General features: G+C 70.9%; 85 protein-coding genes, 2 tRNA genes, 2 rRNA genes, 1 other RNA gene and 3 pseudogenes (2 of these 93 cut by a window edge). 35 read left to right on the forward strand and 58 right to left on the reverse strand.

Features of this window, described 5'->3' with window-relative positions:
• Positions 1-48: the start of a TetR/AcrR family transcriptional regulator gene (locus OG738_RS04705; RefSeq protein WP_329051518.1), read on the reverse strand. Its footprint begins 609 nt before the window's first position; 48 of the gene's 657 nt are visible here — the first part of the coding sequence; its start codon is at positions 46-48; the stop codon falls past the left edge of the window.
• Between the two features lie 18 nt (positions 49-66).
• Positions 67-483, reverse strand: a complete 417-nt coding sequence (locus tag OG738_RS04710) for a PGPGW domain-containing protein (RefSeq protein ID WP_329051520.1) — start codon at positions 481-483, stop codon at positions 67-69.
• Positions 484-614: 131 nt separating this feature from the next.
• On the opposite strand from OG738_RS04710, the gene OG738_RS04715 reads away from it, so the two are divergent.
• From OG738_RS04715 to OG738_RS04725, 3 genes are read left to right on the forward strand one after another with little or no spacing between them, the layout of a single operon-like run.
• Positions 615-950 (forward strand): ArsR/SmtB family transcription factor, encoded by a 336-nt coding sequence (locus OG738_RS04715; RefSeq protein WP_329051521.1) that lies wholly within the window; start codon positions 615-617, stop codon positions 948-950.
• On the forward strand, positions 947-1,405 hold the full coding sequence (locus tag OG738_RS04720) for an SRPBCC family protein (RefSeq protein ID WP_329051523.1): 459 nt from the start codon (positions 947-949) through the stop codon (positions 1,403-1,405). Before OG738_RS04715 ends, OG738_RS04720 begins: the two co-directional genes overlap by 4 nt.
• A gap of 1 nt (position 1,406) precedes the next feature.
• Positions 1,407-2,012: a dihydrofolate reductase family protein gene (locus OG738_RS04725; RefSeq protein WP_329051524.1), complete on the forward strand. Its 606-nt coding sequence runs from the start codon at positions 1,407-1,409 to the stop codon at positions 2,010-2,012.
• A 95-nt stretch (positions 2,013-2,107) separates the two neighbouring features.
• Here OG738_RS04725 and OG738_RS04730 read toward each other — a convergent pair whose 3' ends face one another.
• Positions 2,108-2,689 (reverse strand): CE1759 family FMN reductase, encoded by a 582-nt coding sequence (locus OG738_RS04730; protein ID WP_329051526.1) that lies wholly within the window; start codon positions 2,687-2,689, stop codon positions 2,108-2,110.
• Positions 2,686-3,798, reverse strand: coding sequence for an LLM class flavin-dependent oxidoreductase (locus OG738_RS04735; RefSeq protein WP_329051528.1), 1,113 nt, complete (start codon positions 3,796-3,798; stop codon positions 2,686-2,688). The genes OG738_RS04730 and OG738_RS04735 overlap by 4 nt, the downstream gene beginning before the upstream one ends.
• Before the next feature lie 107 nt (positions 3,799-3,905).
• On the opposite strand from OG738_RS04735, the gene OG738_RS04740 reads away from it, so the two are divergent.
• The 3 genes from OG738_RS04740 (at position 3,906) to OG738_RS04750 (ending at position 9,929) form a co-directional block, all read left to right on the forward strand.
• Entirely contained in the window at positions 3,906-5,231 is a 1,326-nt protein-coding gene (locus OG738_RS04740) for a hypothetical protein (RefSeq protein ID WP_329051530.1), read from the forward strand.
• Between the two features lie 135 nt (positions 5,232-5,366).
• Positions 5,367-7,418 (forward strand): DNA gyrase/topoisomerase IV subunit B, encoded by a 2,052-nt coding sequence (locus OG738_RS04745; protein ID WP_329051532.1) that lies wholly within the window; start codon positions 5,367-5,369, stop codon positions 7,416-7,418.
• Positions 7,419-7,445: 27 nt separating this feature from the next.
• Complete coding sequence (locus tag OG738_RS04750; RefSeq protein ID WP_329051533.1) at positions 7,446-9,929, forward strand: DNA gyrase/topoisomerase IV subunit A; 2,484 nt, start codon at positions 7,446-7,448, stop codon at positions 9,927-9,929.
• A 32-nt stretch (positions 9,930-9,961) separates the two neighbouring features.
• On the opposite strand, the gene OG738_RS04755 is transcribed toward OG738_RS04750, so the two are convergent.
• A complete protein-coding gene (locus OG738_RS04755; protein ID WP_329051535.1) occupies positions 9,962-11,248 on the reverse strand; it encodes a family 1 glycosylhydrolase in 1,287 nt (428 codons plus the stop codon).
• Positions 11,249-11,365: 117 nt separating this feature from the next.
• A complete protein-coding gene (locus OG738_RS04760; RefSeq protein WP_329051536.1) occupies positions 11,366-12,640 on the reverse strand; it encodes an RICIN domain-containing protein in 1,275 nt (424 codons plus the stop codon).
• Between the two features lie 274 nt (positions 12,641-12,914).
• Between OG738_RS04760 and OG738_RS04765 the strand changes: the two genes are divergently transcribed.
• Positions 12,915-13,406, forward strand: a complete 492-nt coding sequence (locus tag OG738_RS04765) for a mycothiol transferase (protein ID WP_329051537.1) — start codon at positions 12,915-12,917, stop codon at positions 13,404-13,406.
• Here the strand turns inward: OG738_RS04765 and OG738_RS04770 are convergent.
• The 6 genes from OG738_RS04770 to OG738_RS04795 all read right to left on the reverse strand — a co-directional run bounded on the left by OG738_RS04770 (position 13,403) and on the right by OG738_RS04795 (position 17,183).
• Entirely contained in the window at positions 13,403-13,885 is a 483-nt protein-coding gene (locus OG738_RS04770) for a YbaB/EbfC family nucleoid-associated protein (RefSeq protein WP_329051538.1), read from the reverse strand. The two genes, OG738_RS04765 and OG738_RS04770, sit on opposite strands and share 4 nt — an antisense overlap.
• 6 nt (positions 13,886-13,891) lie before the next feature.
• Positions 13,892-14,272, reverse strand: a complete 381-nt coding sequence (locus tag OG738_RS04775) for a YbaB/EbfC family DNA-binding protein (protein ID WP_329051539.1) — start codon at positions 14,270-14,272, stop codon at positions 13,892-13,894.
• A gap of 3 nt (positions 14,273-14,275) precedes the next feature.
• Positions 14,276-15,400, reverse strand: coding sequence for a C40 family peptidase (locus OG738_RS04780; RefSeq protein ID WP_329051540.1), 1,125 nt, complete (start codon positions 15,398-15,400; stop codon positions 14,276-14,278).
• Positions 15,397-15,735: a hypothetical protein gene (locus OG738_RS04785; protein WP_329051541.1), complete on the reverse strand. Its 339-nt coding sequence runs from the start codon at positions 15,733-15,735 to the stop codon at positions 15,397-15,399. The genes OG738_RS04780 and OG738_RS04785 overlap by 4 nt, the downstream gene beginning before the upstream one ends.
• Before the next feature lie 110 nt (positions 15,736-15,845).
• On the reverse strand, positions 15,846-16,583 hold the full coding sequence (locus OG738_RS04790) for a DsbA family protein (protein WP_329051542.1): 738 nt from the start codon (positions 16,581-16,583) through the stop codon (positions 15,846-15,848).
• A gap of 72 nt (positions 16,584-16,655) precedes the next feature.
• Positions 16,656-17,183, reverse strand: coding sequence for a MauE/DoxX family redox-associated membrane protein (locus tag OG738_RS04795; RefSeq protein ID WP_329051543.1), 528 nt, complete (start codon positions 17,181-17,183; stop codon positions 16,656-16,658).
• Between the two features lie 67 nt (positions 17,184-17,250).
• Between OG738_RS04795 and OG738_RS04800 the strand changes: the two genes are divergently transcribed.
• The 4 genes from OG738_RS04800 (at position 17,251) to OG738_RS04815 (ending at position 22,247) form a co-directional block, all read left to right on the forward strand.
• Positions 17,251-18,081, forward strand: a complete 831-nt coding sequence (locus OG738_RS04800) for a glutamate ABC transporter substrate-binding protein (protein WP_329051544.1) — start codon at positions 17,251-17,253, stop codon at positions 18,079-18,081.
• Positions 18,078-20,459 (forward strand): ATP-dependent helicase HrpB, encoded by a 2,382-nt coding sequence (gene hrpB, locus OG738_RS04805; RefSeq protein ID WP_329051545.1) that lies wholly within the window; start codon positions 18,078-18,080, stop codon positions 20,457-20,459. The genes OG738_RS04800 and hrpB overlap by 4 nt, the downstream gene beginning before the upstream one ends.
• Before the next feature lie 94 nt (positions 20,460-20,553).
• Complete coding sequence (locus OG738_RS04810; protein ID WP_329051546.1) at positions 20,554-21,468, forward strand: ATP-binding cassette domain-containing protein; 915 nt, start codon at positions 20,554-20,556, stop codon at positions 21,466-21,468.
• Complete coding sequence (locus tag OG738_RS04815; protein WP_329051547.1) at positions 21,465-22,247, forward strand: ABC transporter permease; 783 nt, start codon at positions 21,465-21,467, stop codon at positions 22,245-22,247. Before OG738_RS04810 ends, OG738_RS04815 begins: the two co-directional genes overlap by 4 nt.
• Before the next feature lie 192 nt (positions 22,248-22,439).
• Here OG738_RS04815 and OG738_RS04820 read toward each other — a convergent pair whose 3' ends face one another.
• From OG738_RS04820 to OG738_RS04830, 3 genes are read right to left on the reverse strand one after another with little or no spacing between them, the layout of a single operon-like run.
• The gene (locus tag OG738_RS04820) at positions 22,440-23,114 is read right to left on the reverse strand and encodes a response regulator transcription factor (RefSeq protein WP_329051549.1); all 675 of its coding nucleotides are present in this window, start codon (positions 23,112-23,114) and stop codon (positions 22,440-22,442) included.
• Positions 23,111-24,658: a sensor histidine kinase gene (locus OG738_RS04825; RefSeq protein WP_329051551.1), complete on the reverse strand. Its 1,548-nt coding sequence runs from the start codon at positions 24,656-24,658 to the stop codon at positions 23,111-23,113. Before OG738_RS04825 ends, OG738_RS04820 begins: the two co-directional genes overlap by 4 nt.
• Before the next feature lie 46 nt (positions 24,659-24,704).
• The gene (locus OG738_RS04830; protein ID WP_329051552.1) at positions 24,705-25,412 is read right to left on the reverse strand and encodes a dienelactone hydrolase family protein; all 708 of its coding nucleotides are present in this window, start codon (positions 25,410-25,412) and stop codon (positions 24,705-24,707) included.
• Positions 25,413-25,438: 26 nt separating this feature from the next.
• Between OG738_RS04830 and OG738_RS04835 the strand changes: the two genes are divergently transcribed.
• A complete protein-coding gene (locus OG738_RS04835; RefSeq protein WP_086863938.1) occupies positions 25,439-25,648 on the forward strand; it encodes a hypothetical protein in 210 nt (69 codons plus the stop codon).
• Positions 25,645-26,394, forward strand: a complete 750-nt coding sequence (locus tag OG738_RS04840; RefSeq protein WP_329051556.1) for a hypothetical protein — start codon at positions 25,645-25,647, stop codon at positions 26,392-26,394. The genes OG738_RS04835 and OG738_RS04840 overlap by 4 nt, the downstream gene beginning before the upstream one ends.
• Here OG738_RS04840 and OG738_RS04845 read toward each other — a convergent pair.
• Positions 26,376-26,597, reverse strand: coding sequence for a hypothetical protein (locus tag OG738_RS04845; RefSeq protein ID WP_329051558.1), 222 nt, complete (start codon positions 26,595-26,597; stop codon positions 26,376-26,378). The genes OG738_RS04840 and OG738_RS04845 overlap by 19 nt on opposite strands.
• Positions 26,598-26,605: 8 nt before the next feature.
• Positions 26,606-27,730, reverse strand: a complete 1,125-nt coding sequence (locus OG738_RS04850) for an inorganic phosphate transporter (RefSeq protein ID WP_329051560.1) — start codon at positions 27,728-27,730, stop codon at positions 26,606-26,608.
• Positions 27,731-27,931: 201 nt separating this feature from the next.
• On the opposite strand from OG738_RS04850, the gene OG738_RS04855 reads away from it, so the two are divergent.
• The gene (locus OG738_RS04855) at positions 27,932-29,341 is read left to right on the forward strand and encodes an acyltransferase (protein ID WP_329051562.1); all 1,410 of its coding nucleotides are present in this window, start codon (positions 27,932-27,934) and stop codon (positions 29,339-29,341) included.
• On the opposite strand, the gene OG738_RS04860 is transcribed toward OG738_RS04855, so the two are convergent.
• Complete coding sequence (locus OG738_RS04860; protein ID WP_329051564.1) at positions 29,312-30,112, reverse strand: poly(ethylene terephthalate) hydrolase family protein; 801 nt, start codon at positions 30,110-30,112, stop codon at positions 29,312-29,314. The two genes, OG738_RS04855 and OG738_RS04860, sit on opposite strands and share 30 nt — an antisense overlap.
• Before the next feature lie 183 nt (positions 30,113-30,295).
• Between OG738_RS04860 and OG738_RS04865 the strand changes: the two genes are divergently transcribed.
• Positions 30,296-31,162: a lipase gene (locus OG738_RS04865; protein ID WP_329051566.1), complete on the forward strand. Its 867-nt coding sequence runs from the start codon at positions 30,296-30,298 to the stop codon at positions 31,160-31,162.
• A gap of 2 nt (positions 31,163-31,164) precedes the next feature.
• Here the strand turns inward: OG738_RS04865 and hutI are convergent, their stop codons facing one another.
• Genes hutI through hutH form a run of 5 tightly spaced genes read right to left on the reverse strand, consistent with a single transcriptional unit; the run spans position 31,165 to position 37,952 of the window.
• A complete protein-coding gene (gene hutI / locus OG738_RS04870; RefSeq protein ID WP_329051568.1) occupies positions 31,165-32,310 on the reverse strand; it encodes an imidazolonepropionase in 1,146 nt (381 codons plus the stop codon).
• The gene (locus tag OG738_RS04875) at positions 32,298-33,581 is read right to left on the reverse strand and encodes a formimidoylglutamate deiminase (RefSeq protein WP_329051569.1); all 1,284 of its coding nucleotides are present in this window, start codon (positions 33,579-33,581) and stop codon (positions 32,298-32,300) included. Before OG738_RS04875 ends, hutI begins: the two co-directional genes overlap by 13 nt.
• A complete protein-coding gene (locus OG738_RS04880) occupies positions 33,578-34,774 on the reverse strand; it encodes an allantoate amidohydrolase (RefSeq protein WP_329051571.1) in 1,197 nt (398 codons plus the stop codon). Before OG738_RS04880 ends, OG738_RS04875 begins: the two co-directional genes overlap by 4 nt.
• Complete coding sequence (gene hutU, locus OG738_RS04885) at positions 34,771-36,423, reverse strand: urocanate hydratase (RefSeq protein ID WP_329051573.1); 1,653 nt, start codon at positions 36,421-36,423, stop codon at positions 34,771-34,773. Before hutU ends, OG738_RS04880 begins: the two co-directional genes overlap by 4 nt.
• A gap of 2 nt (positions 36,424-36,425) precedes the next feature.
• Positions 36,426-37,952 (reverse strand): histidine ammonia-lyase, encoded by a 1,527-nt coding sequence (hutH, locus tag OG738_RS04890; RefSeq protein WP_329051574.1) that lies wholly within the window; start codon positions 37,950-37,952, stop codon positions 36,426-36,428.
• An 82-nt stretch (positions 37,953-38,034) separates the two neighbouring features.
• Between hutH and OG738_RS04895 the strand changes: the two genes are divergently transcribed.
• From OG738_RS04895 to OG738_RS04905, 3 genes are all read left to right on the forward strand, one after another.
• A complete protein-coding gene (locus OG738_RS04895) occupies positions 38,035-38,817 on the forward strand; it encodes an IclR family transcriptional regulator (RefSeq protein WP_329051576.1) in 783 nt (260 codons plus the stop codon).
• Between the two features lie 125 nt (positions 38,818-38,942).
• Positions 38,943-40,160: an MFS transporter gene (locus OG738_RS04900; RefSeq protein WP_329051578.1), complete on the forward strand. Its 1,218-nt coding sequence runs from the start codon at positions 38,943-38,945 to the stop codon at positions 40,158-40,160.
• Between the two features lie 139 nt (positions 40,161-40,299).
• A complete protein-coding gene (locus tag OG738_RS04905) occupies positions 40,300-41,538 on the forward strand; it encodes a diguanylate cyclase (protein WP_442875928.1) in 1,239 nt (412 codons plus the stop codon).
• On the opposite strand, the gene OG738_RS04910 is transcribed toward OG738_RS04905, so the two are convergent.
• Positions 41,539-41,748 carry a hypothetical protein gene (locus OG738_RS04910; RefSeq protein WP_329051580.1) on the reverse strand — a complete coding sequence of 70 codons (210 nt, stop codon included), beginning with the start codon at positions 41,746-41,748 and terminating at the stop codon, positions 41,539-41,541. It lies immediately after the preceding gene.
• Positions 41,749-42,431: 683 nt separating this feature from the next.
• Positions 42,432-42,800, reverse strand: a transfer-messenger RNA (tmRNA) gene (gene ssrA / locus OG738_RS04915).
• Between the two features lie 159 nt (positions 42,801-42,959).
• Here ssrA and OG738_RS04920 point away from each other — a divergent pair.
• The 5 genes from OG738_RS04920 (at position 42,960) to OG738_RS04940 (ending at position 47,191) form a co-directional block, all read left to right on the forward strand.
• Positions 42,960-43,634 carry a sensor domain-containing protein gene (locus OG738_RS04920; protein WP_329051581.1) on the forward strand — a complete coding sequence of 225 codons (675 nt, stop codon included), beginning with the start codon at positions 42,960-42,962 and terminating at the stop codon, positions 43,632-43,634.
• Positions 43,631-44,761: a sensor histidine kinase gene (locus tag OG738_RS04925; RefSeq protein ID WP_329051583.1), complete on the forward strand. Its 1,131-nt coding sequence runs from the start codon at positions 43,631-43,633 to the stop codon at positions 44,759-44,761. The genes OG738_RS04920 and OG738_RS04925 overlap by 4 nt, the downstream gene beginning before the upstream one ends.
• Positions 44,762-44,800: 39 nt before the next feature.
• Positions 44,801-45,442 carry a response regulator transcription factor gene (locus OG738_RS04930; RefSeq protein ID WP_329051584.1) on the forward strand — a complete coding sequence of 214 codons (642 nt, stop codon included), beginning with the start codon at positions 44,801-44,803 and terminating at the stop codon, positions 45,440-45,442.
• Positions 45,443-45,559: 117 nt separating this feature from the next.
• Positions 45,560-45,784, forward strand: a complete 225-nt coding sequence (locus OG738_RS04935) for a hypothetical protein (protein ID WP_329051585.1) — start codon at positions 45,560-45,562, stop codon at positions 45,782-45,784.
• 93 nt (positions 45,785-45,877) lie between these two features.
• Positions 45,878-47,191, forward strand: coding sequence for an acyltransferase family protein (locus OG738_RS04940; RefSeq protein WP_329051586.1), 1,314 nt, complete (start codon positions 45,878-45,880; stop codon positions 47,189-47,191).
• 20 nt (positions 47,192-47,211) lie between these two features.
• Here OG738_RS04940 and OG738_RS04945 read toward each other — a convergent pair whose 3' ends face one another.
• The 9 genes and pseudogenes from OG738_RS04945 to OG738_RS04985 all read right to left on the reverse strand — a co-directional run.
• A complete protein-coding gene (locus OG738_RS04945; RefSeq protein ID WP_329051587.1) occupies positions 47,212-48,108 on the reverse strand; it encodes an amidohydrolase family protein in 897 nt (298 codons plus the stop codon).
• On the reverse strand, positions 48,105-48,587 hold the full coding sequence (gene smpB, locus OG738_RS04950) for an SsrA-binding protein SmpB (protein WP_086849338.1): 483 nt from the start codon (positions 48,585-48,587) through the stop codon (positions 48,105-48,107). Before smpB ends, OG738_RS04945 begins: the two co-directional genes overlap by 4 nt.
• A 61-nt stretch (positions 48,588-48,648) precedes the next feature.
• Positions 48,649-49,542, reverse strand: a complete 894-nt coding sequence (gene ftsX / locus OG738_RS04955; protein ID WP_329051591.1) for a permease-like cell division protein FtsX — start codon at positions 49,540-49,542, stop codon at positions 48,649-48,651.
• Between the two features lie 42 nt (positions 49,543-49,584).
• Positions 49,585-50,274 carry a cell division ATP-binding protein FtsE gene (ftsE, locus tag OG738_RS04960; protein WP_086683549.1) on the reverse strand — a complete coding sequence of 230 codons (690 nt, stop codon included), beginning with the start codon at positions 50,272-50,274 and terminating at the stop codon, positions 49,585-49,587.
• A 179-nt stretch (positions 50,275-50,453) separates the two neighbouring features.
• A complete protein-coding gene (prfB, locus tag OG738_RS04965) occupies positions 50,454-51,557 on the reverse strand; it encodes a peptide chain release factor 2 (RefSeq protein WP_329051596.1) in 1,104 nt (367 codons plus the stop codon).
• A gap of 63 nt (positions 51,558-51,620) precedes the next feature.
• The gene (locus OG738_RS04970; protein WP_329051597.1) at positions 51,621-52,121 is read right to left on the reverse strand and encodes a PadR family transcriptional regulator; all 501 of its coding nucleotides are present in this window, start codon (positions 52,119-52,121) and stop codon (positions 51,621-51,623) included.
• 416 nt (positions 52,122-52,537) lie between these two features.
• Positions 52,538-52,611, reverse strand: a tRNA-Met gene (locus OG738_RS04975).
• A 77-nt stretch (positions 52,612-52,688) separates the two neighbouring features.
• A complete protein-coding gene (locus OG738_RS04980) occupies positions 52,689-52,838 on the reverse strand; it encodes a hypothetical protein (RefSeq protein ID WP_329057095.1) in 150 nt (49 codons plus the stop codon).
• Between the two features lie 155 nt (positions 52,839-52,993).
• Positions 52,994-53,113: pseudogene (locus tag OG738_RS04985) on the reverse strand (TetR family transcriptional regulator); the annotation flags it as partial.
• 55 nt (positions 53,114-53,168) lie between these two features.
• On the opposite strand from OG738_RS04985, the gene OG738_RS04990 reads away from it, so the two are divergent.
• The 3 genes and pseudogenes from OG738_RS04990 to OG738_RS44610 form a co-directional block, all read left to right on the forward strand.
• On the forward strand, positions 53,169-53,333 hold the full coding sequence (locus OG738_RS04990) for an FAD-dependent monooxygenase (RefSeq protein WP_329051598.1): 165 nt from the start codon (positions 53,169-53,171) through the stop codon (positions 53,331-53,333).
• Positions 53,334-53,359: 26 nt separating this feature from the next.
• Positions 53,360-53,410, forward strand: a pseudogene (locus tag OG738_RS04995) (hypothetical protein); the annotation flags it as partial.
• Between the two features lie 73 nt (positions 53,411-53,483).
• Positions 53,484-53,663 (forward strand): annotated as a pseudogene (locus OG738_RS44610) (FAD-dependent monooxygenase); the annotation flags it as partial.
• Positions 53,664-53,997: 334 nt separating this feature from the next.
• On the opposite strand, the gene OG738_RS05005 reads toward OG738_RS44610, so the two are convergent.
• Both OG738_RS05005 and OG738_RS05010 read right to left on the reverse strand, forming a co-directional pair.
• Positions 53,998-54,071: transfer RNA gene (locus OG738_RS05005), tRNA-Met, on the reverse strand.
• A gap of 67 nt (positions 54,072-54,138) precedes the next feature.
• On the reverse strand, positions 54,139-57,138 hold the full coding sequence (locus tag OG738_RS05010) for a UPF0182 family protein (RefSeq protein WP_329051599.1): 3,000 nt from the start codon (positions 57,136-57,138) through the stop codon (positions 54,139-54,141).
• Between the two features lie 149 nt (positions 57,139-57,287).
• Here OG738_RS05010 and OG738_RS05015 point away from each other — a divergent pair, with 149 nt between their 5' ends.
• Positions 57,288-57,830 carry a PPA1309 family protein gene (locus OG738_RS05015; protein WP_329051601.1) on the forward strand — a complete coding sequence of 181 codons (543 nt, stop codon included), beginning with the start codon at positions 57,288-57,290 and terminating at the stop codon, positions 57,828-57,830.
• Here the strand turns inward: OG738_RS05015 and OG738_RS05020 are convergent.
• On the reverse strand, positions 57,827-58,933 hold the full coding sequence (locus OG738_RS05020) for a YlbL family protein (protein ID WP_329051602.1): 1,107 nt from the start codon (positions 58,931-58,933) through the stop codon (positions 57,827-57,829). The two genes, OG738_RS05015 and OG738_RS05020, sit on opposite strands and share 4 nt — an antisense overlap.
• A 91-nt stretch (positions 58,934-59,024) precedes the next feature.
• Here OG738_RS05020 and OG738_RS05025 point away from each other — a divergent pair, with 91 nt between their 5' ends.
• Complete coding sequence (locus OG738_RS05025; protein WP_329051604.1) at positions 59,025-60,413, forward strand: zinc-dependent metalloprotease; 1,389 nt, start codon at positions 59,025-59,027, stop codon at positions 60,411-60,413.
• 305 nt (positions 60,414-60,718) lie between these two features.
• On the opposite strand, the gene OG738_RS05030 is transcribed toward OG738_RS05025, so the two are convergent.
• The gene (locus OG738_RS05030) at positions 60,719-61,228 is read right to left on the reverse strand and encodes a M48 metallopeptidase family protein (RefSeq protein ID WP_329051606.1); all 510 of its coding nucleotides are present in this window, start codon (positions 61,226-61,228) and stop codon (positions 60,719-60,721) included.
• A gap of 230 nt (positions 61,229-61,458) precedes the next feature.
• Here OG738_RS05030 and OG738_RS05035 point away from each other — a divergent pair, with 230 nt between their 5' ends.
• The 3 genes from OG738_RS05035 to OG738_RS05045 all read left to right on the forward strand — a co-directional run bounded on the left by OG738_RS05035 (position 61,459) and on the right by OG738_RS05045 (position 64,953).
• Complete coding sequence (locus OG738_RS05035) at positions 61,459-62,505, forward strand: hypothetical protein (protein WP_329051607.1); 1,047 nt, start codon at positions 61,459-61,461, stop codon at positions 62,503-62,505.
• A 60-nt stretch (positions 62,506-62,565) separates the two neighbouring features.
• The gene (locus tag OG738_RS05040; RefSeq protein ID WP_329051609.1) at positions 62,566-63,906 is read left to right on the forward strand and encodes an ABC1 kinase family protein; all 1,341 of its coding nucleotides are present in this window, start codon (positions 62,566-62,568) and stop codon (positions 63,904-63,906) included.
• A gap of 162 nt (positions 63,907-64,068) precedes the next feature.
• A complete protein-coding gene (locus OG738_RS05045; protein ID WP_329051611.1) occupies positions 64,069-64,953 on the forward strand; it encodes a hypothetical protein in 885 nt (294 codons plus the stop codon).
• Positions 64,954-65,172: 219 nt separating this feature from the next.
• Here the strand turns inward: OG738_RS05045 and OG738_RS05050 are convergent, their stop codons facing one another.
• The 6 genes from OG738_RS05050 to OG738_RS05075 all read right to left on the reverse strand — a co-directional run bounded on the left by OG738_RS05050 (position 65,173) and on the right by OG738_RS05075 (position 69,699).
• Positions 65,173-65,358, reverse strand: a complete 186-nt coding sequence (locus OG738_RS05050; RefSeq protein ID WP_329051613.1) for a hypothetical protein — start codon at positions 65,356-65,358, stop codon at positions 65,173-65,175.
• Positions 65,355-66,227, reverse strand: coding sequence for a class I SAM-dependent methyltransferase (locus tag OG738_RS05055; protein WP_329051615.1), 873 nt, complete (start codon positions 66,225-66,227; stop codon positions 65,355-65,357). The genes OG738_RS05050 and OG738_RS05055 overlap by 4 nt, the downstream gene beginning before the upstream one ends.
• A 109-nt stretch (positions 66,228-66,336) precedes the next feature.
• Complete coding sequence (locus OG738_RS05060; RefSeq protein WP_329051616.1) at positions 66,337-66,594, reverse strand: hypothetical protein; 258 nt, start codon at positions 66,592-66,594, stop codon at positions 66,337-66,339.
• Positions 66,591-66,947: a WhiB family transcriptional regulator gene (locus OG738_RS05065; RefSeq protein ID WP_329051617.1), complete on the reverse strand. Its 357-nt coding sequence runs from the start codon at positions 66,945-66,947 to the stop codon at positions 66,591-66,593. Before OG738_RS05065 ends, OG738_RS05060 begins: the two co-directional genes overlap by 4 nt.
• A gap of 150 nt (positions 66,948-67,097) precedes the next feature.
• Positions 67,098-67,355, reverse strand: a complete 258-nt coding sequence (locus tag OG738_RS05070) for a hypothetical protein (RefSeq protein WP_329051619.1) — start codon at positions 67,353-67,355, stop codon at positions 67,098-67,100.
• 259 nt (positions 67,356-67,614) lie between these two features.
• Positions 67,615-69,699, reverse strand: a complete 2,085-nt coding sequence (locus OG738_RS05075) for an ATP-dependent DNA helicase UvrD2 (RefSeq protein WP_329051620.1) — start codon at positions 69,697-69,699, stop codon at positions 67,615-67,617.
• A gap of 65 nt (positions 69,700-69,764) precedes the next feature.
• On the opposite strand from OG738_RS05075, the gene OG738_RS05080 reads away from it, so the two are divergent.
• Positions 69,765-70,493, forward strand: a complete 729-nt coding sequence (locus OG738_RS05080; protein WP_329051622.1) for a DUF4191 domain-containing protein — start codon at positions 69,765-69,767, stop codon at positions 70,491-70,493.
• A gap of 49 nt (positions 70,494-70,542) precedes the next feature.
• Here OG738_RS05080 and OG738_RS05085 read toward each other — a convergent pair whose 3' ends face one another.
• Positions 70,543-70,932: an RDD family protein gene (locus tag OG738_RS05085; RefSeq protein WP_329056560.1), complete on the reverse strand. Its 390-nt coding sequence runs from the start codon at positions 70,930-70,932 to the stop codon at positions 70,543-70,545.
• A 270-nt stretch (positions 70,933-71,202) separates the two neighbouring features.
• On the opposite strand from OG738_RS05085, the gene glnA reads away from it, so the two are divergent.
• On the forward strand, positions 71,203-72,627 hold the full coding sequence (gene glnA, locus OG738_RS05090) for a type I glutamate--ammonia ligase (RefSeq protein WP_329051623.1): 1,425 nt from the start codon (positions 71,203-71,205) through the stop codon (positions 72,625-72,627).
• A gap of 111 nt (positions 72,628-72,738) precedes the next feature.
• Here glnA and OG738_RS05095 read toward each other — a convergent pair whose 3' ends face one another.
• Genes OG738_RS05095 through OG738_RS05115 form a run of 5 tightly spaced genes read right to left on the reverse strand, consistent with a single transcriptional unit; the run spans position 72,739 to position 75,702 of the window.
• Positions 72,739-73,536 carry a methyltransferase domain-containing protein gene (locus OG738_RS05095; protein ID WP_329051624.1) on the reverse strand — a complete coding sequence of 266 codons (798 nt, stop codon included), beginning with the start codon at positions 73,534-73,536 and terminating at the stop codon, positions 72,739-72,741.
• Positions 73,533-73,865: an ArsR/SmtB family transcription factor gene (locus OG738_RS05100; protein ID WP_329051625.1), complete on the reverse strand. Its 333-nt coding sequence runs from the start codon at positions 73,863-73,865 to the stop codon at positions 73,533-73,535. Before OG738_RS05100 ends, OG738_RS05095 begins: the two co-directional genes overlap by 4 nt.
• Positions 73,866-73,910: 45 nt before the next feature.
• The gene (locus OG738_RS05105) at positions 73,911-74,306 is read right to left on the reverse strand and encodes an arsenate reductase ArsC (RefSeq protein ID WP_329051627.1); all 396 of its coding nucleotides are present in this window, start codon (positions 74,304-74,306) and stop codon (positions 73,911-73,913) included.
• Positions 74,303-75,343 carry an ACR3 family arsenite efflux transporter gene (gene arsB / locus OG738_RS05110; protein ID WP_329051628.1) on the reverse strand — a complete coding sequence of 347 codons (1,041 nt, stop codon included), beginning with the start codon at positions 75,341-75,343 and terminating at the stop codon, positions 74,303-74,305. Before arsB ends, OG738_RS05105 begins: the two co-directional genes overlap by 4 nt.
• Positions 75,340-75,702: a metalloregulator ArsR/SmtB family transcription factor gene (locus OG738_RS05115; RefSeq protein ID WP_329051630.1), complete on the reverse strand. Its 363-nt coding sequence runs from the start codon at positions 75,700-75,702 to the stop codon at positions 75,340-75,342. The genes arsB and OG738_RS05115 overlap by 4 nt, the downstream gene beginning before the upstream one ends.
• 70 nt (positions 75,703-75,772) lie before the next feature.
• On the opposite strand from OG738_RS05115, the gene OG738_RS05120 reads away from it, so the two are divergent.
• Positions 75,773-76,228 carry an ArsI/CadI family heavy metal resistance metalloenzyme gene (locus OG738_RS05120; protein WP_329051631.1) on the forward strand — a complete coding sequence of 152 codons (456 nt, stop codon included), beginning with the start codon at positions 75,773-75,775 and terminating at the stop codon, positions 76,226-76,228.
• On the opposite strand, the gene OG738_RS05125 is transcribed toward OG738_RS05120, so the two are convergent.
• The 6 genes from OG738_RS05125 to OG738_RS05150 all read right to left on the reverse strand — a co-directional run bounded on the left by OG738_RS05125 (position 76,225) and on the right by OG738_RS05150 (position 82,646).
• Positions 76,225-76,743, reverse strand: coding sequence for a DinB family protein (locus tag OG738_RS05125; RefSeq protein WP_329051632.1), 519 nt, complete (start codon positions 76,741-76,743; stop codon positions 76,225-76,227). The two genes, OG738_RS05120 and OG738_RS05125, sit on opposite strands and share 4 nt — an antisense overlap.
• A gap of 28 nt (positions 76,744-76,771) precedes the next feature.
• Positions 76,772-77,203 (reverse strand): acyl-CoA thioesterase, encoded by a 432-nt coding sequence (locus OG738_RS05130; RefSeq protein ID WP_329051633.1) that lies wholly within the window; start codon positions 77,201-77,203, stop codon positions 76,772-76,774.
• Between the two features lie 15 nt (positions 77,204-77,218).
• Positions 77,219-80,194 (reverse strand): bifunctional [glutamine synthetase] adenylyltransferase/[glutamine synthetase]-adenylyl-L-tyrosine phosphorylase, encoded by a 2,976-nt coding sequence (locus OG738_RS05135; RefSeq protein WP_329051634.1) that lies wholly within the window; start codon positions 80,192-80,194, stop codon positions 77,219-77,221.
• A 30-nt stretch (positions 80,195-80,224) separates the two neighbouring features.
• On the reverse strand, positions 80,225-81,358 hold the full coding sequence (locus OG738_RS05140; RefSeq protein ID WP_329051637.1) for an inorganic phosphate transporter: 1,134 nt from the start codon (positions 81,356-81,358) through the stop codon (positions 80,225-80,227).
• Positions 81,359-81,452: 94 nt separating this feature from the next.
• Positions 81,453-82,202 (reverse strand): type 1 glutamine amidotransferase, encoded by a 750-nt coding sequence (locus OG738_RS05145; RefSeq protein ID WP_329051639.1) that lies wholly within the window; start codon positions 82,200-82,202, stop codon positions 81,453-81,455.
• Positions 82,203-82,217: 15 nt separating this feature from the next.
• Entirely contained in the window at positions 82,218-82,646 is a 429-nt protein-coding gene (locus OG738_RS05150) for a rhodanese-like domain-containing protein (RefSeq protein WP_329051641.1), read from the reverse strand.
• Between the two features lie 111 nt (positions 82,647-82,757).
• Here OG738_RS05150 and OG738_RS05155 point away from each other — a divergent pair, with 111 nt between their 5' ends.
• Positions 82,758-83,207: an Lrp/AsnC family transcriptional regulator gene (locus OG738_RS05155; RefSeq protein ID WP_329051644.1), complete on the forward strand. Its 450-nt coding sequence runs from the start codon at positions 82,758-82,760 to the stop codon at positions 83,205-83,207.
• A gap of 86 nt (positions 83,208-83,293) precedes the next feature.
• Here OG738_RS05155 and rrf read toward each other — a convergent pair.
• Together rrf and OG738_RS05165 are read right to left on the reverse strand one after the other, a co-directional pair.
• Positions 83,294-83,410 (reverse strand): 5S ribosomal RNA (gene rrf / locus OG738_RS05160).
• An 82-nt stretch (positions 83,411-83,492) separates the two neighbouring features.
• Positions 83,493-84,583, reverse strand: a 23S ribosomal RNA gene (locus OG738_RS05165) (it continues 2,037 nt past the right edge of the window).

The raw sequence follows: 84,583 nt of genomic DNA on the forward strand, positions 1-84,583 counted from the left end.
CGCCTCGATCTGCTCGGGCCGCCGGGCACGCTGGAATCCGGCGCTCATGCCGCCGACAGTATCCCCTCAGCTGCGGCTGGCGGCTTCGTGCCGGGTCTTCACCCGCCGGTAGCTCCAGATCAGCAGCGCGAACAGGATCGCCGACGACAGGATCAGGCTCGACCCGGTGCTCCAGCCGGCGAACGGCAGCGACTTCACCGTGCCCCAGACGATCCCCGCGGCCAGCAGCGCCAGCCCGGCCAGCACCGAGCCGGCGATCCGCAGCGGCGACGAAACGCTCTCCTCGGCCGCCTTCATCGCGCGGTCGCGCACCGGGTCGACGTACCGCTCGAGCGCCGGGAACTCCGACGCGAGCAGCAGCAGCCCGGCGAGCACGAGCAGCAGCCCGGGGCCGGGCAGCACGAGCAGCAGCACCCCGACCACGAGCAGCACGGCACCCGCCACCGTGATCAGGATCCGCTTCGCCTGCTTGCCGATGCCCACTGGGCGTCTCCCCTCGTTTCGTCCGATTCTTCCTGATCGCCGCCTCGCCTGCCACTCACCAGCACAGCTGCCGGTCTTGACAGCGGACTTATAGTCAACGCATCGGTTGATAAAGAGATTGGTTGATAAAGATGTCGGTTGACGAGGACGCGCTGGACCGGGCGTTCACCGCCCTCGGCGACCCGGTGCGCCGGGCGCTGGTCGCGCGGCTGTCCCGCGGCGAAGCGACGGTCAACGAGCTGGCCGAGCCGTTCGCGATCACGAAGCAGGCGGTCTCCCGGCACATCCAGGTGCTCGAGCAGGCCGGGCTGATCACGCGCAGCCGCGACGGCCAACGTCGGCCGTGCCACCTCGTGCCGTCCGCCCTCGAAGCCCTCACCGGCTGGATCGACACGTACCGGCTGGCCACCGAACGCAGCTACCGGCGGCTCGACGCCGTCCTGGACGCCCTGGAGGAAACGCCATGAGCACCACGATCACCGCCCGGCCCGGAACTCCCTTCGTCGAGGTCACCCGCGAGTTCGCGGCCCCGCCGTCGGCGGTCTTCCGCGCGCACACCGACCCGGAGCTGATCGTGCGCTGGCTGGGCCCGCACGGCATGGAGATGGAGCTCCTCGAGTTCGACGCGCGGTCAGGAGGCGCGTACGAGTACATCCACCGCGACGAACGCGGCGAGCACCGCTTCCGCGGCGTCTACCACACGGTGAGCCCCGACCGGATCATCCAGACGTTCGAGTTCCTCGGTGCCCCCGGCGAAGTCAGCCTCGACTCCCTGACCCTGACCGACCTCGGCGGCCGCACGCGCGTGGTGACCCGCTCGGTGTTCCCGTCGACCGAGGCCCGCGACGCGGCACTGGAGAGCGGGATGAGCCGCGGGATCGCGGAGTCGTTCGAGCGCCTCGACAAGGTACTGGCGGACTGAAATGGCCGGCGTCGTCGCGAGCTTCTGCATGTCACTGGACGGGTTCGTCGCGCGGCCCGACGATTCGGTCGGCCCCCTGTTCGACTGGTACACGGCGGGCGACGTCGAGGTGCCGATGGTCGGCTACCCGATCACGTTCCGGGTCGCCCCGGCCAGCGCGGACTACTTGCGTTCGTTCCTGGACTCGGTCCGCCACAGCGCGCTCGTCTGCGGCCGCCGGGTGTTCGACCACACCCACGGCTGGGGCGGCAATCCACCCGGCGGGGGCGCCGCTTTCGTTGTCACGCACCGGCCTCCGCCATCGGACTGGCCCGCTTCCCACTTGGCGCCGTTCACGTTCGTCTCTTCCGTCGCTTCCGCCGTGGAGCAGGCCAGGGCGGCTGGGGATGGCTCCGTGGGTGTCTCCGGGCCGGACATCGCTCAGCAGTGCCTGAATCTTGGCCTTCTCGACGAGGTTCGGATCGATCTTGTGCCGGTTCTTCTCGGCTCTGGTGTTCGGTACTTCTCTTCCGGTGAGACCTCTGGTGCGTCGCTGGAGCAGGTTGAAGTTGTTGTCGGCTCTGGTGTCACGCACTTGCGTTATCGGGTTCGCTACCGACGGTCTTGAAGATCCGGCTTCGCCGTTGATCACCTGTTTGGTAACTGTTCAGGCCGTTTCCGGGCTGTGAGCGGCCATCCCGCCGGCGGCAAGCGCCCCAAGACCTACTCCCCCGCACCAGCCAACAGCTGCTCGAAGGGAACGAACTCGGGCTCCCCACCACCAACAGCCCGGCCATCGGCAGCCGAAGCCAACTCCGCTCCGGCCTTCTCGATCCGCCGCTGCAACGCCCCCTCGCCCCAATCCGACGAAGCCGCGAAGACCCCGGTGGCGACCGGATCCGCCTTCAGGTACCCGAACAACGGGCGCAGCTGGTAGTCCAGCACCAGGGAATGGCGCTCGGTGCCGCCCGTCGCTCCCAGCAGCACCGGCTTGCCCACCAGCGAATCCGCGTCCAAGACGTCGAAGAACGACTTGAACAGCCCGCTGTACCCGGCCGTGAACACCGGGGTCACCACGATCACCGCGTCGGCGTCCACGACCGTGGCGATCGCCGAACTCAGGGCCGGGCTGGGGAAGCCGGTCAGCAGGTTCTTCGTCACGTCCAGGGCGATGTCCCGCAGCTCCACCACCGAAACCGACACCGGCGACGACGAAGCCGCGACCGTGGCCGTGGCCAGCCGGTCCGCCAGCAGCCGGCTCGACGACGGGACCGACAGCCCCGCCGTCACCACCGCGAGCTTCATGCCGACACCGAATCCGACACGGAATCCGACACCGAAGCCAAAGCCGAAGCAGCCAGCGAAGCATGCGTCGGAGCGTCCGGAACGTGCGCCGGACGCAGCGAGTCCAGCTCCTTGCGCAGCACCGGGACCACTTCCTCACCGAGGAGGTCGAGCTGCTCCAGCACCGTCTTCAGCGGCAGGCCCGCGTGGTCCATCAGGAACAGCTGGCGCTGGTAGTCGCCGAAGTGCTCGCGGAACGTCAGCGTCTTGTCGATGACCTCCTGCGGGCTCCCGACCGTCAGCGGCGTCTGCTCGGTGAACTCCTCCAGCGTCGGGCCGTGGCCGTACACCGGTGCGTTGTCGAAGTACGGGCGGAACTCGGTCCACGCGTCCTGGGACTTCGGACGGATGAACGCCTGCCCGCCGAGGCCGACGATCGCCTGGTCCGCGGCGCCGTGGCCGTAGTGCTCGAAGCGCTGACGGTAGAACGCGATCAGCTGCTGGAAGTGCGAGGTCGGCCAGAAGATGTGGTTGGCGAAGAACCCGTCACCGTAGAACGCCGCCTGCTCGGCGATCTCCGGGCTGCGGATCGACCCGTGCCACACGAACGGCGGGACGCCGTCCAGCGGGCGCGGCGTGGCCGTGAAGCCCTGCAGCGGCGTGCGGAACTTGCCTTCCCAGTCGACGACGTCCTCGCGCCACAGCCGGCGCAGCAGCGCGTACTTCTCGACCGCCAGCGGGATGCCCTGGCGGATGTCCTCGCCGAACCACGGGTAGACCGGGCCGGTGTTGCCGCGGCCCATCATGAGGTCGACGCGGCCGTCGGCCAGGTGCTGCAGCATCGCGAAGTCTTCGGCGATCTTCACCGGGTCGTTCGTGGTGATGAGCGTCGTAGACGTCGACAGGATGATCTTGGACGTCTGCGCCGCGATGTGCCCTAGCATCGTCGTGGGCGACGACGGCACGAACGGCGGGTTGTGGTGCTCGCCGGTCGCGAAGACGTCGAGGCCGACCTCCTCCGCCTTGAGCGCGATGCGGACCATCGCCTTGATCCGCTCGTGCTCCGTCGGCGTGGTGCCGGTGGTGGGATCGGTCGTGACGTCACCCACCGTGAAGATTCCGAACTGCATGACCTGCTCCCTTCGCGACCCTCATCTTACATGCGCGTTCAACTACTTCCAAGCAAGAGATATTCCGGCCGACAATGCCGTAGGGGGCACCAAGTAAGGTCAGGGACATGGACGCGGAGCTCGGTCGGCTGGGTCTGGCAGAACGTTCGGTACGCCTTCTCACGGGCCGCGACATCTGGGGGTCGATCACCCCGCTGCTCGCGCCCCGCCGGAACCTGGTGGCCGCCTTCGGCCACGTGGGGCCCGGCGCGGCCGCGCTGCTGCCGCTGGAACCCGGCGACACGGTGATCACGGACGCGAGCCTGGACACGGTGCTGTCCGGCGCGACGAGCCCGCACGCCCTGCTGCACTGGGTGAAGGCGGGCGTGATCGTGCACTCGCTGCGCGGGCTGAACGCGAAACTGGTGATCGCCGAGGACGACCCGTCGTTCGTGGTGGTCGGCTCGGCCGACGTCACCGCCGCCGGTCCGCGGCAGCTGTTCGAGGCGGTGACGGTCTCCCACGAGAAGCACACCGTCGAGGAGGCCCAGGAGGCCTGGCTCGAGTGGTGCGACCTCGCGGGCCCCGCGCTGACGGCGGGCGACCTGGAACCGCTCCTGGAGCAGTACGGCGCCGGGAAGCTGGTCACCTCGCCGCGCCCCGCCACCCCGCCCCGCGCCGCGGCACCCGCCCGGCCCGTCGTGACGAGCCGCCCGGCGACGCCGGTCCGGCCCGCCGCCCCGACGCCGCCCCCCTCCCCCGTCCGCCCGGCTCCCACCCCGCCGCCGTCCCCGGTCCGGCCCGCGGCGCCCGCCGCCGAGGTGGCGCCGGCCCCGGAACCGGTTGCGGCACCGGCCGTCGCGAACGAGCCGGAACCGGCCGACACGCCGGACGCCGTCGAAGTTTCGGAAACTCGAGAAAGCCCCGAGACTTCCGAGATCCAGACCGACGTTCCCCGGCCCGCCTGGCCGCGCCCGGCCGAGCTGTACCTCGTCAGCCTCGTCGAAGGCGGCGAGCCGTCGGCCGAGGCCGAGTACCGGCTCGAAGAGCTGACGCGCGAGTACGCCCACCCCGGCGAGAACGGCGAACAACCGTTCCGCGTCGAGCTGTTCTGGGCCGACGACGGCCAGGGCCAGGACCCGCCGCGCACGCTCCGCGCCGGCGTGCACGTCATCCGCGTGTACAGCCAGAAGCAGGGCCGGGCGCTGGTCGGGTCGCGGATCGAGGCCCCCGGTCTGGTGCTGCAGGCCTACGCCGACGAGTTCGCCTACCCGCGCCGCACGTACTGCTACATCCTGACCCGGGAGACGGCCTCGCGGCCGGCGTTCGGCGACCTCCGCAAGGGCCTCGCCGCGATCGGCGAGAAGCCGAACTTCCGGAACAGCTTCCAAGTCCCGCGCAAGATCGAAGCCCTGCTGGGCCTGTGGCCCGACCTGGGCTACGACCCCCGTTAGGGGGCGGCGCACGCCACTGGAGGGGCGGAGGGCGCGGAAACTGTCGGGGTGGGCGGATATCCTGCAGTACGGTGCAGGCCGAGTCCGCACCACCACCAGCACTTTTCGCGAGCCACGATCCGGGAGAACGACCCTGTGACTGCCGAGACCTTGTACGGGGCCGACGACCTCACCCACCTCGAGGGTCTCGAAGCCGTCCGCAAACGCCCCGGGATGTACATCGGCTCCACCGACAGCCGGGGCATCAACCACCTCTTCTCCGAGGTGGTGGACAACTCGACGGACGAGGGTGTCGCCGGCCACGCGACGAAGATCGTCGTCACGCTGCACGCCGACGGCAGCGTCCAGGTGGACGACGACGGCCGCGGCATCCCCACCGGCACCCACGCCAAGTCCGGTTTGTCCGGCGTCGAGCTGGTGCTGACGCGGCTGCACGCCGGCGGCAAGTTCGGCGGCTCCGGCTACAAGACCTCCGGCGGCCTGCACGGCGTCGGCGCTTCGGCGGTCAACGCGCTGTCGCACCGCTTCGACGTCACGGTCAAGCAGGACGGCAAGGTCCACCAGATGTCGTTCAAGCACGGCATCCCCGGCACGTTCGACGCGCCCGGCCCGAAGGCGAAGTTCACCCGCCGGTCCGGGCTGAACCTCGTCGGCAAGATGAAGCGCGGCGAACGCAGCGGCACGTCGATCCGCTACTGGTACGACGCGCGGTACTTCGAGTCCGGCGCGGCGCTGGACGTCGACGGCGTGCGGGCGAAGCTGCGCAACACCGCGTTCCTCGTCCCGGGCGTCACGTACGTGCTGCGCACGGCCATCGAAGACACCATCAACGAAGAGACCTTCCACTTCCCGCACGGCCTCGTCGACATGGTCGACTTCCTGACGCCGTCGGGCGAAAAGCCGGTCTGCGGCACGCTGCTGATCACCGGCGAGGGCACGTACAAGGAGAATGCGGCCGACGCGGCGGGCGTCATGCAGTCCAATGTGGAGCGGCACGCCGAGGTCGAGGTCGCGCTGCGCTGGGGCACCGGCTACGAGCGCACGGTCGAATGCTTCACCAACACGATCCGCAACGTCCACGGCGGCACGCACCGCCGCGGCTTCGACCGCGCGATGGCGAAGGCGTTGCAGGACGCGATCTCCAAGACCCGCGGGCTGCTCAAGCCCAAGGAGGACATGCCGACGATCGAGGACGTCCTCGAGGGCATGACCGCGGTCGTGCACGTCCGGCTGCCGGAGCCGCAGTTCACGTCGCAGACGAAGGACGAGCTGTCCACGGCCGGCATCACCCGCGTCATCCAGGGCATCGTCGACAAGCACGTCAAGGCCTGGACCGAGGACCGCAAGACGAAGTCCGAGGCCAAGGTCGTGCTGCAGAAGGTGGTCGACGCCTCCCGCGTCCGGCTCACCCAGAAGCAGCAGAAGGACGCGGCCCGGCGCAAGACCGCCCTCGAAGGCGCGGCGATGCCGCCGAAGCTGGTCGACTGCCGCACCACCGGCGTCTCCCGCAGCGAGCTGTTCCTGGTCGAGGGTGACAGCGCGCTGGGGTCGGCCCGCATGGCGCGCGTGTCCGAGTACCAGGCGCTGCTGCCGCTGCGGGGCAAGATCCTGAACGTGCAGAAGGCGTCGCTCGGCGACACGCTGAAGAACGCCGAGATCGCGTCGATCGTGCAGGTCCTCGGCGCGGGCACCGGCCGCACGTTCGACCTGACGACGATGCGCTACGGCCGCGTCATCCTGATGGCGGACGCGGACGTCGACGGCTCGCACATCCGGACCCTGCTGATCACGCTGTTCGCGAAGTACATGCGCCCGGTGATCGAGGACGGCCGGCTGTACGCGGCGATGCCGCCGCTGCACAAGCTCGTCACGAAGGGCCGCAACCCGGAGACGCACTTCACGTACACGCAGCAGGAGATGGAAACCAAGTACGCGGAGCTGGAGCGGGCGGGCAAGAGCATCGTCACGCCGGTGCCGCGGTTCAAGGGCCTCGGCGAGATGGACGCCGACGAGCTGTGGGAGACCACGATGAACCCGGCCACCCGCTCGGTCCGCCGGATCACCATGGACGACGCCGAGGCCGCCGAGGGCGCGCTGGAACTGCTGATGGGCGAGAAGGTCGAGCCCCGGCGGAACTGGCTGGTCGCCTCTTCGGACCGGATCGACCGCGACGCCATCGACGCTTAAATTCCGTAGCTACCAAGGAGTTCTGCCGTGGCACGCCGCAAGGGCACCACCACCAAGGTCGATCCCAGCGCGTTCGACCGCGCCGGCGCGAACGTCTTCGACAACTCGCTGAAGACCGAGATCGAGGACTCGTACCTGGAGTACGCGTATTCGGTCATCCACTCGCGCGCCCTGCCGGACGCGCGGGACGGGCTGAAGCCGGTGCACCGCCGGATCCTCTACTCGATGAACGAGAACGGCTACCGCCCGACGCACGCGTACGTGAAGTCGTCGCGCGTGGTCGGCGACGTGATGGGCAAGTACCACCCGCACGGTGACGTCGCGATCTACGACGCGATGGTGCGGCTGGCGCAGGACTTCTCGCTGAACGTCCCGCTGATCGACGGCCACGGCAACTTCGGCTCGCCCGACGACGGCCCGGCCGCGTCGCGGTACACCGAAGCCCGCATGTCGCCCGAGGCGATGCAGCTGGTCGGCGAGCTGGGCGAAGACACGGTCGACTTCCGGCCGAACTACGACGGTTCGCTCGAGGAGCCGTCCGTGCTGCCCGCGGCGTTCCCGAACCTGCTGGTCAACGGCACGTCCGGGATCGCGGTCGGGATGGCGACCAACATGATCCCGCACAACCTCGGCGAGGTCGTCGCGGCGGCGCGGTGGCTGATCACGCACCCGACCGCGACGCTCGACAAGCTGATGGAGTTCGTGCCCGGCCCCGACCTGCCCACCGGCGGCAGCCTGCTGGGCCTGGACGAGGTCCGCCGCGCGTACGAGACCGGTCGCGGCGTGGTCCGGATGCGCGCGAACTGCGAGACCGGGCCCCTCGAAGGCAGCCGCGGGCGGCAGGCCATCACCGTCACCGAACTGCCGTACGGCGTCGGCCCGGAGAAGGTGATCGAGAAGATCACCGACGAGGTCAACAAGTCCAAGCGGCTCACCGGCATCGCCGACGTCAAGGACCTCACCGACCGCGAGAACGGCACGCGGCTGGTCATCGAGTGCAAGGTCGGCGTCAACCCGCAGGCCCTGCTCGCGGACCTCTACCGGCTCACGCCGCTGGAGCAGTCGTTCGGCATCAACAACCTGGTGCTCGTCGACGGCCAGCCGCAGACCCTGGGCTTGAAGGAACTCCTGGAGGTCTTCCTCCGGCACCGCTACGAGGTCGTCACGCGGCGCACGAAGTACCGGCGTCGCAAGCGCGAAGAGCGGCTGCACCTGGTCGACGGCCTGCTGATCGCGCTGCTGAACATCGACAAGGTGATCAAGCTCATCCGCGAAAGCGAGAACGCGCAGGCCGCCAAGGACGGCCTGATGACGCGCTTCAAGCTGTCGGAGATCCAGGCGACGTACATCCTCGACACCCCGCTGCGGCGCCTCACGAAGTACGACCGGCTCGAGCTGGAATCGGAGCAGGAGCGGCTGCGCGAGGAGATCGCGGAGCTGACCAAGATCCTCGACGACGAGTCCGTGCTGAAGAAGCTGGTCTCGGCGGAGCTGGCGAAGATCGCGAAGGACTTCCCGACCGAGCGCCGGACGTCCCTGATCGATGGTGACCTGAAGGAGGTCCTGGCCGCGTCGAAGCCGTCCGGGCCGCTGGAGGTCGAGGACGACCCGTGCCAGGTCATTTTGTCGGCGACCGGTCTGGTGGCGCGCACCGCGGCGGAGTCCGAGGAGTCGACGGAGACGCGCCGCCGCAACGGCCGCGTGAAGCACGACGCGGTGTCGGCGGTGGTGCACACGACCGCCCGCGGCCAGATCCTGCTGGTGACCAGCCGCGGCCGGGCGTTCAAGACGGACGTGCTGCCGTTGCCGGTGCTGCCGGAGCAGGCGGGCACGGTCTCGCTGCGCGGTGGCATGGCGGCGCGTGAGCTGGTACCGCTGGAGAAGGGCGAGACGGTCGTCGGGATCGCGCCGCTGGGTGAGCAGGCGGCGGGTTCGCCGGGCCTGGCGCTGGGCACGAAGGCCGGCGTGGTGAAGATCTGCTCGCCGGAATGGCCGGTCCGGTCGGACGAATTCGAAGTGATCTCGCTGAAGGACGGCGACGAGGTCGTCGGTGCGACCTGGCTGACGGACGGCTCGGAGACGCTGGCGTTCGTGTCGTCGGAGGCGTCGCTGCTGAAGTACGCGGCCTCGCTGGTCCGCCCCCAGGGCCTGAAGGGCGGCGGCATGGCGGGCATCAACGTGGGCGCGGGTTCGGTGGTCTTCTTCGGAGCGATCCGCACGGACGACGACGAGCACGGCGAGCCGATGGTGATCACGTCGACGGGCCAGAGCGTGAAGGTGACCCCGTTCAGCGAGTACCCGGCGAAGGGCCGCGCGACGGGCGGCGTCCGGGCACAGAGGTTCCTCAAGGGCGAAACGGCTCTCCGCGTCGCGTGGATCGGCCCGCGTCCGGCGGGCGCGGCCCGCAACGGAGACCCGGTGGAGCTGCCGGAGATCGACGTCCGCCGCGACGGCTCGGGCCACGCCCACCCCGGCCCGGACGTGGTGGGCCACCTCATCGAACGCGACTGACGGTCAGGGCGGCAGCGCCACGGTGGTCGTGCTCAGCCCAGCGGAGCCACCGGACCCGGGTAGCGAGCCGGGTCGAGGCAGCTGCCGAGGCCGTCGACGACCGAGCAGAAGCCCGGCGGGCGCACCGGCGTGTAGCCCGCCGGGACGCCGTGCCCCTCGATCAGCTGCCGGTACGCCGCGACGGCGTCGGTCGGCCGGCGCGTCAGCGTGGCGTCCGCGCGGGCGTCCACTGTGTACAGTCCGAACCGCGGCTGGTAGCTGCCCCACTCGTAGTTGTCCGTGAGGCTCCAGTAGTTGTAGCCGATGACGTTCATGCCGTCGGCCTTCGCGCGCTGCACCCAGTAGATGTGGTCACGCAGGTGGTCCGAACGCGTGTAGCCGTCGGGACGCGCGTTGCCGTTGTCCGTCGGCATCCCGTTCTCGACGACGTACAGCGGCAGGGCGGGGAACTTCCGCGCGTAGTAGCGAAGCGCGTAGTAGATCCCGTCCGGCTGCGGCGTCACCTTCCAGAATTCGCCGCTCGCCGCGTGGATCGCGCTGAGGTTGTCGAGGCTCGCGCCGTAGTAGTAGTCGAGGCCCACGAAGTCGAGCTTGTCGCGGACCTGGTCGAGGAACGACGCGTCGAGCACTCCCTGCGCGGCCGGGATGTACGCCGTGTTGCTGGACACGAGCGCACCCGGGTCCAGCTGGTGGATCAGGTCGTAGGCCGCGCGGTGCACCTTCACCTGCCGCGCCTGGGCCCACGGCAGCTTCCAACCGGCGAGTCCGCCGTTGGCCGTTTCGTTCTGCAGGTAGACGGTCGGCTCGTTGATCGTGATCCAGATCGCGCCGAGCCCCTTGTAGCGGTCCACGACGCGGCGGGCGTTCGCGAGCCAGGCGTCGACCGTGCGGTCGCTGTCCCAGCCGCCCTGGTCGGCGACCCAGCCCGGGTAGACCCAGTGGTCGAGGGTGATCATCGGCCGCATCCCGGCGTCGACGACGTGCCGCACGACGTCGTCGTAGTACGCCAGCTCGGTCTCGTCGAGCCGGCCGGGGCGCGGCTCGATCCGCGCCCACTCGACGCTGAAGCGGAAGACGTTCACGCCGAGCTGCTTCGCGCGGTCGATGTCCTCGGCGTAGTGGTGCCGGAAGTCGACGGACTCGAGGTAGGGCTCCTTGATGGACGACGTCTTCGCCTGCTCGTAGCGGCGCCAGTTGCTGTCGGGCGCGTAGCCCTCCGCCTGATAGCCCGAGGTCGCGACCCCCCAGAAGAACGCGGGCACGGGCACCGCCCCGGCGGGCGTCACTCCGGCCAGCATCGCCGTGACCAGCGTCAACACCGCAAAGATCGCTCGTTTTCCGCACACCACGGCAGCCTCCCGAGGCAACATGAAGAGTGTTCATGTTAGCCGAGGAGGCTGCCCGGCGCATCACCCGAAGGGCGGCTCTCCGGCCCGCTAGGCGACCTTGAACGACTGAGCGGCGCTGCCGTCACAGGTCGACTGGACCAGCTGGACACTGTCCGCTGTGGACGCTCCCGGCACGGTCAGGCACTTGCCGGTGTGGCGGACGACGAAGTGGTAGTACCCACCGCCCTCCGACACCGGCTGCCACTGCTGGTTGTTCCCGCCGCTGTAGGACCACAGCTGCAGGCCGGCGTTGTCGGCCGTGGAAACCCCGGTCACGTCGATGACCTCGGCCGGGTTGGTCCGGTTGTTGATCCGGTCGTACCCGCCGCTGGTCGGGGCGAACTGGAACTGCTGCGCCGCGGTGCCGTTGCAGCTGTACTGCTGGATCACGGTGCCGTTGGCGCTGCCCGCGGCCCGCGCGTCGACGCACTTGCCGTTCGCCTTGTTCGACACCGCGTACCAGGCCGACGGGTCGATCGTGCCGGGGTCGGTCGGCGTGGTGGAGCCGCCGCCGAGCCACTTGAGGCCGTCGAGCACGAACCGGTTCTGGTCGGCACTCTCGAACGTCGACGACAGCGCGGTGTTCGTGTCGTAGTTCATCGCGTTGTGGCCGAAGTTCGCGTAGAGCATCTTGTAGTTCTTGTTGGTCCACGCGATCGGGTAGTAGCCGCTGTACCAGGTCTGGTTCGGGTCGGTGCCGATCGGGAAGGTGGACTGGTCCATCGACGCCAGGATGGTGATGTTGCCGTTCTGGCGCAGGTCGTTCTGCCAGGCGTACCACTCGGACGTCGAGGACCGGATGGTCGCCGGCAGGTTCACCGTCGACGGGTGGGTGCGGTTCTCGATCTTCAGCGTCTCCGGCGTCGGGCCCCACGAGTTCGAGGTGAACCGGCCGGTGCCGAGGAAGTCGTTGTGGAACCAGTTGGCGTACGACGGCGTCGAGCTGTCGTTGTAGGCCGTGACGTGGAAGCCGAAGAACCCGCCGCCGGCCTGCATGTAGCTCTGGAAGCCCTGGAACTGCGCGGCCGACTGCGGCTGGTCGTCGAAGAACATGACGACGTCGGCGGTGGCCTTGGTGATGCTCGTGAGCCGGTTCCAGTCGGTCGTCGAGGAGTAGGTGTAGCCGTTGGCCGACGCCTGCTGGGCGAACCAGACGTTGGCCTCCTTTTCGAAACTGATGTGCGCGGCGTCGTAGGTGCCGCTGTAGAACGCGAGCACCTTGAACGGCGTGGCGGCCTGCACCGCGGGGGCGCCCAGGCTCAAGCCCAGGCAGGCGGCGAAGAAGGCCAATATCCGGACCAGCGGGCGGCGGGATCTCGACATGCGTGTTCCTTCCGGTGGGGGCGGGGAAACGGTCACCAGTGGCGCGAGTAGTGCAGGCCGTAGCCGAAGGGGAAGAGCGCGGGCAGCTCGGCACCGACGTTGACCGGCTGCTGGTCGGCGCGGCCACGCATCGGCGAGAGACCGAAATTCACACCTTGAATTAAGACACAGCATTTGACGGTTGGTCCAGACCTCTGACCGAACTCGGTTGCCGCTGACCGGGATTGCGGATTCCGGTCAGCACCTGGCCTAATTCGCTCCTACGGTCTCCGCCATGACTCGCGAACACGACGACCTCCTCCAGCTGCTGGCCGAAGTGCGGAAGCGCTTGCTGATCCCGGTCCGGGACATTTCGGACGCCGACGCGGGCCGCCGGACGACGGTCAGCGAACTGACCCTGGGCGGTCTGATCCGCCACCTCGCGACGGGCGAGCGCCTGTGGCTGCAGGTGTTGCGCACCGCGGACGGCTCCCTGCCGGACGGCATGCTCGACACGACGCAGTACTCGATGAGCGAGACGCTGTCGCACTGGCTTTCGGCTTACGCCGCGGCTGCCGCTGCCACGGACGCGTACGTGCGGTCGCTGCCCTCGCTGGACGTCGAGGTCCAGCTGCCGACGACGCCGTGGTCACCGCCGGAGCCCCGGTTCTGGTCGGCACGGAGGATCGTCCTGCACCTGATCCACGAGACGGCCCAGCACGCGGGCCACGCGGACATCATCCGCGAATCCTTGGACGGCGCGAACTCCACGGCCCAGCTGAACTAACGATCCGAGCGCAGCGACGCCGGGTCGAAGGATTCCCAGTACGCGTCCTCGTCCTCGGCACTCGAAGGCGCCGGCGTCTCGCCGAGGCGTTCGGCCCGCAGCCGCTGGAACTCCTCGACCGTCATGCCCGGGTCGTCGTCCTCGGCGCGGGCGGGCGCGGGCATTCCGGTCAGCCGCTCGATCAGGACCGTCATGTCCTCGCCCAGCAGCAGAGCGACCTTGTTGTAGCCGTCCTGGGTCGCCTCGCGCATGGCCGCCTGGGCGATCTCCACCACCAGCGGCCCCAGGCGCTCACCCAGGTTCACCGCCGACGGCGCCAGCCACAGCCGCAGCAGCTTGCCGCGGCCGTCGACCGTCGCCTCCACCTGGCCGTCGAGGTCGTGGGCCGTGCCGGTGGCCGACGCCAGCAGCTCGTCCACGCGGGACATCGCCTCTTCGCGGGCCCGGGCCTGGGAAATCAGCTCACGCGTCGTGACCATCGGCGCTCACCTTCCGTACGAGTAGGTGTCGGCGTCCGGGTCGTCGTCCGGGATCGGCTGGTAGCCCAGGACTTCCAGCTGCGCCGCGGCCACCACCGGCGCCAGCGCGTGGTACATCTTGTCGCCCGCGCGGCGGGTCGCGCGCTGGGCCAGCTCGAGGATCTGGTCGGCGATCACCGCCGATCCGTGCCGCAGCGCCGACCGGTGGATCGACACGCTCGTCAGCAGTCCGCCCGGCGCGACCCGCACCTCGATCGTCTCATCGGACGAGCAAGCCTGGCCCACCACCGGGCCCGAGCGCTCGAAGCGCGCCGAAGCGTCGGACTCTGCCCGGGCCGCCGCCTCCGTGATCCGCGCGGAAGCCAGGTCCATGTCGAAGTCCGCCACTACTCACCCCGTCGGCCGGTAGCAGCCGATGAACGACTGCCCCGCGTTCGTGGTGCGGATCTTGCTGATCTGGACCGGGTCGCCGGCCTCGATCAGCTGACCGTCGCCGATCACCATCGCCACGTGCCCGGACCAGACGACGAGGTCACCCGGCAGCAGCTGGTCGATCGAGGGCACCTCGGCGCCGACCGTCTGCTGCGCCGCCGTCCGCGGCAGCTGCAGGCCCGCGTCCTGGTACGACGTCATCGTCAGCCCACTGCAGTCGAGGCCCTGGCCCCGCGCGGTGCCGCCCCACACGTACGGCACGCCGAGCTGGGAAAGCGCCGCACGCACCGCCTTCGCCGCAGTCTCGTTCGGTGCCATGACCTGCTTGCCGCCGGGCAGGTTGATCGCGACGCCGGAGCCGGGCTGCGGCGGGATCGCGACCGGCAGCCGCGGCTTGTGCACGACCCCGGCACCGCCGCCCCCTCCCCCGCCGCCTCCGCTGCCGCTGCCGCTGCCGTCCGAGCCGCCGCCGGAGTAGCCGCTGTTGCTGTTGAAGGACGAGCCGACGTGCGTCGAGGAAGCCGACGTCGTCTGCTCGCCGCCGCCCAGCCGCGTCCCGAGATCGGTGAGCTGGTTGATCGTCTGTTCGCTGAAGGTCGCGGCCTGGCCGGTGAGCCGGCTGATCTTCGTCTGCAGCTTCACCAGGATGGCGCGCGACGCGGCGGCTCGGCTCTCCGGCGGCTGGATCGACTTCACCGCCGCCAGTGCCTTCATCGACGCCGAGATCTCCTTGATGATCTGGTCGCGGACCTGGTCGTTCTTGATCTCGCCGACGTGCAGCGTCTCGGCCGCCTCGGCGACCGCCTGCTCGATTTCGGCGCTCTCGTCGAGGAGGTCCTGGACCTCCTTCTCCAGGCTCTGCGACGTCGCGGTGGCGCGGTCGGTCGTCGCGCCCGAACTGGCGGAGGTCAGGGTGACGCGCTGGTCGGCGGCGGCGTCGCGGGTGCGCCCCACCGACGTCTGGAGCGCGACGTGCGCGTCCCGCGCGCCGCTGATGGCGGCGGGGTCGTGACGCAGCTTGTCCGCGAACCGGTTCGTGGTGTCCAGGCCGTGCCGGACCAGCAGGTCGGCGTGCTCGGTCACGCGAGGTCCTGCCCGAGTCTCCGCAGGACGTCGCCGTGTTCGCCTTCGACGGCCGTGTAGGTGCGATCGGTCTGCCGGGCGGCTTCGCCGACCTGGCGCCAGCCGCCGCCGACGCGGTGCATCCGCTCCCGCAGCGCACGCATCCGGCCGCTGTAGGCGCCGGAGAAGCCGGATTCGCCGCCCATCTCGGAGAAGCCGTGGCCGCCGAGCGTCACGTGCGGGCCGACGTGCTGGTCGGCCGCGCCCTTGACGTCGTCACCGAGCGGGTCGACTTCGCGGGCGTACCGCGCGTACGCGCCCTCGTCGACGTGAAACCCCTGCTGCGAACCGTCCACTGGCCCTCCCTGTCACCGGAGGTGCGACGTGCGCGCGCCACCCCCGGTTCCCCTGCTGCGGGAGTCAGCCTAGTCGACGGTCCGTGCCCGGGTGGGCGAATTGCCGGGACTCAGCCGGTGACCTTCGCGAGCCAGCCCGGGTCCTGCCAGTTGACGATCGTGCCGTTCGCCGTGACCGTCGGCGTGCCGAAGCCGCTCTGCCCGTTGCCGAAGTCCTGCGCCAGCTTCGGGTCGTTCTCGATCTGCTGGAACGCCGCGGTGATCTGCTGGTCGTACGTGCCGGCGTTGATCTTCTGCGCGAACGCCGGGTCGGTGATGCCGACGTCGGTGCCGAGCTTGATCAGCTGCGCCTTGTCGTAGCCGCGCTTGCCCTCTTCGGGCTGGTTCGCGAACAGCGCGTCGTGGAACTGGAGGAACTTGCCGGCGTCGGCCGCGGCCAGCGCCGCGTTCGCCGAGTCGAGCGAGTAGCCGGGCGGGTCGGACCGCTCGTTGAGCAGCGGCACCATGTGGTAGCGCACCTGCAGCTTGCCCTGGTTGATCGCCTGCTCGACGTCGGTCTTGTAGGTCTTCTCGAACTGGCCGCAGATCGGGCAGAGGAAGTCGGCGTAGACGTCGATCGAAGCCTTCGCGCCCGCCTTGCCGACGGTGACGACGACGCCGTCGCGCTTCTGCGTGACGTTCCCGGCCAGCGAGCTCTTGCCGGGGTCGATGACCTGGCCGCCGGTCTTGTTCTTGTCCGAGATCGTCCAGATCACGCCGCCGATCACCAGCGCGGCCACGATGACCACGGCGGCGATCCCGATGATCCACTTCCGCTTGTCGGTCGACGCGCCCCTGGCCTGGGCCACCGCCCTCGCTCCCCCGGCCTGCGCGGCCTGACGACGCTTCCGAGCGGTCCGCTCAGCTCCACTCACTGTGTATCAGTTCCCTTCCGCGATACCCGAGTAGTCGGGATCGGGTTCGTCAGAGTTCCCGCGACCCCGCGCGAGCCAGCCGTCGAGCGACAGCAGCGTGCGCGGGCGCACCAGCAGCCACGCGGCCAGCAGCGCGAACCCGGTGTCGCGGAGGATCTCCTGCGGGTACTCGGTCTGCCCCGCCGCCACCTGGCCGCCGCCGCCGAAGCACCCGCAGTCGATGCTCAGCCCGCGCGCCCACGACTGGGCGATCCCGGCGACGAGCACGGCGAGCAGCACCAGCGCGACACCGGCGACCCAGCGGGTCGCCAGGCCGGCGAGCAGGAACAACCCGAGCACGAGTTCGACGAGCGGCAGCGCGATGGCCACCACGTTGGCGAGTGCGCCGGGCAGCACGTCGTACGCCTTGACGGCGATCAGCGTCTGCCCGGGATCCGCCAGCTTCAGCGCACCCGAAACGAGCCAGACGGCCGCGAGCCCGATCCGGGCGAGCGTGCCGACGGCGTCCAGTACGGGTTGGGACGGTCGCACCACGCACTTAGGCTAACGGGAGGACCTGAGAACCACGTGAGGGCAGGGCAGCGGCGGAGGGAGCGGCTGGATGCGGTGGCGCACGCTCCTCGGCTCGGCGTTGCTGCTGGTCACGGTGGCCGCGTGCGGGCCGGGCAAGGTCTCGCCGACCGACTCGGTGGTGACCCGCGCCAGTGCCACGGATCACCTGACCATCGGCATCCGGTTCGACGCGCCCGGGCTTTCGGAGCGCACCCTCGACGGCCGGTTCGTCGGGTTCGACGTCGACGTCGCGACTTTCGTCGCATCGGAACTGGGGGTCGCCGCGAAGGACATCACCTGGCGCGAGACGACGTCCGCGACGCGCGAGACGGACCTCACCTCCGGCGCGGTCGACCTGGTGGTCGCGACCTACTCGATCACCGACAAGCGCAAGCAGGTCGTGTCGTTCGCCGGGCCGTACTTCACCACCGGACAGGACCTGCTGGTGCGGCGCACGTCACCGGACATCACCGGTCCGGAGACGCTCAACGGGCGGCGGCTGTGCTCGGTCACCGGCTCGACGCCCGCGCAGCAGGTCAAGGACAAGTTCGCGCAGGCCGTGCAGCTGGTCGAGTACCCGCGGTACCCGGACTGCGTGACGGCGCTGCTGGCCGGCCAGATCGACGCGATGACCACCGATGGGGTGATCCTCGCGGGCTACGTCACCCGTGACCCCGAGCTGCTGAAGGTCGTCGGGAAGCCGTTCTCGAAGGAGAACTACGGCGTCGGCCTGCGCAAGGGGGACACCCAGGGCGTGCACGCGGTCGACGACGCGATCCGCAAGATGATCTCCTCCGGCGAATGGCTGCGGTCGCTCAACGCGAACATCGGGCCGTCCGGCTACCAGCTGCCCGCCCCACCCGAGGTCACCGAGCAGTGAAGCTACCCGACCTGCCTGTTCGAGCGGTCCTGCCCGAGCTTCTTTCGGCCTTGGCCGCGCACGGCACCGCGGTGCTCGTCGCGCCGCCCGGGACCGGGAAGACGACGCTGGTGCCGCTGGCGCTGGCTTCTTCCGGTGGCCGGGTCGTGGTCGCCGAGCCGCGGCGCCTGGCCGCGCGGGCCGCGGCGGCGCGGATGGCCGGGATCCTGGGCGAGCCGGTCGGCGAGACGGTGGGCTACGCCGTGCGCGGCGACCGGAAGGTGTCGGCGCGGACCCGGATCGAGGTCGTGACGTCGGGGCTGCTGGTGCGGCGCGTGCAGGGCGACCCCGAGCTGCCCGGCGTGTCGACGGTCCTGCTCGACGAGTGCCACGAGCGCCACCTCGACGCGGACCTGCTGCTGGCGCTGCTGCTCGACGTCCGCGCGGGCCTGCGCGACGACCTGCGGCTGCTGGCGACGTCCGCGACGGTGGCCGCCGGGCGGCTCGCCACGCTCCTGGGCGACGCCCCGGTGATCACGGCCACGGCCCCGGCGTATCCCGTTTCCTTTTCGTACGTCCCACCCGCGCGCGGTGAGCGGATCGAGGCCTGTGTCGCGCGGGCCGTGCGAACGGCACTGTCCTCAGGGGACGGTGACGTGCTCGCCTTCCTGCCCGGCGCGGGCGAGATCGCGCGGACGTCCGGGATGCTGGCTCTGTCCGAATCGGCCGCGGTGGACGTGCTGCCGTTGCACGGGCGGCTGTCGGCGGCCCACCAGGACGACGCGCTGCGGCCGCGCGACCGGCGGCGGGTCGTGCTCGCGACGGCCGTGGCGGAGTCGAGCCTGACGGTGCCGGGCGTGCGGGCGGTCGTCGACTCGGGGCTGGCGCGGGTGCCGCGGGTCGACCACCGGCGTGGCCTACCGGGCCTGGCCACGGTGCGCGTTTCGGCGGCGGTGGCCACGCAGCGCTCCGGGCGCGCCGGCCGCGAGGGGCCCGGGCGGGCGTACCGCTGCTGGGCCGAGAACGAACAGTCCTTGCTCCCGGCGTACCCCGAGCCGGAGATCCGGACGGCCGAGCTGGCGCGGCTGGCGCTGGAGCTGGCGTGCTGGTCGACGCCCGACGGGAGCGGGCTGGCCTGGTGGGACCCGCCGGGCGAGGGCGCGCTGGCGGCGGGGCGCGCGTTGCTGGCCGCCTTGGGCGCGACGTCGGACGGCGAGGTCACCGCGCGCGGGCGGCGGATGGCCGAGCTGGGGCTGCACCCCCGGCTGGCGCGAGCGTTGCTGGACGGCGCTTCGGAGGTCGGCGCGCGGAACGCGGCCGAGGTGGTGGCGCTGCTGGACGCGGGCGCGACGCTGACGGACGTGCACGCGGAGCTGCGGAGGCTGCGCGGCGCCTCCGACGAACCCGCACGCCGCTGGAAGCGCGAGGTACAACGCCTCTCGAAGCTCGTGACCGGCGACGGGAAGCCCGATGCCGCGTTCGTCGTCGCGCTCGCGCACCCCGAACGGCTCGCGCGGCGGCGTCCCGGCGGTGCGCCCGTCTACCTCATGGCCGGCGGCACCGCGGCCGAACTCCCGCCCGGCAGCGGCCTCGACGCCGAGTGGCTCGCCGTCGCCGAAGCGACCCGGGACCCCGGCCGCGTCCACGGCACCATCCGGCTCGCCGCGGCCGCCGACGAGCAGCTCGCCACCCGCGTCGGCCCGGTGTCCGAAGTGGACGAGATCACCTGGGACGGCGACGTCGTCGCCCGCCGCGTCCGCAAGCTCGGCGCGATCGTCCTCGGCGAGAAACCCCTGCGGAACCCGGACGTCCACGACGCCCTCGTCACCGGCCTCCGCGAGAACGGCCTCGGCCTCCTGAAGTGGAGCCAGGACGCGACCCGGCTGCGCGAGCGGATGGCCTTCCTGCACCGGGTCCTCGGCGAGCCGTGGCCCGCGGTGGACGACGTCACCCTCCTGTCCGATGTGGACAGATGGCTCGATCTGTCCGGCGCGCGCCGGAAAGCCGACCTCGCCACCATCAACGCGGGCACCGCGCTGAAAGCCCTCCTGCCGTGGCCGGAAGCGGCCAAACTGGACGAACTCGCGCCGGATCGGCTCGAGGTCCCGAGCGGTTCGCACATCCGCGTCGACTACCACGGCGACCAGCCGGTGCTCGCCGTCAAGCTGCAGGAGACGTTCGGCTGGACCGAAACGCCCACCCTCGCCGGCGTCCCGGTCGTCCTGCACCTGCTCTCCCCCGCGGTGCGCCCGGCGGCGATCACGGGTGACCTGAAGTCCTTCTGGACCACCGGTTACCCGTCGGTGCGCGCGGACCTGCGCGGCCGCTACCCGAAGCACCCCTGGCCCGAGGACCCGGCCGGCGCCGTGCCGACCCGGCACCCGCGCCGCCGCACCTGACGAAAGTCGGGGGCCGGTCGCGACCGCCGGCCGATGCCCGCACTGCCCCCGAAGCCCGAGACTTCCGGTACAGGCGAACCACCGGGAGGAATTCGTGATCACCCTCAGGGGACTGACCAAGCGCTACGGAGAGAAGACCGTCGTCGACGCGCTGACCTGCGACGTCGCGCCGGGGCAGGTGACCGGCTTCCTCGGCCCCAACGGCGCCGGGAAGTCGACGACCATGCGGATGACCGTCGGGCTCGACCACCCGCAGGCGGGTGAAGTGCTCGTGGGCGGCCGGCGCTACGCCGAGCTGCGGCACCCGCTGCGCGAGGTCGGCGCGCTGCTCGACGCCAAGGCGCTGCACCCCGGCCGCAGCGCCGGGAAGCACCTCACGGCCATGGCGCGCAGCAACGGGATCGCGACCAGCCGCGTCGAAGAAGTCCTGGCCACCGTCGGGCTTTCCGACGTCGCGGGCAAGCGGGCCGGGCAGTTCTCGCTCGGCATGGGCCAGCGGCTCGGCATCGCCGGCGCGCTGCTCGGCGACCCGGGCGTCCTGATGTTCGACGAGCCGGTCAACGGCCTCGACCCGGACGGCGTCCGCTGGGTCCGGCAGCTGATGCGCTCGCTGGCCGCCGAGGGGCGGACGGTGTTCGTGTCCAGCCACCTGATGAGCGAAATGCAGCTGACCGCCGACCACCTGATCGTGATCGGCAAGGGCAAGCTGCTGGCCGACGCGCCGGTCGCGGAGTTCATCGCGGGCAACTCCCGCACGACGGTCTCGGTGCGCGTCCCGGCCGAGGCCGACCGCTTGAAGCTCGACTCGCGATTGCGGGCCGAAGGCGGGTCGGCGCACCCGGGTGAGCCGGGCGAGCTGGTGGTCGACGGCCTCGACGTCACCCGCGTCGGCGATCTGGTGCACGAACTGGGGATCCGCGTGCACGGCCTCGCCGAGCGGACGGCGTCGCTCGAGCAGGCGTACCTGGAACTGACCGCTTCTTCGGTGGAATACGGGGTGTCGGCATGACTTCGGTGGAGGTGCGCGGCGGCGGCCTGCCGGGCGCGGTGGCGGCGGAGTGGACGAAGTTCTGGTCGGTCCGGGCGACGTGGTGGTGCCTGATCGCGGGAACGGCCCTGATGCTGGGCTACAGCACGCTGTCCGGGATCGCCCAGCACTTCGACGAAGACCCGCAGTCGGCGAACACGATCGCCCTCGGCGGCGGCTTCTACCTGGCGCAGTTCGCGGTGATCGCGCTCGCGACGCTGTTCGTCACGAGCGAGTACGCCGGCGGCGGCATCCGGTCGACGCTGCTGTGGACCCCGGTCCGCCCCCGCGTGGTCCTGGCGAAGGCGGCGGTGCTCCTGCCGGTGCTCATCGCGTACGGGGTGGCCCTTCCCTGCGCGGGCATGGCACTGGCCGCGGCGGTGAAGAACGGCCACGGCTTCCCGACGACGCTCGAAGGTGCCTTCACGACGGCGTCCGGCATGGGCGGGTACTTCGCGCTGCTGGGCCTGCTGTGCACGGGGATCGGCTGGGCCCTGCGCAGCGCGGCCGGGACGCTGGTGACGGTGATCGTCGTGCTGGTGCCGCTACCGCTGATCGTGGCGTCGCTCGGGCTGCCGGACCTGGTGCCGTACTTCCCGGGGATCGCGGGGGTGAACGCGATGGTCGAGGCCGGGCAGCCGAACCCGATCACGATGGCACCGGCGCCGTACGCACCTTGGGTGGGGCTGCTGATCTGCGCGGCTTGGGCAGTCGCGGCGCTGCTGACGGGCACGGCGGTGGTGCGCCGCCGCGACGCCTGACGCTGGGCGGCCTGGGCATTCCCGGCCGGGGGCGTCTCGGCCACCGAGGCGCCCCCGGCCGGGCACGGCGGCTCCGCAGCCGCGACGCCTGACGCCGGCCCGCACTCGGCGCTCCCGACCGGACCTCTCGGTCACCAAGGCATTCCCGGCCCGTCCTCCCGGCGCGGGTGACCGTCCGCGTCGGCAAGGAGATCACGGGGTGGCGGCCTCCGCGTCTCCCCCGGCCAGTCCCGCCTCGTACGCCGTGATCGCCGCCTGCACCCGGTTCTTCGCCCCGAGCCGGGTCAGGATCGTGCTCACGTGGGCCTTCACCGTGCCTTCGACGACGAACATCTTCGCCGCGATGTCCGCATTGGACAGTCCGGCTCCCACCAGTGTCAGCACTTCCCGCTCGCGCGGCGTCAGCACCGCGACCTTCTCCCGCGCCGCCGCGGCCCGGGCCAGCCGGCCGCCGGACAGCCGCGCGATCACCCGCTGCGCCACCTTCGGCGAGAGGAACGCGGCCCCGTCGGCGACGGCGTGGATGCCGGCCAGCAGCTCACGCGGATCGCCGGACTTCAGCAGGAACCCGCCCGCGCCGAGCCCCAGCGCACGCTCGATGTACTCGTCCTCGCCGAACGTGGTCAGCATGATGACCCCGGTCGACGGCAGCAGCCGCCGGATCTCGGCCGCCGCGCCCAGCCCGTCCAGCCCGGGCATCCGGATGTCCAGCAGGACGACGTCCGGGCGGGTGGCGAGCGCCTGCGCGACGGCCGAACGCCCGTCCCCGGCCTCGGCGACGACCTCGATCCCCGGGTCCGCGCCGAGGATCGCCGCCACCCCCGCCCGCATCAGCGCCTCGTCGTCGGCCAGCACGACCCTGATCACGATCCCCCCTCGGCGAACCAGTCCTTGGAAACCAGCTTCCCGTCGGTGAAGCACAGCCGGTAAGCGGCGTAGTCGTTGTCGAGCCACGATCTCCCGGCGCCGTAGTACTCGCACACCGCGCCGGGCACCGAAGGCGGCTCCCCCCGTACCGGACGCGCGGCACGCTGGCGTTCCGGCAGGGCCAGCTCCGCCCGCGACTGCCCGAGCCGCATCCGGTCGTAGGCCGGGCCGGGCAGCTCCGAAGTGTTCCACTGGTAGAGGAACGCGATCCCGCCGATCGCGAGGACCAGCCCGAACAGCGCGAGCGGCACGGCGACCGCCAGGATCAGGCTGCGCCGGACGTCACGGCGGGCCAGCTCCAGCGCCCGAGCCGACGTCGAGTCTTCGACGGGCTCCTCGGTCTCCTCGACCGGCGCGGCGTCGTGCGGCAGCGTCGCGGTGACGGCGAACCCGCCGTCGCGCGGGCCGGTCCGCAGCGTCCCGCCGACGAGCCGGACGCGCTCGCGCAGGCCGATCAACCCGACCTGCCCGGACGCGGCGCCCGGCAGCGGCCCGGCGGGTGGCGGCGCGTTCACGACGCTCGCGCGAGTCTCCGAGCCGGTACTCGCCACGCGCACGGTCACCGCGGCGCCCGGCGCGTGCTTCGCGACGTTCGTCAGGGCTTCCTGCACCACGCGGTAAGCGGCGCGCGCGACCATCGGCGGCGCCGCCAAACTGTCCACTGTGGAGTCGATGAGCAAGCCGGACGCCCTGGCCCGCGCGATCAGCTCGTCGAGGTCACCCCGCACCGGCTCGACCGGCGCCGCGTCCTCCCGCAGCACGCCGATGATCTCGCGCAGCCGCTCGGTCGCCGCCGCGGCACTCGTCCGCAGCTGCGTGGCCGCGTCGCGCTGGACGTCGTCGAGCCCGCCCGCGACCTCCAGGGCGGCGGCTCGGACCGCGATCAGGCTCAGCTCGTGGCCCAGCGAATCGTGCATGTCGCCGGCGATCCGCGCACGCTCGCGCAGGCGGGCCTGCTCGGCGACCAGCCGCTGCCTGCTCTCCAGCTCTTCCGCGCGCTGCCAGCCGGTGCGGGCCAGCTCGCCGCGCACCCGGACGTACCGGCCGAGCAGCCACGGCGAGAGCCCGGCGAAGACGAGGATCGCCACCATCGTGACCCAGTCGCCGAGGCCGTCCGCCCCGACGGCCAGCGCGAGCGGCAGCCCCAGCACCGTGACGGCGAGCCCGATCAGGATCCCGGGACGGGCACGCGGCATCCGCAGCCCGGCCAGGTAGCTGATGGCCACCAGCACGAACACCACCCAGACGGGCATGCGGTCGCCGTACGGGAAGGGCACCGCGAGCGCCCCGGCCAGCGCGACGCCGAGCGAGACGACCGGGTACCGCCGGGCCGTCGCCACCGACCCGGCGACCACGGCGAGGCCGCCGGCCAGCTCCCAGTACGACCGCGTCTCGACCGTGCCGGCGGCCACGATGAACGCCAGGAACAGGCCGAGGGCGACGTCGAGCGCCACCCGCCACCTGCGCTTCGTCACCTCCCGCACAGGACCGAAGCTACAACCCGTGACGGCGGCCGACCACTGCCGAAAGTCAACCCTTGAGCGTGTCCAGGAAGGCCAGGGTCTGCGGCCACGACAGCGCGAACGCGTCGGCGTTGACGGCGCTGCCGTGCCGAGAGGAGTCGCTGAAGCCGTGTTCGGCGCCCGGGAAGTGCTGGGTGAACGTCGCGCCGCGCGGGCGGGACTGCAACGCCGCCTGCAGGCGCGCGAACGTCTCGTGCGAGACGACGGCGTCGGCCTCCGGGTAGGCGACCAGCACCGGCGCGGTGATCCCGGTCGACAACGCGACCGCGTCGAGGTCGTGGTTCGGCGGCGCCGGGTCGCGGACCGTCGGGTGGTACGCGACGACGCCGGAAAGCCGCTGGTCACGGGCGGCGAGCAGGAGTGCGAAGCGGCCGCCGAGGCACCAGCCGATGACCCCCGCCGACGTGCAGCCGAGGTCGCCGAGCAGGTGGTCGAGCAACGCCGTCTGCTCCGCCAACGCGGCCTCGTCGCGCAGCTCGCCCAGCTTCGCGCCGAGGTCCTCGCGGGAGGTGTTGTCGGTGCTCGCGCCGTGGAAGACGTCCCAGGTCAGCGCCGTGATCCCGCGGCCGGCCAGCTCGTCGGCCCAGGCGCGCACCTGCTCGCCGATGCCGGTGACCATCGGCAGGAGCAGCATCCCGCGCTCGGAGCCGCCGGCCGGGCGGGCCAGGTAGGCGGAAAGGTCGCCGACACGGACTGTGGACGTCTCGATGCTCATGTCCGCATGATGCATGATGATCCACCATGGCCGAGCGCACACTCGCCGAACAGTTGGGCGGCTACCTCCCCGAAGGCATCGAGGCCCTCGAAGAGCACGAACGGCAGGACCTCGCCGACGCGCTGCGCGACGCGCGCAGGCGGCAGGCGAAAGCGCTCGCCGAGGCGGGCGAAGAGGGCCTTCGGTACGTCCCCGCGTTGCTGCGCGGAGCGGTCCGGAAGGCCGTGGGCCTGTGACCACCGAGAACTACGCGGCCGAAGCGGAGATCCTGAAGCTCGCGCGCGTCCTCGACGTCGAGCCGGCGCGGCTCGCGTACCTCGCCCGCGTCGACGCCGACGACCTGCAGGCGTTCCGCGAGCAGGTCACCGACACGCTGTTCGACGCCAACATCGGCGTGCTGCAGCGGATGGCCCTGGCCGCGCGGCTGCTGCCCGGCGGAGTGCTCGCGAAGATCGCCGAGAAGGTGTTCGGCCCGCTGCTGTGCGCCCGGATCGCCGGGGTGGTCGACGTCGCGCGCGGCGTCGACGTCGCCAAGCGGCTGCACCCGCGGTTCCTCGCCGAGGTCGCGGCCGAGCTCGACCCGCGGCGCGCGAGCGCGATCATCTCCCGGATCCCCCTCGAAACCGTCCTCGCGGTGGCGGCCGAGCTGACGCGCAAGGAGGACTGGATCACCCTCGGCCGGTTCGTCGGGCACCTGCCGGACCCGACGGTGCGCCGCGCCCTGGAGAAGATCGACGACCCCGGCCTGCTGCGGATCGCGTTCGTGCTCGACGACAAGAACCGCATCGACCACGTCGTCGGCCTGCTCCCGGCCGACCGGCTCGGCCGCGTGCTCACCGCCGCCGGGGCCGCCGAAGACCTCTGGACCCCGGCACTGGACCTGCTGAACCACCTGAGCGCCGAGCGCCGGGGCACGCTGGTCCCGCTGCTCGGCGGGCTCCCGGACGGACTCCGGGAACGGGCTCAGGCGACGATCAAGTAGATCCCGTAGCCGACGATCGCCGCGCACAGCGCGAAGCAGATGATCGCGCCGGTCAGCGGGCCGGTGCCCGAGGCACCCGATTCGCGGGCCGATTCGCGCTGCGAAAGCCCGACGACCGCGAAGGAGAACAGGCTCGTCAGCACCACGACCGAAGCGAGGGCGACGACGAAGACGAGACCGAGCGAACCCCAGTTGATGTGCACGGCGCTCCTCAGGCGTTGGCCGGCTGCACGCCGGGCGCGGGCTCGTTGATGCTGTTGGCGTTGACCGGGTTCCGCCGCGACGCGAGGTAGATGCCCACCGCGACGACGACGCCGGCGAGGCCGATCAGGACGGTGCCCCAGGTGCCGAGCGTCGACACCTCGGCGGCGACCGCGCCGACGATCGCCGCGGCGGGCAGCGTCAGCGCCCACGCGACGACCATCTTGCCCGCGACGCCCCAGCGGACCTCGGCGAGCTTGCGGCCGAGGCCGGAGCCGATGATGCCGCCCGAGCAGACGTGCGTGGTGGACAGCGCGAACCCGAGGTGCGCCGAGGTCAGGATGACCGCCGCCGCACTGGTCTCGGCCGCGAAGCCCTGCGGCGTCTGGATTTCGGTGAGCTTCTTGCCCATCGTCTGGATGATCCGCCAGCCGCCGAGGTAGGTGCCGAGCGCGATCGCGGTGCCGGCGGTCAGGATCACCCAGACCGGCGGGTTCGAGCCCGGCGCGAGCGACCCGGACGCGATCAGCGTCAGCGTGATGACCCCCATCGTCTTCTGCGCGTCGTTCGTGCCGTGCGCGAGCGACACCAGCGACGCCGAGGCGATCTGACCGGCCTTGAAGGTCCGGCCCACCGTGTCCTGCTTCGCCCGCGCGGTGATCCGGTAGACGAGGAAGGTGCCCAGCGTCGCGACGATCCCGGCGACGATCGGCGAAGCGAGCGCGGGGATCAGGACCTTTTCGACGACCTTCCCGAAGTGGACGGCGTCGGAGCCGGCGGCGATCCAGGTGGCGCCGATCAGCCCGCCGAAGAGCGCGTGCGACGAGCTCGACGGCAGCCCGATCAGCCAGGTCACCAGGTTCCAGATGATCGCCCCGACCAGACCGGCGAAGATGATCACCGGCGTCACCTTGGTGTCGTCCACGATCCCGCCCGAGATCGTCTTCGCGACCTCCACCGAGAGGAACGCGCCGACGAGGTTCAGCACGGCGGACACGGCGACCGCGATCCGCGGCTTGAGGGCGCCGGTGGCGATGGAGGTGGCCATCGCGTTGGCGGTGTCGTGGAAGCCGTTGGTGAAGTCGAAGGCGAGGGCCGCGACGATCACCACCAGCACGATCAGCGAGAAGTCCATGGCGGCCCTCTTCCGAAGCCCGGGGCAGTTCGTTGGCAACGCTACTGACAACCGGACAGGCTCCGATCCCTGTCGTGTGACGGCTCCCTGAACTCTCGATGAACCGTGGTGGGGGCAACCCCACCACGAACCCGGGGGGCCGGCCCAGTGCCCCGGCCACCTTCGCCTGCGACCGTCGATCCCGGACGGAAGGGGGCAGCGATGAACAAGCTCGGGTGGGCGGTCGTCGCGGCGGCGGCGTCGGCGGTGTTGTTCTTCTTCGGCACTGGTCTGGACCCCGTGCCCGAGCTGGCCTGGTTGGCTCCGCTGCCGATCCTGCTGCTCGCCCCGCGCGTCCCCGGCGCCGCCGCGCTCGGCTGCGCGTTCGCCGCCCACCTCGCGGGCAGCACCGGCAGCTGGAGCTACTTCTGGCACTCGCAGGCCGTCCCGCGGCCCGCGGCGCTCGGGATCCTCGGCGGCAGCGCGCTGCTGTTCGCCCTCTCCACCGGCCTGTTCCGGCTGCTGGTCCGCCGCGGTCACGGTCTTCTGGCCGCGCTCGCCGCACCGGCACTGTGGACGGTCGTGCTCTACGGCGTTTCGCTGGTCAACCCGACCGGCCTGATGGGCACCTTGATGACGACCCAGGCCGACCGCCCGTCCGTGCTGCGGCTCGCCGCGGTCACCGGCGGCTGGGGCGTGGAGTTCCTGGTGCTGTTCGTCCCGGCCACGGTCGCCGCCGCGCTCGCGCCCGGAGTCCGCGGCGTCTCCCGGCTGACCGGGCTGGTCGCCGTCGCCGCCGCGGCGGCCGGGCTCGTCTTCTGGAGCGTTCCGCAGCCGACCGGGCCGGCCACGCGGATCGCCCTGGTCGCGCCCGGGCAGAACCGCTGGGCGGTCGACGTCGCGACGCCGGACGGCCAGGCGCTCGTTCAGTCCTATGTGGACCAGATCCGGCGGGTGCCGGACGGCGTCCAGGCCGTCGTGCTCCCCGAAGCCGCCTTCGCGGTCGACCAAGCCGGCCGCGCGCGCCTCGTCGACGCCTTCACGGACGTCGCCCGGACCCGCGACCTCGACGTCGTCACCGGCGTCCTCGACACCACCCCGGACGGCCGCTTCAACGCCGCGCTCGCCGTGCCGCCGTCCGGCGCTCCGGTCGAATACCGCAAGTGGCACAACGGGGCTTCGCCGAACATCGCGTCCGGCACCGAGCCCGCCCGCATCGCCGGGATCGGCCTCATGGTGTGCATGGACGTCAACTTCGCCGACCCCAGCGACGAGTACGGCGCGGCCGGCACCGGCCTGGTGCTGATCCCGGCGTCCGACGAAGACGTCGACGGCTGGGAGCACAGCCGCACGGCGATGATCCGCGGCGTCGAGAACGGCTTCTCGGTCGCGTGGAGCGCGGCCCGCGGCACGCCGACGCTCGCGGACGCCCGCGGCCACGTCCTGGCCGACGCCCACACCGGCGGCAGCCCGTTCACGGTGGTCGTCGCCGACGTCCCGATCGGACCGGGCAAGACGTTCTACGCCCGCTTCGGCGACTGGTTCGCCTGGCTGTGCGGCCTGGTCGCGCTGGCCGGGATCGTGACGGGCGTCCGGAAGTCGTCAGACTTCGAGCGCCTTGGCGTTGCGTAGCACCTGCGACCACGCCGGGTCGGCGCACAGCGTGCAGCCCGGCCCGAAGAAGACGCCGCGGGCCTGCTCGTCCCCGGCCAGCCAGTAGCGGAACCACGCGGTGATCGCGCCGCGGAAGCCGCCGCCGTCGCCGGCCGGCGTGAAGTGGGTGGCCCCGGCGAGCTCGCCGTAGACCGCGGGGACCTGCGACGCGGCGTAGTAGCGCGGGATCACCAGCAGCGCCGGCGGGACGACGACGTCGGACTGGCCGCCGAGGAAGAGCACCGGGCCGCGCAGCGCCGCGACGGACCCGAGCGGTCCCGGTTCGATCGGGACGGTGGTGGTGACGAGCGGGTCGGCACCGGCGGCGATGGCCCCGCCGCCGCCCTGGGAGTGCCCGGTCGCGCCGATGTGCGCGGTGTCGATCCGGCCGAAGTACGCACTGCCGGGCCGGGCGTTCTCCGCGACGAGCGTGCGGGCGCCGTCGAGCATTTCCACGCCGGTCCCGGAGTTCACCGTGTCGGCGGCCGCGACGACGAACCCGTAGGACGCGAGGTGCCGCAGCAGCCCCGCGTAGACGGCGGGGACCGCGCCGGTGCCGTTGCCCCAGACGATCACCGCGTGCTTGCCGCCACCGAGGTCGGCCGGGCGGAAGACGGTGTGGGTGGCGTCGAGAGGTTCGCTGACGACGGCGAAGGGGCCGGGCTGGTCGTAGTGCACCGGCGCGGCCTGCGCGGGTTGCGGAACCACGAAAAGAGCGGTCAAGAGCGCTACGAGCCACAGCCGTCGCATGTCTTCTCCCGGTCACGCCGTCGGAACGGTCAAGACCATGATCGGTCGCTCAGCCGCACGACCTGACTGTGACCCGGCACAAAGAACCACCACCATCTCTGAGCGTTTTCCCAGGTCGCCTCCAGCGGCATGTGACCGATCATGATCTGCATCACGTACTGACGGGTAACTGGAGGCAACGGAATGCGGGTCACCAACGGCGGCGTCAAGCGAATCCTGGCCGTGCTCGCCGCGGCGCTCACCTTCGGCGCGGTCGCGCCGTCGGTCGCGGAAGCGGCCCCGAGCAGCGGCTGGAACGACTGGTCGTGCCGGCCCGGCACGCAGCACCCGGAGCCCGTCGTGCTGGTGCACGGCCTCGGCGCGAACGACGCCGTCAACTGGTTCTTCCACGCGCCGAAGATCGCCGCCCAGAGCTACTGCGTCTTCTCGCTGACCTACGGCACGGGCATCCTCGGCCCCGGCGTCGGCGGGCTCTCGTCGATGCGCGACAGCGCCGCGCAGCTCGGCCGGTTCGTCGACCGGGTGCGGACCGCGACCGGCGCGGCGAAGGTCGACATCGTCGGTCACTCCGAGGGCAGCACGATGCCCGCGTACTACCTGAAGTTCGACGGCGGCGCGGCGAAGGTCGCGCACTTCGTCGGCTTCGGCGCCAACTACCGCGGCACCACGCTCGGCGGTCTCGACGCACTCGCCAAGGCGCTGCTGACGTCGGTGCCCGGCCTCGGCGCGGTCGTCCGCACGGCGTGCGGCGCGTGCACGGAGTACCTGGCGCCCTCGGCGTTCCTGGACGACCTCGCCCGCGGCGGCGTGCACGTCCCCGGGCCGACGTACACGAGCATCGTCAGCAAGGACGACGAGGTCGTGACGCCGTACACGAGCGGGATCATGAACGAGCCGGGCGCGACGGACATCGTGCTGCAGGACTTCTGCGGATCGGACGCGTCGGGCCACCTGAGCCAGGCGATCGACCCGAACGTCACCGCCCTGATCCTGCACGCCCTCGACGCGAGCTACTCGCCGGCGTGCACGCCGTTCACCCTGCCGTTGTGACGTCAGCGCACGCGCTCGCCGGCGCGCCACACCATGTTCGTGAGCGGCACGCCCGGCCGGTACGCCAGGTGCGTCACCGAAGGCGCGTCGAGGACGTGGATGTCCGCGCGCGAGCCGGGTCGCAGGTAGCCGACGTCCTCGCGGCGCAACGCCTTCGCGCCGCCCGCCGTCGCCGACCAGACGGCCTCCTGGATCGTCATGCGCATCTGCAGCACCGCCGTCGCGACGCAGAACGCCATCGACGTCGTGTACGAGCTGCCCGGGTTGGCGTTGCTGGCCAGCGCGACCGTCGCGCCCGCGTCGAGCAGCCGTCGCGCGGGGGCCAGCGCTTGCCGGGTCGACAAATCGCACGCGGGCAGCAAAGTCGCGACGGTCTCCGAAGCCGCCAGGGCTTCGACGTCGGCGTCGCTCAAGTAGGTGCAGTGGTCGACGCTCGCCGCGCCGAGTTCCACCGCCAGCCGGACGCCGGGGCCTTCGCCGAGCTGGTTGCCGTGCACGCGCAGCCCGAGCCCGCGCCCGGCGGCGGCCCTCAGGACCCGCGACGACTGGGCCTCGTCGAACGCGCCGGTCTCGCAGAAGACGTCCGCCCAGCGCACGCTTCCCGCGACGGCGTCGAGCATCTCGCCGCACACGAGGTCCACATAGGACTCCGCGTCGGCACCCGGCGGCACCAGGTGCGCGCCGAGGAACGTGACCTCGTCGGCGACCTGCCCGGCGATCCGGGCACTGCGAGCCTCGTCGGCGACCGTGAGGCCATAGCCCGTCTTGGTCTCCAGGCACGTCGTCCCCTGCCGGGCCGCTTCGTCGACGTGACGGCGCAGGTTCGCGGCCAGCTGCTCGTCGGACGCCTCCCGCGTCGCGCCGACCGTGGTCGCGATTCCCCCTGCCGTGTAGGGCTTCCCGGCCATCCGCGCCTCGAACTCGGCGGTGCGGTCGCCGGCGAAGACGAGGTGCGTGTGGCTGTCGACCCAGCCGGGCAGCACCGCGCGGCCGCCGACGTCGACGCGCTCGTCGGCGTCCGGCGCCTCGCTCGCCGTGCCGACCCAGGCGACTTCCGCACCCTCGACGACCAGGGCCGCGTCGGAACGGCGGCCCAGCGACGGGTCGTTCGTCGTCAGCTCGCCGATCCCTGTGATCAGGACTGCCACAGTGCCTCGATCTCCTTCGCCAACACGGTTTCCGGTCGCTCGATCAGCTGGTGTTCACCTTCCCGCACGACCACCCGGCCCGCCACGACGACGTGCCGGACATCGGCGCCGGAGGCCGCGAACACGACCCCGGACGGCTCGATCCCGGCCGTCCGGACCGAGTCCAGGCCCACGGTGACGAAGTCCGCGCCCTGGCCTTCGGACAACGCACCGACCTCGGGCCAGCCGACGGCAGCGTGGTCTGTCCCGGCTTCGAGCAGTTCCTCGGCGCTGAACCGGCCGCGTTCCTCGCTGGCCAGCCGGTCGTCCAGCTCCAGCGCGCGGGTCTCCTCGAAGGCGTCGACGACGGCGTTGCTGTCGCTGCCGATGCTCAACCGGGTACCGGCGTCACGCAGCGCGCGGGCCGGCCCGATGCCGTCGCCGAGATCGCGTTCGGTGGTCGGGCAGAAGCACGCGCGCGCGACGCTCAGCCGGTCGATGTCCGACGCCGTCAAGTGCGTGGCGTGCACGGCGACGAGCCGATCGGTCAGCACCCCGCGGTCGTGCAGCAGCTCGGTCGGGGTGGCGCCGTACGCGTTCAGGCACTGCTCGTTCTCGGCGCGCTGCTCGGACAGGTGGACGTGCACCACGCGCGCACTGTCCACAAGGGACAGCTGGTCCGCCGGAACCGCCCGCACCGAGTGGATCGCAGCGCCGACCCGGAACAGCTCGCCTTCCTTCAGGTCGGCCACCCGCGAAGCCCAAGCCGACGCCGAGCCGTCGGAGAAGCGCCGCTGGACCTCGTCCGGTTCGACGCCGATGCCACCCGCGAGGTAGCACGTGTCCAGCAGGGTCAGCCGGATCCCGGCGTCCGCGGCGGCCTGCCGCAGCGCCTCCCCCATCGCGTTCGGGTCCGCGTAGGGCTGCCCGCCGGGTGCGTGGTGCAGGTAGTGGAACTCGCCGACGCTCGTGTACCCGCCCAGGACCATCTCGGCGTAGACCCCGCGCGCCAGCCGGTAGTACGTGTCCGGGTCGAGCCGCGCGGCCAGCGAGTACATCCGCTCGCGCCAGGTCCAGAACGTGCCGCGCTCGTGGTGCGTCCGGCCGCGCAGGGCCCGGTGGAAGGCGTGCGAGTGCCCGTTCGCGAAGCCCGGCAACGTCAGCCCGGTCAGGACCACGCCGGTCCGTGGCGCCCCGGTGGTCACGCCCGTGATCCGGCCGTCCGCGACGTCGATCCGCACCCCGGACGCGATCCCGCCGGGCAGCCACGCCTGTTCGCACCAGAACGTCATCGCGCCAGCCGCTCCAGGACGTCGGTGAGTGCCTTCGCGCCGGCTTCGACGTCAGCGGCCTCGGCGAACTCCTCCGGCGAGTGGCTGATGCCGGTCGGGTTCCGGACATACAGCATCCCGGCGGGGACGAACCCGGCGAGGATCGCCGCGTCGTGCCCGGCGCCGGTCGGCAGCTCCGGCGGCTCGCCGAGCCGGCCAGCGAGGTCGCGGCGGAGGACGTCGTCGAACACGACATCGTCCGAATAGGACTCCCGGGTCACGCTCACCCGGCAGCCTTCTTCCTTCGCCGCCGCTTCGGCGGCCTGCGTGATGTCCTCGACCAGCGCGGGAGTCACCGTGCCCGGCACCCGCGCGTCCAGCCAGAGGTCCACAGTGGACGCAATGACGTTCGTGCCACCCGGCGTCGGTACCAGGCGCCCGACGGTCGCGCGCGCGTCCGGCACCGCGCGAGCCAGCCGCCGGACGGCGGTGACCGTCGCGGCGGCAGGCAGCATCGGGTCGGCGCGGTCCGCCATGAGCGTGGCCCCGGCGTGGTTTCCCTGCCCCGCGAAGGAAAACCGCCACCGTCCGTGGGCGATCACCGTGCTGCCGACGGCGACCGGCGAGCCGAGGTCGATGAGCCCGCGGCCCTGTTCGACGTGCAGCTCGAGGAACTTCCCGATCAGCCCCAGCCGTTCCGGATCCGGCCCGATCAGCGAGGGGTCGAAGCCGGACTTCGCGGCCGCCTCGGCGAACGTCACGCCGTCGGCGTCGCGCAGCCCGCGCGCCTTGTCGGCGTCGATCGTGCCGGTGAGCAGCCGCGAGCCGAGGCACGGGACGCCGAACCGGCCGCCCTCCTCCTCGGCGAACACGACGACGGCGAACGGCTTCCCGGGCCGGAAACCCTTTCCCCGCAGGCTTTCCACCGCGGCCAGCGCGCTGACGACGCCGAGCGGGCCGTCGAAGGCGCCACCGCCGGGCACCGAGTCGAGGTGGCTGCCGGTGACGACGGCGTCCGGTCCCGGCGGTCCCCACCAAGCCCACATGTTGCCGTTGTGGTCGGTGTCGACGTCGAGCCCGAGGCCCAGCGCGCGCTCGCCGAACCACGCGCGCAGGTCCTGCTCGGGTGCGTCGAACGAGTGCCGCGAATAACCGCCGCGCTTAGGATCGCGCCCGACGTCACCGATCTCGTCGAGGAACCCGGATGCGCTCACGCACCCTCCCGCATCGGCACCCGCACGCCGCGCTCGTCGGCGACGTCGTTCGCGCGGTCGTACCCGGCGTCGACGTGGCGGATGACGCCCATGCCGGGGTCGTTGGTGAGCACGCGCTCCAGCTTCTGCGCGGCCAGCGGCGTCCCGTCGGCGACACTGACCTGCCCGGCGTGGATGGACCGGCCCATGCCGACGCCGCCGCCGTGGTGGATCGACACCCAGCTTGCCCCGGACGACGTGTTGACCAGCGCATTCAGCAGCGGCCAGTCGGCGATCGCGTCGGAGCCGTCGGCCATGCCCTCGGTCTCGCGGTACGGCGAGGCGACGCTGCCCGAGTCGAGGTGGTCGCGGCCGATGACGACCGGCGCCTTCAGCTCACCGCTGGCCACCATCTCGTTGAACCGCAGGCCGGCCAGGTGCCGCTCGCCGTAGCCGAGCCAGCAGATCCGCGCCGGCAGCCCTTGGAACGCCACGCGTTCACCGGCGAGCCGGATCCAGCGTGCGAGGGATTCGTTCTCCGGGAACAGTTCGAGCATCGCGCGGTCGGTGGCGGCGATGTCCTCGGGGTCGCCGGAGAGCGCGGCCCAGCGGAACGGGCCGTTGCCCTCGCAGAACAGCGGCCGGATGTAGGCGGGCACGAAGCCCGGGAAGTCGAACGCGCGCTCGCAGCCGCCGAGCTTGGCCTCGCCGCGCAGGGAGTTGCCGTAGTCGAAGACCTCGGCGCCCTTGTCGAGGAAGCCGAGCATGGCGTCGACGTGGTCGGCCATCGACTCGCGCGAGCGGTCGGTGAACTCGTCGGGCTTCTTGGCCGCGTAGTCGTGCCAATCCTCGACGCCGACGCCCTTGGGCAGGTACGACAGCGGGTCGTGCGCGGACGTCTGGTCGGTGACGATGTCGACCTCTACGTCGCGGCGCAGCAGCTCCGGCAGCACCTCGGCGGCGTTGCCGACGACGGCGACCGACAGCGGCCGCTTCTCCTGCTTCGCCTTGGTGACCCGGGCGATGGCGTCGTCGAGGTCGTCGGCGACTTCGTCCAGGTAGCGCGTCTCGACGCGGCGGTGCGCGCGCTGCGGGTCGCACTCGATGACCAGCGCGACGCCGTCGTTCATGGTCACGGCGAGCGGCTGGGCGCCGCCCATGCCGCCGAGTCCGGCGGTCACGGTGAGCGTGCCTTTCAGCGACCCGCCGAACTTCTTCTTCGCGACCGCGGCGAACGTCTCGTACGTGCCCTGGAGGATGCCCTGGGTGCCGATGTAGATCCACGACCCCGCGGTCATCTGGCCGTACATCGTGAGGCCCTGCTGCTCGAGCCGGCGGAACTCGGGCCAGGTCGCCCAGTCGCCGACCAGGTTCGAGTTGGCGATGAGCACGCGCGGCGCCCACTCGTGCGTGCGGAACACGCCGACCGGCTTGCCGGACTGCACGAGCAGCGTCTCGTCGACGTCCAAAGTGGTCAGTTCGCGGGTGATCGCGTCGAAGCTGGCCCAGTTGCGGGCGGCCTTGCCGGTGCCGCCGTAGACGACCAGGTCCTCGGGGCGCTCGGCGACCTCGGGGTCGAGGTTGTTGTGGAACATGCGCAGCGCGGCTTCGGTCTGCCACGACTTGGCAGTGAGCTGGGTGCCACGGGCGGCGCGGACTACGCGGGACATTCTCAGACCTCCAGACGGGCGGCGTCGAGGACGGCGCCGGAGCGGACGAGTTCTTCGGCGGCCGCGATCTCCGGCGCCAGGTGCCGGTCGGGGCCAGGGCCCGCGACCTTCGTGCGAAGCAGGTCGCGAACCGCGCCGGTGACCGGCGACGGTTCGAGCGGCGCCCGGAAGTCGAGCGCCCGGGCGGCTGTCAGCAGCTCGATGGCCAGGACGGTGGTCAGGCCGTCGACGGCCTTGCGCAGCTTGCGCGCGGCCGACCAGCCCATGGAGACGTGGTCCTCCTGCATGGCGCTGCTCGGGATGGAGTCGACGGACGCGGGCACGGCGAGCCGCTTGAGCTCGCTGACGATCGCGGCCTGCGTGTACTGCGCGATCATGTGGCCGGAGTCGACACCCGGGTCGTGCGCGAGGAACGGCGGCAGGCCGTGCGAGCGGGCCTTGTCGAGCATCCGGTCGGTGCGGCGCTCGGCGATGCTGGCGACGTCGGCGACCGGGATGGCCAGGAAGTCCAGCACGTACGCGACCGGCGCGCCGTGGAAGTTGCCGTTGGACTCGACGCGGCCGTCGGCGAGGACGACCGGATTGTCCACAGCGGACATCAGCTCGCGTTCGCCGACGAGTTCGGCGTGCGCGAGGCTGTCGCGCGCCGCGCCGTGGACCTGCGGGGCGCAGCGCAGCGAGTAGGCGTCCTGGACGCGGTTGCAGTCCGGACCGCGGTGGCTCTCGACGATCTTCGAGCCCTGCAGCGCTTGCCACATCCTCGCCGCGGACGTCGCCTGCCCGGGGTGCGGGCGCAGCGCCTGCAGGTCGGCGGCGAAGGCGCGGTCGGTGCCGAGCAGCGCCTCGACGCTCATCGCGGCCGTCAGGTCGGCGATGTCGAAGAGCCGGTGCAGGTCGGCGGCGGCGAGCAGGAGCATGCCGAGCATGCCGTCGGTGCCGTTGGTGAGCGCGAGGCCCTCCTTTTCGGCGAGGACGACGGGTTCGATCCCCGCTTCCTTCAGCGCTTCTCCCGCCGGTTTCGTGACGCCGTTGTGGACCACGTCGCCTTCGCCCATCAACGCGAGCGCGACGGCGGCCAGCGGCGCGAGGTCGCCACTGCACCCGAGCGAGCCGTACTCGTGGACGATCGGCGTGATGCCGGCGTTGAGCAGGGCCGCAAGCGCTTGCGCGGTGCCCGGGCGGACCCCCGTGTAGCCGCTGGCCAGCGTCCGCAGCCGCAGCAGCATCAGCCCGCGCACGACCTCGGTCTCGACGGCGGGCCCGGCCCCGGCGGCGTGCGAGCGGATCAGGCTGCGCTGCAACGCGGTCCGGCTCTCGACGGGGATGTGGCGGGTGGCGAGCGCGCCGAAGCCGGTCGAGACGCCGTAGGTGGGCGTGACCGCGTGGGCGAGCTCCTCGATGTGCCGGCGGGTCGCGGCGAGGTTCTTCTCGGCGGCGTCCGTGAGCACGACGGGCGCGTGGCCGCGGACGACGTCGACGACCTGGGCGGCGGTCAGGGGTTCCGAGCCCAGGAGCACTTTTTCCGGCATGGGCCCATTGGACATCGTCCTTCCCGCTGGTGGGATGCCTCAACGGGTGGTTCTGTCTGATATCCCAGACTAGGCTCCCCGCATGGGCGACAGCAGCGAGGTGCCGGCGCTGCGCCGCGGCCTCGCGGTGCTGCGCCTGCTGGCGACGCGCCCGGGACCGGTGACCGCGGCGGCGATCGCGCGGGAGGCGGGTCTTCCCCGGTCGACGACGTACCACCTGCTCAGCGAGCTGGAGGCGGCCGGGTTCGTCGTCCACCTGCCCGCGGAACGGCGGTACGGCCTCGGCATCGCGGCCTTCGAGCTGGGGTCGGCCTACCTGCGCCACGACCCGCTCGAGCGCCTGGCCGGGCCGTTGCTGCGCAAGCTCGTCGACCGCGTCGGTCACACCGCGCACCTGGGCGTGCTGCACGGCAACGAGTCGCTGTACCTGATCAAGGAGCGCCCGGCGCGGCCGGAGACGCTGGTGACCGAGGTCGGCGTCCGGCTGCCGGCCCAGCTGACCGCGTCCGGCCGCGCGATCCTGCGGCACCTGCCCGCGCCGCACGTCCGGGCGTTGTTCCCCTCGGCGACGGCGTTCGTGCTCCGCACCGGTCGCGGTCCGCGCACGCTCGCCGAGCTGCGCCGGACGTTGACGGCCGAGCGGCGGCTGGGCTGGTCGGTCGAGGACGGCCACGTCACCGAGGGGTTCGCGTCGGTGGCGGCCCCGGTGTTCGACCACGGCGCCCGCCCGCTGGCGGCGATCAGCGTGACCCTGCGCCACCACTGCACCGCCGAGCCGTGCGCGGAGACGTGGCCGCAACTGGCGGCCGAGGTGGCGGCGACGGCGGCCGAGCTGACCAGCCGGATCGGCGGCCACCCGGGCTGACCCGCTGGTGCGATCGGGGCAACTGTCACCGAACGGCTCGATTCCGCTCCGCTGGGTTATTACCGTGACTGGACAGCGGTTCGAGGGGCACCGGCGAGTGGGGCGCGAGGGGAAGGCGCCGGCGGATGGACGACGCACGGGTGACGAGGGTGGGGTTCGGCGCGGTACTGGCCGTGGCCGAGTTCCGCGCGATGTGGGCCGCCGAGCTGCTGTCCATCTGCGGCGACCAGCTCGCCCGCGTCGCGCTCGCGGTCCTCGTCTACCAGCGGACGTCGTCGGCGGCCCTGACCGGTCTGACCTACGCCCTGACGTACGTGCCCTCGCTGCTCGGCGGGATCCTCCTGGCCGGCGCGGGTGACCGGTGGCCGCGGCGCGACGTGATGGTCGCGGCCGACGTGGCCCGCGCCGCGCTCGTCGCCGTCATCGCGATTCCCGGCGTCCCGCTGTGGGTGCTGTGCGTGCTGGTCGCGGTGATGACGGCGCTGGGCGGCCCGTTCAAGGCGGCGCAGCAGGCGTTGCTGCCGTCGGTGCTCGAAGGCGAGCGGTACCTGGTCGGGATGGCCCTGCGGAACGTGACGATCCAGGGCGCGCAGCTGGCCGGGTTCGCGGGCGGCGGGCTGCTGATCGCCGCGCTGGCGCCGTCCGCGGCGCTGGCGCTGGACGCGGTGACGTTCGTGCTCTCGGCGGTGTTCCTCCTCGCGGGCGTCCGGCGCCGGGCGGCGGTCGCGCGGGCGGTCCGGCCGGCCTGGCTGTCGACGACGTCGGCCGGGATCCGGCTGATCTGGCGCGACCCGGCGTTGCGCACGCTGGTGGCGCTGAACTGGCTGGCCGGGTTCTACGTCGTGCCGGAGGCGCTGGCCGCGCCGTACGCGGCCGGGATCGGCGCGGGCGCCACGCTGGTGGGGCTGCTGATGGCGGCGGACCCGGCGGGCAGCGTGCTCGGCGGCGTCGTGTTCGGCAAGTGGATCCCGGAACGCGTGCAGGTCCGCGTGCTGGGGTGGCTGGGGATCGCGGCCGGGCTGCCGCTGGTGGTGTTCGTCTTCCGGCCGGGGCTGGTGCCGGCGGTGGCGCTGCTGGCGGCGTCCGGGCTGCTGGCGACGGGCTACAACATCCAGGGCACGGTGTCGTTCATGCGGCGGGTGCCGGACGAGCACCGCGCGCAGTGCGCGGGCGTCAACTCAGCGGGGCTGATCACCGTGCAGGGGGTCGGCGCGGCCGTGGCGGGCGCGCTGGCCGACGTGCTGAGCCCGGCGCACACCATCGCCGTGGCCGGAGCGGCGGGTGCCGCGGTGGCCGTGCCGATCGCGAGGGCGTGGCGCCGGGTCGGGCTGGAGGAACCATGACCTCAGTTGTCGCGTCCGCACATGGCGCGCCTCCCTTCGCTGCATCGGGCCGTACCGGCTCCGTCACCGGCCGGACACCATGAGTATGCAGACCGGCGCCGGAACCCCGCGCGGTGTACCACGCTTTCGTGACGTGCTCGTGGCACCGCGGCACTGGGCGCTGTGGCGCCAGGGTCCGCGAGTGATCGGGTACTGCCTCCTGAGCGAGGCGGCGGCGGTGGTCCTGACGCTGCGCCCGTACCCGGTGGCGGTGGATCGCCGCACGCTCTTGATCCTGGCGGTGCTGCTGGTCCTCGGCGTGGTCCAGTCGGAGACGGGCCGCCGGGTCGAGCGCATCCGGCGCCGGGTGTCGGGGACCCCGCACATCAACATGACGTCGGTCTGGACGTTCGCCGGCGTGCTGCTGCTCCCGCCCCGGCTGCTGGCGCTCCTGGTGTGCGGCCTGTACGTGCACCTGGCGGTCCGCAGCTGGTACCGCCTGCAGCGGGTGCCGACGTCCCGGACGATCAGCAACGCGGCCATCATCCTGCTTTCGTGTTACGCCGCCCAGGCGGTGCTGCGGGTCTCGGGCGCTCCGGACGTCCGCGCGGCGTTCGTCCGCGGCTGGCCCGGAACGTTCGCGATCGCGGCCGCGGGCGTGACGTTCTTCGTGGTGAACGCCCTGCTGGTGCTCCCGGCCCGCCGCGAGATCGGCCGCACGCCGGAGGCGTTGTTCGGCACGTGGTCGGACAACGGCCTGGAGGTGGCGACGCTCTGCCTGGGCGCGTTGAACGCCGTGGCCCTGGCGATGTTGCCGGGCCTGGTGGTGCTGGTGCTCCCGCCGTTGCTGCTGCTGCACCGGACGGTGCTGGTGAAGCAGCTGGAGGTGGCGGCCCACCGCGACGAGAAGACGGGCCTGTACAACACGAGCGGCTGGCACGCGCTGGCGGAACGGACGCTGGCGGCAGCCGCACGTCAGCATTCGACGTTCGGCTTGCTGATGCTGGACTTGGACCACTTCAAGCAGGTCAACGACACGTACGGCCACCTCGCGGGCGACGCGGTGTTGCGAGCGGTCGCCGAGGCGATCATCTCGGCGGTCCGAGGCCGCGGCGACGCGGTCGGCCGGTTCGGCGGCGAGGAGTTCGTGGTGCTGCTGCCGGGCATCGCCCACCCGGACATCGGAGCGGTGGCGGAGCGCATCCGCAGGGCCGTGGCGGCGCTGACGGTCCCGGTGGGCCAGCTCTCGATCAGGGGCCTGTCGACGTCGATCGGCATGGCGGTGTACCCGCAGGCGGGAACCTCGCTGCAGCGCCTACTCGACGCAGCGGATACGGCGCTGTACCACGCGAAGGCGACGGGCCGGAACAAGGTGGTCCACGTAGCGGACCTGGTCTGATCAGGCGATCTTGTGCCGCCGCCCGGCATCGAGCCCGAGCATGGCCAGCAGCTCGGCACACTCCCCGACATCGGACGAGTGCCCGGCCACGGTGATGACGGCCCGATCGTTCTGTTCAGCGAGCCGAACGGCCTCCTCAGCCCGGATAACCCCCATCCGGCTGTCTTCATCGTTGGCGGTCGAGCTGCCGTTCGAACGGGCCCAGGTCATCTGGCCACCTACTTCCGACTCCGCGGGTGCAGAGCCATGGTCGGGCGTCCAGCATGACACTCACAAAAACTTCACCCACAAGTGGGCCCCATCACTAGCACGAAGGTTGCGGACAGTAGCAGCGGATTTGAGGGTGGACCAGGAGCTACCGCGGCAAGGGAGGGGCGCTGCGGTGGGTTGCTTTCCCTTCCGGCACCCCGAAGCCTTCATTGTGACTACGGCCGGCAACACCGCGTCAAGGCGGGAAAGATGCCTTGACCCGGCGCTGCCGGCCGTGTTCTGGCTTCGGATCGGGGTGCGGGAGGGTCTGGGTCCGCGTCGGCGCGTGTTCCCGCGACCGCTCACTTGCGCGGGTTGCCCGCTCCGCTTCGCGGAGCGGGGCGCGGAGCGGGCTCAGCCCGCTCCGCGAAGCGAAGCGGGGGGCGGGGCGAAGCCCCGGGAGGGGGCAAGGGGCAAAGCCCCAAAGGCGGGGTCCCGGGGCGAAGCCCCGGAGAGAGGGGCGAAGCCCCGAGAGAAAGGCAGGGGCGAAGCCCCGACGCCCGAGAGGGCCCGGGGCGAAGCCTCGGAGAAGGGGGTCCAGGGGGCGAAGCCCGCCTGGCGGGGGTCTGGGGGTTCGACCCCCAGAAGACATGGACGAAACCGAAGAGAAGGCCGAAGCCCCGAAGGGGCGACGGCCTTCTCGAAGGTGGAGGTGCCGGGAATTGAACCCGGGTCCTCTGGCGTATCAACAGGGCTTCTCCGTGCGCAGTCCGCTACGTCTCTGCTTGGCTCCCTCGGTCACGCGAACAAGCCGAGGTGACGAGCCCAGCCACTGTTTGCTTCACGACTGTTCCCCGTGGCCGGGACAGTCGCTGAGCCTCCTAGCTGATGCCGGTACCCGGGCCGGAGGCGAACCCGGGCCGACAGAGACGCACTCGCTCAGGCGGCGAGGGCGTACTCGCGCTGACTGGAGTCGGCGCTTATTTGGTTGCGATGACGCTTAACGGTGGTCTCTCGCCTGCACCGGCACGCTTCTCCTGAATCAACGTCCAAAGTCGAAACCGTTCACCCCCTTGGTGGGAACACAACCTGTACATCATAACGCGTGCCGCCACCGCTTTACTCCAGGTGGGTAGGGCCAGCCCTACCGCGGGGATGCCCGCGCGCACCATGTCGACGCCGGTCCCGGAACGCGACGATGGATGCCGTCGTGGGATGAAGGGAGCCCGGTCATGGGTAGCGAGAGGCGGGATCCGCCGTTCGGTGGTTCGGTGGTGTTCCTGCTGATGAACCTGCCGCTGGGGGTGCTGGCGTTCGGGTTGCTGACGTCGTTCGCGGCGGCCGGGCTGGGGACCGCGGTCGTGTGGGTGGGCGTGGGCTTGCTCGCGGTGCTCGTGCTGGGGGTGCGGGGGGCGGCCCGGTTGGAGCGTGCGCGGGTTTACGCGCTGCTCGACCGCTACATCGACCTGCCTTACCTGCCGTTGCCGGCCGAGGGGCAGAAGAGCCGGTGGAAGGGCCGGTTGAAGGATCCGTCGACGTGGCGGGACCTGGTCTACTTCTTCCTGCTGTTCCCGCTGGGCGTCGTCGAGTTCGTGCTGGTGACGGCGTTCTGGTCGACGAGCCTGGCGCTGGCGGGGCTGCCGATCTACTTCCGGTGGCTGCCGGGCGGCGCGTACTACTTCCCGGCGGACGACCTGCGGTGGCTGACCGTGGATTCGACGGTGGAGGCGCTACCGTGGGCAGCGCTGGGGGTGTTGTTCATCGCGTTGTCGGTGGCGTTGACGAAGGCGCTGGCGGGGCTGCACGCCCGGGTGGCGATCGCGCTGCTGGGGACGACCGTGGCCCAGCGCCGTCGGATGGAGCGCTGGTGGGAAGACGCGGAAGAGAAGAACCTGGTGGCGGGATGACCGAGGCGCAGCAGCTGGAGCACCCGCGGCCGAACCCGGCTCGCACGATCGTGTACATGATCGTGAGCTTCTTCTTCCGGATCGTGCAGTTCGTGCTGATCGTGACGGGGATCGCGGTGGGGGTCGGCACGGCGGTGGTGTGGGTCGGGTTCCCGATCCTGCTGGCGACGACGAGCTTCATCCGCTGGTCGGCGGATCGCGAGCGGGCGTGGCTGGGCGCGATGCTGCGGGTGCCGCTGCCACCGGTCGAACGACGCTCGCAGGAGGGCCTGCCGCTGCTGCGGCGGTGGATGGTGCGGCTGAGCGACCCGACGACGTGGCGGGACCTGGCCTATCTGATGGCGGCGTTCCCGCTGGCGTGCGCGGAGCTCGGGATCGCGATCGCGTCGATCGTGCTGCTGCCGATGGCGATCTGGGTGACGCCGTGGCTGGGCTGGCTGCACGGCGAGCTGGGCATCGCGCTGCTGGGCCCGGACCGCACGACGCGGCTGGAGCGGAAGGCCGAGCGGCTGCAGGCGTCGCGGGCGCGCGGGGTCGACGCGGCCGAGGCCGAACGGCGCCGGATCGAGCGTGACCTGCACGACGGCGCGCAGCAGCGGCTGGTCGCGGTCGCGATGAGCCTCGGGCGGGCGAAGTCGAAGTTCGACCAGGACCCGGACATGGTGCGGGAGCTGATCGACGAGGCGCACTCGGACGCGAAGCTCGCCGTGTCGGAGCTGCGGGACCTGGCGCGTGGCATCTACCCGGCGGTGCTCGGCGACCGCGGGCTGGACGCGGCGTTGTCGGCGCAGGCGGCGAAGTCGCCGATCCCGGTGGACGTGACGGTGACCGTGGACCCGCGTCCGCCGGCGGCGGTGGAGACGACGGCCTACTTCATCGTCGGCGAGACGCTGACGAACATCGCGAAGCACTCCGGAGCGTCCGAAGCGGAAGTGAAGGTGTGGCGGACCGACGACCACGTCGTCGTCGAGATCACCGACAACGGCCACGGCGGCGCCGAAGTGCGGCCCGGCGGCGGGCTGGCCGGTCTGGCCGACCGCGCCGCGACGATCGACGGCGTGATCACGGTCGTCAGCCCGGTGGGCGGGCCGACCGTAATCCGGGCTGACCTCCCCTGCCAGTGGTGAATAGGCTGGACCCCGTTCATCCACGAACCTGGGGGCCGGATGCGGGTAGTCATCGCCGAAGACGCCGTGCTGCTGCGGGCGGGGGTGACCCGCCTGCTCGCCGACGAAGGCATCGAGACGGCCGCGGCCGTCGACAACGGGGACGACCTGCTCGGCGCGATCAAGGAGCATCGCCCTGACCTGGCGATCGTCGACGTCCGGATGCCGCCGACGTTCACCGACGAGGGCTTGCGCGCGGCCTTGGCGGCGCGCAAGGAGATCCCGGGGCTGCCGGTGCTGGTGCTCTCGCAGTACGTCGAGGAGTCGTACGCGGTCGAGCTGCTCTCGGGCGGCGCGGGCGGGGTGGGCTACCTGCTGAAGGAGCGGGTGGCCGACGTCGAGGAGTTCCTGGACGCGGTCCGCCGCGTGGCCAACGGCGGCACGGCGATCGACCCGGACGTGATCGCCCAGCTGATGGCCCGCGGCCGCCGCAACCCCCTGGACGCGCTGACCGCCCGCGAGTCCGAGGTGCTGGGGCTGATGGCCCAGGGCCTGTCGAACACGGCGATCGCGAACTCGCTGGTGGTTTCGCACGGCGCGGTGGAGAAGCACATCGGCAACATCTTCTCGAAGCTCGGCCTCGAAGCGAGCGCGGAGGAACACCGCCGGGTCCGTGCCGTGCTGACCTACCTGGGCCGCTGAACCGACAGACGGTGACCAGAAGTCCCGTAAAGTGAACATAGGGTCACCCGTTCCGCGGGCGGCACCCTCCCCACCGCTCACCTACCATGAGCGGACCCACCGGAGAGGAGCGCGCAGATGTCCGACGAGACCCGCTGCGTCCGCTTCTTCGGCGGCCCGCTCGACGGCCGCGTGCAGGAGCTCGGCGACGCCGAACCGGTGCCCGGCACCGTCATCCGGCACATCCACCTGCACGGCGGCCCGAAGATCGAGACCCGCTACGAGCTCGGTCTCACCGAGAGCGGCTGGGAGTACCGCGTCGCCGCGACGCGGCACGAACCGGAGCCGGACAACCTGAGGTAGGGAGAACCCCCGCATCCACCGGGGGTGAACAGGACCCCGAAGACGCCGGTAAGCACCGCTGTTCCCGCAGGTCGAACCGGCCAGGCTGAGCACATGCAGACAAGCCGGGACCGCTTCCTCGACGTCGTCCGGGCGGGGGCCATCCTCGCCGTCATCGCCCAGCACTGGGTCATGCCGGTGCTTTCCTACTCCGACGGCCACCTCGCCACCGGCAACGCGCTCGCCACGCCGGGGTGGTGGGTGGTGACCTGGCTGTCCCAGGTCATGCCGCTCGTCTTCTTCGCCGGCGGCGCGGCCAACCTGATCTCGTTCCGCCGCGCGGAATCGACGCGGGAGTGGCTCGGCGGGCGCATCAAGCGCCTGATGGTGCCGGTGCTGCCGCTGATGGCCGTCTGGCTGGTCATGCCGGACTTCCTGCGCGGCCTCGGCATCCCGCCCCAGCCCCTGCAGGTCGCGAGCGCGATCGCCGCGCAGCTGCTGTGGTTCCTCGCGGTCTACGTCCTGGTCGTGCTCCTCACGCCGCTGATGGTCGCCGCGCACCGGCGCTGGGGCCTGAAGGTGCCGCTGGTGATGGGGGTCGCCGGCGTGCTCGTCGACGTCGCGCGTTTCAACGATCTCGGCTACATCGGCTACGCCAACGCGATCTTCGTCTGGGTCGCGGTCCACCAGCTCGGCTTCCACTACGTCGAAGGCCGCCTCGGCACGCTCACCCGCCGCGCCGCCCTGACGCTCTCGGCCGCCGGCTTCGGCGTCACCGCGCTGATGGTCGCGTTCGGCCCGTACCCGGCCAGCATGATCGGCATGCCGGGCGCGCCGGTGTCGAACATGAGCCCGCCGACCGTGCTGCTCGCCTTCCTCGCCGTCGGCCAGATCGGCCTGCTGCTCGCCTTCCGCCCGCAGCTCAACGCGCTCGCCGAACGCCCCGGCGTCGGGCGCGCGCTCGGCTGGCTCGGCGCCCGGTTCATGAGCGTCTACCTCTGGCACATGCCGGCGCTGGTCGTGGTGGCGGGCGTGACGGTCTACGGCCTCGGCTACGAGACACCGGCGCCCGGCACGGTGTTCTGGCTCGCCATGGCGCCCGCGTGGTTCGCGGTGTGCGGGCTGGTGCTGCTGGGCCTGCTGCGGCTGTTCGCGCACTTCGAGATGCAGCGCGACACCGCCGTGGTCACCGCGAAGGTGCCGCAGCTGGTCGTCGCCGGGCTGCTGATCTCCGGGGGCCTGCTCGGCCTCGCCGCGCACGGGTTCGCGCCGCTGTCGGACGGGATCGCGCACGGCCCGGTGCCGTGGATCGTTCTCGCGACGGCCGGGTTCCTCCTGGCCGGCAAGCGGATCCGGGTCGCCGAGCTCGGCACCCGGTTCCTCGGCCACGCGGTCGCCGTGAGCGAACAGGCCGCGCTGCGTCGTTGAAAGCGCGTCGTCAAGGAACGTCAGCGCTCGAGCAGCCGCAGCGGGGTGTCGTGCAGGACGGCCCGCAGGAACGGCTCCCCCAGGCGATCGTCGGCCGCCCAGCCGGCGATCGCCTGCAGCTGCGTCGCGTAGGAGTACGGGATGTTCGGGAAGTCCGTACCGAGCACGACGCGGTCGGCGAACGCGGCCAGCCGCGCGGTCCAGTCCGGCGGCAGCGGCGACATCTTCTCCGCGAACGGCACCCCGACCATCGTGGTGTCCAGGTGCACCCGCGGGTACTTCTCGAGCAGCTCGAAGGCGGCCTCGAACTCCGGCATCGCCGCGTGCGCGAGCACCGCCGTGAGATCCGGGTACCGCGCCAGCACCTCTTCGAACACCGACAACCCGGTGAAGTCGCCCCGCAACGGACCGTGTCCACAGTGGACGACGACGGGCACGCCCGCGTCGGCCAGCGCACCCCAGACCGGCTTGAGCTGCTCGTCACGCGGGTCGTACGCGCCCACCTGCACGTGCGCCTTGAACACCCGGGCACCGGCGCGCAGCGCACCGTCCACAGCGGACCCGGCGCCGGGCTCGGGGTAGAACGTCCCGGTCGGCACCGCGTCCGGGACCCGCGCGGCGAACTCGAGCGCCCACTCCGTCAGCCACTGCGCCATCCCCGGCTTGTGCGGGTAGACGAGCGGCGCGAAGCGCGTCACACCCAGCGAGCGCAGCGTGGCCAGCCGGTCCTCTTCGGACGTCCGGTAGTGCACCGGCCAGTCGGTGCCGTAGTGCGTCGAGGCCCGGTCGAAGTACGCCCAGACCTTGTCCATCACCGGCTTCGGCAGGAAGTGGACGTGCAGGTCGACCAGGCCGGGCAGGCCCAGCGACGCTGTCCAGCGCGCGACGTCGCCGTCCGAAGCCGGGCCCGCCGTCACTCCGTGAACCGGCCCTTCAGCGCGCGGCCCATCGCCTTCCTGATGTCGCGCTCCGCGTCGCGCTTGGCGAGCGTCTGCCGCTTGTCGTAGGCCTTCTTGCCCTGGGCCAGCGCGATCTCGACCTTGACCTTGCCGTCCTTGAAGTACATCGACAGCGGGACCAGGGAGAGCCCGCTCTCCTTGGTCTTGCCGATGAGCTTCTCGATCTCGCGCCGGTGCAGCAGCAGCTTCCGGGTCCGCCGGGGCGTGTGGTTGGTCCAGGTGCCCTGCGTGTATTCCGGGATGTGCACGTTGCGCAGCCACACTTCGCCGTCGTCGACCGTCGCGAACGCGTCCGCCAGGGACGCCTTGCCCTCGCGCAGGCTCTTCACCTCGGTGCCGACCAGCACGAGACCGCACTCGTAGGTGTCGAGGATGGAGTAATCGTGCCGCGCCTTGCGGTTCGACACGATCACCTTCTGGCCACGTTCCTTGGGCATACGACCACTCTACGTGATTCCGGAAACGACAAGCAGCCGGTTTTGAACAGGCACAGCGACGCTAGTGCCGGACGTACAGCCGCAGCGTGACGTAACCGGTGATGGCGGAGATCACCACGGACACCCCGAGCAGGATCGGCGCGACCGGGAACAGCAGCTCCAGCATGGTGATCTTCGGGAACACGTCGCCGGTGAACACCGAGTCCAGGAAGCCGGCCTTGGTGATGATCAGCATGATGATCCCGATGATCGCACCGAAGGCGCCGGCGACCACCGCCTCCAGCAGGAAGGGCAGCTGCGTGTACCACCGCGTCGCGCCGACCAGCCGCATGATGCCGACCTCGGTGCGCCGGGTGAACGCGGACACCTGGATCGTGTTGGCGATCAGCAGCAGCGCCGCGATGGCCATGATGAGCGCGGCACCGAACGCCATGTTCCGGACGCCGTTGAAGGCGTTGAACACGCGGTCCAGGAACTTCTTCTGGTCGTCGACCTTCCGCACGCCCGGCTTGGTGCCGTACTCCTGCACGATCGACTCGCTGCGGTCCGGGTCCTTCAGCTTCACGTGCAGCGACGCGGGCAGCGACTCCGGGCCGGTCAGCTGGATGAGCTCCGGCTGGCTCTCGAAGATCTTCTTGAACCGGTCGAAGGCCTGGTCGCGGTTCTCGAACACGACCGACTCGACGCCGTCGTTGCTCTGCAGGGACGAGCGAAGCGACTGGCACAGCGACTGCGTGCAGCTCTTGTCGTTCGCACTGATGTCGTCGGTGAGGTAGACCGAAACCTCGACGTCGGCGAGGAAGTTGGATTTCATCTTGTCGATCGTGCGCACGGCCAGGAGGCCGCCGCCGAGCATGGCGAGCGACACGGCCGTGGTCAGGATCATCGCGATGGTCATCGTGACGTTCCGGCGCAGGCCGGTGATTACCTCACTGAAGACGAAACTGGCGCGCATGTCGGGGTCAGGTCCTTGAAGTCGGGGGGCAGGGCGGGGAGGTCAGCGACCGATGCCGTAGACGCCGCGGGCGTCGTCGCGGATCACCCGGCCGAGCTGCAGCTCGACGACGCGGCGCCGCATGGAGTCCACGATGGAGTGATCGTGGGTCGCCATCAGGACGGTCGTGCCGGTGCGGTTGATCCGCTCCAGCAGCAGCATGATGTCCTGGCTGGTGTCGGGGTCCAGGTTCCCGGTCGGTTCGTCGGCGAGCAGCACCAGCGGCCGGTTGACGAACGCGCGCGCGATCGCGACGCGCTGCTGCTCACCGCCGGAGAGCTCGTTGGGCAGCCGGTCCGCCTTCCCGTCGAGGCCGACGAGCTCGAGCACCTCGGGGACGACCTTCTTGATGGTCGGGGCGGGCTTGCCGATGACCTCGAGGGCGAACGCGACGTTCTCCGCGACGGTCTTGTTGGCCAGCAGGCGGAAGTCCTGGAAGACGCAGCCGATGGTCTGCCGCAGGCGGGGGACCCGGCGGCGGGCCAGCTTGGCGACGTCGAAGTTGGACACCATCACGCGGCCCTTGCTGGGCGTCTCTTCGCGCAGCAGCAACCGGAGGAAGGTCGACTTCCCCGATCCCGAGGGACCGATGAGGAAGACGAACTCACCCTTGTCGATGTTGACGGACACCCGCTCGAGCGCGGGCCGCGTCGAGGTCTTGTAGACCTTGGAAACCTCTTCGAGCCGGATCACGATTCGGCATACTACCCACCGGTCTCGTGAAGCCCCGGTTGCCCGGTGCACCCGGGTGGAGCAAGGGGCGTTTGCGCACGGTGTGTAATGGGGTCGTACCCCCACCCCCACGCCGGGGGCTGCGCCACCCGGACCCCCGGAAAGCCGCGGTGAGCGGTCGTCCGCCTACCCCGCGCCGATCAGGCGACCGCCGTCTGCTTCCGCCAGCGGATGCCGGCGTCGAGGAACCCGTCGATCTCGCCGTCGAGCACTGCCGACGGGTTGCCGACCTCGTAGTCGGTCCGCAGGTCCTTCACCATCTGGTACGGGTGCAGCACGTAGGAGCGCATCTGGTTGCCCCAGCTGGAGCCGCCGTCCTTGAGGGCGTCCATCTCGGCGCGCTCCTCTTCCTTCTTGCGCAACATCAGCCGTGCCTGGAGGACCTTCAGGGCGGCCGCCTTGTTCTGCAGCTGGGACTTCTCGTTCTGGCAGGAGACGACGATGCCGGTCGGCAGGTGCGTGATGCGCACCGCGGAGTCGGTCGTGTTGACGCTCTGGCCGCCGGGACCCGACGAGCGGTAGACGTCGACCCGGATGTCCTTCTCCGCGATGTCGACGTGGTCGACCTCTTCGACCTCGGGCAGCACCTCGACGTGCGCGAACGACGTCTGGCGGCGGCTCTGGTTGTCGAACGGCGAGATCCGGACGAGCCGGTGGGTGCCCTGCTCGACGGAGAGGGTGCCGTAGACGTAGGGGGCGGTCACCTTGAACGTCGCCGACTTGATGCCCGCCTCTTCGGCGTAGGAGATGTCGTAGACGTCGGTCGGGTAGCCGTGGCGCTCGGCCCAGCGCAGGTACATGCGCAGCAGCATCTCGGCGAAGTCGGCCGCGTCGACGCCGCCGGCCTCGGAGCGGATGGTGACGACGGCGTTGCGGTCGTCGTACTCGCCCGAGAGCAGGGTGCGGACCTCGAGGCCGTCGATGTCCTTGCCGAGGGCGGCGAGCTCGGCCTCGGCCTCGGCCATGCTGCCGGAGTCGCCCTCGGCCTCGGCGAGCTCGTACAGCACCCCCAGGTCGTCGAGCCGCTGGCGCAGGTCGTTGACCCGCCGCAGCTCGCTCTGCCGGTGGGACAGCTGGCTGGTGACCTTCTGCGCCGCCTCCGGGTCGTCCCAGAGGTTCGGGCTCGAAGCCTGCTGTTCCAGGTCGGCCACCTGGGCACGCAGCGCATCCAGGTCCATCACCGACTCGATTTGCGTCAGCTTGCCGGTCAGGTCCCTCAGTGCCGCGTCGAACTCATCACTCACGTTTGTCAAGGTTACGGCAAAACCCACGACCGGTTGCGGGGACCGGTCGTGGGCGCGCGAACCTCAGGCCGCGGGGATGGCGTCGAGCAGCTTCAGCGCGGCCTTGGCCTGGGCCTGGGCGAACTCGGCGACGGCCTTTTCGTACGGCCCGTCGGCCGCCTTGGTGGCCGCCTTGGCGTCGTCGAGCTGCTGGCCGTAGCTCGTCCGGGCCGACTCGAGCAGCGCCTGGCGCTGCTTCGCGGTCAGCGACGCCGCGTGCACGAGCCGCAGGATGAGCGGGCTGCGCAGGTGGTCGGGGCCGGCCTCGGACGTCAGCCAGGCCTTGAAGGCCTTCTTGCCGGCGGCGGTGATCAGGTACTGCTGGCTGGAGCGCGGGCCCTGCTTGCCGAGCCGGACGAGACCTTCCTTGGACAGCGCCGGGAGCTCCCGGTACACCTGGCTGCGGGTGACGCTGAAGAAGGCGCCGAATCGCTCACCAGCTCCCGCGACGAGCTGCCCGCCGGTGGCGGGACCGTCGTGGAGCAGACCGAGCAGGGCGGCGGCTGTTGCATTCAATTCGGACACGTCCCCTAGATTCCCACTTATCGGCCGCTGTGTCCACAGTGGTCAGCAGATCTGTCCATTGTGGCTAGTGAGATCCCCTCGTTCGGCCCAATGCGACCAGGTCCACTGTGGACCCGGACACGCTGCGCAACCACCCGGGGCGGCACTTTGGTCCAACCAGCCGCACGCGAGCCGCCCCGACGCCGCCAGCCAGGCGAGTTCGGCAGGAGGCTTTCCCCGGCTTGGCCGATCCCGAACACACACCGCAACCACCCGCAAACAAACCCCCTATCACGAGATTCGTAGCAGGAGGCGACCACGACGGGGGATCCAAGGGGGCGGAGCCCCTTTGGCGGGGGGTTTGAGGGTTCGACCCCCATTGCAACGCGAAAGAGGCGTGGCGAACGTTTTCCGTTCGCACACGCCTCTTACGTCTGTAGCGGGGACAGGATTTGAACCTGCGACCTCTGGGTTATGAGCCCAGCGAGCTACCGAGCTGCTCCACCCCGCGCCGTTGTGGTACTTGAATAGATTACACGGGGTGGCCACCGGCTTTACACCGGGGTCCCCTAACCGGCTGACCTGGCGTTACGCCGCTCCGAGCCACTGGCGTGCTCCACTGAGGACCATCGAGAGCCCGTCCTCGAACCGCGAGTCGACGTCGGCGAGGAGGTCACCGGCCTCCGCGCCGCGGTACCGCTCGTCCAGCTGCCCCGGCACCGGGTAGACCGCCTGCACTTCGATGATGAAGCCGACGACGTAGCTGTAGACGGTGAACAGCGCCTGGCCGGCCGCCGTTCGTCGAGGCCGGCGTCGATGCTGCGCCGCAGCGGGCTCGGCCCGACCAATCCGGTGTCGCCGAGGTAGGTCCCCGCGAAGACCTTCCCGCCGTCGCGGTAGGACAGCATCATCCGGCGCAGCGCCCGCGCGCCGTGCGCGACGGCGTCCCACTCCCCCAGCGAGTCCGGCGGCCGCCGCGCCTCGGCCGAATCGGCGTACACCTGCGTCGTCATTTCGTCGAGCAGCTCCTGCTGGTCAGGTCAACTTAACACTGTTAAGGAGATGGGGATGCACGTGCTGGACACCGAGGTGGTTGTCGCAGGAGCGGGACCGACCGGGCTGATGCTGGCGAACGAGCTGGCACTGGCCGGAGTGGACGTTCAGGTGCTCGAGCAGATGCACGAGCCGACGGGCTCGTCGAAGGCGCTGAACCTGCAGCCGCGCACGAGCTGACCGGCTTCGACCAGGACGCCGACGGCGTGACGGTCACGGCGGCCGACCTCCGGGTGCGGACGGCCTACCTGGTGGGCTGCGACGGCGGCCGCAGCGCGGTCCGCAAGGCGCTGAACCTGCCGTTCGAAGGGATCGAGGGCCGCGGCCTTCCCCGCGGGCGGCCAAGGCCTGAACCTGGGTGTCCAGGACGCGATGAACCTGGGCTGGAAGCTGGCGGCGCACCTGCGCGGCCGAGCACCGGCCGGCCTCCTGGATTCGTACGAAGCGAAGCGCCGCGCGGTGGCGTCCGGGGTCCTGCAGAACGTGGCAGCCCAGAACGCGCTGATCCCGATGACCCCGGACCAGCCTCGCGAGCAACTTGTTCCACAGTGGAAAGTTCGTCCTGCTGACAAAACCCCCGCAACCACCCCCACATCCGGAGATAGTCGCAGCAAAGGTGCCAAAACTCCCTGGCCCGATCTAACGACGGTCCTGATCCGCCCAGACGGCGACGTAGCAAGCACAAGAGGATCCACAGAAAGCTGGCTAACCCAAGAAGGCAACCAGACGCAGGGGGTCCAGGGCGGCGAAGCCCCCTGGCGGGGGTCTGGGGGTTCGACCCCCAGGGGCAAACGCGAAGGAGGCGCGGCCCGCGCATTCCGCGAGCACACGCCTCCCACATCCGTAGCGGGGACAGGATTTGAACCTGCGACCTCTGGGTTATGAGCCCAGCGAGCTACCGAGCTGCTCCACCCCGCGTCGTGACACCTACCTTACGCCTTGGTTTCCCAGGGGTGCAAAGCAGGTGCCCGTTAGGTAAGGGACGTCACCCTCCCGGCTGCGAACTCGGCGGCGGAGTGGTGGTCCCCGGCGCCGCGGTCTTCGCCGCTTCGTACTCCCTCGCCGCCGCGTCCAGGGCCGCCAGAGCCGCACCCTGGTCGGTGAAGTTGCCCGACTGCTGGGCGGCCTTCAGCTTGGCGATGGCCGACTGGATGTCCGTCACGGCCTTGTCCAGCGCCGCATTGCCACCGCCGGTGTTCGGCGGTGTCGTGGTCGGCGTGGTCGTCGGAGTCGTCGGCGGCGTGGTCGTGGGCTGCCCAGCCTGCGGTGGCGTGGTCGTCGCCTCGCCGGTGCCCGCGCCGAAGATCTGGTCGAGGGCTTCCTGCAGCGTCGCGCCGTAGCCGACCTTCGGCCCGTACGAGACGAGCACGCGGGCCAGCTGTGGATAGCTGTTCTGGTTGCGCTGCCGGATGTACACGGGCTCGACGTAGAGGAAGCCCTGCGCGACCGGCAGCGTGATCAGGTTGCCGTAGATCGGGATGACGTTGGGGTTGTTGAACAACGTCCGGTCCTGCGCCACCCGTGGATCGCTCTGGAACCGGTTCTGGACCTGCACCGGACCGTCGACCTGGGTCGCTCCGGTCGCCGCGCTGGGTAGCTGGAGGACGCGGATCTTCCCGTAGTCGTTCGGATCCGAGGACACCGACATCCACGACGCGAGGTACTGCCGTTGCAGACCGGTGAGCGAGCTGGTCAGCTGGAACGTCGGCTTGCTCTGGCCCGGGGTGTCGGCGAGGACGTAGTAGCCGGGCTGGTTGGCCGCGCCGGCCGCGGCCGGGTTGGAGCCGCCTTCGGCCGTCGGGTCCTGCGGGACGCTCCAGAACGCCTGCTGCGAGTAGAACTCCTGCGGGTTGCTGACGTGGTAGCGCGACAGCAGCTCACGCTGGACCTTGAACAGGTCTTCGGGGTAGCGGAAGTGCGACCGCAGGTCCGGCGAGATCTCGGAGCTCGGCTTCACGAGCCCGGGGAAGACCTTCTCCCACGCGTTGAGGACCGGTTCCTTGTCGTCGATCGAGTACAGGTTGACCGTGCCGTTGAAGGCGTCGACGGTGGCCTTGACCGAGTTGCGGATGTAGTTGATCGAGCTGTTGGCCTGCCGGGCGACGCCGTTGAGCGAGTCGTTGGTGGCCGCGCCGAGCTGCGTCTGCTGCGAGTACGGGAAGTTGTTGATCGTGGTGTAGCCGTCGATGATCCACTGGATCTTGCCGTCGACGACCGCGGGGTACGGGTCGCCGTCGAGGGTCAGCCACGGCGCGACCTTGCTGACGCGTTCGCGCGGGTCGCGGTTGTACATGATCTTCGAGTTGTCGCCGATGGCGTCGGAGAACAGGATGTTGCGTTCGCCGTATTCGGCCGCGAAGGCCAGGCGGTTGAACCAGTTGTCGACCGAGACACCGCCGGTGCCCTTGTAGTTGTAGCGGTCGGTGGCGGTGTCGTACTCGCCGGGCGCGCCGTTCCCGCCGACGATGGCGTAGTCGGAGTCCGCGGCAGACAGCTCGCCGTAGTAGATGCGCGGTTCCTTGACCTCGATGCCGGGCTGGCCCGGACCGGGTGAGCCGGCACCGGTCGCGTTCTGGGTGTCGCTGGTGGTCGCGATCGGGTAGCCACCGTCGGAGTTGGCGTCCTTGACCGCACGGTCGATGGTGTTGGCGGGCGCGGCGACGAAGCCGTTGCCGTGGGTGTAGACGAGGTGCTTGTTGATCCAGCTGGTCTGGTTGCCGGTCAGCCCCTCGGTCTTGATCTCCTTCGCCGCGACGATGTAGTCCTGCGTGACGCCGCCGACGGTGTAGCGGTCGACGTCGAGCTTGGCCGGGAAGCCGTAGAAGTTCTCGCGCCCGACGCGCTGGGTGAAGGTGTCGGAGAGGATGTTCGGGTCGAGCAGCCGGATGTTCGACATCGTCCCGGCGTCGGCCTTCAGCTGGTCCGAGGTCGCGGAAGACGCGCCGGTGTACGGCTGGTACTGGACGTCGGTGAGGCCGAAGGCACGGCGCGTGGCGTCCATGTTGCGCTGGATCGACGTCGCTTCCTTCTCGTTCGCGTTGGGCTTCACCGAGAACTGGTCGAGGATCGCGGGCCACGCGACGCCGACCAGGATGCTCGACAGGATCAGCAGCACGAGGGCGATCGCCGGCAGCTGCAGGTTGCGCAGGAAGGCGCCGGCGAAGAACGCGATCGCGCAGATCACCGAGATGCACAGCAGGATCAGCTTGGCCGGCAGGACCGCGTTCAGGTCGGTGTAGGTGGCGCCGATGAACAGCGGCGCGTTCCGGTCGGACAGCAGCAGGTTGTACCGGTCGAAGAAGTACTCGGCGGCCTTGAGGAGCACGAAGATGCCGACGGTGATGGCGAGCTGCGCGCGGGTCGGGCCGGCCAGCTGGCCGCCCTTGCCCGCCAGCCGGATGCCGCCGAAGACGTAGTGCGAGATGAGCGCGCCGAAGAAGGAGATGACGACGGTGACGAACAGCCAGCCGAGCAGCCAGTTGTAGAACGGCAGGTCGAAGGCGTAGAAGCCGACGTCGTTGCCGAACTCGGGATCGGTCTGGCCGAACGAGGTGCCGTTCATGAACAGCTGGACGACCTGCCAGTCGCCCTGGGCGGACAGGCCGGCGATGAGGCCGGTGACCACCGGGATGCCGACGCCGAAGAGGCGGATCCGGGCGACGATCGCGGACCGGTAGCGGGCCAGCGGGTCGTCGGCGCCGGAGATCGGCACGAACACCGGGCGGGTGCGGTAGGCGATCATCAGGCTGATCGCGAGCGCCCCGCCGACGAGCAGCCCGACCGCGAAGAACAGCACGATCCGGGTGACGAGCTGGGTGGTGAACACCGAGCGCGCCCCGACCTCTCCGAACCAGAGCCAGTCGACGTACGTGTCGAGCAAGCGGGCTCCGAGCAGGAGCGCCAGCACGATCACCGCGGCGATGATGAGGAGGATCCGGCTCCGCCGGGACAGCTTCGGCAGGCTCACCGGGGGCCGAGTCGCCACGGCGCACGCTCCTGTCTTCGTCAGCACTCGAGCAGGGGCGCACGCGCCCCCTGATTCCCTAACTCTACGGATGCCCGGGGAAGTTCCCGGGACCCGCCCAAACCGGACTCGCGACGTGGTCTCGCGGATCCGCCTGACACGATGTGCGCATGGAACCGCAGCAGGCCGGCGTGGCCGCTCTCGCCCGGGAGATCGAGGATTTCATGGCCGCGAGCGGCTGGGACCAGCCGCCCCAGCTGTTCGCGCTGGTGCCGACGGCGGCGCTGCTGGACGAGCAGCCGGAGCTGGCCGGGCAGCTGGACCGGACGAGCCCGCTGACGCCGGTGGCGCAGGAAGCGCTGCCCGAGGGCGACCTGGCCGAGGCGCTCGCCCGGATCGCGTGGCCCGATCTGGTGATCGGGTGCGCGCTGGCGCAGGAGATCATCGTGCTGCCGCCGGGCTCGGAGTCGGAGCTGCCGGACGTCGCGGAGGCCGACGCGGACAGCCTGCGCCGCGCGGCCGCCGACCACCCGCAGCGGACGGAGGCCCGGTTGGTGGCCGCGGTCCTGCGCGACGGCGAAGGCGCGTGCGTCATGCGGCTGCGCGGGATCGGCACGGCCGAAGGCACGGACGAGTCGGTCGACGAGATCGTCGAAAGTCCCGACCTCGCCCCGAACCTCGTCGAGGCCCTCAAGGCGACGCTCCTCCCCTAGCAGGCCGCGGTCGGCCGGCCCGCCTTCAGGTTGGCCAGCTGCGCGAGCGCGTCGTCCAGTGTGGACACCTTGATGAGGTTGAGCCCGGCCGGCGCGGTGGTCTTGGCCTCGGCGCAGTTGTGCTCGGGCACCAGGAAGTCGGTGGCGCCCGCCTCGCGCGCGCCGACGACCTTGAACGAGATCCCGCCGATGGGGTCGACTTCGCCGGTCTCGGTGATCTCGCCGGTGCCGGCGATGTGCCGCCCGCCCGCGAGGTCGCCGGGCTCCAGCCGGTCGATGATCGCGAGGGTGAACATCAGCCCGGCCGACGGGCCGCCGACGTCCTGCAGGGAGATGTTGACGTTGAAGGGCGCGTCGGCGCGGTCGACCGCGGTGAGGCCGATGAAGCCCTCCTTGCGGTCGGGGCGCGACGCGAGCGTGAGCGGCACGGTGCGCTCGGGCTGGCCGTCCGACTGGAAGGTGATCTGGACGGTCTGGCCGGGCAGCGTGCCGGCCAGCGCGGCCCGGACGTCCGCGGCCTCGACGATCTTCTTGCCGTTGACCGTGATCAGCTTGTCGCCCGGGGCGAGCACGTGGTCGGCCGGACTGCCGGAGACGATCTGCTTCGTCAGCACCTTGATCGGGTAGCCGAGCTTGCGCAGCGCGGCGACCTGGGCGTTCGTCTGCGAGTCCTGCAGCTGCTGGATGTTCTCCTGCTTGACCTGATCGTTCGTCTCGCCCGGCTTGAAGTACTCCTCGCGCGGCGCGAGCGCGTAGCGGCCGCTGGCCCAGAAGCCGAGACCCTGGAAGAGCGTCACGCCGTCGTGCAGGGAGACGGTCGTCATCCGCAGCTCGCCGGTGGTCTGGAAGGTCTGGTGACCGCTGACCTGGATGACCGGGTTGCCCGCGGCGTCACGACCCAGCGTGTCGTAGGTCGGGCCGGGACTGATCGCCACGAACGGCACCGGCACGACCAGGCCGAGCACCACGAAGACGAGGAACAGCGAGCCGCTGACCACGAGCGTCCAGCCGCGGCGGGTCATCCGCCGGGTCTCGCCGCCGGCCTCGGCGCCGGGGTCCGGGCTGCTCTTCGCGGGTGCGGTCTGCTCGGAGGACTTGGTCACGACCGACAGCGTACGGTGACCGCGTTCGCTTCTCGGTGAAGGCCACGCACATGACGCGCTCGGGCCTTCCTGACCCGCGTACGGTGGACACATGAGCAAACCCCCGTTCGGCTTCGGACCGTCCGATCCCGACAAACGAGGAGAGAACGACCCCTCGGAAGGCGGGCAGCCGTCCGGTGCCGAGGCCTTCAACCAGCTCGGGCAGATGCTGAGCCAGCTGGGCCAGATGCTCAGCCAGGCCGGCACTTCCAGCGGGCCGGTGAACTACGACCTCGCCAAGCAGATCGCCCTGCAGAACCTGGGCAGCTCCGGCAACACCGGCGAGAGCCGCCTCGGCTTCCGCGGCGGCGACGACGCGAACGCCGCGGTCCGCGACGCCGCGCACCTCGCCGAGCTCTGGCTCGACGCGGCGACGGTGTTCCCGGCCGGCGCGACGGCGACGGTCGCCTGGTCGCCGCGGACCTGGGTCGAGAAGACGCTGCCGACGTGGCAGCGCCTGTGCGACCCGGTGGCGCAGCAGATCTCGGGCGCGTGGATGCAGGCGCTGCCCGAGGAGGCCAAGGAAGCCGCCGGCCCGCTGCTGCAGATGATGGGCCAGATGGGCGGGATGGCCTTCGGGTCCCAGCTCGGCAACGCGCTGGCCCAGCTGGCGTCGGAGATGCTGACGGCGTCGGAGATCGGCCTGCCGCTCGCGCCCGCCGGGACGTCCGCGCTGCTGCCGGCGAACATCGAGAAGTTCGCCGATGGCCTGGAGCTGCCGAACAGCGAGATCCTGGTGTTCCTGGCCGCCCGCGAGGCGGCGCACCAGCGGCTGTTCACGCACGTGCCGTGGCTGCGCCAGCGCCTGCTGGCGACGGTCGAGGAGTTCGCGCACGGCATCACCGTGGACACGTCCGCGCTCGAGTCGCTGGCCGGCCGGATCGACCCGGCCAACCCGGCGAGCATCGAAGAGGCCATGTCGTCCGGGCTGCTGGAGCCCCAGACGACGGACGAGCAGAAGGCGGCGCTGAGGCGCCTGGAGACGCTGCTGGCCCTGGTCGAGGGCTGGGTGGACGTGGTGGTGGCCGAGGCGGTCGGCGACCGCCTCCCGGGAGCGGACGCGCTGCGCGAGACCCTCCGCCGCCGCCGCGCGACGGGCGGCCCGGCGGAGCAGACGTTCGCCACGCTGGTCGGCCTGGAGCTGCGCCCCCGCCGCATGCGGGACGCATCGAACCTGTGGAAGCTGGTCGGCGACCGCCACGGCGCGGACAAGCGCGACGGCCTGTGGTCCCACCCGGACCTGATGCCGACGGCCGAGGACCTGGACGAGCCGATCGACTTCGCCGACCGCGTCGGCGAGACGGGCCTGCTGGACGGCCTGGACCCGATCGCCGAACTGGAGCGCACGGAACAGTCGGAGCAGTCCGAGCGCGCGGAGCGCGAGGCGAAGAGCAAGGAAACCCCGCCGGACCCGGATGAGGGCGGCGAGAGCCGCAGCTGACCCCAGTCCAACGGGCCGGGCTTCTCCGCACCAGCGAGGAGCCCGGCCCGTTCGCATGGCCGTCCAGCTCCGCGGACCACTCGACTACGCCGCCGCCGCTCCCCTGCCGCTGCCGCCTCCCAGTCGCACTGGCACCCACCACGCGACCTGGCGCGGCAAGCACCCCGGCTCCCCGCCCACACACCGCCAGTCCGGCCCGCACCCGCGGGCCCGACCGCACTCCCGTCTCCGCCTCCTCCCGGCCCGAACCCCTCCGCGACCGGGGCGACCCGCAAACCGCAGGTCGCCCCGGCCGCATCACCCGCTCAGTCCTCGGTGTCGATCCCCCACCCGGCGGCGGCCGACAGTCCTTCCAGGAATCCCATCGCGCGTTCCGTCTTCGGGTACCGGCGCACCAACGCCCAGAACGCCGGGTCGTGCCCGGGCTCGCGCAGGTGCGCCAGCTCGTGCACCAGCACGTAATCGAGCACCCAGGGCGGTACCTTCCGCAGCCGGTCGCTGACCCGGATGGTCGCGTCGACCGGCGTGCAGGACGCCCACCGCGTGCGCATCGGCGGCACCCAGCGGACGCTCGCCGGCACCGCGGTGCCGCCCAGGTACTTGCCCGACAGCAGCGCGCACCGCGCCAGCAGGGCGTCGTCCGACGTCTTCGGGGACGCCGGCCGGCGTGGTTCCGAGCGCTGCAGCTTGCGCTCCATCTCGGCGACCCAGTGTTTTTCCTCCGCCCTGGTCATCCGCGCGGGGATGAGCACGACCAGCGTGTCGTCCTTCCAGTACGCGGTGACCGTCCGGTGCCGGCGCTGGCTGCGCCGCACTTCGACCTTGTGTCCAGGTGTGTCCGACGGGGGGTTCGTTTCCCCCGGGCCTCTCAGCGAGGGCATGCGTGCTTCGACCACCCGACAACGGTAAGGCCCGGCACCGACAACTCCGAGCGCATTGAGGTCACAGAGCCGAGTTGTCCACAGCCCTCTTTCCTTGTGGACAACTCGGCCGATCCGGCGCCTTCCCGGGCTCGATCGACGCCGCCGGATGCCATCCTGCGGACATGCTCCTCTCCACCGCGGACATGCCTCCGGTGCTCCTGCCGGCCCATCCCGCCCTGCTCCCGGGCATCACGGTGCTCGAACGCGGCCCGCGCGAGATCCAGATCGGGCTCGACCCGCGCCACGGCGTGATCGTCGAAGGCCTGCCACCCGGACTCGTCGCGCGGCTGCGGAAACTCGACGGCAGCAAGCCCGTCGAACGGATCCTGCTCGCCGAGAGCGAACACCGCGACCAGCTGCGGACGCTGCTGCGGCAGCTGACCGCGCTCGGCCTGGTCACCGACGCGGGGAGCCCGGAGGGCCCGGGTCTCCGCGGCGAAACCGGCCTCTGGTCCCTGCGCGCACGTCACCACCAGAGGGCCCTGAGCGACCGGCGGCGCGCCACCGCGGTCACGGTGCACGGCGACGGCCGGGTGGCGGTCGCGGTCGCCGTGCTGCTGGCCAACGCCGGGGTCGGGCACGTCGAGCTGCAGTTGCCCGGCACGGTCACCGAGCACGACCTCGGCACCGGCTTCACCGAAGCCGACCTGGGCCGGCCCCGGCGGCAGGCCCTCGGCGACCTGCTCCGCCGCGTCGACGCCGACGTGCGCGTCACTCGCCTGCACGACCGGTACCCCGAACTGGCCCTGCTCACCGACGCCGTCGTCCCGGCGCCGGAGGTCGTCGCCGAGCTGATGACGGACGGCGTCCCGCACCTGCTCGTCCGCGTCCGGGACGGCACGGCCATCGTCGGGCCGCTGGTCGTGCCGGGCCGCAGCTCGTGCCTGCGCTGCGCCGACCTGCACCGGACCGACCTCGACCCGTGCTGGCCGCGCGTCGCCGGCCAGCTGACGGGCCGGCACCAGCGGCCCGACCTCGGCGCCGTGCACGCCTGCGCGTCGCTGGCCGTCGCCCAGGCCATGCGGCTGCTCTCCCCCGCCGGGCCGGCACCGCCGACGTGGAACGCGACCCTGGAGATCGACGCCTTCGACGGCCGCATCCGCCACCGCGGCTGGCCCCCGCACCCGCGCTGCGGCTGTGGCGCTCCAGCGCCGCAACAGGAGACGTAGGCCACTAAGACGTCGTGAGCAGGCTGCGCGCCGCCGAGGTCGCAAGGCAGAATTGCGGAGGTGACCGACTTCCGCGACCCAGGCGATCGTGACACCGCGATGCCGCGCAAGGGTGCTGCCCGTACCGCCAAGCTCGCCAGTCTGCCGCTCGGGATCGCCGGGCGGGCGGTCGGCGGGTGGGGCAAGCGGCTGGCGGGGCAGAGCGCGGAGCAGGTCAACGCGACGCTCTCGGCGAAAGCCGCCGAGCAGCTGTTCGAGGTGCTCGGCACGCTCAAGGGCGGGGCGATGAAGTTCGGCCAGGCGCTGAGCGTGTTCGAGGCGGCAGTGCCGGACGACATGGCGAAGCCGTACCGCGAGGCGCTGACGAAGCTGCAGGCCGCGGCGCCGCCGATGGCGGCCCGCCAGACCCACCGCGTGCTCGCCGAGCAGTTGGGCCGCACCTGGAGCAGCCGGTTCGCCTCGTTCGACGACGAGCCGGCGGCGGCCGCGAGCATCGGCCAGGTGCACCGCGCGGTCTGGCACGACGGCCGCGAGGTCGCGGTCAAGGTCCAGTACCCGGGGGCCGACGAGGCGTTGCGCAGCGACCTGCGGCAGCTGCAGCGGTTCAGCCGGCTGTTCCAGGCGTTCGTGCCCGGCACCGAGGTCAAGCCGCTGCTGGCCGAACTCGCCGAGCGGATGAACGAGGAGCTCGACTACCAGGGCGAGGCGCAGCACCAGCGCGCCTTCGCGAAGGCGTTCGACGGCGATCCCGGCATCCTCGTGCCACGCGTGGTGGCCAGCGCGCCGAAGGTCGTGGTGACGGAGTGGGTGACCGGCACGCCGTTGTCGAAGGTCATCGCGGACGGCGACCGCGAGACCCGGAACCTGGCAGGCCGGCTGCTGACGGAGTTCCACTACTCGTCGCCGGAGCGCGTCCACCTGCTGCACTCGGACCCGCACCCGGGCAACTTCATGATCACCGAGGACGACCGGCTGTGCGTCATCGACTTCGGCGGCGTGGCCCGGCTACCCGACGGCATCCCGCGCCACCTGGGCGAAATGACGCGGCTGGCCCTCGACGGCGAGTCCGCCGAGCTGATGCGGCTGCTGCGGGAGAACCGGTTCATCCGCACCGACAGCGACCTGACCGCGGACGAGGTGCTCGCGTACCTGGCGCCGTTCACCGAGCCGCTGGCGAAGCCGGTGTTCCACTTCACGCGCAAGTGGATGCAGAAACAGGCGTGGCGCGTCGGCGACAGCCGCGGCAACGACTTCCGGGTCGGCCGGTCGCTCAACCTGCCGCCCGAGTACCTGATGATCCACCGGGTGACGGCCGGGTCGACGGGCATCCTCTGCCAGCTCGACGCGGAGATCCCGGCACGCGGCATCGTCGAGCGCTGGCAGCCCGGATTCGCCGCCTGAGTTGTCCACAGGCCGGGGCGCGAACGGGCGGATTCCGGCGAGTTGTCCACAGCTGCGCGGGACGGGGTTCCACCCGGTTGGCCGAGCCGCCATGCTCGGTGCATGACCGCTACTCAATGCACCGATCCACTGGCACTCAGTAACCCCGGCTCGTGCGAGGTGATGAACCTCGAACAGTTACGCAGGGCCGGAGTGTCCGACCGAAGAATCCGGCGGCTCTGCGGCCCCGGCGGGCCGTGGCGCCGCCTGCACCCCGGTGTCGTCCTGCTGCGCAACAGCGCTCCGACGCGGCAGCAGCTGCTGCACGCCGCGCTGGTGCGGTACGGGCCGAGGGTGGTGATCACGGGCGCCGACGCGCTGCGGGCCCACGGCGTGAAGTGCCCGGCGGACGGCGAGATCCGGCTGCTGGTGCCTGGGTACTGCCGGCTGGCTTCGTGCGACGGCGTCACCGCGGCCCGCACGGCCCGGATGCCGGCACCGGTGGTGGTCGACGGGCTGCCGTTCGCACCGCCGTCCCGGGCGGCGCTCGATCTGGCGAGGTCCGAGCCGGACCCGGCGCGCATCCGCCACCTGCTGACTCTCCCGCTCTACTGGGGCCTGTGCGACCGCCAGGAGCTGCTGACGGAGCTGGCCGAGGGCCCCCAACGCGGCACGGCGGCGGTCCGCAAGGTGCTCCACGAGCTGGAGGAGGGCCCGATCCAGGCCCACGGCCTGGCCGTGCAGGTCCTGGAGACGGCACGCCTCCCACCCCCGACCTGGGACGTGACGATCTGCGACCGCCGCGGCCGCCGCATCGGCGAGGCGGACGCGTGGTGGGACGAGATCGGCCTGGCCTGGCAATACCGCTGCGGCCCGGCAACGGGTGGCTTCTCCCACCTCGCCCTCGCAGCGACGGGCATAGTCCTGGTCCGCTGCACGGTCCGCCAGCTGCGCCAGGTCCCTCGCGAGGTGGCCCAAGAGCTGGCCCTGGCCTTCGGCGAGGCAGCCCGAACGCCACGCCCAAGGGTCCGAGCCGTCCCGATGACCCCGATAGGCGACGCAGCATGAGCGCCACTTGCCCCGAGCCGAGCCGCGCGCCGTTACCGGCATCCCGTGCTGCCGTGGGCGCCAAGCCATCCCGTTCACCAAGGCCGCGCGACCCAGTCCGAAGGACATACCTGTCCACGACACCCGCACATCCGTGGTGTGATCAGACCGGCTCAGCCACCAAGGCCGCGCGGAAGCTCGCCATCAGCGCCGTCGTGGGCCATCAGAAGTGCGGTCCGATCACCAGTACTCGTCGGGCAGCTTGCCCTCGATGTCGCGTACGTGCTGCCGCGCGCAGTCCGGGCACAGCCACCGCACCACGCCGCGCTCGCGGCTGGACACCCAAGCGAGTGCCGTGGACGGGTCCCCGTCGGCGCCGCGGGTACGCCCGCAACGCGTGCACACGACCGGCTCCGGGGCGCTCACCGCAACCGTCCACAGTGGATCGCCTTGGCGCCGAACAGGAACAGGTCGTCGCGGTGGCCGAGGAAGTCCGGGCCGTCCGGATCGGTCAACGCGGCGACCGCCTCGCGATCAGCCGCGTCGAGCCGCTCCCCGGCCGACTCGGCGAGCCAGCCGACGCGATGCACGACGTACTCGCGCAGCAAGTCCGAACCGGGCATGGGGTGATCGATGAGCGCACCGAAGGACTCGACGTCCGCCAGCCCGGCCTCGCGGAGGGCGCGTGGCCAGCCGTAGGGCATCGCGACGCTGCCCGGAAGCCCGGCCCGCATCCCGGCGAACCACTCGGCCCGCGCGGCGAGGAGCCGATGCTCCAGGCCGGGCCGTCCCACTCCGACGTCCCACGGGAGGCATCGCATTTCGAGCCCGCCCTCGCCGATGGCGAGCACCCCACCGGGCCGCACCAGTCCGGCAAGGGCACGCAGGGCTGCCTGCTGGTCACCGACGTGGTGCACGACGCCGGAGGCCCACACAAGATGGACACCGGGCACCCGCTCGGCCAAGCGCGGATCGGCGAGGTCGCCGTGCACACCGACGACCTCGACGTTCTCACCAGCGGCTTCGGCAACGGCCCGCCGCGCCTCGGCCAGCAGTGCGGGCGTGGCATCGAGCAGGACGACGGTGCCACCTTCGCCGCGGGAAAGCTCACGCGCGAAGAGCACGCTCATCCCGCCTGCCCCACACCCGACGTCGAGCAGGGTCGGCCGCCCGGGGAGCCGGGCGAGCAACCGCCGTGCGACGGGCGCGAGTGCTTCGGCATCGAGCGCGTCGGCCATGCGCAGCTGAGCGAGCCGGTCCGCCCAGTCGATGTCGTCGTGGGTGTGTGCGGACATCACCCCATTCAACACCGGGCAGGCCGACGAACCCGTCGGCCACGCCCGGAAGGCACTTCCGACCAGCACGAAAGCCCCCGCCGCCCGAAGGGGCGGCAGGGGCCTGCGCTCAGTTCTGGTCCAGCTCGTACCGCTCCGCCCGGCGAGCCGCCCATCGGGCTACTCGCGTCCAGCGGCGGACGGCACGCGCGCTACCTCGGGCCCGCTGGGCGCGGACCCCCTCTTCCAGATCCCGTATTCGGGCCCGGGACAGTTCTTCGTAAAGCAACATCTCGCTGATCTCCTCGATCTCGGTCTTCGTCAACTGCAGGTGCGGACGGCACATCCGCGCTTCGTGGTCCTTCGTGGTGACCGGTTCGACGCTCATGCGGCGGCGCTCCGGTGATCGCCGCCGGCCTTGGCCGCGGCGGGCTCGACGACAGCGTTCTTGCGCGGGCGGCCACGCGGCCGCTTGCGCGCGATCACGACGCCGCGCTCGAAGATCTCGCCGCCCCAGACGCCCCACGGCTCGCGACGAGCCAGTGCGCCCGCCAGGCAGGCCTCGCGCACCGGGCAGTCGGCGCACTGCGCCTTCGCGCGCTCGAGCTCGGCCGGGGACTCGGCGAACCACAGGTCCGCGTCGCCCGAGCGGCAGGGCAGAGCCGCGTCCGGCACGGCGATGGGGTCGAGCAGGTCGGCGAATATTGCCTCACCCGAGGTGTAGGCGATGGCCGAAGACATGGCAGTTCCTCCTTGTGTCGTACGGGTTTTCGGTTGGGAGATGGAGCTGGGCAATGCTGGTCCTCTTGGGTTGTGCAGCCAAAAACACGAAGGCCGCGGATCCGGGTTTTCCGGTTCCGCGGCCTTCGTGAGCCTCTAGTCCTGACTAGGTCAGGAACTTCGCTCCCGTATCGACGACGGAACACGGAACTGCTTGATGGTCGGCAGATCGGCCTGCGGGTACGCGGCGAGAACGCCCTGCGTCCCGAAGACGACGTCACCGGTGGCCCAACGCCGCTCGACGCGACGCATGCCACGGATCTCGTGCGCGCTCACGGACACACCGGTGCCCGGGCGCTGAGCAGCCGCAACTTCCGCGGCGCAGGACAGACGGGTGCCCGGGTTCGTGAGCGACATGGTGTTGATCATTTCACCGGCACCTCCTTCTGTACTCTGCACATGCGGCCGCCGAACGGCGCTGCGTCACGTGGATCCCCAGCCGAGCCCTTCGGGCTCGGTACTGGCAGGTTATTGCCCCCCACCACACCGGGGCAACTCAATTAACGGGAAAATCCTCGAAGATACGAAGATCGCCTCTGAGCAGCGGGTTCGCCGCGTCGATCATGGCTCGGACGCGGTCAACACCGCATCGCCGCGCCACTGCCGCACGGATGACGCGGCCGGCCCGTCACGACTCGGCCGACGCCCGGACCACGCCGAGGATCTCCGCGCCGAACCGCTCGAGCTTCGTCGCCCCGATCCCCGAGATCGACACCAGCGCCGCCTCGTCCAGCGGGCGCTGCTCGGCGATGGCCATCAGCGTCGCGTCGGTGAACACGACGAACGCCGGCACCTTCAGCTCCCTGGCCCGGTCGCCGCGCCAGGACTTCAGGCGCTCCAGCAGGCCCTCATCCACTGTGGACGGGCACTTCCCGCAGCGGCCCAGCTTGACCTCGAGGGTCTCCAGCAGCGGGCCGCCGCAGACGCGGCAGCGCGTCTTGACCGGCGTCGACGGCTTCTGCTGCGACCGAGCGGCCCTGGCCGCCGGGTGGTCCTCCGGGATCAGGCCGTACAGGAACCGGCTGCGCCGCCGGTTGCGCCGCCCGCCCGGCGTGCGGGCCAGCGCCCACGAGAGCCACAGGTGCTCGCGGGCCCGCGTCACGCCGACGTAGAACAGCCGCCGCTCCTCCTCGATGGCCGCTTCGTCGTCGCCCGCGTGGAGGATCGGCATCGTCCCCTCGGCGAGGCCGACGAGGAACACCGCGTCCCACTCCAGGCCCTTCGCCGCGTGCAGCGACGCCAGCGTCACGCCCTCGACCGTCGGCGGGTGCTGGGCCGCGGCGCGCTGGTCGAGCTCGGCGTTGAAGCGCGGCAGGTCCGCGTCCTCGACCGTCGAGGCCAGCTCTTCGGCCAGTTCGACGATCGCCAGCAGCGCGTCCCACCGCTCCTTCGCGGCGCCGCCCGCCGGCGGCGACTCGGTCAGCCCGACGCGGGCGAGCACCGATCGCACCGTCGTGACCAGGTCGGAGCTGACGTCACCGCTCGCGGCGCGCAGCGCCGACATCGCCTGCCGGACCTCCGTCCGGTTGAAGAACCGCTCGCCGCCGCGGACCAGGTACGGGATGCCAGCCTCGGCCAGCGCCGACTCGTACGCCTCCGACTGCGCGTTCACCCGGTACAGCACGGCGATCTCGCTCGCCGCGACGCCGCCGTCCAGCAGCTCGCGCACCCGCCGGGCGACGGCCTCGGCCTCGACCGCCTCGTCGTCGAACTCGGCGAAGCGCGGCTCCGGGCCCGACGGCCGCTGGCCGATCAGCTTCAGCCGCGAACCCGCCGGCCGTCCCCGCGCGGCGCCGATGACCCGGTTCGCCAGCGAGACCACCTCGGGCGTCGACCGGTAGTCGCGCTCGAGCCGGACGACGGTCGCCTCCGGGTAGCGCCGCGTGAACTCCAGCAGCGACCGCGGCGACGCGCCGCCGAAGGAGTAGATGGTCTGGTTGGCGTCGCCGACGACGGTCAGGTCGTCGCGGCCGCCGAGCCACGCGTCGAGCAGGCGCTGCTGCAGCGGCGTGACGTCCTGGTACTCGTCGACGACGAAGCACCGGTAGCGGTCGCGGAACTCCTCGGCGACGACGCCGTGCTCCTCCAGGACCGCGGTCGTGTGCAGCAGGAGGTCGTCGAAGTCGAGCACCTGCGCGGCGTTCTTCAGTTCTTCGTAGGTGCGGTACACCTGCGCGATCTGCGCCGCCGGCGCCGGGATGTCCCGCTGGGCGCGCGCCGTGACGGCCGGGTAGTCGTCCGGGCTGACCAGCGACGCCTTCGCCCACTCGATCTCGCTCGCCAGGTCGCGCAGGACCTCGACCTCGGTGCCGAGCTTGGCCCGGTTCGCGGCCTGGCCGACGAAGCGCAGCTTGTTGTCCAGCAGGTCCCACGGCCGGTCGCCGACCACGCGCGGCCAGAAGTAGCGCAGCTGGCGGCGGGCGGCGGCGTGGAACGTCAGCGCCTGCGCGGCTTCGACGCCGAGGCCGCGCAGCCGCGTCCGCATCTCCCCGGCAGCACGCGTCGTGAACGTGACGGCGAGGACCTGACCAGCGGAAACGTGCCCGGAGCGGATGAGGTGGGCGATCCGGTGGGTGATCGTGCGGGTCTTGCCCGTGCCGGCTCCGGCGAGCACGCAGACCGGCCCCCGCGGGGCGCTGGCGGCGGCGCGCTGCTCGGGGTCGAGACCATCGAGCAGGCGGTTCAGGCTCTGGGGGGAAAGTACGCCGGTCACGTCCGGCATCCTCGCAGAGGGGGACGGGGAATCGGGGCAGGGGCACGCGGCCGTATCCTGGACAGATGGCGGGACAGCAGGACAAGGAAGCGGCCAAGCAGGCCAAGAAGGAGAAGCGCGCGGCGAGCAAGGCACGCCGTGGCCAGCTCTTCGAGGCCTTCAAGATGCAGCGCAAGGAAGACCCGTGGCTCATCCCGTGGATGGCCGGGTCGATCGTCGTCGTCGCGGGCGTCTTGTTCGGGATCGGGTTCTTCTTCAACGCGCAGTGGGCGCTGCTGCCGCTGGGGCTGGTCCTCGGCGCCCTGCTCGCCATGATCATCTTCGGCCGTCGCGTCCAGAAGACGGTCTACTCGAAGGCCGACGGTCAGCCCGGCGCCGCGGCGTGGGCGCTGGAGAACCTGCGCGGCAAGTGGAAGGTGACGCCGACCGTCGCCGCGACGACGCAGCTCGACGCCGTGCACCGCGTGCTGGGCGGCCCGGGCGTGGTGCTCGTCGCCGAGGGCGCGCAGCACCGCGTCAAGACGCTGCTCGCCCAGGAGAAGAAGCGCGTCTCCCGGCTGGTCGGTGACACCCCGATCTACGACGTGACGATCGGCCACGAAGAGGGCCAGATCCCGCTGAAGAAGCTCCAGGGCTTCCTGATGAAGCTGCCGCGCAACCTCAAGCCGGCCCAGGTCGACGCGCTGGAGGCGAAGCTGGCCGCGCTCGGCAACCGCGGCGCGGCGATGCCGAAGGGCCCGATGCCGGCCGGCGCGAAGATGCGCAACGTCCAGCGCACGATCCGCCGTCGCTGAGCCCCGAGACGACGAAGGCCCCGTCCGGCTCGGCCGGGGCCTTTCTCGTTCAGCGCATCCGGATGACGACGGTGCCGGTCAGCCGGTCCAGCCAGCTGCGGCCGTCGGCGTTGCGGACCGCCGCCGGGATGATCACGAACGTCAGCACCGCGCGGACCAGGGCGCGTGGCGGGCCGACCAGCGCGGCGCCGTCGAGCCGGGCGACGCGGATGCCGGCGACGCCCATCCCGGGGGTGAACCCGAAGAAGCCTGCGGACACGACCGAGATGATCGCCCAGACCCCGCCGGACCAGAGGTTGAAGTTCTGCATCGCCACCGGGTCCTGCAGGTTCGGGTGCAGGAAGATGGCCGTGACCAGGGCCGCGACGACGAGGTCGACGACCAGCCCGAGCAGCCGTGCACCCCCGGTCGCCGCCGAGCCCACGCCCGATTCGGGCAAACCGAACTTCTCACCCGGCCAGCGCGACTCGTGCTGATCAACGTCCTGCCGGCCCTCGCCGGTGCCGGGCAGCCATTCACCGGTCCATCTCGCCACCCATCCAGGGTATGCCGGTGGCGCGGACCACATCCGCCCTGGTCGGATAGCCGGTATCCACCCACCCGTTAACACCCGCGAAACATACGGGTGACGGTCGGGCAACACCGCCCTCTTAGCGTGAGCCGAAGAGAGCACTGCCGTACGAGCTCGAACGAGAAGGAGTCACCGAGGGTGCCCACTACTCCAGACGACATCCAGCGCCTCATCGCCGACGAGGACGTCGAGGTAGTCGACGTCCAGTTCTGCGACCTGCCCGGCGTGATGCAGCACTTCACGGTCCCCGCGAAGGCCTTCACCGAAGAGGCTTTCGAAGAGGGTCTCGCGTTCGACGGCAGCTCGGTGCGCGGCTTCCAGTCCATCCACGAGTCCGACATGCTGCTCCTCCCGGACGCGGCGACCGCGCGGATCGACCCGTTCCGCAAGGCGAAGACTCTTGCCCTCAACTTCTTCGTGCACGACCCGTTCACCCGTGAGGCGTACAGCCGCGACCCGCGCAACATCGCGCGCAAGGCCGAGCAGTACATCTCCGAGTACGGCGTCGCCGACAACGTGTACTTCGGCCCCGAAGCCGAGTTCTACATCTTCGACTCGGTCCGCTTCGACTCCGCCGAGCACGCCTCGTTCCACGAGATCGACTCGATCGAGGGCTGGTGGAACACCGGCGCCGACGAGGTCGGCGGCAACCAGGGCTACAAGACGAAGTTCAAGGGCGGCTACTTTCCCGTCCCGCCGGTCGACCACTTCGCCGACCTGCGCGACGACATCGTCCGCAACCTGACGAACTCCGGTTTCGAGATCGAGCGCGCGCACCACGAGGTGGGCACCGCCGGCCAGACCGAGATCAACTACAAGTTCAACACGCTGCTGCACGCCGCCGACGACCTGCAGCTGTTCAAGTACATCGTGAAGAACACGGTGTTCGCGGCGGGCAAGACGGCGACGTTCATGCCGAAGCCGCTCGCCGGCGACAACGGCTCGGGGATGCACTGCCACCAGTCGCTGTGGAAGGACGGCCAGCCGCTGTTCCACGACGAGTCGGGCTACGCCGGCCTGTCGGACACCGCGCGCCACTACATCGGCGGCCTGCTCAAGCACGCGCCGAGCCTGCTGGCCTTCACGAACCCGACGGTGAACTCCTACCACCGCCTGGTCCCGGGCTTCGAGGCGCCGGTTTCGCTGGTCTACTCGCAGCGCAACCGCTCGGCCTGCGTCCGCATCCCGATCACGGGCAACAACCCGAAGGCCAAGCGCGCCGAGTTCCGCTGCCCGGACTCGTCGGGCAACCCGTACCTGGCCTTCTCGGCGATGATGATGGCCGGCCTCGACGGCATCAAGAACAAGATCGAGCCGCCGGAGCCCATCGACAAGGACCTCTACGAGCTCCCGCCCGAGGAGGCCAAGGACGTCAAGCTCGTCCCGGGCGACCTGGGCACGGTGCTGGACACGCTGGAAGCGGACCACGAGTACCTGCTCGAGGGCGGCGTCTTCACGCCGGACGTGATCGAGACGTGGATCTCGTACAAGCGCGAGAACGAGATCGACCCGCTGCGCCTGCGCCCGCACCCGTACGAGTTCGCCCTTTACTACGACGTGTGATCGGGCATTGAGCCCACCCTGACCCGGGACGGCGGCCGTGGGGAACACCCCGGCCGCCGTCCCGATCACTTTGTGCCCACCTTGCCGCTGCGGCGCTCGACCATGACCACGTCACGCCAGCGGCCGTGATGGCGGCCGATGCGGGTGCGGATGCGGACGTCGCGGAAGCCCGCCGATCGACAGGACTTCGTCCGCGTGCACGGGCAGCATCGGCACGACGGCGGGCGCGACCGCGCGGATGATCGCCGGATGCAGCTTCTCGTTGGTCTTGTGCGTGAGCCGGACTTCGACGTCGACGAAGCCCGCGTCGCGCAGGAGGCTCCGGTAGTCGTCCGCCGTGAGTGCGCCGCCGAGGCACTCCGCCGCCCGGGTTTTCCGCTCCGCTTCCGTCAGGCTGTCGTCCGCCAGGATGTCGGTGACGCCGAGGCGGCCGCCGGGACGCAGGACGCGGGCGATCTCCGCGAACACCGCCTGCTTGTCGGCCGACAGGACGATCACGCAGTTGGAGATGACGACGTCGACCGACGCGTCCGGCAGGGGAATCCGCTCGATCGTGCCCTTGACGAACTCCGCGTTGGTCACGCCGGCCTGTTCCGCGTGGCGCCGGGCGAGGGTCAGCATTTCGTCGGTCATGTCGAGGCCGATCGCTCGCCCGGCCGAGCCGACGCGGCGGGCCGACAGCAGGACGTCGAGACCGCCGCCCGAGCCCAGGTCGAGCACGGTTTCGCCGGGCCGCAGGTCGGCGACGGCGAGCGGGTTGCCGCAGCCGAGACTCGTCGCGACGACCTCCGCCGGGACCGCCTCCCCCGCGTAGTGAACGGAAGCCGGGCTTTCGGTGGCCCGGCCGTCGAGGGCCCGCCGGGCCGCGGTGGCGTAGCGGGCGCGGACGGCGTCGCGGTCGGGGTTCATCGGACGGCCTCGCAGGAGACGTCCGCGAACTGCCGGACACCGCGGCCCATGACGACGTCGGCGGCGGTCGGGAAGCACGACACGCAGCGCTCGTTGACCCGGTAGAGCCGCGCGGTCCCGCGCGGTTCGACGAGCACGAACCTGGCTTCGGTGAGGACCTTGAGGTGCGCCGACACCGTCGACTGGCTGACGCTGACCCGCTCGACGACCTCCCCGACCGGCATCGGACGGCCGGTGGCGGCCAGCAGGTTCAGGATCTGCACGCGGGTCGGGTCGGCGAGCGCCCGGAACCAGCCGGCGTAGGTCTCGGCGGTGGCACGGTCCAGCATGACAACCCCTTTCATCGTCCATCGACGATAGACGATGAAGGGGGGTCAGACCAGCTCGGCGAGCAGTTCCCGGACGCGGCGGTCGATCTCGTCGCGGATCGGGCGGACCCGTTCGAGCGGCAGGCCGGCCGGGTCGTCGAGCTGCCAGTCGAGGTAACGCTTGCCCGGGAAGACCGGGCAGGCGTCGCCGCACCCCATGGTGATCACGACGTCGGCGGCCTCGACCGCGTCGGTCGTCAGGCGCTTGGGGAACTCTCGGGAGACGTCGATGCCGAGCTCGGCCATCACCGCGACGACCGCCGGGTTGACTTCGCTCGCCGGAGTCGAGCCGGCCGAACGGACGGTGACGCGCCCCTCGCCGTGGTGGTGCAGCAGCGCGGCGGCCATCTGCGAGCGTCCGGCGTTGTGGACGCAGACGAACAGGACTTCCGGGGTGCTCACGGGTGGACCTCCAGCGGGGAACGGCGGCGCAGCGCCAGGGACACGTAGACCAGCGCGACCAGCACCGGGACCTCGATCAGCGGGCCGACGACCCCGGCCAGCGCCTGCCCGCTGGTCGCGCCGAACGTCGCGATCGCCACGGCGATGGCGAGCTCGAAGTTGTTGCCCGCGGCGGTGAACGCCAACGTCGTGGTGCGCTCGTAGGACAGGCCGACCGCCTTGCCGAAGGCGTACGACCCGGCCCACATCAGTCCGAAGTAGACCAGCAGCGGCACGGCGATGCGGACGACGTCCAACGGCCGAGCGGTGATCTGGTCGCCCTGCAAGGCGAAGAGGATCACGATCGTGAACAGCAGCCCGTAGAGCGCGACCGGGCCGATCTTCGGCAGGAACCGCGTCTCGTACCAGTCGCGGCCCTTGGCGCGTTCGCCGAGACGGCGCGTGAGGTAGCCGGCGACCAGGGGGATGCCGAGGAAGATCAGCACGCTCTTGGCGATCTGCCACCCGGACACCGCGAGGCCGGCTTGCGGGAGGCCGAGCCAGCCGGGCAGGACCGAGAGGTAGAACCATCCCAGGAGCCCGAACGCGACGACCTGGAACACCGAGTTCAGCGCCACCAGCACCGCGGCGGCTTCCCGGTCGCCGCACGCGAGGTCGTTCCAGATGACGACCATGGCGATGCAGCGGGCGAGCCCGACGATGATCAGCCCGGTCCGGTACTCCGGCAGGTCGGGCAGCAGCAGCCAGGCCAGTGCGAACATCAGCGCCGGGCCGATCAGCCAGTTCAGCACCAGCGACGGCCACAGCAGCCGCCGGTCGCGGGTGACCGTGCCGAGCCGGTCGTAGCGGACCTTCGCCAGCACCGGGTACATCATCACCAGCAGCCCGAGCGCGATGGGCAACGAGATCCCGTCGACCGCGACCGCGGACAACGCGGTGTTCAGGCCCGGGATCCCGCGTCCGGCGAGCAGCCCGGCCACCATCGCGGCCGCGATCCAGACCGGCAACAGCCGGTCCACCACGGACAGCTTCGTCATGCCTGGACGATCGCGTCGCCGGGGACGAGCACGGCCGAGAGCCGGGCCAGCACCTCGGGGTGGACGCGGTAGTACACCCACGTCCCGCGACGCTCGCCGGTGATCAGGCCGGATTCGCGCAGCACCTTCAGGTGGTGGGAGATGGTCGGGCCGGTCAGGTCGAACGCGTCGGTCAGGTCGCACACGCACGCTTCGCCGCCCGCGTGGGACGCGATCAGCGACAGCAGCCGCAACCGGACCGGGTCGGCCATCGCCTTGAACAGCTTCGCCAGCTCGATCGCCTGGTCCTCGCTCAGCGGGTCGCGGGCCAACGGCGAGCAGCAGGCGTCCAGCGCGACGATCGGGAGCTGTTTCGACATGCCTCTATCTTGACATCCATCTATCCAGTGGGCAATCTACTTAGACAAACATCTATTCAAGGAGGACGGGATGGCACGCGTACAGCTCGCGCTACGGGTCGGGGACCTCGAAGGCTCGATCGACTTCTACTCGAAGCTGTTCGGCACCGAGCCGGCCAAGCTCCGGCCCGGCTACGCCAACTTCGCCATCGCCGAACCCGCGCTCAAGCTCGTGCTGCTGGAGGGCGAGCCGGGCCAGGCCACGGTCTTGGACCACCTCGGCGTCGAGGTCGGCTCGACCGACGAGGTCAGCGCGGCGTCCGAGCGCCTCACCGGCGAGGGCCTGGCGACGTTGACCGAAGACGACACCACCTGCTGCTACGCCGTGCAGGACAAGGTGTGGGTGCACGGTCCCGGCCGGGAACCGTGGGAGGTCTACACGGTCAAGGCCGACTCCCCGACCTACGGCACCGACAGCGCGGCCACCCCGGCGACCTGCTGCACATCGGACGACGAAGCCGCGCGGCCCGCGGGCTGCTGCTCCTAGCCGGCGGGCAAGGTCAGCTGCCGCCGGTGGAAGTCGAAGTGGCGGGTCGGGAAGCGGTAGACGTCGGCCAAGGTCATGTAGTCGGCGAAGAACGGGTCCCACCGGGTCGGGTAGTGCATGCCCCTGGCCAGGTCGGCGTCCGATTCGCGGTCCAGGCGGCGGTGCAGCGCCGCGACCGTGCGGTCGAACAGCGAGAGCATCCACCGCCGTGGCAGCACCGTGCCACCCAGCCAGGAACCGGCGAAGTTGACCGCGTCGAACGGCACCGTTCCGGCGTCGAGCAGCCGCGCGAAGCGGCGGCTCACGCCGGTCGGCAGCCGATCGAACAGCCGCACCAGCCGCAGCAGCGCGCGGACGATCAGATAGCCCAGCAGCATGTGGAAGAGCAGCTGCCGGTTGGTCCACCGGGTGCCCGCGGACCGGCCGCGCAGGTCGTTCTCACGCGCCCCGTCGAGCAGCTCGTGGAACGCCCTGCGCGCCCGGTCCAGGTCGTCGTGAACGGCGGCTTTGTCCACCCCCGCAGTGTCCCACGACTCGGCGGGGTCAGTCGCCTTCCGTGGTCGACAGCAGCTTCAGGTCCGCGCCCGCGGCCTCGAACCGGCCCCGCGGGTCCGCCACCAGCTTCCGCAGCTCCAGGTCCATCATCCCGAGCGTGCAGGTGATCTCCGCGGCGAGCGTTCCGTCCGTCTTGTAGATGTTCGAGTCCATCGAGAACGTCTTGCCGCTGCCGAACTTGACGTCGCACGTCACGTCGACCTCGTCGCCCGCGCGCAGCTCGCGGCGGAACACCACGTGCGTCTCCAGCAGCACCGACGCCACGCCGTGGAACCCGTCGAGCACTCCCGCTGCCTCGAGCAGCTCCAGGCGGGACACTTCGCCGTACGAGTGGTAGACGGCGTGGTTGAGGTGGCCCAGGGTGTCCAGCTCGTAGTGCCGGACCTTGATCCGGATCCGGAACGGCTCGCGCTCAGTCACGCACCCCACTGTAGGTCAGGCCGCGTAGAACAGCTTTTCCACCACCGTGTGCGCCCGGCGGGTGATGCGGCGGTACGTGTCCAGGAACTCGCCCGGGTCGTCGGCGGCGGTCTGCCCCAGGACGCGGGCCACCGCCGCCAGGTCGCGGCCCGAGCCCGGGACCTCGTCGACCGCCTTGCCGCGCACCAGCATTCCCGCGTTGCGCACCCGCGTCGCCAGTAGCCACGCCTCGCGCAGCGAGTCCGCTTCGGACTGCGAAGCCAGCCCCGCTTCCGGCAGGCAGACCAGCGCGTCCAGCGTCGACGTCGTCCGCAGGCCTGGCACCGAGTGCGCGTGCTGCAACTGCAGCAGCTGGACGGTCCACTCGACGTCGGCGAGGCCGCCGCGGCCGAGTTTCGTGTGGCGCGTCGGGTCGGCGCCGCGGGGCATGCGCTCGGTCTCCACCCGCGCCTTGATGCGGCGGATCTCGCGCGCCTTCGTCGCGTCCAAGCCGAGTTCGGGGTAGCGGATCGGGTCGATCATCGCGATGAAGCGCTCGCCCAAATCGTCGTCGCCCGCGACGAACCGGGCGCGCAGCAGCGCCTGCGCCTCCCACACCTCGCCCCAGCGCGCGTAGTACGCGCGGTACGACTCCAGCGTCCGCACCAGCGGCCCGCTCCGCCCCTCCGGCCGCAGGTCCGCGTCGACCTCCAGAGCCGGGTCCGAGCTCGGCGCGCCCAGCATCTTCCGGACGGTTTCGGCCACCGACGACGCGAACTTCACCGCGTCGGCGTCCGAGACACCTTCGGACGGTTCGCACACGAAGAGGACGTCGGCGTCGGAGCCGTAGCCGAGTTCGGCGCCGCCGAGGCGGCCCATCCCGATCACGGCGATGCGCGCGGGCGTGCGACCCAGCTCCGCCTGGCGCTGGCGGAACGCCGCGGCCAGCGCACCCTGCAGCACCGCGACCCAGACGCTGGACAGCGCTTCGCACACCGCGGGCACGTCGAGCAGGCCGAGCAGGTCGGCGCACGCGATCCGCAACATCTCGTGGCGTCGCAGCGAACGCGCGGCGGCGACGGCGGCGTTCAACCCGGGCTGACGCCGGACTGCGGCCCGCAGCGAAGTCGCCACCTCGGCGGGCGTGCGGCCCAGCAGCCGGGCCGGGTCGCCGAGCAGCCGCAGCACTTCGGGCGCGCGCACGAGCAGGTCCGGCACCAGCCGGGACGTCCCGAGCAGCGCCGCCAGGTTCTCCACGACCGTGCCCTCGTCGCGCAGCACCCGCAGGTACCACGGCGTGTCTTCGAGCGCCTCGGACACCTTCCGGTACGAGAGCAGCCCGCCGTCGGGGTCGGGCGTGTCGGCCAGGAGGTCGAGCAGCACCGGCAACAGCGCCTGCTGGATCGCGGCGCGCCGCGAGACACCGGAGGTGAGGGCCTTGATGTGCTGGAGCGCGCCATCAGGCGCCGTGTAGCCGAGCGCGGCCAGCCGGCTGGCGGCCTGCTTGGTGGTCAGGCGCAGCGCCTCGGTCGGCACGTTCGCGACGGACTGCAGCAGCGGCCGGTAGAAGATCTTCTCGTGCAGGCGCCGAACTCCCTTGGCGTGCTTGCGGAATTCCGCCAGCAAGGCCTCGCCCTGGCTCTTGCCGCCGCTCGCCTTGATGCCGCTGGCGCGGGCGATGATGCGCAGCTCGGCGGTGTCCGAGGTCGCCGGGAACAGGTGGGTGCGGCGCAGCCGCCGCAGCTGGAGCCGGTGTTCGATCATCCGCAGGAACTCGTACGACGCGCCCAGCTCGGCCGCGTCCTGGCGGCCGACGTAGCCGCCTTCGCCGAGCGCGGCGAGCGCGTCCATCGTGGACGGCGAGCGCAGGTCGGCGTCCACGCGGCCGTGCACCAACTGCAGCAGCTGCACGGCGAACTCGACGTCCCGCAGCCCGCCGCGGCCCAGCTTGAGCTCGCGTTCGGCGTGCTCGGACGGCACGTGCCCCTCGACGCGCCGGCGCATCTGCTGCACCTCGCCGACGAAGTTGTCCCGGTCGGCCGCCGACCACACCAGCGGCGCGACCATCTCGGCGTACTGCTGCCCCAGCTCGGCGTCGCCCGCCACCGGGCGCGCCTTGAGCAGCGCCTGGAACTCCCAGGTCTTGGCCCACTTCTGGTAGTAGCCGTGGTGGCTTTCGAGAGTGCGGACCAGCGCGCCGGCCTTGCCTTCGGGGCGCAGCGCGGCATCGACCTCGAAGCACGCCTTGTCGACGACCCGCATCATCGTGCTGGCCAGCCGCGTCGCGACACCGAGGTCGTCGGCGCCGACGAAGATGACGTCGACGTCGCTGACGTAGTTGAGCTCCCGGCCGCCGCACTTGCCCATGGCGACGATCGACAGGCAGCCCTCGGCCGACGCGCCGACCTCGGCTTCGGCGACGACGAGCCCGGCGGCGAGCGCTGCTTCGGCCAGCTCGGTCAGCTGCGCCGCGACCTCGGCGTAGTGCGGGTGCTCGAGCCCCTCCTCGACGAGGTGACCCAGGTCCGCGGCGGCGATGCCGAGCAGCTGCCCGCGGTAGGCGACCTTGAGAGCCTGCTCGGCTTCGGTCCTGGTGAGCACCGAACCGTCGTCACGCACGAGCGACGCGCGGAGGGCTTCCCGGTAGCAGGCGGAGTCGGTGCACTTGTCGCCGGTGAGCGACTGCCACTGCCCGGGGTTCGCGGCGAGGAAGTCGGCGAGCGCACTCGACGTCCCGAGCACGCTGAGGAGACGGCCGCGGAACGTGCGGTGGGCGCGCAGCTGCCCTTCGAGCCGGGTCCACTCGCCGGCGTCGGCCTCGCGGATCCGGTCGATCCCGCGCAGCGCGAGGTCCGGGTCGGCGGTGCGGGACAGCGCCGCGAGGACGTCGGCGGCGGCCTCGACCGGGCCGGCGTCGGCCCACCAGCCGGCCGCGCGCAACTGACCCTCGGCACGGGAATCCGTGAAGCCGTACCTCGCCGCCGAAGCGGTCGTTCGCGCGCGGTCTGCCATCACGGACCACCGTATCCCGGGTGCCCGCGATCAGGCGGCGAGCCGGCCCGGTTCGGTTTCCGCGGGCGTCGGCTCGGGCACCTGGAAGCTGTGCGCGGTGACGGGGTGGCGACGGGAAAGCAGCCAGATCCCGGCCCCCACCCCGATGCCGACGACGCCGACGGCGACTGTGCCAGCGGCGCCGAGCGAGGCGATCTTGCCCGAGATCGCGCCGACGATCGCGGCGGCGGGCAGCGTGAACAGCCACGCGACGACCATCCGGCCCGCCATCCGCCACCGCACCGGCGCCTCGCGGCGGCCGACGCCGGAGCCGACGATCCCGCCGGAGCACACGTGCGTCGTCGACAGGGGGAAGCCCAGCCGCGACGAGACCAGGATGACCAGCGCCGAGCTCGTCTGGGCGGCGAAGCCCTGCGGGCCTTCGATGTCGGTCAGGCCCTTGCCGAGGGTGTGCGTGATGCGCCAGCCGCCGAGGTAGGTACCGAGCGCGAGGGCACAAGCGGCGCTGATGATCACCCAGACGGGTGGCGACGCACCGGCCGGCAGGCTGCCCGCGCTGACGAGCGTGAGCGTGATGACGCCCATCGTCTTCTGCGCGTCGTTGGTGCCGTGGGCGAGCGACACGAGCGACGCCGAGACGACCTGGCCGACCTTGAACCCGCGCGTGGCCGGGCGGTTGCGGACCAGGAAGCGGTAGACGAGGTACGTCACGACCATCGCGACGACGCCGGCGATCACCGGGCTCGCGGCGGCCGGGACGAGAACCTTCTCGACGATCTTTCCGAAGTGGACCGAATCGGCGCCCGCCGACACCCAGGTGGCGCCGATCAGGCCGCCGAACAGGGCGTGCGACGAGCTCGACGGCAACCCGACGAACCACGTCACGAGGTTCCAGACGATCGCGCCGATCAGCCCGCCGAAGACGATCGACGGGCCGATCTTCGTGTCGTCCACCAGGCCGCTGGAGATCGTCTTGGCGACCTCCACCGACAGGAACGCGCCGACCAGGTTCAGCACCGCCGAGATCGCGACGGCGACGCGAGGCTTGAGCGCACCGGTCGCGATCGACGTCGCCATCGAGTTCGCGGTGTCGTGGAACCCGTTCGTGAAATCGAATACCAGGGCCGTGACGACGACGAGCACGACCAGCAACGAGGGTTCCACCCCGACCTCCGAACCCTTGTGGGACTCCTCCCGCAAGGTACCTGAAGGGTGACGCCTGGTGTTAACAGGCCGTTGCTTATCGTGACCCTCGCCGTTAAGCCAACGGTAACGAGCGTTGACTGTCGGCGGCGGTCTCGAGTTCCCCGGACGCCAACCGGACGAACCGCTGCGCGAACGGGCGCCACGTTTCCTCGATGTCGGCGTGCACGGTGACCAGCGCATCGTGCTCGAGTGAGCCCGGACGGGCGAATTCCGCCATCTCGGGCTCGTCGGCGGCCCAGCTCTCGACGATGGCGGGCGTCGTCTCGATGTGGAACTGGACACCGTAGACACACCGGTTGATCCGGAAAGCCTGGTGCGCGTAGCGCGGCGCGGACGCCAGCAGCTCGGCGCCGGGCGGGAGCCGGGTGATCGCGTCGTTGTGGAACTGCAGGACGTCCTGCATGAGCGGCAGGTCGGCGAAGAGCGGGTCGGTCCACGCCGCGTCCTTCTTCGCGACGAGGTGTGGACCGACCTCGGGCCCGTCGCGCCCGACCTCGACGCGGCCCCCGGTGGCGACGGCCAGCAGCTGCGCGCCGAGGCAGATCCCCAGGGTCGGGATCCTCTTCGTCGCGGCTTTCGCCAGCAGCCGCCGGACGTCGGCGAGCCACGGGTGCTTCGCGTCGTCCTCCGCGGCCATGCCGCCGCCGAGGCAGACGACGCCCTGGTAGCCGTCGACGTCGTCGGGCAGGTCGTCCTTCGGCGGCAGCCGGACGTCGAGTTCCGCGCCGGCGTCGGTGAGCCAGTCGCCGAACGGGCCGAGCGGGTCCGACGCGTCCGGCTGGATGATGAGCAGTCGTGTCACGCTTTTCAGGGTAGGTCAGCAGGCACAGCGGATTCCGGGGGTGGCGGCTCCCTCGACGGGGTAGCCGGCCGAGATCCAGGCGGTGATGCCGCCGGAGAGCCGTTTCACCCGGAAGCCGAGCTGGGCGAGCTTGAGGGCGCCCTTGGTGGCGGCGTTGCAGTGGATGCTCTCGCAGTAGCAGACGTAAACGAGCTGCCTGTCGAGGTGAGCGGTGGTCTCGGCCGTCATGTCGCGGTAGGGGAGGTTGATCGCGCCGGGGATGCGGGCCGCCTCGAAGGCTTCCGGGGCGCGCGTCTCGACGATCACGTAGCCGTCGGTGTGGCCGGCTTCGAGGTCACGGACGAGATCGTCGGGGTCGACTTCGAAGGCGAGTTCGGCGCCGAAGTACTTCGTGGCGGCTTCCGGAGCCGGGGCCGGGACGGTGAGCGTGCGTGCGGTGGTCATGGGTAAATCCTGCTGGTGGCGGCGGTCCGGGCACAGGGCAGAATCGAGGCGGAAGCCCGGTCCGGCCGGGGATTTCCCTGTTCTGGCCCCTGCGCACCCGGGAGAATCACGGTGGACCTCGACGACGTCGACTGGCACCTGCTGGACCTCCTCCAGGAGGACGGCCGGCTCAGCTTTTCGGAGCTGGGCCGCCGGGTGTCGCTGTCCGGCTCGGCGGTGACGGAGCGGGTGCGCCGGCTCGAGGAGCGCGGCGTGATCACGGGCTACGCGGCTCGCGTCGACACCACGAAGCTGGGCCTGCCGATCGAGGCGATGGTGCGCGCCCGCGTCCGGAGCCTGGACACGCCGCGGTTCCGGACGGCGGTGCTGCCGTTGCCGCAGGTCGTCTCGGCGGACCACGTCACCGGCGAAGAGTGCTGGATCCTGCGGGTGCTGTGCCGGGACACCGCGGAGCTGGAGGAGCTGGTCGAGAAGGTGCAGCGGTACGGCGAGACGACGACGTCGCTGGTGCTGTCCTCGCCGCTGCGCAGCCGGCCGGCGCCGCGGCCGCGCTCGGTCTGACGGCTCGAGTGGCTGCGGGCACAAGAAAAACGGCCTGGGCCGGGAGACTCTCGTCTCAACCGGGCCCAGGCCCTCCTCCAACGTAAGTTCGGCGGTGTCCTACTCTCCCACAACCCTTCGGCTGCAGTACCATCGGCGCTATCAGGCTTAGCTTCCGGGTTCGGAATGGGACCGGGCGTTTCCCTGACGCTAAAACCACCGAAACACTACGAAACACAACACATCTGCCCAACCTAGAGCAGCGTGTGGTGTTTCAGAACCGTAGAGTGGATGCGTAACACCTTCGTAGGCAAGTCCTCGGCCTATTAGTACCAGTCAACTCGACAACACATTACTGTGCTTCCATCTCTGGCCTATCAACCCAATGGTCTCTTGGGGGCCTTAACCCACAAAGGGTGGGATACCTCATCTTGGAACAGGCTTCCCGCTTAGATGCCTTCAGCGGTTATCCCTTCCGAACGTGGCCAACCAGCCATGCCCCTGGCGGGACAACTGGCACACCAGAGGTTCGTCCGTCCCGGTCCTCTCGTACTAGGGACAGCCTTCCTCAAGTATCCTACGCGCGCGGCGGATAGGGACCGAACTGTCTCACGACGTTCTAAACCCAGCTCGCGTGCCGCTTTAATGGGCGAACAGCCCAACCCTTGGGACCTACTCCGGCCCCAGGATGCGACGAGCCGACATCGAGGTGCCAAACCATGCCGTCGATATGGACTCTTGGGCAAGATCAGCCTGTTATCCCCGGGGTACCTTTTATCCGTTGAGCGACACCCCTTCCACCAGGAGGTGCCGGATCACTAGTCCCGACTTTCGTCCCTGCTCGACATGTCTGTCTCACAGTCAAGCTCCCTTGTGCACTTGCACTCAACACCTGATTGCCAACCAGGCTGAGGGAACCTTTGGGCGCCTCCGTTACTCTTTAGGAGGCAACCGCCCCAGTTAAACTACCCATCAGGCACTGTCCCTGAACCAGATCATGGCCCGAGGTTCAGATTCCCAATTCGACCAGAGTGGTATTTCAACAACGACTCCACAGCCACTAGCGTGACCACTTCACAGTCTCCCACCTATCCTACACAAGCCGAACCGAAAACCAATACCAAACTATAGTAAAGGTCCCGGGGTCTTTCCGTCCTGCCGCGCGTAACGAGCATCTTTACTCGTAGTGCAATTTCGCCGGGCCTGTGGTTGAGACAGCCGGAAAGTCGTTACGCCATTCGTGCAGGTCGGAACTTACCCGACAAGGAATTTCGCTACCTTAGGATGGTTATAGTTACCACCGCCGTTTACTGGCGCTTAAATTCTCAGCTTCACCCCCCAAAGGGAGTTAACCGGTCCTCTTAACGTTCCAGCACCGGGCAGGCGTCAGTCCATAT

Origin of the sequence: Amycolatopsis sp. NBC_01488, assembly GCF_036227105.1 — a bacterium.
Classification (GTDB): domain Bacteria; phylum Actinomycetota; class Actinomycetes; order Mycobacteriales; family Pseudonocardiaceae; genus Amycolatopsis.

Bases quoted from the DNA above. Each gene is read 5' to 3' on its own strand.
- OG738_RS04715 (WP_329051521.1), top strand. From the start codon at position 615: ATGTCGGTTGACGAGGACGCGCTGGACCGGGCGTTCACCGCCCTCGGC.
- OG738_RS04720 (WP_329051523.1), top strand. From the start codon at position 947: ATGAGCACCACGATCACCGCCCGGCCCGGAACTCCCTTCGTCGAGGTC.
- OG738_RS04725 (WP_329051524.1), top strand. From the start codon at position 1,407: ATGGCCGGCGTCGTCGCGAGCTTCTGCATGTCACTGGACGGGTTCGTC.
- OG738_RS04730 (WP_329051526.1), bottom strand. From the start codon at position 2,689: ATGAAGCTCGCGGTGGTGACGGCGGGGCTGTCGGTCCCGTCGTCGAGC.
- OG738_RS04735 (WP_329051528.1), bottom strand. From the start codon at position 3,798: ATGCAGTTCGGAATCTTCACGGTGGGTGACGTCACGACCGATCCCACC.
- OG738_RS04740 (WP_329051530.1), top strand. From the start codon at position 3,906: ATGGACGCGGAGCTCGGTCGGCTGGGTCTGGCAGAACGTTCGGTACGC.
- OG738_RS04760 (WP_329051536.1), bottom strand. From the start codon at position 12,640: ATGTCGAGATCCCGCCGCCCGCTGGTCCGGATATTGGCCTTCTTCGCC.
- OG738_RS04765 (WP_329051537.1), top strand. From the start codon at position 12,915: ATGACTCGCGAACACGACGACCTCCTCCAGCTGCTGGCCGAAGTGCGG.
- OG738_RS04770 (WP_329051538.1), bottom strand. From the start codon at position 13,885: ATGGTCACGACGCGTGAGCTGATTTCCCAGGCCCGGGCCCGCGAAGAG.
- OG738_RS04800 (WP_329051544.1), top strand. From the start codon at position 17,251: ATGCGGTGGCGCACGCTCCTCGGCTCGGCGTTGCTGCTGGTCACGGTG.
- OG738_RS04815 (WP_329051547.1), top strand. From the start codon at position 21,465: ATGACTTCGGTGGAGGTGCGCGGCGGCGGCCTGCCGGGCGCGGTGGCG.
- OG738_RS04830 (WP_329051552.1), bottom strand. From the start codon at position 25,412: ATGAGCATCGAGACGTCCACAGTCCGTGTCGGCGACCTTTCCGCCTAC.
- OG738_RS04835 (WP_086863938.1), top strand. From the start codon at position 25,439: ATGGCCGAGCGCACACTCGCCGAACAGTTGGGCGGCTACCTCCCCGAA.
- OG738_RS04850 (WP_329051560.1), bottom strand. From the start codon at position 27,730: ATGGACTTCTCGCTGATCGTGCTGGTGGTGATCGTCGCGGCCCTCGCC.
- OG738_RS04855 (WP_329051562.1), top strand. From the start codon at position 27,932: ATGAACAAGCTCGGGTGGGCGGTCGTCGCGGCGGCGGCGTCGGCGGTG.
- OG738_RS04860 (WP_329051564.1), bottom strand. From the start codon at position 30,112: ATGCGACGGCTGTGGCTCGTAGCGCTCTTGACCGCTCTTTTCGTGGTT.
- OG738_RS04865 (WP_329051566.1), top strand. From the start codon at position 30,296: ATGCGGGTCACCAACGGCGGCGTCAAGCGAATCCTGGCCGTGCTCGCC.
- OG738_RS04875 (WP_329051569.1), bottom strand. From the start codon at position 33,581: ATGACGTTCTGGTGCGAACAGGCGTGGCTGCCCGGCGGGATCGCGTCC.
- hutU (WP_329051573.1), bottom strand. From the start codon at position 36,423: ATGTCCCGCGTAGTCCGCGCCGCCCGTGGCACCCAGCTCACTGCCAAG.
- hutH (WP_329051574.1), bottom strand. From the start codon at position 37,952: ATGCCGGAAAAAGTGCTCCTGGGCTCGGAACCCCTGACCGCCGCCCAG.
- OG738_RS04895 (WP_329051576.1), top strand. From the start codon at position 38,035: ATGGGCGACAGCAGCGAGGTGCCGGCGCTGCGCCGCGGCCTCGCGGTG.
- OG738_RS04900 (WP_329051578.1), top strand. From the start codon at position 38,943: ATGGACGACGCACGGGTGACGAGGGTGGGGTTCGGCGCGGTACTGGCC.
- OG738_RS04910 (WP_329051580.1), bottom strand. From the start codon at position 41,748: ATGACCTGGGCCCGTTCGAACGGCAGCTCGACCGCCAACGATGAAGAC.
- OG738_RS04920 (WP_329051581.1), top strand. From the start codon at position 42,960: ATGGGTAGCGAGAGGCGGGATCCGCCGTTCGGTGGTTCGGTGGTGTTC.
- OG738_RS04925 (WP_329051583.1), top strand. From the start codon at position 43,631: ATGACCGAGGCGCAGCAGCTGGAGCACCCGCGGCCGAACCCGGCTCGC.
- OG738_RS04930 (WP_329051584.1), top strand. From the start codon at position 44,801: ATGCGGGTAGTCATCGCCGAAGACGCCGTGCTGCTGCGGGCGGGGGTG.
- OG738_RS04935 (WP_329051585.1), top strand. From the start codon at position 45,560: ATGTCCGACGAGACCCGCTGCGTCCGCTTCTTCGGCGGCCCGCTCGAC.
- OG738_RS04940 (WP_329051586.1), top strand. From the start codon at position 45,878: ATGCAGACAAGCCGGGACCGCTTCCTCGACGTCGTCCGGGCGGGGGCC.
- smpB (WP_086849338.1), bottom strand. From the start codon at position 48,587: ATGCCCAAGGAACGTGGCCAGAAGGTGATCGTGTCGAACCGCAAGGCG.
- ftsX (WP_329051591.1), bottom strand. From the start codon at position 49,542: ATGCGCGCCAGTTTCGTCTTCAGTGAGGTAATCACCGGCCTGCGCCGG.
- OG738_RS04990 (WP_329051598.1), top strand. From the start codon at position 53,169: ATGCACGTGCTGGACACCGAGGTGGTTGTCGCAGGAGCGGGACCGACC.
- OG738_RS05015 (WP_329051601.1), top strand. From the start codon at position 57,288: ATGGAACCGCAGCAGGCCGGCGTGGCCGCTCTCGCCCGGGAGATCGAG.
- OG738_RS05025 (WP_329051604.1), top strand. From the start codon at position 59,025: ATGAGCAAACCCCCGTTCGGCTTCGGACCGTCCGATCCCGACAAACGA.
- OG738_RS05035 (WP_329051607.1), top strand. From the start codon at position 61,459: ATGCTCCTCTCCACCGCGGACATGCCTCCGGTGCTCCTGCCGGCCCAT.
- OG738_RS05045 (WP_329051611.1), top strand. From the start codon at position 64,069: ATGAACCTCGAACAGTTACGCAGGGCCGGAGTGTCCGACCGAAGAATC.
- OG738_RS05055 (WP_329051615.1), bottom strand. From the start codon at position 66,227: ATGTCCGCACACACCCACGACGACATCGACTGGGCGGACCGGCTCGCT.
- OG738_RS05060 (WP_329051616.1), bottom strand. From the start codon at position 66,594: ATGAGCGTCGAACCGGTCACCACGAAGGACCACGAAGCGCGGATGTGC.
- OG738_RS05065 (WP_329051617.1), bottom strand. From the start codon at position 66,947: ATGTCTTCGGCCATCGCCTACACCTCGGGTGAGGCAATATTCGCCGAC.
- OG738_RS05070 (WP_329051619.1), bottom strand. From the start codon at position 67,355: ATGATCAACACCATGTCGCTCACGAACCCGGGCACCCGTCTGTCCTGC.
- OG738_RS05080 (WP_329051622.1), top strand. From the start codon at position 69,765: ATGGCGGGACAGCAGGACAAGGAAGCGGCCAAGCAGGCCAAGAAGGAG.
- OG738_RS05095 (WP_329051624.1), bottom strand. From the start codon at position 73,536: ATGAACCCCGACCGCGACGCCGTCCGCGCCCGCTACGCCACCGCGGCC.
- OG738_RS05100 (WP_329051625.1), bottom strand. From the start codon at position 73,865: ATGCTGGACCGTGCCACCGCCGAGACCTACGCCGGCTGGTTCCGGGCG.
- arsB (WP_329051628.1), bottom strand. From the start codon at position 75,343: ATGACGAAGCTGTCCGTGGTGGACCGGCTGTTGCCGGTCTGGATCGCG.
- OG738_RS05115 (WP_329051630.1), bottom strand. From the start codon at position 75,702: ATGTCGAAACAGCTCCCGATCGTCGCGCTGGACGCCTGCTGCTCGCCG.
- OG738_RS05120 (WP_329051631.1), top strand. From the start codon at position 75,773: ATGGCACGCGTACAGCTCGCGCTACGGGTCGGGGACCTCGAAGGCTCG.
- OG738_RS05135 (WP_329051634.1), bottom strand. From the start codon at position 80,194: ATGGCAGACCGCGCGCGAACGACCGCTTCGGCGGCGAGGTACGGCTTC.
- OG738_RS05150 (WP_329051641.1), bottom strand. From the start codon at position 82,646: ATGACCACCGCACGCACGCTCACCGTCCCGGCCCCGGCTCCGGAAGCC.